Below are 106972 nucleotides of genomic sequence, written 5' to 3' on the forward strand. Positions count from 1 at the left end.
CCGACGACCACCTCGGGCAGTTCGGGTCTCTTCCTCCTCATGACGGATCACGGGGCCCCACCGCGCCCACCACTCTCACACCACCAGGGCCGGTTCGACGGCCTCGGTGCCGACTCCCAGCGCCGAGTAGGCCGCCGCCACGCCGGCAACCGCCCGTCGGAGTTCGTCCACCGGCCGCGCGTACGGCAGGCGGATGAAGCGTTCGAAGGCGCCCTCGACACCGAAACGCGGTCCGGCCGCGAGCACCACGCCGTGACTCGGCGCGGTCGCGGCCAGTGCGGTGGACACCGCCGCGGGCATCCGCAGCCACAACGACATGCCGCCCGACCCCACGGTCGGCACCCAGTCGGGCAGCCGCGCCGACAACTCGTCGAGCATCGCCGCGCGCTGCGCCCGGAGCAGCGCGCGGCGCACCGCGATCGGCTCGTCGCCGAGCGCCAGCAGGTGCGCCGCGGCCAGCTGGTCCATCACCGGGGTACCGAGATCGAGGGCCGACCGTGAGCCCGCGAGCCGCGTGACCAGCTCCGGATTCGCGCGGATCCACCCGACCCGCATGCCACCCCAATGCGACTTCGAGATCGAACCGACCGTCACCACGTCGGCGCCGGACGTGTCGCGGGCGAGGGCGGCGACCGGCGGCGGTGGCGGCGCGTCGAGCCAGACGTCCACCATCGTCTCGTCCACGACAAGCGTCATCCGGGTCTCGCGGGCGATCCGCGCCAGTTCCGCGCGACCCTGCTCGTCCAGGCAGAGGCCGGTCGGGTTGTGGAAGTCCGGCAGCAGGTACGCCATGCGGGCGGCGGTCTGCCGCGCGGCGCTGCGGATCGCGTCGAGATCCCAGCCGCGCGAGGTGCCGCCCTCGGGACGCACGGGCACCGGGACCGGACGCGCACCGACGCGCCGGATCGCCTCCAGCGCATTGGGATACGTCGGATGGTCCACCAGGACCCGCTCCCCCGGCGCGGTGAGCACGCCGAGCAGCAGCCGCAGCGCGTGCTGGGCGCCCGACGTGATCATGATCTGATCCGTCGACGTCTCCAGGCCCCGTGCACAGTATCGGGCGGCGACCGCCTCCCGAAGCATCGCGATGCCCACCGGCTCCATCCCGTGGGTGGACAGGAACGGCGGAAGCTGTTGCAGGGCAGCGCCGTAAGCGTCCTCCACCTCGGCCACCGGGGCCACCATGGCCGCATAACTGAGATCGACCAACGGCTCCTTCGACGGCGGAAGGTGACGTGGTCGCTGCTGCACCGCGGCGTGGTTCACCGAATCGGGCAGCGCCACGGTGGTGCGTGACCCCTGCCGGCTCAGCACATAGCCCTCGTCGCGCAACACGGAGTACGCGGACGTGACGGTGGTCCGGCTCAGCTCGAGTTCGGCCGCGAGTTCCCGTTCACTCGGCAACGCCGACCCCAGCGGAACCCGACCGTCGTGCACCAGCAGCCGGATGCCGTCGGCAAGCGCACGGTACGCCGGGCGGGACGCCCGTCGTCCACCGTTGTCCTGCCAGGCCCCGAGGTCGCGAGCCAGGGACCGCGCGCTCAGCGCATGCATCATCATGCAGTCCAGCGTGCCCGGTCTGGCCCTTCATTTCAAAGCCAATCACTTCCCAGACTGGTCGACATGAGCACGCTGATCACCTTCCTCGCCATCGCCGCCCTCGCCGCGTTCGTCTACCACTACATACCCAAGGCTCGACAGGGACAACCCTTCCACCTCGAACAATTCCGGCCTGCAGCGCCTTTGGCGGGAACCTTCGACGACGGCAAGGGGCCTACCGCAGCGGACGCGGACCCCCCAGCCGGACCGACCCACACCGAGGACTTGCAGTCCAGCAACCGCGCACTGGACTGATCGAGCGCGGGCCGCGCCTCCGAGGACCCGCTGCCGTTCGACGGCGGACGGGACCGTCGAGGATCGATCCACCGCTGCCGATATCGTGACGGCGTGACTGAGATCGGGACCGACGCGGTACTGGACGGCTTGCGCGACGTCCTGGTCGGCCGCCTGTCCGACATCGGACGCCGGTTCTCGGCACTGCTGGCCGACTCCGTGCCGCACACCGCCCTGGTGATCTTCACCCGGGAGTGCACGGGACGGCCGCGCAAGGTCGCCGGCGATCCCGACATCGTGGACCGGGTGACGATCGCCGAATTGGATTCCCTGCGAGCAGATCTCGATCACGGTCGGATATTTCGCGGGCGCGCCGAGATCGCGGGACGGCCACGCGAGGTGTATGCGATCCTCGACCGCACCGACACGCTGCTCGTGATGGTCCCGGCGGGCAGACCGTCGCGGACGGTGCCGCTCGAGTCCGTCCGGTCGATGTTCGGCATCGTCGCCACCGGCATCCAGTTGCAGGTGCAGGGTGCGAGCCCCGCGTATCTCGCGGAGTCCCGCGCCGCGTCGGCCGAGCGCGCCCGCACCGTCGCCGAGCTCACCGAGGTGCACGCGACGACACTCGAGACGCTGCTGGCAACGCTGCGGTCCGGCGACCTCGACGACACCCGCGCCCGTGCGGCGGCGCGCGAGGCCGCGTCGGCCGCGCTCATCCGGTTGCGGACGACGGTCGACACCCATCGCGAGTTCGCCGAGGAGTCCGTGGTCACCGCCTTCGCCCGCCTGCGCGGGGAACTGCGCGGATTGCTGCGGCACCGCGACCTCGAACTGGATCTCGTGGAGCCCGCGGTCGACGGCCGCGCCGTGCCGGGTGAGGTGGCGCACGGCGCCCGCGCGGTGGTGCGCGGCGCGGTCCTGTCGCTGTCGACGCAGACCGACCTCACCCGGATCCGCGTTGCCTGGGCGTGCTCGGAATCCGAACTGGTGGTGGACATCCGCGACGACGGGCGAGGCCTGAGCGACACCGCCGACCTCGAGCGCCAGCTCCGTCTGCGGGTGGACACCCTCGACGGCACGCTGACGGCGGAATCGACGTCGGGGTGGGGTTCCCGCGTCGTCGCGACCCTGCCGCTGCACACGCCGACCACCGCGCCGCCCGCACACCACGCGCTCACCGATCTGGGACCGCGCGAACTCGAGGTGCTCGGGCACCTCGTCGCCGGACGCCGGAACCGGGCCATCGCCGAACGCCTCGGAGTCAGCGAGAGCACCGTGAAGTTCCACGTCGCGGGCGTGTTGCGCAAGCTCGACGTCGCCACGCGGGCCGAGGCCGCGGCGCTGGGCGGCGAAGCCGGGGTACGGCCGGTCCCCTGACCGTTCGGCCAGGCACACCTCTCCGGTCGACCAGTCCCGGCGCCGCCCGCCGGTGACTAGCCTCGTAGTCGGATGCGCACACCGACATGTGTGGGCCCGTGCGTTCACGTCGACCGAATTGGAGTGGAGAAACCATGCCGCAGCAGGTACGGGGCGTCATCGCCCGCTCGAAGGACGCCCCCGTCGAACTGGTCACCATCAACATCCCCGATCCCGGCCCCGGCGAGGCTGTCGTCGCGATCGCGGCGTGCGGCGTCTGCCACACCGACCTCACCTACCGTGACGGCGGCATCAACGACGAGTTCCCCTTCCTCCTCGGCCACGAGGCTGCGGGCATCGTCGAGGCCGTCGGTGAGGGTGTCGACACCGTCGAGGTGGGCGACTTCGTCGTCCTGAACTGGCGTGCAGTGTGCGGAAAGTGTCGCGCCTGCAAGCGTGGTCGCCCCCAGTACTGCTTCGACACGCACAACGCGAAGCAGAAGATGACCCTCGAGGACGGCACCGAGCTGACGCCGGCCCTGGGCATCGGCGCGTTCGCGGACAAGACGCTGGTCGCGGCCGGCCAGTGCACCAAGGTCGACCCCAGCGCCGATCCGGCCGTCGTCGGACTGCTCGGCTGCGGCGTCATGGCGGGCATGGGTGCCGCGATGAACACCGGCAACGTCACCCGCGGCGACTCGGTCGCGGTCATCGGCTGCGGTGGCGTCGGCGACGCCGCCATCATGGGCTCACGCCTCGCCGGGGCGAACAAGATCATCGCGATCGACCGGGATCCCAAGAAGCTCGAGTGGGCTGTCGAGCTCGGCGCCACCCACACCATCGACGCGTCCGAGGTCGACGACGTGGTCGAGGCGATCCAGGAACTCACCGACGGCTTCGGCACCGACGTCGTGGTCGACGCCGTCGGCCGTCCCGAGACGTGGAAGCAGGCGTTCTACGCCCGCGACCTGGCCGGCACCGTCGTCCTCGTCGGCGTTCCCACCCCGGACATGACGCTGGAGATGCCGCTCGTCGACTTCTTCTCGCGCGGCGGCTCGCTCAAGTCGTCGTGGTACGGCGACTGCCTGCCCGAGCGCGACTTCCCGATGCTCGTCGACCTGTACCAGCAGGGTCGTCTGCCGCTCGAGAAGTTCGTGACCGAGCGGATCAAGCTCGAGGACGTGGAGCAGGCGTTCGAGACCATGCACCGCGGCGAGGTGCTGCGCTCGGTGGTGGTCTTGTGAGCGGCACGCTGAAGGTGGACCGGGTCGTCACGTCGGGCACGTTCGAGCTCGACGGCGGCAGCTGGGACGTCGACAACAACATCTGGCTCGTCGGCGACGACGACGAGGTACTGGTGATCGATGCCGCGCACACCGCGCAGCCGATCATCGACGCCGTCGGCGGCCGCAAGGTGGTCGGCATCGTGTGCACGCACGGGCACAACGACCACGTCACCGTCGCACCGGAGCTGTCCGAGAAGCTCGACGCCCCGATCTACCTCAACCCGGCCGACGACGCGCTGTGGCAGATGACCCACCCGGGCGTCCGCCACCTCGCGCTCGAGGACGGACAGCGGATCGCGGTGGCGGGCACGGACATCCAGGCCATCCACACCCCGGGCCACTCCCCCGGATCGACGTGCCTGTACCTGCCGGAGGCGGGCGAGCTGTTCTCCGGCGACACCCTGTTCTCCGGCGGACCTGGCGCCACCGGGCGCTCGTTCTCGGACTTCCCGACCATCATTGGGTCGATCCGCGACAAGCTGTTCGCGCTGCCGGCGGAGACCCGCGTCCACACCGGCCACGGCGACGACACCGCCCTGGGCACCGAGGCACCGCACCTCGAGGAGTGGATCGCGCGCGGTCACTGACCGTCCCGCCCGTTCCCGCGACCGAATGTCACACGCGTCCAGTCGGACTGAACGCGTGTGACATTCGGTCGTTTCGCTTCTGCGGACGTCACCACAACCTCACTCCTCCGTAACGCATCCGTCATGGATGCCATGTTTCCTGACATGCAACAGAGATTCACTAAAGGAAACATCGTCGGCATTACCGAGGAGTTCACATGGCGCTCGATCCCGCAGATCTCACCGTGATGCGCCTGCCCGGGCCGGACACTCCCGATCTCACGACGCTCGCGCGCGCCACCGGTACCCGTTTCGTCCTGGCGGTGTTCACCAACCTCGCCGGGAAGCCGTGCGCCAAACTCGTACCCGTCGAGGCTGTGGAGGAACTGCAGGAGGCCGGTGTCGGCTTCGCCGGTTACGCGGCCGGGGCGATGGGCCAGGTTCCGAAGGACCCCGACCTCGTCGCCGTCCCCGATGCCGCGTCGTTCACCCCGATCCCGTTCGTGCGCCCCGGTCTCGCTCTGGTCCACTGCGATCCGCACGTACAGGGCGAGCCGTGGCCTTTCGCGCCGCGCGTGATCCTGAAGACGGTGCTCGAGCAGGCCGCCGACCTCGGCCTGGACGTCAACGTCGGCACCGAGATCGAATACTTTCTCGTCGACCGCGACGGGCACGGCGGTCTCCGCACCGCCGACACCCTCGATACCTCCCGGCGCCCCTGCTACGACGCCCGCGACGTCACCCGCATGTACGAGCACCTCACCGCGATCTCGGCCGCGATGAACCAACTGGGCTGGGGCAACTACGCCAACGACCACGAGGACGGCAACGGCCAGTTCGAGCAGAACTTCCAGTACGCCGACGCCCTCACCACCGCCGACCGCGTCGTCACGCTGCGCTACCTCATCTCCGTCCTCGCCGAACAGCGCGGCATGACAGCGACATTCATGCCCAAGCCGTTCGCCGACCGGACCGGCAGCGGCATGCACATGCACCTGTCGCTGTGGCAGGGCGGCGACCCCGTCTTCCCCGACCGCACCGACCCGCGTGGCCTGGGTCTGTCCCCCACCGCGTACGCGTTCATCGGCGGCATCCTCGAACACGCCGGCGGGCTCCAGGGCGTCCTGGCGCCGACTGTCAACTCCTACAAACGAACCGGGGCGACCTCGACGAGCACCGGCGCGACGTGGTCGCCGCGCCGGCCCACGTACGGCGGCAACGACCGCACCCACTACCTGCGGGTGCCGGACGCCAACCGCGTCGAACTGCGCGGCGGGGACGGCTCCGCCAACCCGTATCTCGCGTCGGCCGTGACGATCGCGGCCGGACTCGACGGCATCCGCCGCGGCACCGATCCGGGCGAGCCCGGCGGCGGCATCTGCCCCGACGACCTGCCGATGACGCTGCTGCACGCGATGGACGCACTCGTGAAGGACTCCGTCGTCACCGGCGCTCTCGATTCCGCCGGCGCGGGCGTCGCCGACTACTTCGCCGCGCTCAAGCGGGAGGAATTCTTCGAATGGCACAGCACGGTGACGCCGTGGGAGGTGGACAGCTACCTCACCGCCTTCTGACCGGTACAGGAAACAAAGGGAGACAACACATGTGCGGAATCGTCGGGCTCCACCTGCGTGAGCCCTCGCTGTATCCGCGGCTCGGTGAGCTGCTCACCGGGATGCTCGGCCAGATGGTCGACCGCGGGCCCGACTCGGCCGGCATGGCCGTCTACGGGGATCCGAGGTGGTCGCCGCCCGGGCACGCGACGGTGTCGCTGCTGGATGTCGGCACGGCGGCGCAGTCGCTGGCCGCCACGGTCGGCGACGCGCTGGGTGTCGCCGTCACCGGCATCGACGTGGGCCCGAACACGCTGCTGCACGCTCCGGTCCGGGCGTCGACGCTCGCCGATGCCGCACTCGGCGCGGCTCCGGGCGCCGTTCTCGTCGGGTTCGGCGACGACGTCACGGTCCTCAAGGGCGTGGGTGACCCGGTGGACCTCGCGCACCGGTTCGGTCTGCCCGCCGCAGCGGGATGGCAGGGTGTCGCGCACACCCGCATGGCCACCGAATCCGCCGTCACCGCGGCCGGTTCGCACCCGTTCGCCGTCGGGACCGATCAGTGTCTGGTGCACAACGGATCGTTCTCCAATCACCTGAGCGTCAAGCGCGAACTCGAGGCCGAGGGCATCGCCTTCCACAGCGAGAACGACACCGAGGTGGGCGCCCGCTTCGTCGCGAAGCAGCTCTCCGAGGGCGTCGACCTGGAGAAGGCGCTGCGCTTGCTCGGCGAGCGGTTCGACGGCTTCTACACGCTGCTCGTGTCCACACAGGACTCCTTCGCGGTGGTGCGCGACCCGATCGCCTGCAAGCCCGCGATCATCGCCGAGCACGCCGACTACATCGCGATGGCCTCCGAATACCGCGCGCTCGCCGGCCTGCCCGGTATCGGGGACGCCCGCATCTTCGAACCCGAACCGGAAGAGGTTTACGCATGGCACCGCTGACCGCCGCTCCGACCGTGACGTACGACGTCTCCGACATCGGGACCCGAGCCCTCAACGCCGCCCTACAGTCCACCGAGGCCCCGGCAGCAGCCACCGTCGTCGAGCCAGCCGGCGCGCATGCCCTCGCGTGCGGCCTGGACGCCCCGATCGACGTGCGCATCGAGGGACACGTCGGCTACTACGCGGCCGGGATGAACCAGCAGGCGAGCGTGACGATCGACGGCAATGCCGGTGTCGGCGTGGCCGAGAACATGATGTCGGGCACCGTCCGCGTCACCGGCGACGCGTCGCAATCCGCCGGCGCCACGGCGCACGGCGGTCTGCTCGTCATCGAAGGGAACGCCGCCGCCCGCTGCGGCATCTCGATGAAGGGCGTCGACATCGTCGTCGGCGGCAGTATCGGCCATATGAGCGCGTTCATGGGGCAGGCCGGACGGCTCGTCGTCCTCGGCGATGCAGGTGAGGCTCTGGGGGATTCGCTCTACGAGGCCCGCATCTACGTGCGCGGCACCGTCGCCTCGCTGGGCGCCGACTGCATCAAGAAGGAGATGCGCGCCGAGCACCTGACCGAGCTGCGGGAACTGTTGGACGCCGCGGGATTCGACGCCGACCCCACCGAGTTCACCCGCTACGGCTCGGCCCGCACGCTCTACAACTTCCACGTCGACAACGCCGCAGCGTACTGACGCGCGCCATCTCCAGGAGGCCCCCATGACCACGCACACCCCCGGTCTGCGCGAATCCGCGACGTTCGACCGCGACGTCATCCACGAGATCCAGCGCGCTGCCGAGACCGGCATCTACGACATCCGCGGGTGGGGCGCCAAGCGCAAACTCCCGCACTTCGACGACCTGCTGTTCCTGGGCGCGTCGATGTCCCGCTACCCGCTCGAGGGCTACCGCGAACGCTGCGACACCGACATCGTGCTCGGTGACCGGAATGCGAAGTATCCACTGCACCTTGATATCCCGATCACGATCGCGGGCATGAGCTTCGGCGCACTGTCCGGCCGGGCGAAGGAGGCACTGGGCCGCGGCGCCGGCGAGGTCGGCACCTCCACCACCACCGGCGACGGCGGCATGACTCCCGAGGAACGCGGGCAGTCCAAGAACCTCGTCTACCAGTACCTGCCGTCCCGGTACGGCATGAACCCCGACGACCTCCGCAAGGCCGATGCCATCGAGATCGTACTGGGCCAGGGCGCCAAGCCCGGCGGGGGGGGAATGCTATTGGGCCAGAAGATCACCGACCGCGTCGCCGGGATGCGTACGCTGCCGGTGGGCGTCGACCAGCGCAGCGCGTGCCGACACCCCGACTGGACCGGGCCGGACGACCTCGCCATCAAGATCATCGAACTCCGCGAGATCACCGGCTGGGAGAAGCCGATCTATGTCAAGGTCGGCGCCACCCGCACGTACTACGACGTCAAACTCGCAGTGAAGGCGGGCGCGGACGTCGTAGTGGTCGACGGCATGCAGGGCGGCACCGCGGCGACGCAGGGCGTCTTCATCGAGCACGTCGGCATCCCGACGCTCGCCGCGATCCCGCAGGCGGTCCAGGCGCTGCAGGAGATGGGCGTGCACCGGGCACCGGGCGGGGTGCAGCTCATCGTCTCGGGCGGCATCCGCTCGGGCGCCGACGTCGCCAAGGCCATGGCCCTCGGCGCGGACGCCGTCGCGATCGGCACCGCTGCCCTGATCGCGCTGGGCGACAACCACCCCCGCTTCCAGAAGCAGTACGAAGCGCTGGGATCGGCGGCGGGGTTCTACGACGATTTCCAGGCCGGTCGAGACCCCGCGGGCATCACGACGCAGGACCCGGAGCTACAGAAGAACTTCGACCCGGTCGAGGGCGGACGCCGACTCGCGAACTACCTGCGAGTGCTCACGATGGAGGCGCAGACCCTCGCCCGCGCGTGCGGCAAGTCGCACCTGCGCAACCTCGAACCGCAGGACCTCGTCGCCCTGACCGTCGAGGCGTCGGCGATGGCCCGGGTGCCGCTCGCCGGGACGAACTGGATCCCAGGCCGGATCTGACGTGGGTACGCCGAGGCCGGGCCCCCGTAACGCGGGGACCCGGCCTTCGTACCCTGGGGGCCCGTCAGGCCGGCGGGTCCGTGGGCGGAACCTGCTCCTCACCGGACGATCCGAGGAACGCCAGCAGCTTGTTGATGATGCCGAGGAAACCATCGAGTTCGGACGACATGTTTTCTCCAATCTGTTCGGTGTTCACTTCCGCGCCCCGCAGCGGGGCACATTTGATCTTGTACCCAGAGACCGTGAAGTCCTAAACCCTCACTCCACAAAAAACATTGGGATTCACCGGTCGCCCAGGTGAGCGGCGCGTCGCGTCCGGCCGGGCAGGGTCGGACACGCCCGCGCGACCGCGGGAGCGGCTGTCCACCGACAGTGGACGGCGCGCTACTGTGAGGCAATGAGCCCGTCCGAGCGCCCCGTCCACCACGACACCGCGCAACGCGAGGTACCGGCCGACACCCCCACCGGTGTCGACCTCGAGCGCGTCATCGCCGCCCAGGTCCGCAAACTGCGCCTGGCGAGCGGACTCTCGGTGGGCGACATGGCCACCAAGGTCGGCATCTCGAAAGCGATGCTGTCGAAGATCGAGAACGCACAGACGTCGTGCAGCCTGTCGACGCTCGCGCGTCTGGCCGCCGGCCTCGACGTGCCGGTCACGTCGCTGTTTCGCGGCGCCGACACCGCGCGGGACGCCGTGTTCGTCGAGTCCGGCAGCGGCGCAGTGATCGTCGGCCGGGGCACCCGCGTCGGCCACCACTACGAACTGCTCGGCGCGCTGCGCGGGCAACACAAGCGACTCGAACCGGTGCTCGTCACCCTCACCGACGCGAGCGAGGTGTTCCCGCTCTTCCAGCATCCCGGCACCGAGCTGATCTACATGCTCGAGGGCGAGATGGTCTACGGCCACGGCGAGAGCGAGTACCGGCTCCGACCCGGTGACTCGCTCCTGCTCGACGGCGAGGGCCTGCACGGACCGAACGATCTGGTGCAGTTGCCGATTCGCTTCCTGGCCGTCACCGCCTACCCGGACAACCACCAGGAGTGACGCAGCTGACGCGTGTCCTCAGGCGGAATCCGCACCGTTCATTCCCGGCACGTGCCCGTCCGCGCCGAGCCGCCAGTACCCCACTGCGTGGTGCCGGTCGCGCGCGAGCCCCCGCATCTCGCGGAGATGGCGTCTGATCGCGCGGCTCGTGGAGCTCTCGCAGGCCACCCAGGCGTAGACGTCGCCCTCTGGGAACCCGAGTTGCTCCACCGCTTCCAGCAGGGCGCTCGGCGCGAGTCCCATGCCGCTTCCGACGAGCCAGGTGTAGGTGACCTGCCCGCGTGTGCGGAACTCCTGACGGTCCGCCTCGCTGTGGACTTCGACGACCGCGTGCGCGACGTCGCCCTCCCCCAGTTCCTCGACGATCCGACCCAGCCCGGGCAGTCCGGTGGCGTCCGCGACGAGCAACTGCCACGACAGGCTGCCGGCCGGTTGGTAGTAGGCGCGCGCCGGCCCCGACGAGAACACACCGAGAACGTCCCCCGGCGCGGCCCGCAGCGCCCAGTCGGAGGCCAGACCGCCCGGGTGCACCACGAAGTCGACGTCGATCCGCCGCCCCTCCTCGAGCACTCTCCGCACCGTGTAGTGCCGCCACGGTGGTTCGTTGCCGCGATCGCCGTTGCCGTTGCCGTAGTCGGGACGGTTGAAGAATTCGATGTCGGCGACCCGCTCCCCCGGGCGCGGGAACGCGATGTCTATGCGCTCGTCACCCCACCCCTCGGTGGTCCACCGCCAGTCACCGACGGCTTCGAGGCCGATGCGGACCATGTGCGGCGTGACCGTGGTGACGGACACGACCGTGGCGGGATGACAGAAGGGCATGGGGACTCCAAGGGGTGTGCTGTCGGGTAGTCCGCGGGCGTGCCGCGAACCCGACATCGACACTAGCGACGTCCGGTATCGGGATTCCGCCGTCCCGTATCGCCGGTCGGCCATCACACCGTGACCGAATCGCTCTCAGTTCCGGCGGCTTTCGCAATGATCGTCGAACCCGGCCGCTTACACGATCGAGGCGTACCCGCACCGCGGCGACTGGCTCGCTGCCACATCCGCGAACTCCGGCAGCGCCCGCCTACCGGCGGTGAGCATCCCGACCGTCCGAACTTTCATTTGATTTGAAATTTCAGTGAAGGTAAGCCTATGCTCACCGACGCAACCTCGCCGTGTCGAAAGGCTCCTCCATGAGATTCGCTCGATCAGGGACCGCTCGCGGGTCCGTCCTGCTGACCGGCCTGGTGGCCGCAGCCCTCGTCCTCACCGGCTGCAGCTCGAGCGAGTCCGCGACCGACTCCGGCAGCAGCGACTTCGAGACCGTCACGATCGAGCACGCCCTCGGCACGGCCGTCGTCACCGAGGAACCCGAGCGCATCGTGACGCTGGGCATGGGCTCGGCCGAGACCGCGATCGCCCTGGGCACGGTGCCGGTCGGCATCGAGGCGTACGAGTGGGGCAGCGACGACACCGGCTACCTGCCGTGGATCCACGACGCGGTCACCGAGCGCGGCGCGCAGTTGCCCGTGCAGTTCACCGGTGGCAGCGAGATCGACATCGAGGCCATCGCCAAGCTGGACCCGGACCTGATCCTGGCACCGTGGTCGGGCGTCACCCAGCAGCAGTACGACGCGTTGAGCTCCCTCGCCCCCACCGTCGCATACGCCGAGAAGGCGTGGACGACCACGTGGGAGGACCAGATGAGGGTCATCGGAAAGGCGATGGGCAAGGCGGCCGAGGCCGATCAGGAGATCGCGAAGATCAAGGCGCAGTTCGCCGATGCCACCGCGGCGCATCCCGAGTACGCGGACGTGTCCTTCTCGTTCATCTACAACACGGGCCTCGCCACGCTGGGCGTGTTCTTCCCGGACGAGCAGCGCGTCGCGATGGTGCGCGCCCTCGGTCTGCAGGTCGACCCGATCGTGAACACCCTGCCCGAGACCGACGGCACCGACTCCGCGGTGATCGGTCTCGAGAACGCGCACCTGCTGAAGGACTCCGATCTGCTGTTCACCTTCTACTCCGACGAGGCGAATCGCGCCGAGATCGAGGCCCAGCCGGTCTACCGCCAGATCCCCGCGATCGCACGCGGATCGGTGGTGGCACCCAAGGATCAGCCGTTCGTCACCGGATCGTCGATCATCAACCCGCTGACCGTGCCGTGGTCGATCGAGCGCTACGTGCCGATGATCGACGAGGCTGTCGCCAAGCTCGGCAACTGATCACTCGCCGTCGTCCCGGCCGGATGCTCCGCCACGCGCGTGCCCATCACGCTCGGCCTTGAAGCGGTTCCACTCGCTGCGGAGCATCCGGTTGTCGATGATCCACCCCATGTAGTCGCGCATGTTCAGCACGCGCACGTACGCCGGCCCGGCGGGATCGGTGTGCGCGAGGGCCTCGGTCGCCAACCGTCGCTGATTCTCCAGGTAGGCGTGCTCGTTCTCGAGGAAGCCACCCCACACGTCCGAATCCATTGCGTAGTAGTGGGTTCGGTCTCGTGGTTTCCGGACCAGTCGGACGAAGCCGCGATCGATCAACCGGCGTACGTACGTCGACACCGATCCGCGGCTCGCACCGAGCTCGGACGCCAGTTCCTCGGCCGTCACTCCGGGCGACTCGTCGATGAGCAGGTACCCGGCGATACGCCCCTCGATGCGGGATGCGCCCGCCGACTGCCAGTAGTCGGCGAACCGCTCGACGAACCAGCGCGAGAAATCCTCACCGGTCGCGGGCCCGCCGCCGTCGGTGTTCGTGCCCTCGCTCATGTACCGCCTCGAAATCCCGTCTCCCGAAACTCTTGCCGACGAACATTATGCCGACGGCCGAGCGGACGACGCGACACGGCAACGCGGCCGCCGCCCGTCGGGTGACGGACGGCGGCCGCGAGAACCGTTCGAGAATCTACGTGCGCTGCTCGGTGGTCGCGACCCGCGTCGCGAGTGCCTCGGCGGCGTCCGCGACGGCGGCGGGATCGACAGGCCCCGAACCGGTGACGGTGACGGCCATCGTCTCGGTGACGTAGGCGGTCTCGCCGTGCTCGGTGACGTCGAGGCCCTCGTGCTCGTCCTCGGGACGCACCCGCAGACCGATCGTGACCTGGATGGCCTTCGCGATGAGCCACGTGACCGTGAACGAGTAGGCCAGCACCACCACGACCGCGAGCGCCTGCTTGCCCAACAGCCCCAGGCCGCCGCCGTAGAACAGTCCAGCGACACCGTTCGGAGCGTCCTCGGTAGCGAGCAGGCCGATCAGCAGCGTGCCGAGAATGCCGCCGACCAGGTGGATGCCGACGACGTCGAGGGCGTCGTCGTACCCCAGGCGGAACTTGAGCGACACCGCGAAGCAGCACAGCGCACCGGCGGCGGCACCGATCAGCAGGGCCCCGATCGGGGACACCGCGCCACAGGCCGGGGTGATCGCGACCAGCGCCGCGATGAGGCCGGACGCGGCGCCGAGCGACGTCGGGCGCCCCTCCCGCACCCGCTCGACCAGCAACCACCCGCAGATACCGGCACAGGCCGCGGCGACGGTGTTGAGCACGACGACGGAGGCGGCGTTGTCGGCTGCCAGCGCGGAGCCGCCGTTGAATCCGAACCAACCGAACAGCAGGATACCCGCGCCCAGCAGGGTCAACGGGAGATTGTGCGGCCGAGGCATGTTCGGGAAAGCGTGCCGCTTGCCGAGCACCAGGACCATGGCCAGCGCCGCGATTCCCGCGTTGATGTGGACCGCGGTGCCACCCGCGAAGTCGATCGCCCCCAACGTGTTCGCGATCCAGCCACCGACCACGCTGCCGTCGTCGGAGTCGAACGCGAACACCCAGTGCGCCACCGGGAAGTACACGAGCGTGACCCACAGGCCGGCGAAGAGCATCCACGCCCCGAACTTGATGCGGTCGGCCAGTGCGCCCGAGATGAGGGCGACCGTGATGGCCGCGAACAGCATCTGGAATCCCGCCACCAGCGCCGGCGGCAGACCGGGCTCCGCGGACGGTTCCAGCAGCTGCCCCAGACCCACGAACTCGAGCGGGTCGCCCAGAATCCCCAAGCCGCCCAAAGAATTACCCAGGACCGTCGAGTAGCCGAAGAGCACCCACAGCACACCGACGACGGCGAAGGATCCGAACGTCATCATCATCATGTTGAGCGAGTTGCGGATGCTGACCATGCCGCCGTAGAACAGCGCGAGGCCGGGAATCATCAGTGCCACGAACGTGAATGCCGCCAGTAACCATGCGGTGTCGGCGGCCGCGAGAGCCTGCTCCATATCTGCCCACCTTGCGTCGGCCCGTCTTACACGGGGAATCGAGGTCACCCGAGAGTGGACGGCAGCTGTAAGGCCTGCGAGTAGCTGCGGTGAACAGTGCGTAACGGGATCCGCACAGAATCCGCAGGTTGTCATTGTTTCATTTCATGCAACACTGTCTCTCAGCAAGAAACGCCGCGACTGGAGGTCGGAGATGACAGGAACCACGACGGAGCACGCACGTATCGTGATCGTCGGCGGCGGGCTCGAGGGCCTCGCCGTCGCATGGCAACTCGCCGAACGCGGCGAGACCGACGTGCTGGTGCTCGAGCGAGACACCCTGTGCGCGGGCATGACCGGCAAGTCCAGCGGAATCGTCCGCTGCCACTACGGGGTCCCGTCGCTGGCGGCGATGGCCTGGTACGGGGTGCAGGTGTTCACCCGCGCCGAGGAGATCCTCGGCACCGACATCGGGTTCCGGCAGACCGGATACGTCGTGGGGGTGGGCGAGAACAACGTCGAACCACTGCACTCCAACGTCGAGATGCACCGCGCGCTCGGCGTGCCCGTCGACCTGATCGACGCCGACGCAGTCCGATCACTGTGGCCTGGCATCCATCTCGACGATTTCACCGGCTTCGCCTACGAACCGCTCGGCGGTCACGGCGACGCCTACCTGACCGGCATGGCGTACGGCGCCCGGGCCCGCGCGCTCGGGGTGCGGATCAGGCAGTCCAACAACGTCGTTCGCCTCGTCTCCGACGACGTCGGAGCCGTCCGGGGCGTCGTGTGCGCCGACGGCACCGAGATCCTCTGCGACACCGTCGTGCTCGCCACCGGCGTCTGGAGCCCCGCCCTGGCTGCGACCGCCGGCGTGCCCCTGCCGATCCGTGCGCAGCGCGAACAGCTGGTGCTGGTGGACCAGGGCGAGCCCACTCCCGACGTCCCGACGTTCTCCGATCTGGTGCACCTGCAATACATTCGACGCGAACCGAACGGGCACCTGCTGGTTGGCAACAGCGACCACTCCGATCCCGAGATCGCCGATCCGGACGCCTATCTCAACCGCGCGACGGAGGACTTCGTCGAGACGGCGATCGGCAAGCTCGACCGCATCCTGCCGGGTATGCCGGATCCGAGGCTCGCGTCGTCGTACGCGGGCTGTTACGACATCACGCCCGACTACAACCCGATCATCGGCCCCGCGCCCGTCGAGGGCCTGTTCCTCGCCGTCGGGTTCAGCGGCCACGGATTCAAGATCTCGCCGGCCGTGGGCCGCCTGGCTGCCGACCTGCTGCTCGACGGGATCAGCAGCGACCCTGCCGTCGACGGAAACGAGTTCCGCTACAGCCGCTTCGACGAGGGCAAGCCTCTCGCGAGCCTGCACCCGTACGCCGGTGCCGGCGAGATGCGCTGACGCGGATCAGCGCACGGTGGCGAGAACGCCTCGGCCACCGTCCCATTCGCCCAGCAGCGCGGGCCCGGTGGCCTCGCCGTGGAGCGGCCGATGGTGCACGACGACGGTGGTCCCGCCCGCCTCGATCACGGTGTCGGCGCCGTCCGCGGAGACTCGAACCTCGGTGACGGTCGGGGCCGGTGCACCCGCCGCGCCGGCGCCCCACGCGTGCGCGGAGTTGTCGATCCTGCGCGGCTCGCCGCCGTCGACGTGCACGAACTGGTCTGCCTCACGGCCGCCGCCGAAGACGGTGTCCAGCAACTGCTGCACGAAGACGGGATCCGTCGTCGCGTCGTAGATGTACCGGCGGCCGAGCACCGAGTGGTCCATCTCCCCGGCCGGGCGGGCACCGGGCAGCGGCGCGGCCCGGTACGTCAGCGGCACCTGGTAGAGCGTGCCGTCGGCGTCGCGCACCAGGTGCACCTCGATGCCGACCTCGCCGTCCGGGTCGTCGAACCGGTACGCCCCGACCGGCTCGATCGACGCCGTCGCGCCGTCGTAGTACGGGGACGTCGGGAGCCAGGCCGCGATCAGCTCCGGCTTGGTAGGTGACAGCTGTGCCGCGTAGAGAAGGGCCATGCCCCGATGGTAACCGGCGTGAGCCCTACCACCCCGAAATGCCGAATGCCACATGCGTTCAGTCGAACTGAACGCATGTGACATTCGGTCACACACGAGCGGGGTGGGTGAGGTCAGGCCAGGATGTCGTGGCGGACGATGGTCTCGTCACGGCCCGGGCCGACGCCGATGCACGAGATCCGCGCGCCCGACAGCTCCTCGAGCCGCAGCACGTAGTTCTGCGCGTTGACCGGCAGCTCCTCGAAGGTGCGGCAGTGCGAGATGTCCTCCCACCAGCCCGGCATCTCCTCGTAGATCGGCTTGGCGTGGTGGATGTCGGTCTGCGTCATCGGCATCTCGTCCACGCGCACACCGTCGACGTCGTAGCCGACGCAGATCGGGATGGTGTCCAGGCTCGACAGCACGTCCAGCTTGGTGAGGAAGTAGTCGGTGATGCCGTTGACGCGGGTCGCGTACCGGGCGATCACGGCGTCGAACCAGCCGGTGCGTCGGGCGCGGCCGGTGGTGACACCCACCTCGCCACCCTGCTTGGCCAGGTACTCGCCGTGATTGTCGAACAGCTCGGTCGGGAACGGGCCCGAGCCGACGCGCGTGGTGTACGCCTTGAGAATGCCGAGCACCGTCTCGATCTTGGTGGGGCCGATGCCCGAACCGACCGACGCGCCACCGGACGTCGGGTTCGACGACGTCACGTACGGGTAGGTGCCGTGATCGACGTCGAGCAGCGTGCCCTGCGAGCCCTCGAGCAGCACGGTCTCGCCGCGCTCGAGCGCCAGGTTGAGCTGCAGGCGCGTGTCGGCGATCCGATGCTTGAAGCCGGCGGCCTGCGTCAGCACCTCGTCGACCACCTGCTGCGGGTCGAGAGCCTTGCGGTTGTAGATCTTGACGAGCACCTGGTTCTTGAACTCCAGGGCGGCCTCGACCTTCTGGGTGAGGATCTTCTCGTCCAGGACGTCGGCCACGCGGACGCCGACACGCGCGATCTTGTCCTGGTAGCAGGGACCGATGCCACGGCCCGTGGTGCCGATCTTCTTGGCGCCCAGGAAGCGCTCGGTGACCTTGTCGATGGCCACGTGGTACGGCATGATCAGGTGCGCATCGGCGCTGATCAGCAGGCCGCTGGTGTCGACGTTGCGCTCCTCGAGGCCCGCCAGCTCCTGCAGCAGCACGCCCGGATCCACCACGACGCCGTTGCCGATCACGTTCGTGACGCCCGGGGTGAGGATGCCCGACGGAATCAGATGCAGTGCGAACTTGTCGCCGTTCGGCAGCACCACGGTGTGTCCGGCATTGTTGCCGCCCTGGTACCGCACGACCCACTGCAGGCGTCCGCCCAGTAGATCGGTAGCTTTGCCCTTACCCTCGTCGCCCCACTGGGCACCGATGAGGACGATTGCCGGCATTTCGCTGTCTCCTACGGTCGACGTACAGCCATGTACGACTGCATGGTCCTGCCGTGGTGTAGGCAGTGGCCGGACGCACAGTCTAGCCGAGACCGACCGTCGGCCAGCCGCCGAGGTGTCCGCGCACGGCCCGAAACAGCTTCCGACCACCCAGACTGTTTGCAGCGGCCGCGTCGGTTCGGGTAGACATCGAAATGCCCTTGCGTGCGGTGGTCGCGTCGTGCTCGCCCACCCTCCGCAACGCCCCGATCCGAACCGAAGCGTCGGAGACAAGCAAGGAGTGTCATGGTTCCCGTAGTGCTCAAGTGCGGCAACGCGCCGCTACCGCTGGCGCTGCGGTCGCTCGACGTCCTGAACGTGCCGGCGCTGCCCGACAAGGACGACTTCGACGAGGCGTTCGCCAAGATCGAGACCAGCGAGAAGCCGCGGCTGATCGTCGTCGGTGACGACGCGGCCTTCGCGGCCGCGCTCACCCGGCTGATGCGCACCGATCGCCTGCACGTCGAACTCGCGTACGTGCCCGAGGAACGGACCGACGCCACCCACGCCTACGCCCTGCGCACCGGCTCCAAGGCCGCGACGATCGCCGTGTCCGGTGTCGCCCGCCCCACACCGCTGATCCGCGACGACGCCGGGATCGCGCTCGTCGGCGAGGCCCTCGTCTACGGCTCCGAGCACGCGGGCGAACTGATCGGCGAGGCCTACGTCGACGACGAGCGCCTGTTCTCCGGCACCGTGCCCGGCATGCGGATCGTGCCCACCCCCGAACTTCCCGGCCTGCGCGCCACCGTCGACAAGCGCCGCTGGTTCGGCGGCCACCGGTGGCTGACCGGACGCGCCGTCCAGCTCGGTTCGCCGGCCGCGGTCCTCACCCGCGACGGCGTCCGCACCCCGCGCTCGGTCAAGCGCTCGACGTTCTACCGCCACGACCAGGACTGGCTGCTCGTCTGCGCCGCCTGAGCCGGCATCGCCTGGATACTGGGGGCATGTACTCCGACGCGCGCCCCCGCGCCAGCCTCGTCCGACCCAGCCCGGTGTTCCTGGGCATCGTGGCGATCGCCGCGGTCGGCGGTGTGCTCGCCTGGCGCGCGACGGGCAACGAGATGTCGGGCCGCATCGGGGTGTTCCTGCTGGTCGTCGCCGGCTGGGTGGTCACCCTCTGCCTGCACGAGTTCGCGCACGCGTTCGTGGCATGGCGGGCCGGCGACCACGACGTCGTGATGCGCGGCTATCTGACGCTCGATCCCCGCAAGTACACCCAGCCGCTGCTGTCGATCGGCCTGCCGGTGGTCTTCCTCGCGCTCGGCGGCATCGGACTGCCCGGCGGTGCGGTCTACCTGCAGACCGGGCTGATGTCGCCGCGGGCGCAGACCCGGGTCAGCCTCGCCGGGCCGGCCGTCAACGCGGTGTCCGCGGTGGTGCTGCTGGTGATCATCCGGCTGTTCGGCCTGGACGGCGACCACCAGGTGTTCTGGTGGGGCCTGAGCTTCCTGGCGTTCCTGCAGGTGATGGCGACGGTTCTGAACCTGCTGCCGGTGCCCGGCCTGGACGGCTACGGCGCCATCGAACCCCACCTGCAGCCGAGCACGCGGGCCTCGCTCGACAAGGTCAAGCCGTTCGGACTGCTCGTGCTGATCGCCCTGCTGTTCGTCCCGCAGATCAACAGCGTCTTCTTCGACGCGATCTACGGGTTGTTCGAACTGTCCGGTGTGCCCGACGTCTTCGCGATGTTCGGCAACTACCTCATGCAGTTCTGGCGCAGCTGAGCCGGGTGTGGGCGTGACCGCGCCGACCCCGATCGGTTCCGGATCGGGGTCGGCCGGTCACATGGCATGACCCAGGCGCCCCCGTCCGAGCCGCAGGAGCAGCAGCGCGAGTGTGTGCCCCTCCGGTCCCAGGTCGTCGAAACGCGACAACACCCTCATTTCTCGGGTGTGCACCAAGCGGGTGCCGCCGCCGAGCATGCGTACCTCACCGATCAGACGGGAGAGTTCGGTGCGCTGCTGAATCGCCGCGAGAATCTGTGCGTCCAGGCGGTCGATCTCGCTGCGAAGCTGCTCGATGTCGACGTCCGATCGACGGTCTGCCGAGGGGGTGGCCGACATGTTCGTTACCTGTGCGCTGGTCATGCCGTAAACGCTAGGTACGCGCCCGCGTAGGCACGTAGGTAGTTCACTACCCGATCTCGCGCGGCCGGTATCGCTACAGGTAGGACACCCAGCCTCGGCCGTCGTCGGAGCGCAGGGCCGCCGCGTGCCGCTTGCGCAGCACCTCGCACACCGGTCCCGGGACACCCTCCCCGACGGTGCGTCCGTCCACCTCCACCACCGGCGCGACGCCCGCCGACGTCCCCGTGGCGAACACCTCGTCGGCGATGTAGAGCTCGGTGAGGTCGACGGTCCGTTCCTCCACGCGGATCCCCTCCTCCGCGGCGAGGGTGAGCACCGTGCGCCGGTTGATGCCGTCGAGGATGTCGCACGAGACGTCAGGGGTGATCAGGGTGCCGCCGCGGACCACGAAGATGTTGGCCGCGCTCAGCTCGCACACGTGTCCGGCGCCGTCGAGGAAGACGGCGTCGTCGTAGCCCGCGTCGATCGCGCCCTGCTTGGCCAGCACCGAGTTCACGTATGCGCCGTTGACCTTGGCCCGCGACGGGATCGCGTAGTCGGGGATCCGACGCCACGTGCTGGTGCCCAGGCGCATCCCGTCCTGCGGCACGATCGGCACCGCGTCGTAGACGAACATCGAGACGACGGTGCCGCAGCCACGGACCCGGGTGCCCGGGATCGACTCGTCGACGTGCACGGTGGCACGGACGAAGACGTCCGACGTGGGCGCGTTCGCGGCGACCAGTTCGCCGGCCACCGCCACGAACCGGTCGAAGCTCCACTCGTCGGCGAACCGGTCGATGCCGATGATCCGGCAGGACTCCACGAGACGCCGGTAGTGGTCCCGGAGCCGGAACGCGGACCGGACCCCGTCGTCGACGTGGACCGGAAACACCGTGTAGACACTCAGCCCGTACAGGACCGCGGACGTCGCGACGCCGAGCGTCGCCTCGTGCGCGGGCACCAGGCGGTCGCGGAAGTACACATGCGGATGCGGATCAGCCATGCCCCGAGATCGTAGGGAACGGTGGCTCCCGGGGACAGCGAGTTTCGGCGCGGATGTCCACTCCTCGTGCCCTGCCGCGGGATACCGCTCCGAGCGTTCGGCAATGGACGCCCCGGGCTACGTCGCGTTGAGCCGGGCCGTCTCCCGGCCCGCCGTCGCCAGCGCGGCGCGCAGGCTGGTCGGGGCCAGCACCTCGACGCCCGGTGCGAGGGTGAGCAACTGGTCGGTCGCGACGTCCTCGGCCTCGAGCACGAGATCGACCGTCACCCAGCCCTGTTCGTCCGGGTCCGACGGCGTCACCTCGGCGGCCTCCTCCCCCACCACCGACCGCAGCCGACGCCAGGCGAACGGCGAGAGCCGTACCCGGCACGGATAGCGCAACAGCGCCCGGTCGAACTCCGCCGTCGTCTCCGACCACCACGCGGCCAGGTCGAACGACGCCGGACGCCGTGCCTGCTCGTCCAGGATCTGCGCGGCGTCGATCCGCGTCACCCGGTACGACAGCGTCCGGTCACGATGACGGGCAACGAGATACCAGACACCGGCCTTGGCGACAAGCCCGAGCGGGTCGAGTGTGCGCGAGACCTCCCGCGCTCCCCTGCGATAGCGGATCCGCAGCCGTCGCCCGTCGAGCACCGCCGCCGCGATCGACGCCAACTCGCCCGTCTCCGACGTCCTCGCGAACCAGCCCGGCGCATCGACGTGCAGGCGCTCGCGCCACAGCAGCGCGCCCGCTCGCAACGGAAGCGGCAGCGCGCCCAGCAGTTTCGACTCCGCGCGGGCCGTGACGTCGGCCAGACCCAGATCGTCCGCGAGCCCCGGGATACCGAGCAGCATGAGCGCCGACGTCTCCGTGCCGGTCATCCCGCTGAGCTTGGACTGCCAACCGTCGAGCAGGCGGATGCCACCGCCCGGTCCGCTCTCGGTCCACACCGGCACGCCCGCGGCCTGCAGGGCCGCGACGTCGCGGTACACCGTGCGTACCGAGACGTCGAGTTGCTCGGCCAGTCGCGCAGCCGTGGTACCGGGACCGCCCTGCAGTCGCAGCATCAGGTCGAGGAGCCGGCTCGAGCGCATGACCCAGAGCCTACGGAAAATCACTGACACAAGATGTCAGTGATGAGGCCGCACACTGGCGTCCATGGCAACCTGGCAGGAGTTCACCGAAGCGGCCCCGGCACTGGCCGACGCCGTCCACGCGCGGCTCACCGCGCACCGACACCACGTTCTGGCGACACTGCGCGCCGACGGCTCGCCGCGCGTGAGCGGCACCGAGGTCGAGACCTTCCGGGGTCTGCTGGTGCTGGGGTCGATGCCCGGCGCGCGGAAGGTCCGGGATCTGCAACGAGATCCGCGGTACTCGCTGCACTCGAACCCCGTCCACCACACGATGGACGGCGGCGACGCCAAGATCTCGGGCCGCGCCCGCGAGCTGAGCGGCGCCGAGAAGCGGGCGATCCTGGACTCCTACCCGGAGCACCCCGGCGACGACGCGCAGATCTTCGAGCTGGGCGTGGACGAGGTGGTGCTCACGACCGTGTCGGACGATCGTCTCCACGTCGATCTGTGGCGGCCGGGTGCCGCCGTCACCCGGGTCAGCCGATGAGCGCGCCGGACCTGACGGGGAAAGTCGCCCTGGTCGCCGGGGCGACGCGCGGCGCGGGCCGGGCCATCGCCGTCGAGCTGGCCCGGGCGGGAGCCGTCGTCTACGCGACCGGGCGCAGCAGCCGGGTCGACGGCCGGTCGGAGATCGACCGGCCCGAGACCATCGAGGAGACCGGCGAGCTGATCACGGCCGCCGGCGGCGACGGTGTCGCACTGCGCGTCGACCACCTCGACCCCGATCAGGTACGTGCCCTGGTCGAGCGCATCGACGCCGAGCACGGTCGCCTCGACATCCTCGTCAACGACATCTTCGGCGGCGATCGCTACGCCCAGTTCGGGACCACGCTGTGGGAGCACGATCTGGACGGCGGCCTGCGGATGCTGCGGATGGGCATCGACACCCACGTGATCACCAGTCACTTCGCGCTGCCACTGCTGATCCGCCGGCCGGGAGGCCTGGTCGTCGAGATGACCGACGGCACCGCCGAGTACAACGTCGCCTACCGGCACCAGGTCGGCTTCTACTACGACCTCGTCAAGGCGGCGGTGCAGCGCATGACCACCGCGCAGGCGTACGAGATGGCACCGCACGGCGGCGCCGCCGTCGCGGTGACCCCGGGCTGGCTGCGGTCGGAGAACATGCTCGACGCCTTCGGCGTCACCGAGGACAACTGGCGCGACGCCCTCGATCGGGTGCCGCACTTCGCGATCTCGGAGACCCCGACGTTCGTCGGCCGGGCCGTGACCGCGCTGGCCGCGGACCCGGACGTCGGCGAGTTCAGCGGCGGGGTGGTCTCGAGCGGGCAACTGGCGCAGCGGTACGGCTTCACCGACGTCGACGGGTCCCGGCCCGACTGCTGGCGGTACCTGGTCGAGGTGCAGGACCCCGACCTGCCGGCGAACACCGACGGCTACCGCTGAGCGCACCTCACCACGTGAGGTCCTCCTGGCACCGCGAACCCTCGACACACGATTCGACCTGAACGGTGGCGTGGCCGAGGCCGTGCGAATCGAGCACGGCCTTGGCCGCCCCCAGCACCTGCTGCGAATCGGAATCGGTGGTGAGGTGCACGGTCGCGACGTCCATGCCGGTGGTCAGCGTCCACACGTGCAGGTCGTGGACGTCGGAGACGCCCGGCAGGGACCGCAGGTCGGCGCGGACCGCCTCGACGTCGACGTTCGCGGGAGACGCCTGGGTGAGGATGCGCAGCGCCGAACCGGCGAGCTTCAGCGCGCGGGGGACGACCCACAACGAGATCAGCACACCCACGACGATGTCGGCGTAGGTCCAGTCGAACAGCACCAGCGCGGCGCCGGCGATCAGGACGCCGACGCTGCCGACGGCATCGGCGAGCACCTCGAGATATGCGCCGCGCACGGCGAGCGAGTCCTTGGCGTCGCCCCGCAGCATCAGCATCACGACGATGTTGGCCGCCAGCCCCGCGGCGGCCGTCAGCATGAGGGGGACACCGGGGATCTCCGGGGCGTCGCCGATGCGGCCGATCGCCTCGTACATGACGAACGCGGCCACGCCGAGCAGCAGGACGGCGTTGGCCATCGCGGTGAGCACCTCGGCGCGGTGCCAGCCGAACGTGCGGGCCGCGGCCTTGGAGCCCTGCTTGGCGAGCAGCAGCGCCACGAGGCCCATCGACATGCCGACGACGTCGGTGAGCATGTGGCCGGCGTCCGCGAGCAGGGCGAGAGACCCGATGGCGAGCGCGACGACCGTCTCGAGCACCAGGAACCCCACGAGGATGGCGAGCGCGATCACCATCTTGCGGATACGTGTGGGCGTGGGCCCTACCCCGTTCCCGGCTGCGGTGTTGCCGTGGCTGTGCCCGTGACCGGCTCCCATGATCGACCTCCTCGTCGGTTCGGCCCATCATATGCATGTATTCGCATATATGAAAAGGCGTCAGACGTCGGGGCGGTACGCAGGTTTGGGAACCGTCGGGGGCAACGTCGCGATCGCCGAGATCCGTTCCAGCCCGGCCACCCGCAGCAGATCGACGATGAGCGAGCGGATCTGGGCGAACACGACCGTCGCGGAAATGCCCGCGCCCTCGACCAGATCGGGCTTCATGCCGGACGCCGCCGACCGCAGCACCCGCGCCGCCTCGGCCTGATCCGGCTGCTCCCCCGGTTCGGCGAGGATCATCCGGCGCAACACGTCCAGGGCGTGCGAGAGCTTCTCGATCTCGTCGACCAGGCGCGGGTCGAGAATCTCGTCGTCGCGCACCAGCGAGAGCGACCGGCGCGCGAGCACCCGGATGTTGCGCATCGCGTTGTCGATCGGATCGGCTGTCGCGGTCAGCCGCGCCAACCGGGCGCGCGTCCCCCAGTACAGCGGGGAGATGCGGCTGATCTCCTTGCCGCCGGACAGGTTGCTGCGGAGCGAGTCGATGGCCGACTGCGTGGCGCGGGCCTTGCGCAGCGCCTTCTCGATCGGCTTGGGGTCGTTCGCGATGAGACCGTCGGCGACCAGTTGCAGCACCTCGCCGGCCGTCGAGAGGATCCCCGCCGCGTCGCGTCTCGCGCGGCGGACCGGATGCGTCGGCACGACGGCGACCACCGCGATGCCCACCAGACCACCGACGAGGGCGTCGACCATCCGCTCGAATCCGGCGGCGTCACCCGGCGGCAGCAGTGTCGCGACCAGTACCGCGGACGTGCCCGCCTGCATCGAGAAGATGGGTCCGGAACCGATGAGCACGGCCGTCCCCATCGCGAGCGTGACGACCAGCGTGATCTGCCACGCGCCCGTACCGATCAGCGCGATCAGCAGGTCGCCGATGCCGATGCCGACGGTGACACCGCACACCAGCTCCACCGAGCGGCGCATCCGCGCCCCGAGCGACAGACCCAGTGAGACCACCGCGGCGATGGGCGCGAAGAACGGGCGGGTGTGCCCGACCACCTCGGTCGCGAACCACCACGCGAGACCGGCCGCCAGACCACACTGCAGGATCGGCAGCGCCGACGCGCGCAGCCGACGGACGTTCGCCGCCGCGCGCGCTCGGCCCGCCGCCGGGTCCGGAACGAACCGGCTAGCCGAGACCAAGTGCTTCGGCTGCCCGCGGATCGCTGTCCTCGAGCAGGTCCAGGCAGCGTGCGTACTCGTCGTTCTCACCGATGGCCTTCGCGGCCTTCGCGAGCACCGCGACGCAACGCAGGAAACCGCGGTTCGGCTCGTGGCTGTAGGGCACCGCCCCGAAGCCCTTCCACCCGTTGCGGCGCAACTGGTCGAGGCCGCGGTGGTAACCGGTACGCGCGTACGCGTACGCCGTGATGGTCTGTCCCTGCTCGAGCGCCGCCTCCGCGAGGTACGCCCACGCGATCGACGCGGTGGGATGCTCGGCGGCGACCTTCGCCGGGTCCTCGTGGTTGAGCAGCGCCGACTCCGCGTCCTCGTCGCCGGGAAGCAGGGTGGGCTGTGGTCCGAGAAGATCACCGAATGACGTCATGGCGTCCATTGTGCCGCCCCGCCCGAATGGCCGATAGGCTGCCCACCAGTTGATCTCGCTCCCGGACCGAGAGGCGTCACGTGCCCGACCAGAAAGACAATCCGACTCGCCCGGCCGCAGGACCGCAGCGCATCGAAGCCGCGGCGCCGAGCACCGAGCGCCGTCCGCGCCGCGGCGCCAACCGCGGCTGGGTCGTCGCGTCGACGCTGGCCGTGGTCGGCGTCCTGGCCGCGCTCGGAGTGACCGGATTCGTCATCGCGCGCACCGGCGCACAGGACCCCGACGAGTCCCGCGTCCGCGACGCCGTCGACACCTTCGCCCAGGCCCTCGACTCCGGCAACCTGAGCGCGCTGCAGTCGTCGACGTGCGGGACGTTGGCCGACTTCTACCGCGACATCCCGCCCGCCGAGTTCGCCGGCGTGCACCGCGATGTCGTCGCGCACGGCGGCGTCCCGGTCGTCACGAGCGTCGACACCGTGCAGATCACCGGGGACGCCGCGATCGCACAGGTCACCGCGCACACCGAGGCCAACCCGTCCGACGCGTCGCCGCGCACGCTCGATCTCGAGCGCGTCGGCGGCACGTGGAAGGTGTGCGACCGCGAGTAACCCCCCTCGAAACGCGTTTTGCGCACTTATCGCGGGTTTCCCGTCCCGGGAACCGCGATAAGTGCGCAAACCCCGAAAAGGTGGTGACTAGCCGGCGGAGACGGAACGCCCCGCGGACTTGAGGTCGTTGCAGGCCTCGACGACGCGGGCGGTCATGCCGGCCTCGGCCTTCTTGAGGTAGCTACGCGGGTCGTAGACCTTCTTGTTGCCGACCTCGCCGTCGATCTTGAGGACGCCGTCGTAGTTCGAGAACATGTGGCCGGCGATCGGGCGCGAGAACGCGTACTGGGTGTCGGTGTCGACGTTCATCTTCACGACGCCGTAGCGCAGCGAGTCCTCGATCTCCGACTTCAGCGAGCCCGATCCGCCGTGGAAGACGAAGTCGAACGGCTGCGAGCCCGCGGACAGACCCAGCTTGGCGATGGCGGCCTCCTGGCCCTCCTTGAGCACCTCGGGCTTGAGGACGACGTTGCCCGGCTTGTAGACGCCGTGCACGTTGCCGAACGTCGCGGCCAGCAGGTACTTGCCGTTCTCGCCGACACCGAGCGCGTCGACGGTCTTCTCGAAGTCCTCGCGCGACGTGTACAGCTTGTCGTTGATCTCGGCCTCGACGCCGTCCTCTTCGCCGCCGACGACGCCGATCTCGACCTCGAGGATGATGTTCGCGGCCTTCGACAGCTTCAGCAGCTCCTGCGCGATCTCGAGGTTCTCGTCGATCGGCACGGCCGAGCCGTCCCACATGTGCGACTGGAACAGCGGGTTGCGACCGGCGTTGACGCGCTCCTGCGAGATCGCGAGCAGCGGACGCACGAAGGTGTCCAGCTTGTCCTTGGGGCAGTGGTCGGTGTGCAGCGCGATCGTCACGTCGTACTTGGCGGCGATGACGTGCGCGAACTCGGCGAGCGCGACCGCACCCGTCACCATGTCCTTGACGCCCAGGCCCGAGCCGAACTCCGCGCCACCGGTCGAGAACTGGATGATGCCGTCACTGCCGGCGTCCGCGAAACCCTTGATCGCGGCGTTGATCGTCTCCGACGACGTGCAGTTGATGGCGGGGAAGGCGAAGGAGTGCTCCTTGGCCCGACCGAGCATCTCGGCGTAGACCTCGGGAGTTGCGATAGGCACGGCGGCTGTCCTCCATGTGACGGTTCGGGGGCGCGGCCGACTGTGACGGCGCGCCGGTTGTCTATGCAGTATGGCAACCCGGACGCGCCACCGCCTCCCCTGGTGTCCGGACCGTGTCGACCCGGTGTCGGCTCACCCGGCTCGGTGGACTCAGCCGTCTCTCAGCGGCCGCCGGTAGTCTGGTGCGCGTGAATGTGCTGGCAGCCTCGGAGTCCGTGACCACGAATCTGGCATTGCTGCCGGGATTCCTCGATCCAGTGAACCTGCTGAACTCGTTCGGTACCTGGATGCTGATCGGACTGCTGCTGGTCGTCTTCATCGAGTCCGGGCTGCTGTTCCCCCTCCTCCCGGGCGACTCCCTGCTGTTCACGGCGGGCCTGATCGCGGCGTCGAAGTCCGCGGAGGTGGAGCCGTTCGCTCCGCTGTGGGTGTTGATGGTGACCATTCCGATCGCCGCGGTCCTCGGCGACCAGGTGGGCTATCTCATCGGCGCGAAGGGCGGATCGGCCCTCTTCAAGTCCGACGACTCGAAGATCTTCAAGAAGAGTTACATCGTCGAGGCGCACACCTTCTTCGAGAAGCACGGCCCGGCCACCATCTTCCTGGCCCGCTTCGTGCCGATCGTGCGCACGTACGCGCCGCTCGTCGCGGGTGCGTCGAAGATGAAGTACTCGGTCTTCTTCACCTACAACATCATCGGCGGCATCGTGTGGGGCGCCGGTGTGACGCTGCTCGGCTACTTCCTGGGGCAGATCCAGTTCATCGCCGACAACATCGACTACATCTTCATCGGCATCGTGCTGGTGTCGGTGATCCCGATCATCCTCGAGGTCGGCAAGCGCTACCTCGCGTCCCGTAAGGCCCCGAAGAGCGTCGACGTGGAAGCCGCCGAGCCCGTCCGGACCCCGAACGATCCGACCGCTTGATCATGACCGTCGCGGCCGGAACCTTCGGCCCGCTCGAATCGGCCGGTCCCGCGCTGGTCTGGATCATCGTTCTCACGTTCGTCTTCCTCGAATGCGCACTGATCGTCGGGCTGTTCCTGCCCGGTGACTCGATGCTGGTGACCGCGGGCATCGTGCTCGCGACGCACGAGGCCGGCGCGCAGCACACGTGGGCGCTGTCGGCGGGCGCCATGGGCGCCGCGGTCGCGGGCAACCAGGTGGGCTACGCGATCGGCAAGCGCAGCGGTCACCACATCGTGGCCCGGCGCAACGGCAAGTACGTCAACGCGGCGAACCTGCACAAGGTGAACGTCCTCCTCGACCGGCACGGCTTCTGGGCGGTGCTCGTCGCCCGCTGGATCCCGTGGGTGCGGACGCTGTGCCCGATGGTCGCAGGCGCCGCGAACATGGACCACCGCCGCTACACGATCGCCAGCACCATCGGGGCGATCGTGTGGGCGCCGGTGCTCCTGATGATCGGGTACTACTGCGGTTCCCTGCTCGAACGGGTGCCGTGGCTGATGCCCGTGGTTCTCGGCGTCCTGGTGGCGTTGCTCGCGGTCGGCACCGCGCTGGGCGTGTGGGGCTATCGCCGGGAGATGGCGAAGCCCGCCGAGGACGTCGTCGTCGACGACGTCCACCACTGACGACCCGTCACCGGCGCTTGGGGTAGCCGGCCGCCGAGACCAGGTACGCGGACTCCATCAACAGCCAGCCGCCCAGTTGCACCGACAGGTCCCGCTCGGCGATGTCCGACGGGTGCACCGACCCGTCGGCGAACGTCGCGATCCCCGCACCGAGTCCGGGCAGTTGCGCCGGGATGCTCCAGTCCTTTCCGAACAACGGCAGCTCCTCGACCTGGAGCCGGTTCTCCCATGCCGCTTCGGCCGAGGCGAGCACCAGTTGCGCGGCGATCTGCCGGGCGCGCACGTCCTCGGGGGTGTCGCCGGGCAGCATGAGCGCGACGAGGGCCAGGTACCGGGCCAGCAGCCCGTTGAACAGGCCGCCGTCGCCGCCGCCCCCGTCGCGGATCACCCCGCCCCGGGTCAGCCGCTCGTCGATCGCGTCGACCAGGCGGTGCACTCGGAGCCGGTGCCGGGGCGCGCCCATCCGCACCGCCAGTTCCGTCTCGAGGCTGAGCACCGTGCCCTGGCAGTACGAGTAGATGTTGCGTTCGATCGTGCCGTCGGCGCGGACGCCGTCGAAGATCAGTCCCGTCTCCGGGTCACGGAGCGTGTCGTCGATCCAGTCCGCGATCGCCTGCGCCCGCCACAGCCGGCCGAGCCGGGCGAGCACCAGCCCGGCCGGACCGTTCGCCGGGGTGTTGAAGAAGTCGGAGTGCTTGCGCCACGGGATTCCGCCGCCGGAATCCGGGGACCACGCATCGAACAGTTGCGACTCGAGCGTCGACAGCGCCTTGCGGTTGTCGATCAACTGCATCCGTTGCGCACGTTCGAGTGCGAGCGCGAGCCACGCCATGTCGTCGTAGTAGCTGTTGGTCCAGCCCGAGATGTTGCGGAACCGGTGCCCCCCGGATGAGCCTGGACAACCGGCGCCGACGACGCGCGGTGGGGTTGCGTTCGGCGGCGTCGACGGTGCAGTTGATGAGGTTCGCCTGCCACCAGTAGTGCCAGTTGAGAAACATCCGCTCCCGCCGCACCGCGGGCCACGCCACCACCGCGAGCGCGGTCCCCGGCATCCCCCACACGCGGCGAATGTGCCGGGTCATGACCGCCTCCTCGGCGGCGTCCGCCCGGGCAGACCATTCGCGCTGCATGCCTACCGATCTTGCCTGGGCGTCGGTACTTTTGCTACAAGACGCGCTGGTGTGCCGACGGAGTGGTGCTACCAGGCCTGCCGGAGGTCGGCGTGCTGCCGGATCCAGGCGTGCATCGCGATCCCCGCCGCGACACCGGCGTTGATGCTGCGGGTAGACCCGAACTGGGCGATCGACACCGTCATCGACGCGACCGCGTGGCCCTGATCGGTGACCCCCGGGCCCTCCTGCCCGAACAGCAGCAGGCAGTTCCGCGGCAACTCGACCGTCTCGATCGGCACCGATCCGGGCGTGTTGTCGACCGCGACGACCGTCAGCCCGTTCTCCCGCGCGAAGGCGGCCAACTCGTCGAGGTCCGTGTGGTGCACGAGATGCTGGTAGCGGTCGGTGACCATGGCGCCGCGCCGATTCCAGCGTCGTCGCCCGACGATGTGCACCGCCGCCGCCGCGAAGGCGTTCGCCGTCCGGACAACGGTCCCGATGTTCGAGTCGTGCGCGAAATTCTCGATCGCCACGTGCAGCGGGTGCCGCCGGGAGTCGATATCGGCGACGATCGCCTCGCGCGTCCAGTAGCGGTACGCGTCGACGACGTTGCGGCGATCTCCGTCCGCGAGCAGCTGCGGGTCGTAGCGCTCGTCGGTGGGTGGCGGGGTGTCGTGCTCGTCGGCCCACGGTCCGACACCGTGCGGGTGCTCGCCCCACTCGGTGGGCCCGGCCGCCTCGTCGTCGTCGGCGGCAGGGGCGTGCATCTTGGGTTCTTCGGTGGTCAAAACGTCTCGTTCGAATCGGGGGCGACGGTGAACCCGTGCCCGGTCTCGTCGTTGGTGCACGTCACCGACGACACCGTCGTCTCGCAGGTGTACCCCAACTCGGCGAGCGGGGTCCCCGGCGCGAGCACCGGCTCGGTGCCGGCGCCGGACGTGTACACCTGCCCGCCCGAGCACATGAACGCGCCGCGTCCGGTGTTCTCGACGCGGATCCCGTTCCCCCAGCTGACCATGCAGTCGTCGGGACGCGGCGGCACCGGTGTGGTGACGCCCTCGCAGCCCGCCTCGGTGCGGCCCGGCAGCCGCAGGATGCCGCACGTGAAGGAGCCGTCGGGCGACGAGAAGAAGTACGACTCGTTGCGCTGGAACTGCACGTCGGTGAGTGTCGTGGTGGCGGCCGCGGTCGTCGTGGGCACGGTCGTGACGGGCGTCGGGTCGGCCGTCGTGGTGGTGGGCGTCGGCACGGATGTCGTGGTCGTAGCGGGCGGCGCGATCGTGGTGGTCGCCTCGGTCGCCGCGGGGGTGTCCGGCGAACCTCCGCACGCGGTCAGTGCGAGCACGGCGGTCAACGCCGCACCCACCCCCAGACACGGCAGCGTTACCCGACGCACAACCCACTCCTGACCGATTTCCCGACGCGATCCGTCGTCACCGAACTCTAGTCGTCCGCACCGTCACTCGATTTCAGGCGCGGCTGAGCACCTTGTTCGACAGCCGCGCCAGCCACGCCGGCGAGAGCGCCGACGCCGCGGCGAGGAGCCGGGCTTGGGCGCCGACCGGATAGTGCACCTTCGGGAACCGTCGACGCTGCTGCGTGGCGTCGACGATCGCGTCCGCGACGTGTTCCGGGGTGAGCCGGACGCCGAGCGAACGTGTGCTGCCGATGGACATTCCGCGGATCATCCCGGTCCGCACGAACAGCGGCCACACGTCGAACACTCGGATGTCGTGGCCGCGCCACTCGAGTTCGAGAGCCTCGGTGAGCCCGCGCACCGCGAACTTGGTGGCGCTGTAGGTCGCGAGTTCGGGCTGACCGTAGATCGCGGACGCGGACGCCAGGTTCACCACCTGCGCGCCCGGCGTCTCCTTCAGATAGGGGAACGCCGTGTACAGACCGTTCATCGTGCCGAGGACGTTGATGTCCACCATCCGGCGCTGCGCGTCGAGCGGGAGATCCTCGAAATGCCCCGACGCCAGGACCCCGGCATTGTTGATCAGGACATCGAGTCGACCGTTCCCCGAAGTGAACTCGGCCAGCCGGGTGCGCCACTCCTCGGCGTCGGTGACGTCGAGGACGCCGGTCCGGACCCGACCTCCCTGCGCGAGGATCTCCTCACGCAGGGAGCCGAGTCCGTCCTCGTCGATGTCGTACGCGCCCACGAAGAACCCTCGGCGCGCGAACTGCAGGGCGGTTGCGCGGCCGATCCCGGCCGCGGCACCGGTGACGAACACGGTCGGTCGAGGTGTCTCTGCCATGCCGTCAGGCTAGGCGTTGCGCGACGAAACCGCGTGCACTCAGGCGGAGTTCGTCACCGGACGTTCGCCCGGCGTCGCGTCCCGGGCGGTCGTGGGACGCGGGATGGTGAACGTCGCCGCCACACACGCGATCGCGACCGCGAAGCACGCGATCGTGTACCAGAGGTTGCCGATGGGGTCACCGTCCGTGGTGACGCCGTCGACCGCACCGAAGAAGTCCGGCAGGGCGCTCAGCCACAGCACGCCCATCACCGCGAGGTACACGACGGCGTAGATGCGAACGAAGTCGTTGGAGTAGGCGGGGGCGTCGGACGTCCCTGCCCGCAGCCGGGACCACTGTTTGACCAGCAATGGAATCGCGACCACCGTGACGGCGACGAGTTCCGCCGCGTAGAGCACGCCGCGCACCGTGTCGCTGCCCATGCCGAAGACCGTCGCCGGGAGCGGGAGGACGAACACGCCGACCGACGCCACGAGCCCCACCACGACGGTGCGCCAGACCAGTTCGAATCCGGAGAAGTGGCGTCCCCCGTCCACCTGACGGCCGACGAAGAACTGCACGCACAGCGCCAGCGACATGGGCCACAGCGCCGCGAACACCACGACGCTCGGCAGCGGCACCGAGTCGAAGAACGGCAGGTTGACCTTGTTGTCGAGCGTCCACTCCCACCACCGCAGCTGCGGTCCGAGCTGGTCGAAGATCTCGTAGAACGCGTGGTGCACGAAGCCGACGCACACCGCGCCGAGGAACACCCCGTAACGCCGGAACACACCGAGCATGCGGACCAGCTCGAACGCCAGCGTCGCCATCAGCGGATAGATCGCGATGATGTACAGCGGCAGTCTGCCCCACAGGAATTCGACCGTGAACACGTTGTGCGCGAACATCGTGCCGAGGTACTCCTCGGTGCCGAACGTGCCCGGGAAGTAGATCGGCGGCTCGATCACGAACAGGAACGCGGTGGCGCCGAACCACAGCACCAGGTTGGTGGGATCACCGTGCCGCCGCAGCCGCACGATCGCATAGACGAGCGCGAGGACCGAGCCGAGCACGATCATGATTTCGAGGACCGGCAGCGTCCAGTTCTCGAGTGCTGTCGGGTTCCGCAGCTCGAAGAATCCGCCGGCCTCCTCGCATGTGAAGCCGAGCCGGGTGGCGAGGTCTTCGAAGGTGGGTGTGCACAGGTCCGACATCAGTTCACCCCCGACGACACCGGCGCGGCCGAGTACCAACGGGTGCAGTCGTAGCCGTCGTCGTAGCGGTCGAACCACTTGTCCGCGAGCACCGGCAGCTTCTCGTGGGTCGGGTTGTGCCCGGGCATCTGGCTACGGACGGCGCCGCGCAGCGCGACGAGCTGTTCGCCGATGGGCAGTCCGTCGAACGCGCGCGGCATCGGCCCCTTGGTCAGGTACGGCGCGAACGTGGTGAGCACCCGCTGCTTGGCGCGGTGCCGGGCGAACATCGACAGCGAGTCGACCTTGCGCTCGGACAGCGGAACGTGCTGGTTGAAGCCGGCGCACGCGATCCGGATCGACTTCATCACGTGCGCGAACACGGACGGCGCCATCCGCATCCGGTACAGCTCGTTGCCGACGATCGCGTTGTAGATGATCAGCGCGGAGCTGCGGTGCTCGACCTCCTCGACGAAGTGCCACAGGAACAGCGACGCGACCCGGTCGTCGCCGGGCGCGAACAGGGTCGACTCGTTGTCGAGCATCAGCTTGAAGACCGGGGTGAAGGTGGCCTCGAGGTCGGCGGTGTACGCGAGCCGATAGTCGATCGAGGTGCGCTCGGTCAGCAGGTCGAACTCGCCGATCACCGCGTCGAGCGTGTTCTGCAGGCCCGGGTAGCTGCGGATCAGCCCGTTCACGTGCTGGCGGTGCGCGGTCGAGTGATGCCCCTCCTGCCGCATGAACGCCACCGCCTCCTCGGCGACCTCCGGGTCGGTGATGAGCGGCTTGGCCTGCAGGATCAGCTTCACGATCATCTTCTCGAAGCCGATGGCCAGGAACGACACCGCGTTCGACATGCTCGACCAGGCCGGATTGTCGGGGTTCCACAGGAAGGGGACGTCCCCGTCGTCGAACCCGAAATCCATCTTCCGGGGCTTGAGATCCGTCATGCGCACTACCTCGTTCGTCGTCGGTGCGGGCCCGTCCGGGCAGGCCGGGGCCACGATCGCGGCAATCATACGATCGACTCGCCGTTTGTATGATTGCTTTCGAAGAAATCGTCGCCACCTGCACGAGCGTCGGCCGCGCGACTGGTACGGTCCGGCCGTGGCACGCAGACGCGGATGGGGCGGCAAGCCGCCGGTCGACGACGACGAGGCCGCGCGGCGGATCGTCGCCGCCGCAGTCGAGACGATCTCCCGCACCGGGTCGGCCGTCAGCATCGCGGACGTCGCCGAATCCCTCGGCGTGATCCGGCAGACCGTGTACCGGTACTTCCCCAGTGCCGACGCGCTCATGCGGGCGTCCGCGATCGCGTCGGTGGGCGACTTCCTCGATCGCCTGACCGACCACGTGCAGGGGCGCCGCGATCCCGCCGACGCCCTGGTCGAGGCGGTCGTCTACACACTCGACGACGTCCGCCGAACCCCACACCTGGGCATCATGCTCTCGGGTGCGCACTCCCACACGGACGGCATCACCTCGGAGGAGGCGCAGGCCTTCGGCCTCACCATGATCAGACGCTTCGACGTCGACTGGGAGCGGCACGGCTACGACGACGCCGCCCTGAGCGAGCTCGTCGAGCACCTGCTGCGGACGATGCAGTCGTTCTTCGTCTCCCCCGGCAACCCGCAGCGCTCCGACGCCGAACTACGCCGCTACCTGCGACGATGGCTCGCGCCGGCGATCGTCGCGCAGCCCGGTTACCGCCCGGCCGGGTCGGCGTCGGACGACTAGGCTGGGTGGCGTCACGAAGAGAAGGCCATGAATCACCCACGCATCGTTCGCACCGTCTGCTTCATCACCGTCAGCTACGTCATCGTCCTGTCGATCTGGCTCGGATGGCTGATCGAGCACACCCCCGAGGGCACGATCCCGTACCAGATCGGCGGCCTGCTCGCGGCGTACGGATCCGCGCTCGGGCTGGGGATGATGTGGGCCGACCGCCCCTCCCGCTCCGAACGCAAGCTCGCCCGGCACGGGATCGAGGGGTGGGCGACCATCCGCCGCGCGCAACCGCTGCGCCGGACGGTCGACAACGGCCAGCTCACCCAACTCGATCTGGCGCTGACGGTGCCCGGCTCCGAGTCGTACACCGGCACCGTGGTCTACGAGGTGGCCCGGGAGTTCCGCGAGCACTTCGTCCCGGGTGAGACGATCTCGATCCGCGTCGACCCGCGCAACCGCGATCGAATCCTCATCTACCCCTGACCGATTCGCTTCTTCGCGCGACGTCCGAGGTCGAGCATCCCCTCCACGAGCAGCAGCTGCGCGGCCGCATACGACGCGAGGATCGCACCCTCGGCCACGGCCCGGGACTTCTCGCCGCGCAGGAACAGCTTGCGCACCACGATCGTCCCGTCGGAGGCGGTGAACAGCAGACCACCGAGCCCGAGCCAGCTGCGGCGGTCGCGACGGTTCGGCACCGGCAGCCCCGCCACGTCCGCGGCGCCGGGGGCGAGCGCGGGATCGGCGGCGAGCGTCGCGGTGGTCCCGAGCAGCGCACCGTACCCGGTGAGCGTCTTCGCGACCGCGGGAGCTTTCGCATGCAACAGGGTTGACGCGCCCGCCCAGGCCCCGAGACGGGGTAGTACTGCCGCACGCCGCGGCCCGGCGCCCCGACGGACCAGCAGCGACGAGTACGCCGTCTGCATGACGCCGAAGGAGGTGGCGCCGCGGCGCAGGCGGGCGTCGACGTCGGGGTCGATCATGAACACGTCACCGACGGTGGCGGCGGCCAGGCCCGCCACCAGCAGCGCGGCGTCGGCGGTGTCCAGGTCGTCGCGGCGGCGCAAAACGCGGGTCGCGAGTGCGGGCGCGATGAGCGGCTTCGCGACCTGCTGGACCCGCTCCCGTCCGGTGACCGCGCCGTAGATCGTCGCCGCCGTCGCACCGGCGAACACCGCGTGTTCGAGTCCCCACTTCTTGCTGCTCGCGAATGCCATGTCCACTCCCTCGTGTCCGATCCGGCACGACGGTCTTCGCTGGGTTCGCCGTGTCCGATTTCGCACGACCGTACCGCCGCGCCCCTCCCCTCCCCGCGTTTTGCGCACTTGTCGCGGTTCCTTGGGACGGGAAACCGCGACAAGTGCGCAAAACGCGAGGGGTAGACATAGATAGTTAGCTTATGTAATTATTATCTTCCATGAGTTCGACCGATCCCCAGTTTCGAGACCTGCTCGTCGAACTGGTGAGCAACGCCCACCGGTTCACCCGACTCGCCTCCGCGCTCTCCACCGACGACCGATCCCGGCCGTGGATGCGGGCGCTGTCGCTGCTCGAGGAGCAGGGCCCGCTCCGGATCAGCGCCTTCGCGCGGCTCGACCGCTGCTCCCAACCGTCGGCGACGGCACTGCTCAAGCGCCTCGGCGAGGAGGGACTGGTGTCGCGCGAGACGGATCCCGACGACTGCCGGGCCGTTCTCGTCGGCATCACCGACGACGGACGACGCTGGCTGGCCGAGGCCCGCCGCGACGTGGCCGATGCGCTGACGCCGCACTTCGCGCATCTCGAGCCGGAGCAGGTCGCCCGCATCTCGGACGGACTGGGCGAACTCCGGGCGATCATCCGGACCGCCGCAGCAGAGCGCTGATCACCACGACATCACCCGAGGAGGGATACGTGAGCACCACGACCGCACCGGCCGCGAGCAAGCCGAGCATCCTGCAACAACCGAAAGCGGTGTGGGCAGTCGCCTTCGCCAGCGTCATCGCCTTCATGGGCATCGGGCTCGTCGACCCCATTCTCAAGCCCATCGCCGAGCAGCTCGACGCGACGCCGTCGCAGGTGTCGCTGTTGTTCACCAGCTACATGCTGGTCACCGGCGTGGCCATGCTGTTCACCGGGATGATCTCGAGCCGCATCGGCGCCAAGAAGACCCTGCTGTGGGGTCTGGCGATCATCGTGGTGTTCGCGGCGGCCGCGGGCACGTCCGACACCATCAACCAGATCGTCGGCTTCCGCGCCGGCTGGGGCCTGGGCAACGCGCTGTTCATCGCGACCGCGCTGGCCGCGATCGTCGGCGCCGCGAGCGGTGGTGTCGCGCAGGCGATCATCCTCTACGAGGCGGCACTCGGCATCGGCATCGCCATCGGCCCGCTGGCCGGCGGAGTGCTCGGCAACATCAGCTGGCGTGCACCGTTCTTCGGCGTCGCGACGCTCATGGCCATCGCATTCATCCTCATCATGGTGATGCTGCCCAAGGCGCCCAAGCCGACGCATCGCACGTCGCTCGCCGCACCGTTCCTCGCGCTGCGCCACCGCGGTCTGCTCACCGTCGCGATCACGGCGCTGCTGTACAACTACGGCTTCTTCACGCTGCTCGCGTACACCCCGTTCCCGCTCGACATGGGCGCGTACTCGATCGGGTTCATCTTCTTCGGCTGGGGTGTGGCGCTGGCGATCGCGTCGGTGTTCCTGGCCCCGCGTCTGCAGCGACGTTTCGGCACGCTGCCGATGATGATCACGGCGCTCACCCTGTTCGCGCTCGACCTCGCGGCGATGGCACTGTTCACCGACTCCAAGCCCGCGCTCGTGGTGTGCGTCGTCCTCGCCGGACTCTTCCTGGGCGTCAACAACACCCTCATCACCGAGACCGTGATGATCTCGGCACCCGTCGAACGTTCGACGGCGTCGGCGGCCTACAGCTTCGTCCGCTTCGTCGGCGGCGCTGCGGCCCCGTACGTCGCCGGCAAGCTCGGCGAGCACAACGTCCACGTGCCGTTCTGGGTGGGCGCCGCGTGCACCGTCCTCGGCATCCTGGTTCTCGCCACGGGACGAAAGGTGCTGGCGCACGTCGACGATCACGATCCCGAGCCGCACAGCGTCGACGAGGCCGTCGCCGTCACCGTCAGCGACGCGGACTGAGTCTGTTCCCTCCCCCCTCCCCCTCGCGTTGTGCGCACTTGTCGCGGGATTCCCGGTGCCCCGGGCGCGACAAGTGCGCACAACGCGTCGCGGGGGTCAGGTGGCCGGGGTGTGCACCAGGTCGACGTACTCCTGCGGCAGCTCCTCGAACGACAGCTTGGTGACGCTCGACGGCCCGGAGTGGTACGAGTCCTCGCCCTGGATCAGCCCGTCCTCGTCCACCGGCCACAGGATGAGCTGACGGAACACCACCAGGTAGTCGGCCGCCTCGTCGTCGACCGGGATGCCGATCTGCGCGGCGTACGAGCCGGGATAGATCTGCTTGAGGAAGCCCTCGGTGACCAGGCAGTGGTCGTCGACGACGAGCCGGTCGAGCTCGTACTCGAGAATGTTGGTGCGGGTCGCGAGGAAGTCGATGTAGTACGTCTTCACGCCCTCGGTGCCCTTGGGCCCGACGTCCTGGCCGCCGTTCCAGAAGTGGTAGTCGGGAGCCGGATTCAGCGTGGCCATCAGTCGATCCAGGTCCGGGGCGGCCTCCGCCCTCATGTGCTCGATCACCGCACCGAGGACGACGCGGTGGCGGGCGTTGGTGGTCACGGCGAGACGCTGCTCGAGCAGTTCCCACGTGCGATTCGGGTCGATCACGGCCATGTGCGAATTCCTTTCCGATGAAACGAACTTCGCTTCGATGGTGTCCCATCGGACGGGCCCGGGGCACCCGACGGGTGTCGACCGATCCGGCCGTCGGATCCGACGAGCGTCGGGCTCAGTACCCCGAACCGAAGACTTCGGACGCCGCCAGTTCGGTCGACGACAACGCCATCCGTCGGATCATCAGCACCAGCGTCGCCATGAACCGGTCCATCGAGTCCTCCAGGTCCCAGCCCATCTCGATCTCGAGGTGTGCCAGGCGTGCGGCGACCGTGCTGTGATGGACGTGCAGTTCGGCCGCGGTGCGCCGCAGCGACCCGAACACGCAGAACGCCTCCAGCGTCGCCACCTCCTGGGCACCGGACGCCGACGCCGCGATCGCGTTGATCCGTGCGACGTCTCGATCGTTGAGCAGGCGTTCGAGGGGCAGTTCGACGAGCAGTTCGAGCGAACTCAACCGTCCGTACGCGACGGCCCGACGGCCGTAGCCGGTGGACGACGCGAAGCGCAGTGCCCGACGCGCCTGCTTCCACGACGTCGGCGCGGCGTACACGCTCATCCGTTCCCCGATTCCCACCCACGGACCGCGATCGGCGTCCGACGTCGGGTGCGCGCCGGCGATCGCGGCGTGGAGGTCGTCGGCCAGGTCCCGACTGTCGGCGCTGTCCTGCAGCAGGACGGCCGTGAGGTTGCCGACGTCGACCGAGCGGACCAGTCGGCCGGCACAGGATCTCGAGATCACCTCGACCGCAGTGGTGCTCGTGTTCGACGACACCGCCAGCACCCGGACGTCGCGCGCCGGATCCAGCCCGAGCAGCCCCACCGCACGCACCCGGTCCTCGCGGCGCTCCTTGTCCGACAGCACCACTTCGAGCAGTCCCGGATCGCCCATCCGCAGACCGTCACCCGGCCCCGAGCGGGCAGCCGCGACCCGCAGGGTGTGGCGGAGTCGGTCCAGCAGAACCGAGTCGAGGGGCCGTTCGGCGCCGCCGCGGTCCAGCCACACGACGGGGTCCTCGTGCACCCGCTCCGTCGGACACAGCTCGCCCCGCGGGTTCCCCAGCGCGTCGTAGCCGATTGCGAGGCCGGACGCCCAGCACGCACCGACCGGACACTCCGCGAGCAGGGCAGCGGCCCGGACGACGGTGTCCGCGTTGGCCGCCGATTCCCCGAGTTCGTCGAAGTAGGCGATGATCCGCAGCACTGACACCGAGTCGGAGCCCAGCTCCGACATCCGCACCCGTTCCTGGCTCACCGTCGCTCCGTTCCTCGACTCGAGCCGAGCATGACCGGCCGCGGCCGGGAAGGGACCCCCGTCTCCCGATCCGCGGGAACCCTCCTCGCGTTTTGCGCACTTATCGCGCCTCCCGAGGCGCCCGGGGCGCGACAAGTGCGCAAAACGCGGGGGAGGGCTGGGGAAGGGCCGGTCAGACGGTCAGAGGAGGCGGCGGGCGGGGGCCGACGCGGCGACGACGGCGAAGGCCGGCTCGGGCAGGCCCCGGTCCACGGCCAGGCGGTGGGCCGTGTCGATCGCGTCGTCGACCTTCTCGGCCGGGAGCAGCGCGATCGCGGACCCTCCGAATCCGCCGCCGGTCATCCGTGCGCCGAGCGCCCCGGCGACCATCGCGGCTTCGACGGCGGTGTCGAGCTCGGGGCACGACACCTCGAAGTCGCGGTGCAGCGACATGTGCGACGCGTAGAGCAGCCGGCCGAACTCGGCGAAGTCCCCGGATTCCGACGCCGCCACCGCGAGCCGGACGCGGGCGATCTCGCTGATCACGTGCCACGCCCGACGCCGCAGGACGTCGTCCTTCAGCGACCGGACGGCGTCCGCCCCGTCCCGGCCACGGTCGGCGAGTTCTCGCAGCGACGCCACCCCGAGCCGACGCGCCGCGCGCTCCACCGCCGCCCGGCGCTTCGCGTACCTGCCGTCCACCAGCCGGTGCGGAGCGCGGGTGTCGATCACCAACAGCGTCAGCCCCTCCGGAGCGAAGGGCACCTGCGACACCGCCCCCGACGCCGAATCCAAGAGCAGCGCATGGCCTTCCGACGATCGCAGCGACGCCGCCTGGTCCATGCCGCCGGTGGGCGCGAGCGCGATGTCGTTCTCGGCCCGCACGCACGCCGCCGCCAGGTCGGCCCGATCCGCATCGGGAGCCAGCGCGAGTGCGAGCGAACACTCGAGCGCCGCCGAACTCGACAGCCCCGCGCCGATCGGCACGGTGGACACGAACACGGCGTCCACTCCCCCGAAATCGTGCGCGAACAAACCGTTCTCACGCAACGCCCAGATCACTCCGGCCGGATACGCAGCCCATCCCGCCGGCCGTCCGGGACCGATGTCGGCGAGCCGCCCGTCCCACGGGGCGCCGTCCGACGACCGCAGCCGGATCAGCCCGTCGGTGCGACGCGACACCGCGACGGCGGTGCTGTGCGGCAACGCGATCGGCAGGCACAGCCCGCCCGCGTAGTCGACGTGCTCGCCGATCAGGTTGACCCGACCGGGTGCCGCCCACACTTCGTCCGCGTCGACGTCGAACTCGTGGCGGAACGAATCCGTTACCGCCGCAGTGAGTTCGGCGTCGGAACGGGCGTCGAACCAGACCGTCACGGCGCGACCTCCCGGAATCGTGCGGCGATCCGCTCGGGGGTGGTGTCACTGATCCACGCGCCCATCCCGGATTCGGAACCGGCGAGGAACTTCATCCGGTGTGGCGAACGCATCAGCGAGAACACCTGCAGGTGCAGCCGTCCCAGGTCACGGTCTGCGCCGATCGGAGCCTGGTGCCACCCTGCGATGTACGGCAGCCGATCGACGCCGTCGAAGAAGCGGTCCAGCCGACCGAGCACGTCGAGGTAGAGGTGCGAGAGCTCGTCGAGTTCGGCGTCGTCGAGCTCGGTGAGATCGGCGACGTCCCGGTGCGGCGCGACATGCAGTTCGACGGGCCACCGCGCCGCAGCGGGCACGTACGCGGTCCAGTGCTCGCCCTCGACCACCACGCGGGTACCGGCGCGCCGCTCGGCGTCGAGGACGTCGCGCAGAAGCGAACGCCCCGTGCGCTTTCGGTGCTGCTCGGCCTGACGCAGCAGCGCGGTGGTGCGCGGCGGCAGCGTCGGATACGCGTAGATCTGACCGTGCGGGTGCGACAGCGTCACCCCGATCTCCTCGCCGCGGTTCTCGAAGCAGTACACCTGCGCGACGGACGGCAGCGCCGACAGCTCGCGTGTCCGGTCCCGCAGCGCCTCGAGCACGGTCCGCACGCGGGAGACCGGCAACTGCGCGAACCCGCCGTCGTGCTCGCTGGTGAAGCACACCACCTCGCACCGGCCGTCGGCGGCGCGCTGCGGCCAAAGCTCCTCACTGTCAACGGCTTCCGCAACTTCCAGAGCGGCCGACCCCAGCGACGGGAAGCGGTTCTCGAACACCGCGACGTCGTAGTCGTCGGCGGGGATCTCGGTCGCGGGACGCCCGGGCCGGCTGGGGCACAGCGGGCACTCGTCGGTCGCCGGCAGGAACGTGCGGTTCATCCGGTGCGCGGCGAGGGTCACCCACTCCCCCGTCAGCACGTCGTAACGCATCGTCGACGCCGCCTCTACCGGTGCCAGGTCCCGGCCGTCGTGCAGCTCGCGCGTCGCCGCGCCGCTCGCGAACGGCTCGGTGTCGTCGAAGTAGAGCAGTTCGCGCCCGTCGGACAGGCGTGTCCGCGTCTTCCGGATCGGCATCGGAACACGATATGCGACAGCCACTGTTCCCTCGCCGACCATCCGGTTTGGTGTCGCCGCGGGTTGTGTGTGAGCATGCTCGAGGCTGTTGCACGTGACGGGGAGTCACGGGACGGCCGGGGGAACGAAACACATCGGAAAACGGGGGATTCACATGAAGCTTCGCAGCTTTGCCGTGCGCGCATTCGGCGCCGCGGCCATCGCGACCGCCACGATCACGGGCGTCGCCGCCACCGCGAGTGCCGCACCGGCGCCTGCGCCGCTCGTGCACACGACGTTCAACGGGCCCACGCTGCCGGTGGTCGGGCAGAACGACTTCTGCAACGGCCTCATCGACACCGTCGTCGAGACCGATCCGGCCCGCCCGGGGCTCGCCACCATCGCGTTCACGCCGCGCGTCCTGAACGGCATCGGCCCCGGCTGGGCCCAGAACCCGGTCTGCCGGATGAAGGTCACCGTCGGATGGAACTTCGGAGCGCTGACCGGACAGGTCAAGGAGATCGAGATTCTCGCGGTACCGGGCCAGACCGTCCGGACCGAGATCAACCCCGGTTCCGGCCTCGCCGCCGTGGTCATGCAGGTGACACCGATCGGCCCGTGGTTCAGCGAACTCCGCCCGCAGGCAGGGTACGGACGGATCGAAGCCTTCTTCCTCGTCCCCTGACCGGACGCCACTACAGCTGAAGGGACCCCTCACGCGCTGCGAGCGCACGAAGGGTCCCTTCAGCTGTAAGGAGAACTGGCTAGCTCAGACCCAGATCGTCGAGGCCGAGGAGCGAGCGGTACTCGAGGCCCTCGGCGGCGATGACGGCGTCGGCGCCGGTGGCGCGGTCGACGACGGTGGCGACACCGACGACGATGGCGCCGGCGTCACGCAGCGCCTTGACGGCGGTGAGCGGCGAGTTGCCGGTGGTGGTGGTGTCTTCGACGACGAGGACGCGCTTGCCGACGACGTCGGGGCCCTCGATCTGACGCTGCATGCCGTGCGCCTTGGCGGCCTTGCGGACGACGAACGCGTCGATGGGTCGACCCTCGGCGTGCATGACGGCCATCGCGACGGGGTCGGCGCCCATCGTCAGTCCACCGACGGAGGCGAAGTCCCAGTCGGCGACCAGTTCGCGCAGCAGCTTGCCGATCAGCGGTCCGGCCCGGTGATGCAGGGTCGCGCGGCGCAGGTCCACGTAGTAGTCGGCTTCCTTGCCGGAGGACAAGGTGACCTTTCCGTGCACCACCGCCAGCTCGCGCACCAGCGCGGCGAGCTCGTCGCGATCCGTCATCGGCCGCTCCCATCATCGTTCGAAGTCAGTGACATTTCGTCGTGTCGAGCCTAGCGAGGCGGCCAGGTCACAGCGCTGGCGCCCCTCAGGCCGCGCGCTCGGCGGCCGACGCCGCCTCGGCGCTCGCCGGCATCTCGAGAAATGTCGCCTCGAACAGCGGCGCCGCGACGATCCCGCCGACGCGCGCGAGAAGGCCGGCGGGGAAGCGCGCGAGCGAGTCGTTGTGCTGGCGCGCCAGGTCGTTGTAGACGGTGACTGCACCGGCGAGGCGTGTCTCGGTCTGATCGATCTCGTGCGCGGGACGGACGAACGCCCAGTCGCGGCGCAACGCCGGATAGCTGCGTGCGGTGCCGAGCAGCGATGCCAGTACCGCGGACAGCGCGTTCTCGGCACCGGCCTGCCGGCCGAGGTCCAGGTTCTCCTCGCGGACCCGCATCGCCAGAGAACGCGCCCCGGTGACCGTGCTGACCAGTTCGCGGCCGACGGTGTCCGCGACGGCGAGCACGAGCCCGGGCACGTATTCGTAGCGCCGGTCCATCTCGGCGTGGATCAGCGACAGCGCCGTTCGCAGGTTCGCATCGGCGCGGCGCAGTTGCCGGAACACCGACACCGCCCACGCCACAAGAATCACAACAACAACAAGAGCAACACCCGACACAACAACCACAGGTGCGGAATCTACTGGGGTGGGGTCCGAGCCGCTATTCGGGAACCGGTTCGGCGGCGATCGGCCGGCCGGGATCGTGCGCGACGGGCTGCATCGCCGGCGGCTCGACGGCCGGCGGCAGCACCCGCAGCATCCCCGACAACCGGGCGACGACCTCGATCGCAGCGTCCCAGTCGCGGCCCGTGCTGCCGATCGGCAGCGAGCCCAGGGTCCACTCGCCCTCGCTCCACAGCATCTGCAACTGCGGGGGAACCGACTCGGTGAACGTCACCATCCGCTGATCGCACACGCGGCGGGCGATCTCGAGGTCAGTCGCGAAGACGACGCGCGGGCCGATCGCGCCCAGCAGGTTCAGGTCGTTGTCCCGCGGTGGGGGCGTGGACTTCAGGCGCAGATCGATGTCGACGTCGGAGCCGACCTCCCGGTGCACCGCGACGATGGTCGCCGTGTCCTCGAGATCGAACAACACGAACTGCTCACCGCGCCGGACGCCGCGCACGACGTCGACGGCGCCCAGGTACTCCTGTTTGGCGAGCGCCGCGCGATGCCACTGCGACGGCAGATGCTCGTCCGCGGTGTTGTAGGTGTATCCCTGCGCCTTCGCCCAGATCTGTCGCACCCGACCGGTCTGGTCACGACGCGAACGATCGACATAGAGCAGCACGACAGCACCCGCGAGCGCTATCACTGCCAATCCGAACCACATAGCCGTCATCGAGGGTCAGCCTAGCCACTCCCGGCGTAGTTCCGGGCATCCGGTGCCGCGCGTCAGTTTCCGAACTCGGGGAGCGTCGTGCCGATGATCAGCTTGGCGGTGAGGGTGCCGTCCTTCACCTTGTCGCCCTGCACCAGCACCGACTCGCCGGGCTTCAGCTCGGCGATGCTGTTCGCGGTCAACGAGATCAGCGAGGTGTCCGGCGTGGTCTTCACGGTGATCGTGGTTCCGCCGAGCCCGTCGAGGGTGAGCGTGCCGCCGTCGTTGGCGGTGATGGTGCCCATCGCCGTGCCGGCCTTGCCGATGACGTCGCCGATGCCGCCGGGCAGGTTCTCGAACGGCGACGTGGTGTCGGGCTCCGGCGTCGGAGCCGGTGCCCCGGCGCGCGGGGGCACCGCGGGCGCCGACGTGCGCGGCGACAGGGCGGACGCCGGATCGGACTCGTCAGACTTCCCGCTCAGCATCAGCCCCACGATCAGCCCGAGGGCCAGGAGCACGACGCCGGCACCGGCGGCGGCCCACAGCCCCACCTTGCGGCCGGACTTCCCACCGGGCCCGTTCTCGAGCGGCGGGACCTCACCGGTGGGCGGCTGTCCGGGCGGCGGGTAACCGCCCGGCGGATAGCCGCCGGCGCCGTAGTAGGTCGGATACGCCTGCGTCGCGTTCGGCGGCACGGCCTGCGGGTCGTAGCGCGGATCGTAGGTCGGGTACGCCTGCGTCGGTTCGGGCGCCTGCGTGCCGTAGGCCTGGTACGGATCGGCCGTGTAGTACTGCTCCGTCGGCTGGTCCGGGGCCGGCGTGCCGACCGGTCCCATCTGCTGTGTCGGGCCGTCGGACGGGCGAGCCCACTGGACGGTCTCGTCCGACCCCTGCTCGGCAGGGTCGTACGCGCGTTCCTGTGGGGTGCGCGGATCGTCGGGGTTCGTCATGGTGGGCCTTCTCCCGTTCCGTCGGTGGATCCGACAGGTCGATGCGACTGCTTCCAGCCGACACCACAGCGTAGAGCCGAATTCTGAGATCCGTCTGAACCGTCGCCGCCGGTATGCGCGCGGGGTTACTGCCCCAGAAACTTCTCCATGTCGCGGCGCTCACGCTTGGTCGGACGGCCGGCACCGCGGTCACGCCGCGGAATCGACGCGATCACTTCGGGCGAGGGCGGCGGCGGGCTGTTGTCCTGCAGGCATTCGGCGGCAACCGGCGGGCCGACCCGCTTGGCGACCGGCCGGACCACCACGACGATCCGCTCGCGGCCGGCAATCCGGACCCGCACCTCGTCACCCGGCTTGACCTGGACGGACGCCTTCGCGGCGGCGCCGTTCACCCGGACATGCCCGGATCGGCACGCCGACGCGGACTGCGACCGCGTCTTGAACAGCCGCACAGCCCACATCCAGCTGTCGAGGCGCGCGCTCGTCGGATCGGGAGTCGGGGTTGGCACGCCGCCCAGGCTACCGAGTGCGTCGGGGGCTCGAATCGTCCCTCGTGGTGGGAGCCTCCCCCCGCGCCCGCGAAGCCACATAAACCCTGCAAGAGGGCGGTTTCGTCGGCTGCCGAAAGTCCCTGTCGCAGGGAAACCGTCCGCTGGGCGGGACGGTCCGCTGTCACGTGGTTCACACCGCCATAGCGTGAATTCATCGCAAGAACCGTGAGGTCTGGTCCGATTCGGGGCCGGCGCAGCTCACGCTCGTGGAAGGACATATTCGTGAACGGACAGGATTCGGCACCCGAGAACGCCGCCGAGTACGACGTCGTCGTGGTCGGCGCCGGTGTCGCAGGACTCTACGCGGTGCACCGGTTCCGCCGGCAGGGCCTCACGGTCCGCGCCTTCGAGGCCGCCTCCGGGGTCGGTGGCGTCTGGTACTGGAACCGCTACCCCGGCGCCCGCTGCGACGTCGAGTCCGTCGACTACTCGTACTCGTTCTCCCCCGAACTCGAGCAGGAGTGGGACTGGAGCGAGAAGTACGCCACCCAGCCGGAGATCCTCGCCTACCTCGAGCACGTCGCGGACCGCTTCGACCTGCGCCGTGACATCCAGTTCGACACCCGCGTCACGTCCGCGACCCTCGACGAGGACTCCCTGCGCTGGACCGTGCGCACCGACCGCGGCGACGTCGTCTCGGCCCGCTTCTTCGTCGTCGCCGCCGGACCGCTGTCGAACGCCAACACCCCCGACTTCGACGGCCTCGACACCTTCACCGGCGATGTCTTCCACACCGCGTATTGGCCCCACGAGGGCGTCGATTTCACCGGCAAGCGCGTCGCGGTGATCGGCACCGGCTCCTCCGGTATCCAGTCGATCCCGCACATCGCCGAGCAGGCCGACCAGCTGTTCGTGTTCCAGCGGTCCGCGAACTACAGCGTCCCCGCCGGCAACGCCCCGCTCGACGACGCCACCCGCGCCGAGCAGAAGGCGGGCTACGCCGAACGCCGCCGCCTGTCGTGGGAGTCCGGCGGCGGCTCCCCGCACCGCGCGCATCCCAAGCTGACGCTCGAGGCATCCGAGGAGGAACGCCGCGCCGCCTACGAGGAGCGCTGGAAGCTCGGTGGCGTCCTGTACTCCAAGACGTTCGCCGACCAGCTCACCGACCAGGCCGCGAACGACACCGCCCGCGAGTTCTGGGAGGAGAAGATCCGCGCCGTCATCGACGATCCCGCGATCGCCGAACTGCTCATCCCCAACGATCACGCGATCGGCGCCAAGCGCATCGTCACCGACAGCGGCTACTACGAGACCTACAACCGCGACAACGTCCACCTCGTCAACCTCAAGGCCGCACCGATCGTCGGCATGGACGCCACCGGCATCAACACCACCGATGCCCACTACGACGTCGACGCGATCGTCCTCGCCACCGGGTTCGACGCCATGACCGGCTCACTCGACAAGCTCGAGATCGTCGGCCGGGACGGCCTGGCGCTGAAGGACAAGTGGGCCGCCGGCCCCGAGACCTATCTCGGACTCGGCATCGACGGCTTCCCCAACTTCTTCAACCTCACCGGACCCGGCAGCCCGTCGGTGCTCGCAAACATGGTGCTGCACTCCGAACTTCACGTCGACTGGGTCGCCGACGCCATCGCCTACCTCGACGACCGCGGCGCCACAGCGATCGAGGGCACCCCCGAAGCGGTCGCCGACTGGGTCGAGGAATGCCGTAACCGCGCCGAGGCATCGCTGCTGAACACCGCGAACTCCTGGTACCTCGGCGCCAACATCCCCGGCCGCCCGCGGGTGTTCATGCCGTTCCTCGGCGGCTTCGCCGGCTACCGCCAGATCATCACCGAGGTCGCCGATTCCGGCTACAAGGGCTTCGCGATCATCGAGAGCTGACACCTCGCACGGTCACGTACCCCGGCGGTCACACCGCCGGGGTACCGCTCGAACATCGCACTACGCCGCAGGATTCGATGTCGTCACCGTGAAAGGAACGAGCGAACATGACGGACAGCGTCCTCCCCGAATCGGTCGTCGGCAACGGCGGAACGGCAGTGGCCCTGGCCCTCGAGGCGCTCGGCGTCGACTGCGTGTTCGCGATACCGAGCGCGCACAATCTGGCGATCCTGAAGGCGATCCACCAGCGTGCCAGGATCCGTGTCGTCGGCTGCCGGCACGAGCAGGGTGTCGCACACGCGGCGGACGGATACGCCCGGACGACGGGTCGGCTCGCGGTGGCCATCGTGAGCACCGGTCCCGGAACGGCCAACGCGATGGGCGGCATGTACGAGGCCCATCACGCGTCGTCGCCGGTCATGCTGATCACCAGCCAGGTGGAATCCCGCTACCTCGGTCGCGGTTTCGGCTATGTGCACGAGGCCGACAACCAGGCTGCGATGCTGCGGTCGGTGTGCGGTGATGTCAGGACGATCGAGCGGGCCGACGAGATCGCCGAGACGGTCGTGCAGTCGGGCCGGACGGCAGTGCGCGGCAGGCCTCGGCCGGTGGCCGTCGAGATTCCCACGGACCTGCAGGAACAGGAGGGGCTCGAGATTCCCGTCGCCGCGCTGCACTCGGAAGCGGCCCGTCCGACACCGCGGACACGACCGACCCGGGAATCCGTCGACCGTGCCGCCGAACTGCTCTCGTCCGCACGGCGTCCGCTGATCTGGGCCGGTGGGGGCGTCATCCGGTCGGGTGCCGAAACCGCGCTGCGTCGGTTCGCAGAGAAGTGGGACGCGCCGATCCTGACCAGTCGCGAGGGCCGCGGGTCCGTGCCCGAGGACGGTGAACGCGCGCTGGGCGCGGTCGCCACCACCGCGGAGATGCGAGGGTTCGTCTCCCGGTGCGACGTACTCCTCGCGGTGGGCACACGGTTCCAGCAGTACCCGACCGGCGAGTGGACGGTGCCGTTCCCCACCCGCATGGTTCACCTGGACGTGGACCCCTCCGTGATCGGCCGCGGCTATCCACCCGAGGTCGCCGTGATCGGTGACGCCGAGGTCGGGCTCGAGATGCTGACCAAGGCGCTCTCCGAGCGTGCCGTGGGCGAGGTCGCCGCGCGCACCGCCCATCTCGAACTCGGTCGCGCAGCAGCGTCATCCGTGCGAGCGGAGCAGCGCACCAAGGCCGGTCGCGATCAGACCGCGATCTGCGAGTCGATCAACCGCAGGCGTCCACGCGGCGGCGTCGTGGTCCGGGACGCGACCGTTCCCGCGTACGTGTGGGGTGAGAGTCTCCTGGAGATCCGGGAACCACGCACATCGATCCGCTCCACTGCTGCCGGGATAGGTCCGGGGCTGCCGCTGGCGATCGGGGCGGCTCTCGCGTCCGGCACGCACGCGATCGTCCTGCAGGGTGACGGCGGATTCATGCTCAGCGTGGGGGAACTCGCCACCGCGGTCCAGGCGAACGCCCCCGTCGTGATCTGTCTCTTCAACGATGCCGGCTACCAGATGCTCCGCAACATCGAGGCCCGGATCGGCGACGGAGAGCTGCACGACGTCGAACTCGCGACGCCCGACTTCACCAGGCTCGCCGAGTCGTTCGGTGCCCGTTCGGCACATGTCACCTCCGCAGCCCAGTTCGACGCCGCACTGGCTGAGGCCCTGACGGTGCCGGGGCCGACGCTCATCGAGATCGACATGGCGTCACTCGAACCCATGCGTCCGTGAAGGTGCACCCGCGCGGGCGGATGCACTCACTTCGACAGGTTCAGCTCCACCGCGGCGCGCACGAGCGCGGTGAAGGCAGCCGCGTCGATCTCGTCGTCCTCGTGGAAGTCGACGGCGCGCCTCGTGTTTCCGTCGAGGCTGGAGTTGAACACGCCCGAGGGGTCGTCCAACGCCGCACCCTTGGCGAACGTGACCTTGACGATCTTCTTGTACGTCTCACCGGTGCAGATCATTCCGGCGTGCGACCACGTCGGGACCCCGCGCCACTTCCATTCCTCGACCACCTCGGGATCGGCCTGCTTGACCAACTCCCGAATCCTGGCGAGCTTCTCGCCCCGCCAGTCACCGAGTTCGTCGATGCGCTGATCGATCAGATCGGATGGTGCCGGTCCGCCGTTGCCGTTCTTCGCACTGCTCGTAGCCATGTCGCGGTCGCTCTCTTCGAGTTGGTAGTCGAGCCCCGATCGAGTCGAGTATCGACGAAGAACTCGTGGAGCGCACCACGAATCGGGTCGTTCGACCCGGTCAGAAGGGATGCCCCGTGATGAGACCGAGAAGCTGGAGCGGCATCGCCAGGAACATCGAGCCGACGTAGAGCGGATACCGGATCGGGTCACCCGCGAGGTACCCCTCCGCGAGCCAGGACGTGATGTCTGCAGCCGAACCCATTGTTGCCACCCCTTCGTAGTCGATTTCCCCCTGTCTGTCGGTGATGCGGCCCCGGACGTTTCAGTCCAGGCATTCCACGTTACGGGCGGTACCGCTCGTGCTAGGTTCCCCCGAGCGGTCGGGACGCCACACCGAGACAGGGAGCTCACGTGCGAAAGTTGTTCGCGGGACTTGCAATAGCAGCTTCGACCCTACTCCTGGCGGCGGGTACTGCGCAGGCCGCGCCGACCCCACCGCTCGCGGTGCCCGACGGCTTCTTCTCCGGCATCCCGCCGGAACTGTTCAATCCTGCGGGCTCGCTGCCCGGCTCCAACGACTTCTCGTGCAAGCCCACCGCCGAGCATCCCGAGCCGGTGATCCTGGTGCACGGCACCGGCGGTGGACAGCAGACCAACTGGGGCAAGTACGCGCCGCTGCTCGCCAACGAGGGCTACTGCGTGTTCGCCCTGACCTACGGCGGGGTCCCCGGGATGCCGTGGCCGGTGAGCGCGATCGGCGGAATGCTGCCGATGGAGCAGAGCGCGCAGCAGTTCGGACAGTTCGTCGACCGAGTGCTCGCGGCGACCGGGGCGTCGAAGGTGAATGTCGTCGGGCACTCGCAGGGCACACTGATGCCGAGCTACTACCTCAAGTTCCTGGGCGGCGCCGACAAGGTCGACAAGTACGTCTCCCTCGCGCCCCTGTGGAAGGGCATCGACGCCCTCGGCGTCTCGCAGCTGGCCCCGACCGTCAAGCGCATGGGACTCGAGCAGGCCCAGGCGGACACCCTCGGAAAGCTGTGCGGGGCCTGCTTCCAGATGGCGGCCGGCACCGACTTCATGGACAAGATGAACGAGGGCGGCCCGTACGTGCCGCAGGTGACGTACACGAACATCATGACCCGCTACGACGAAGCCGTCGTGCCGTACACGGCGGGTTTCGTGGAGGCGCCGAACGCCACCAACATCGTCGTGCAGGACGGCTGCGCGCTCGATTACGCCGAGCACGCGGGCATCGCCGCCGACCCGATCGCCGCCACGCACGTGCTCAACGCGCTGGACCCGGCGAATCCGCGTCCGGTGCCGTGCTTCTTCGTTCCGCCGTTCACGGGCTGAGCCATTCGGCCCGTGCGCCTTTTCGGTAGTACCCCCTACCGGAAAGGCGCACGGGCACGAAGTGCCTACCCGAGCACCAGGTGATCGCCGTCCTCGGAGACCGTCACCGGCACGGTGTCGCCGTCGCGGACGGTGCCCGCGAGCAGCAGCTTGGCCAGCTGGTCGCCGATCGCCTGCTGGATGAGCCGACGCAGCGGACGGGCGCCGTACAGCGGGTCGTAGCCGCGCACAGCGAGCCACAGCCGCGCCCCGTCGGACACCTCCAGCGTGAGCCGCCGCGCCGCGAGACGGGTGGCCAGCTGGGCGAGCTGGATGTCGACGATCGATTCGAGCTGCTCCTCCGAGAGCGGATCGAAGACGACGACGTCGTCGAGCCGGTTCACGAACTCCGGCTTGAACGCCGACCGCACCGCGGCCATCACCTGGTCGCGGTCACCGCCCGCGCCCAGGTTGGAGGTGAGGATCAGGATGGTGTTCCGGAAGTCGACCGTGCGGCCCTGGCCGTCGGTGAGCCGGCCGTCGTCGAGCACCTGCAGCAGGATGTCGAACACGTCCGGATGCGCCTTCTCGACCTCGTCGAACAGCACCACGCTGTACGGGCGCCGGCGCACCGCCTCGGTGAGCTGGCCGCCCGACTCGTAGCCGACGTAGCCGGGAGGGGCGCCGACGAGCCGTGCCACCGAGTGCTTCTCGCTGTACTCGGACATGTCGATGCGCACCATCGCGCGTTCGTCGTCGAACAGGAAGTCCGCGAGTCCCTTCGCGAGCTCGGTCTTGCCGACACCGGTCGGGCCGAGGAACAGGAAGGATCCGGTGGGCCGGTTCGGGTCGGCGACACCGGCCCGGGCGCGCCGGACCGCGTCCGAGACCGCCTGCACGGCTTCGGTCTGCCCGACGACCCGCTTGGCGAGCTCGGTCTCCATCCGCAGCAGCTTGGCGGTCTCGCCCTCCATCATGCGGCCGGCCGGGATGCCGGTCCATGCGGCGACGACGTCCGCGACATCGTCCGGACCGACCTCCTCCTTGAGCATGACGGCCCCGTCCGAGGCGCCGTCCGACACCGCAGCGGCGGCCTCGAGTTGCTTCTCCAGCTCGGGGATCCGGCCGTAGCGCAGCTCGGCGACCTTGCCGAGGTCGCCGTCGCGTTCGGCGCGCTCCTCCTCGCCGCGCAGCGCCTCGAGCTGCTCCTTGACCCCGCGTACCGAGTCGATGGCGTTCTTCTCGTTCTGCCACCGGGCGGTGAGCTGGCGCAGCTTCTCGCGGTCGTCGGCCAGCTCCTCGCGGAGCTTGACCAAACGATCCTTCGACGCGGCGTCGGTCTCCTTCGCGAGCGCCATCTCCTCGATCTCGAGCCGACGGACGGTCCGCTCCACCTCGTCGATCTCGACGGGACGCGAGTCGATCTCCATGCGCAGCCGCGACGCGGCCTCGTCGACGAGGTCGATCGCCTTGTCCGGCAGGAAGCGCGAGGTGATGTAGCGGTCGGACAGGGTCGCGGCCGCGACGAGCGCGGAGTCGGTGATGCGCACGCCGTGGTGCACCTCGTACCGCTCCTTGAGCCCGCGCAGGATGCCGACGGTGTCCTCGACGGACGGCTCGCCGACCAGCACCTGCTGGAAGCGACGCTCGAGCGCGGCGTCCTTCTCGATGTACTTGCGGTACTCCTCGAGTGTCGTCGCACCGACCAGCCGCAGCTCACCGCGGGCGAGCATCGGCTTGATCATGTTGCCGGCGTCCATCGCCGACTCGCCGGTCGCGCCGGCGCCGACGATGGTGTGCAGCTCGTCGATGAACGTGATGACCTGGCCGGCCGAGTTCTTGATGTCGTCGAGCACGGCCTTGAGGCGTTCCTCGAACTCGCCGCGGTACTTGGCGCCGGCCACCATCGACCCGAGGTCGAGCGAGATGACGGTCTTGCCGCGCAACGACTCCGGTACGTCACCGGCGACGATGCGCTGCGCGAGCCCCTCGACGATCGCGGTCTTGCCGACACCGGGCTCACCGATGAGCACCGGGTTGTTCTTGGTGCGCCGGCTCAGCACCTGCACGACGCGGCGAATCTCGGTGTCGCGGCCGATGACCGGATCGAGCTTGCCCTCGCGGGCCCGCGCGGTGAGGTCGGTCGAGTACTTCTCGAGCGCCTGGTAGGTGCCCTCGGGGTCGGGGCTGGTGACGCGCGCGCTGCCGCGGACGGCGGTGAACGCGTCCCGCAGCGCCTCCGGGGTGGCGCCGTGCCCGACGAGGAGCTTGGCGATGTCGGAGTCCTCGGACGCGAGCCCCACCATGACGTGTTCGGTGGAGACGTACTCGTCGTCGAGTTCGGTGGCGAGGTGCTGCGCCGCGGTGATCGCGGCGAGCGCCTCCCGGCCGAGCTGCGGCTGGGTGGTGGCGCCGGTGGCGCGCGGCAGCCGGTCGACGATGACCTGCGCCTCGCGCCGCACCACCGTCGGATCGACCCCGACGGCCTTGAGCAGCGGCGCGGCGATGCCGTCGGTCTGATCGAGCAGCGCCACCAGCAGGTGTGCGGGCCGGATGTCCGGATTGCCCGCCGCGGACGCCGACTGCAGCGCAGCCGTCAGCGCGGCCTGGGTCTTGGTGGTGGGAGAGAACGAGTCCACTGGTCACCTTCCTTGCGACGAACGAACGTAAGCATTGTGCCGTGACGGACGGATCCGCGCGGCTGTCGTTCTCCTCAACGAACGAAACCTTGAGTCTGTTCCACTCAACTTCCAGATTCTCGAAGAGATTTCCCCCACGGTCGGCAAGGTCAGCGGCGGGCCTCCTCCCGGAGCGGTGCACACTGGTAGGCGGTGCCGGTCGGTTTCCCACGCCCGGGCCACGGAACACGCGAGGGAGGACGACGTGGACACGGCCGAGATCGGGCTCATCCGCTCACTTTTCACTACCGTCACCGCGTCCCCCGATCACCGCGACCGCTTCGCCCGCACCTTCTACACGCAGTTCTTCGGGCGACTGCCCCAGTGCCGGTCGCTGTTCCCGGCCGGCATGGACGCGCAGCGCGCCAAGCTGGTCTCGGCGGTCGAGTTCATCGTGCGCGGCCTCGACGACACCGACCGGCTGCTGCCGTTCCTCGCCCAGCTCGGCCGCGACCACCGCAAGTACGGCGTGGAGCGCGAGCACTACGCCGCGGCGGGCAACGCCCTGCTGGACGCGGTCCGCGACGTCGACTCCGACGAGCCGTGGAGCCCGGCGAGCGACGCCGCGTGGCGGGAACTGATCGCGCTGATCACCACGACGATGTCCGACGCCGCGGACGCCGACGACTTCCCCGCGCTGTGGGGGGCGACGGTCGTGAGCCACGAGCGGGTGCTGCGCGATCTGGCGATCATCCGGCTCGAGTGCGACTCTCCGATCCCGTACGCGGCCGGCCAGTACGTGAGCGTGCAGATTCCACAGCGGCCGCAGATGTGGCGCTACCTCTCGCCCGCCATCCCGACGAACCCGTTCGGCCAGATCGAGTTCCACGTGCGACGCGTGTCGGGTGGGTGGGTGAGCCCGGCGATGGTGAACGAGACCGCGGTGGGTGACCGCTGGCAGCTCAGCTCCCCGTTGGGTGGACTGCGGGTGGACCTGCAGAGCGACAAGGACGTGCTGATGATCGCGGGCGGGACCGGCCTGGCCCCGCTGCGCGCCCAGGTGATGGACATGGCGCACCGCGGGATCAATCCGCGCGTCCACCTGTTCGTCGGCGGCGCCTACCCGTGCGACCTGTACGACATCGAGACGCTCTGGCACCTGTCGCTGAGCAACCCGTGGCTCACCGTCGTCCCCGTCACGGAGGAGGACGAGAATCCTTGGTGGCACCCGTATCCCAGTCCCGAACCGCCCGCCGGCCTGCACCAGCGGTTACGTGGGCCGATGGGCGCGGTCGTGAGCCGCTTCGGGTCGTGGGCCGATCGTCAGGTGCAGATCTGCGGTTCGCCGTCGATGGTCAAGACCACCGCGTACGCGTTGCAGCGGGCGGGCACTCCCGTCGAGGCGATCTCGTACGATCCGCTGCGCTGAAACGGCCCGCCCAGCGGGAGCACCTGTGGAGTATCCACCCGTACAGGACTAGTGGAGCCGAAACTTATTGGTGCACACTTTTATTCGACACGCCCCCGGGTCGGTCGAAATCGTTGACGTAACCCACGTCACAGCCCTAGTGTCGGCGCATCCAAGCAATCGCTTGCCATCCGTCGTGTCTCCACTGGAGGAAACTGGCATGAAGATTCGGCACTCAGGGATCGTGGCGGCAGTCGCCGTGTCCGCGTTGGCCCTCGCGGGCTGTTCGGGTTCGGCGTCCGGCGACGAGGCGTCCGACAGCGGGCCGTTCCGGGTCCTCGTCACCGGCGCGATCAGCGGTCAGGGCTCGTTGGCCGCCAATGCCCAGACCTCGATCCTCGCGACCAAGGCCGGCGTCGAGCAGGTCAACAAGGACGGCGGAATCGGCGGACGCCAAGTGGAACTCACCGTCACCGACGACGGTGGCGACGCCACCAAGGCCGTCTCGAACCTGCGGGACGCGATCAACTCCGGCAAGAAGCCGGACCTGTACCTCAACTCCGGTCCGTCGACGGTGTCGGCCGCGACGCTCCCGATCCTGAAGCAGAACAAGATCCTCTCGTTCAACGTCGGCCCCACCAACGACTCCTCGGATCCGGCACAGTTCCCGCTCAACTTCGACCTGTCCCCGTCGCCGACGGAGTATGCGGTGTCCATCAGCCGGTACGCGAAGAGCAAGAACTACCAGCAGGTGGGCGTCATCCACGGCAGCAGCGCGTACGGCGAGGCGTTCGGCAAGTCCATGGACGACGCGCTGTCCGCCGAGGGCGTCAGCAGGTCCGGCTCCGAGGAGTACGACGTGGCCGCCCTCGACATGACCGCACAATTGCAGGCGCTGAAGAACAAGGGCACGCAGGCACTCGTCATCGACGCCTACGGTGCGCCGCTGGGTTACCTGCTCTCGAGCCTCGAGCGCCTGGACTGGAACATCCCGCTGATCGGCAACACGTCCGTCTCCGGCACACCGCTGATCGCGAAGCCGGCCCCCGAGGGCGCCCTGGGCACCCGCGCCGCGTCCAACCTCGTCATGCAGGTATTCCCCAGCACCGTCTACGACGCCGCCGACACCGCCGTCAACACGATGGTCGACGCCATGGCCTCGATGGGTTCGATTCCGTCGACGCTGATCCTGGCCGACAACTACGACCCGTTCGGCCTGGTCGCCGCCGCCGCGGAGAAGGTCGGATCGACCACGGACGCCGAGGAACTCGCGAAGGCACTCGAGAACCAGGAGGTCCTCGACAACGCGAAGACCGCCTTCCTGCCGCGCTACCACTACTCGGCGGAATCGCACGCACCCAACCTCGCCGACGACGGCTACCGGTTCGTGCCGCCGAGCAAGCTGGTCAACGGCCAGTACGGCAACCCGGCCGCCTGAGCGAGGGCAGGAACATGACGACGACGACATCACCGCTGCACGCGCCGCGCTCCCGGCCCGGCGGCTCGGTCGAGGACCGTCTCGCAGCGGTCGAGGACACCCTCGCCATCCTGCAATTGGAGGGCGCCTACTCGCCGGCGTGGGATTCCGGCGACGCCGACGCGTGGGCGGCCCTGTTCACCGAGGACGGCGTGTTCGAACTGGTCGAGGTGGGCGGCGTTCCGGGCACGGCCATCCGGGGCCGGGACGCCCTGCACCGCTTCTGCGTCGACTTCACCACCGCGACGTCCGGCATCCACCTCCTCAACACGCCCTCGATCGTGCTGGATGGCGACGAGGCCACGGCCCGAGTGCATTTCGAGTTCCGCTCGGGTGCTTCGAACGACACCGAGACGCGCCATGCACACGTGGCGGGGCACTACACGGTGCGGTATCGGCGCACACCGGACGGATGGCGGATGGCGCATCGACAGGAGGTAGCGGTGCGGCGCGGCCGCAGCTGGTTCCACTCGTACTGACCCCCGCCCGGCGGTAGGCTCGCGTCGGAAGCACCCCGTGTCCTCGACCGGAGGAGATCCGATGTCCGACCACCCGATCCTGGTTCTCGCTGCCACCGGCGGGCAGGGCCGCGCGGTGAGCACCGCACTGCTCGAGCGGGGCGCTCCGCTGCGCGCGCTGGTTCGAAATCCCGCCTCGCCGGGCGCCCGGGCGCTCGCCGAGCGTGGCGCCGAGGTCGTCACCGGATCGCTCGACGACGCAGACTCGCTGACGGCCGCGATGCAGGACGTCGCGGCCGTCTTCGCGATGACGACGCCGTTCGAGTCCGGGGTGGATGCCGAGATCGAGCAGGGGCACACGATCATCACGGCCGCCGAACGGGCGCGGGTGCCGCACCTCGTGTTCAGTTCGGTCGCGGGCGCGAACCAGGACAGCGGCGTCCCGCATTTCGAGAGCAAGAGGGTGATCGAGGCGGAACTGGAGTCCAGCGCTCTGCCGCACACAATTCTCGGGCCCACCTACTTCTACGACAACGCGCTCGGCGGCATCGACCGGATCCGCACCGACGGCGTGCTCGACCTGCCGCTTCCGCCGGACCGCCCACTGCAGCAACTCGATCGCCGCGACCTGGGTGCCTTCGCCGCGCACGTCCTGCTCTCCCCCGACCACGTCGTCGGACGCCGCATCGAACTGGCGAGCGACGCACCCACTCCCGAATCCATGGCCGCCGCCCTCACCCACGCGATCGGCTCGCCGATCCGGTACGAGCAGGTGCCCCTGGGCTCGATCGAAAGCCCCGACATGCACGCGATGTGGTGGTTCCTCAACGGACCCGGCTACCAGGTCGACCTGGCCGGCTTGCACGCGGAGTTTCCCGACGTGGGCTGGACGTCGTTCGCGAACTGGGCGGCCCGCACGTTCGAGACGGCGACCTGACGGCGTGCACGACATCCCACCCATGCGGCCGGTCGACCACGGTCACACCGACACTCCCCCGCCCCGACGGGGCTGGGTCGTGGGGGTCTGGTTCGTCGCAATCGTGTCCGCGGGCGTCGCACTGATCGTCGCCCCACCGTCCACCGGCCTCGCCGTCGTCAGCGCCCTGGTGACGTGCGTCGGCGGAGGGCTCGCTGCGGCGGCGACTGCCCGCACACTGCGGGAGAACCGCGGACAGCGGCTGCCGTGGTTGGGTCGGCCCCCGGTCCATCCCCGTCGATGGGACCTGCTGTCGGGTAGCGGAGCACCCATGATGGCGTTCGGCGCGGGTGTCTTCGGCCGCACCGTGGGAAGCCCCACCACGGCCGTGGTGTTGCCGATCGCCGTCGTAGCGGCAATCACAGGCGTCCTGTGCGCCGCCCAGTTGCGGCACAACCGCCGCGTCGTCACCCCATGACCTGACATCCACACGGTTCCACCGAACCGGGGACAATATCGGCATGCAGCAGGATTCCTGGACCGCGACGGTCGTCGAGCATCACCGCCTCCGCAACGATCTGGCGGTCGTGCGCCTCATCGGCGAACCCGTCCCGTTTCGCGCCGGACAGTACGTCGACGTCACCGTGCCGCAGCATCCGCGGCTGCCGCGGCGGCTGTCTCCCGCCCTGCCCCCGTCGCTCGACGGCAAGCTCGAGTTCCACGTCCGCACCGTGCCCGGCGGCTGGGTGAGCCGCAGCATCGTCGAGGACACGCAGCCGGGTGATCAGTGGCAGATCTCCTCGCCGCGAGGCGATCTCGTGATCGACGAGGACGGGCCGGCGGTGGTGGTGATGGTCGCGGGCGGAACGGGCCTGGCCCCGCTGCGCGCGCTGATCCTGGACCTGGTGCAGGTCGAGAATCCGCCGCAGGTGTACCTGTTCGTCGGCGGCCGTACCGCCACCGATCTGTACGCGTCGGACATGCTGTGGGTTCTCACGCAGCAACTGCCGTGGCTCACCACGGTGCCCATCGTCGAGGACGTCACCGATCCGGGCGGCCCCGACGAGTGGTACGACCGCATCGTCGCCGAGGTGGGGCCGGTCAACTTCCACGAGGACGATCTGCTCGAGGGCACCCTGGCCGACGTCGTCGCCGATCACGGCGCCTTCGTCGACCACCAGGTGCTGGTGTGCGGCTCGCCCGCGATGGTGCAGGCCACCCGGGAGCGCCTGATCGCTACCGGGACTCCCGCCGAGGCCATCCGCGCCGACCCGTTCTGACGGATCGGCGCGGACGGCATTCGGATCACACCGAACGCGCGGCACCCTCCCAGAACTGCGCGCGCAGGGCCTTCTTGTCGAGCTTGCCGAGCGGGGTCAGCGGCAACGCGTCGACGAAGTCGACCGACTTGGGAGCGTGCACCGATCCCTTCGCCGACCGGACGCGTTCGACGAGTTCGGCCGTCTCGACGGTCTGACCGTCACGCAGCACGACGCACGCCTTGACGGCCTCGCCCCACTTCTCGTCGGGCACACCGACGACCGCGACGGACGCCACCGCGGGGTGCCCGGAGATGACGTCCTCGATCTCGCGCGGGAACACGTTGAAACCGCCGGTGACGATCATGTCCTTCTTGCGGTCGACGATGTACAGGAAGCCGTCCTTGTCGGCGCGGGCGATGTCGCCGGTGTGCAGCCAGCCGCCGCGCAACGCCTCGGCCGTCTCCTGCGGCTTCTTCCAGTACTCCTTCATCACCAGCGGCCCGCGCACGCAGATCTCGCCGAGTTCGCCCTGTGCCACTTCGTTCAGGTCGTCGTCGAGCAGGCGGACGTCGAGCCACGGCACGGGGCGGCCGCACGACGCGAGTCGCTCGACGTTCTCCGGGTCGTGCTCCTCCTTGCGCATGACGGTGATCGTCATGCCGCACTCACTCTGGCCGAAGTACTGGAAGAAGATCGGGCCGAGCTTCGCGATGCCCTCCTGCAGGCGGGACGGCGACATCGCGGCCGCACCGTAGAACAGCGTCTGCAGACTGGACACGTCGCGGGTCTGCAGGTCCGGGTGGTCCAGCAGCATGTAGATCATGGTGGGAACCAACATGGTCGAGGTGATCTTGTACTTCTCGATCGCCTCGAGCACGGCGCCCGGCTCGAACGCCGGCAGCACCACCAACGAGCCACCGCGCATGAGCGTCGGCACGAAGAACGCCATGCCCGCGTGGGACAGCGGAGTACACGCGAGGAATCGCATCTCGTCCGGGAACTGCCACTCCGCCATCTGGATCTGCGGCAGCGTCACGCCGGAGCGGAACGTGTTGACGACGCCCTTCGGCTTTCCGGTGGTGCCGCCGGTGTAGACCATGCTCGACGGGTCGTCACCGTCCACGGCCGCGGCGACCAGGCGCTGCGGCGCGAACGTCTTCGCCAGTTCGAGGATGTCGACGCCCACCTCGGACGGGCCGAGGGAGAACAGATTCTTCAGCGACGGCACCGCCGCCTTCAGTTCCGCGGCGCGACCCTCGAACGCGGTCGGATCGAAGATGAGCGTCTCGATCTCGGCATCGCCCAGGATGTAGCTGTGGTCGTCGAGCGAGCCCATCGGCGCGAGCGCGGTGTTGCGGCAGCCGAGGATCATCTGCGAGCCGACGCTGATGAGAACCTCAGGCCGGTTCTTCGACAGCATCGCGACGGTGGAACCCTTGCCGACGCCCAGCGATTCGAGAGCCTGACCGAAACTGCTGATCTGATCCCGCATCTGACCGCCGGTGAGCACGACGTCGCCCAGGTAGAGCGCCGGCCGGTCGGCGTTGCGCTCGAGCGCGGTGATCAGCAGGTCAGCCAGGAAACGCGGGCGGTGGAGAAGGTCGTCGAACTCGTCGGTCATGTGTGTTCCTTCTGCGTGCACGGAAGCGACGGCAGCACTGCGCGCGCCCGTCGCGCCGGGTCGGCCGGTGTGGCCCGGGTCACCGACACGATAACCGGATTTCCGCAGAACTGGAACCTGTTACACCCGCCCGCCCACCCTCACTCCTGCCTCCCTTGCCCCCGCCTCGCCCTCTCCCCGCCCCTCCCCCTCGCGTTTTGCGCACTTATCGCGCCCCCACGGCGCGCAAACTCGCGATAAGTGCGCAAAACGCGGGGAGAGGAAGGGGCGGGGGCGGGGAGAGGAAGGGGGGCGGGGAGGAAGGGGCGTGGGGGGAGGGTGTCGCTCAGTTCCGCCCGTCGAACAACGCGTCGGGGCGCAGCTTCTCGCCGAGAACCCGTGCCCGCTTGGACGCGAGACGCTCGAACGCCTCGGGGTGCGTGAGGATCCAGAAGTCGTCGCGGGCGATGCCGTCGAACAGCAGTTTGGCGGCCTCGTCCGGGGTCATGCCCTCCCGGATCTGGTCGCGCCAGAATCCGGCGTCGTCGGCGGTCTGCTCGTGCACGGGTGCGTCCTCGAAGATGCGGGTCGCTACCTGACCGGGACTGAACACCGACACCGCGATCTGCGGGAACGCCTCCGCGCATTCGAGATACACGCTCTCGGTGAGCGCCTGCACGCCGTGCTTGGACGCCGCGTACGCGGTCATCCGCGGGGTGATCGCGATGCCGCCCACCGAGCACGTGTTGACGATGTGCGACGGCCGCGGGTCGGCGCCCATCCGCGGCACGAACGACCGGAGGCCGTGGAACACCCCGAGCAGATTGACGTCGATCACCCGGCGCCACTCGTCGGCGGGCACCTCCCACGTGAAACCGAGCGATTCGAGCCCGGCGTTGTTGAGCAGCACCGTCACCTCGCCGTATTCGGCGTAGGCGGCCTCGGCGAGCGCATCGACAGCGGCGGCATCGCGCACGTCGGTCGGCACCGCGAGCACGGCGGCGCCGCCCGCCCGCAGCTCCGCGGCGACCGCACCCAATCGCTCCGCGGCGACGTCGGCGAGCACCACGTTCATGCCGAGCGACGCCGCGTACCGCGCGGCGCCCTCCCCGATCCCGCTGCCGGCACCGGTCACGACCGCGGTGCGGCCTCGCAGATCCTCGAGCCTCACAGGTCTCCTCCTACTTCACGCAGTGGCCCGCATCGACCGGCAGCGTGACGCCGGTGATGTAGCGGGACTCGTCGGATGCGAGGAACAGGCTCGCGTTGGCGATGTCCTCGGGTTCGATCATCGCGACCGGCAGCAGGTGCATCGACTGCGTTCCCGCCTCGAACTGTTCCTGGGTCGGCTCGTCGACGCCCGGGCAGAAGGTCCGCATCGTGGACTCGTTCTGGATCATCGTGGTCCGGGTGTTCGCGGGATGGATGGTGTTGACCCGCACGCTGTGCGGCGCAAGCTCGTTCGCGAGCGACTTCATCAAGCCGACGACGCCGTGCTTGGCGGCGGTGTAGTGCCCGACGCTCACCAGTCCGCGCAGGCCCGCGATGGAGCTGATCAGCACGATCGAGCCGCCGCGATCACCGTCGACGATGTGCGGGATACCGGCCTTGCACGTGCGCCACACGCCGGTGAGGTTGACGTCGAGCATGGTCTGCCAGCGCTCGGCGCCCATCTCGACGGCGGGTCCCGCAGAGCTGATGCCGGCGGTCGCACAGATCACGTCGAGCCGGCCGAGCGCCTCGACGCCGGCATCGACCGCGGCGGAGAGCGCCTGCTGGTCACGGACGTCTGCCTCGAAGGCGCAGATCTTGCGGCCGAGCGACTCGACCTGCCGCACGGTCTCGACGAGATCCTCCGGCGACGCGCCGGGGGTGGTCGAATGTTCGACGGGCGCGCACACGTCGACCGCGATGATGTCGGCGCCCTCCTGCGCGAACCGCACCGCCTGGGCGCGGCCCATGCCCCGCGCGGCGCCGGTGATCAGCGCGACCTTGCCTTCGAGACGTCCGCTCATCACGCCACCTTCTGGGTCTGACCGGCGTCGACGACCATCTGCAGGCCTGTGACGTACCGGGATTCGTCCGATGCCAGGAACAGCACCGCGTTGCTCACGTCGATCGACTCCACCCACGGCACCGGCAGCAGCATCCGCTGCGAGAGCACCTCCGCGACGTCGGCCTCGGTCGGGTTCTCGAGGTCCGGGCGCAGGCGGGCGAACGTCGTCGGGTTGATGGTCATCGGGGTCGCGACGGCGCCGGGATGGATCGTGTTGACCCGGATCGACCGCTTGCCGAGTTCGTTCGCGAGCGTCTTGGACAGCCCGGTGATCGCGTGCTTGGCCGCCGAATAGTGCGACGCCCCGGGCACGGCCTTGATCGCGGCCGTGGAGCTGACGATGACCACCGATCCGCCGTCCGGATTCAGTTCGGCGACACCGGCCTTGACGGTGTGCCACGTGCCGGTGATGTTGACGTCGATCGACCGGTTCCAGACGTCGTCGTCGATGGTCCACGACGGGCCGGGGTTGTCGCAGATGCCGGCGTTGGCGACGATGGTGTCGAGTGGGCCCAGCTCGCGCACGCCGGACTGCACGGCAGCGGTGAGCGCGTCGAAGTCGCGGATGTCGGCGGTGCCGGTCGCCGCGCGGCGTCCCAGGTCCCGCACGAGGCGGGCGGTCTCGGCCAGGTCGGCCTCCGACTGCTCCCCGGGCAGGTCGATCGCGAGGATGTCGGCGCCCTCCTCCGCGAGGCGGACCGCGTGCGTGCGACCCATTCCCTTGCCTGCGCCCGTGATGAGCACGACCTTGCCGGCCATTCGTGTCATGGTCAGTCCTTTCGCCCTTCGCGACGCTAACCAGCGTGGCGGAGGCGACGGCAGAGTTCGTCCCGCGTGGTGGGAGGCGTCGCCGAATCCGGCACGATCGAACCAGGCGTGCATCGTGAGCACCGCTCCGACCTGCCCCTATACCACGACCCGTGGGGTGTTCCACCCAGCGGGAGAACCCCTTCCCGTGCGACACGCCGCAGAGTTCTATGAGGCGCATCACAGGACGGTGACCCCTCACTGCACGGAGGAACACATGGCATTCGATGCTGCCCCCACCAACGAGACCGAAGAAATCCGCGAGATCGTGGCCGCTGCGGCGCCCACCCGCTTCGCGCGCGGATGGCACTGCATCGGTCTCATCCGGGACTTCAAGGACGGCAAGCCGCACTCGATCGAGGCGTTCGGCACCAAGCTTGTCGTGTTCGCCGACAGCAAGGGCGAACTCAACGTCCTCGACGCGTACTGCCGCCACATGGGCGGTGACCTGAGCCAGGGCGAGATCAAGGGCGACACCATTGCGTGTCCGTTCCACGATTGGCGCTGGAACGGCAAGGGCAAATGCACCGACATTCCCTACGCCCGGCGCGTCCCCCCGGTCGCCAAGACCCGCGCGTGGACCACGCTCGAGCGCAACGGCCAGCTCTACATCTGGAACGACCCGCAGGGCAACCCCCCGCCGGCCGAGGTCACCATCCCCGAGATCGCGGGCTACGGCTCCGACGAGTGGACCGACTGGAGCTGGAAGACCCTGCGTATCAAGGGTTCGCACTGCCGCGAGATCGTCGACAACGTCGTGGACATGGCGCACTTCTTCTACATCCACTACTCGTTCCCGCGGTACTTCAAGAACGTCTTCGAGGGCCACACCGCCACGCAGTACATGAATTCGACCGGCCGCGAGGACATCATCTCCGGCACCAACTACGACGACCCGAACGCCGAGCTGCGTTCGGAGGCCACGTACTTCGGCCCGTCGTACATGATCGACTGGCTCGAGTCGGACGCCAACGGCCAGACCATCGAGACGGTCCTCATCAACTGCCACTACCCGGTCAGCAACAACGAGTTCGTGCTGCAGTACGGCGCGATCGTGAAGAAGCTGCCGGGCCTGTCGGAAGAGGAATCGACCGGCATGGCCGCGCAGTTCGCGGAGGGCGTCGAGATGGGCTTCGAGCAGGACGTCGAGATCTGGAAGAACAAGGCGCCGATCGACAACCCGCTGCTGTCGGAGGAGGACGGCCCGGTCTACCAGCTGCGCCGCTGGTACCAGCAGTTCTACGTCGATGTCGAGGACATCACGGAGGACATGACCAAGCGCTTCGAGTTCGAGATCGACACCACCCGGGCGGTCGCGAGCTGGGAGCAGGAAGTCGCCGAGAACATGGCCAAGCAGGCCCCGAACTCGCCGGCGAACTCCTAGTTTCCGGTTCGCGGACCACACCCACCAGAAGGAAATCCAGATGAGTTACGAAGTCCTGTCCAGCATCGAGGCCGCCGCCGACGACATCTTCGTCGAGGGCGTCGAGGCCGAGCGGATCGGCAAGGTCGCCGACGCGACCGCCAAGCGCATGAAGGAAGCCGGCTCGATCCGGATGCTCCAGCCCAAGGAGCACGGCGGCCTCGAGGTCCACCCGCGCGAGTTCGCGGAGACCGTCATGCGCATGGCCTCGCTGAACCCGTCCGCGGGCTGGGTCCACGGCATCGTCGGCGTGCACCCGTGGCAGCTGGCCTTCGCCGATCCCAAGGTCCAGCAGGAGGTCTGGGGCGAGGATCAGGACACGTGGCTCGCGTCGCCGTACATGCCTGGCGGCATGTGCGTGCCGGTCGACGGCGGTTACAAGTTCTCCGGCAAGTGGTCGTTCTCCTCGGGAACGGACCACTGCGACTGGGCTTTCCTCGGCGCGATGGCGTGCAACCCGGACGGCAGCATGGAGATGCCGCCGCGGATGCTGCACGTGATCATCCCGCGCACCGACTACGAGATCATCGAGGACTCGTGGGACGTGGTGGGCCTGCGCGGCACCGGTTCCAAGGACGTCGTGGTCAAGGACGCGTTCGTTCCCGACTACCGCGTCATGGACTGCGACGAGGTCATCGACGGCACCGCGGTCCGCAAGTACGGCCGCACCGAGACGCTGTACCTGATGCCGTGGTCCAACATGTTCCCGCTGGGCATCACGTCGGCCACGATCGGCATCTGCGAGGGCGTCCTGCACCACGCGAACGAGTACCAGCGCGAGCGGATCAACCCGCAGGGCACCGCCGTCAAGGACGATCCGTACACGATGTTCGCGGTCGGTGAGGCCACCGCGAAGCTGCAGTCGGCCCGGGACTCGCTGCTGGCCAACGTCGATCGCATGTGGGACCTGGTGGACGCCGGCAAGACCCCGACGTTCGAACAGCGCGCCCAGGGCCGTGAGACCCAGGTCAACGCAGCCTGGCAGGCCGTCCAGGCCATCGATGCCGTGTACGCCCGCTGTGGCGGCAACGCGCTGCGCATGGACAAGCCGATGCAGCGCTTCTGGCGTGACGCGCACGCCGGCCTGCACCACGCGATCCACGTCCCCGGCACCGTGTACCACGCCGCGACGCTCAGCGGCCTGGGTGTGGACCCGCAGGGTCCGCTCCGCGCGATGATCTGATCCACGGATCCACACCACTCGAATTCACAACGGAGACACAACATGACGAACCCCAATGTCGGCGGCTTCGGCTCCGACATCCGCGCGCTGGGCTACGTGAAGGTCCAGACCAACGACATCGAGCGCTGGCGCACGTTCGCCTTCGACGTGCTCGGCTTCGCGCAGGGCACCGGCCCGGACCCCGACGCCCTCTACCTGCGCGTCGACGAGCGTGCGGCACGCATCGTCGTCGTGCCCGGTGAGACCGACGAGGTCGTCACCGTCGGCTGGGAGGTCCGTGACCACGCCGCCCTGGTCCGGGTCACCGAGGCCGTCGAGCGCGCCGGTATCGCCGTCAAGCCCCTCTCGCTCGAGGAGGCGGACGCCCGCCGCGTCGAGGAGGTCATCACCTTCCAGGATCCGGCCGGCACCACGCTCGAGGTCTTCCACGGTGCGGTCCTCGACCACAGCCCCGTCGTCACCCCGTTCGGTGCCAAGTTCGTCACCGGCGCACAGGGTCTGGGCCACGTGGTGCTGCCGACGATGGATCCGAACGGCACGTTCGACTTCTACACCGACGTGCTCGGCTTCCTGCCGCGCGGCGCGTTCCGGATCCCGGCTCCGCCGGAGTTCGGCCCGCTGCGGGTGCGTTTCCTCGGCGTCAACCAGCGTCACCACAGCCTCGCGCTGTGCCCGGCCCCGCACGGCGGAGCTCCCGGCCTGGTGCACATCATGGTGGAGGTCGACACGCTCGACGCCGTCGGCCAGGCACTGGACCGCGTCATGAAGGACGGCTTCTCGGTGTCCTCGACGCTGGGTCGCCACACCAACGACAAGATGGTGTCCTTCTACGTCCGCGCACCGGGCGGCTGGGACATCGAGTTCGGCACCGACGGACACCTCGTGGACGAGTCGTTCTACACGTCCGAGGAGATCACCGCGGACAGCTACTGGGGCCACGACTGGTCCGGTAGCGAGCCGCTCGCCGCGATGTAGATCCCACTCCACAACTGCACATCGCTCCCGTCAGGGGGAACCCCCGTCCCACAAGGACTGCAGGGTTCCCCCTTTCGGCGTATACCGATCTTGGTGATCCACTTCACAAATCCCGAATCGTGTGTCATTATTTCTAATCGAAACACCCACGTCAGATGGGTCTCGCCGCGATGGTCGACAACAGTGAGGGAGACATCGATGACCGCACACGACTCCGCAGACACAGCTCCGACCGCAATTCTCGAGCGAGTCTCGCTCGTACTGGACACGTTCGACGGCCCCGGCCGGCTCACTCTCGCCCAGGTCGTCAAGCGCACCGGCCTGCCGCGCTCGTCGGCGCACCGGATCCTCGAACGACTCGTCGACATGCGGTGGCTGCGACGCGAGGGCCGTGACTACGAACTGGGCACCCGACTGATGGAGCTCGGCTCGATCGCCGTCCACCAGAACCGCCTGCACACCGCTGCGGCACCGATCCTCCAGGAACTGCACCGCGTCACCGGATACGTCGTGCACCTCGGCGTCCTCGACGGCAGCGACGTGCTCTACCTCGACAAGGTCGGCGGCCGCCTCGCCGCCGAACTGCCGACCCGCGTGGGCAGCCGGTACCCGGCCCGCAACTCCGCGATCGGCAAGGCCCTGCTCGCGTACACGCCGGGCGGCAGCGAGGACCTCCTCGACTTCACGCCCGAACTGCACAAGGTCCGTGAGATGGGCGTCGCGTACGAGGTCAGCCAGATCTCCGGCGGTATCGGCATGATCGCCGTTCCGATCGGCCCCATCGGCGGCGTCACCGCCGCCATCTCGATCTGTGGACCGACCACGCACCTCAAGTTCGACCACCGGCACACCGCCCCGGTTCGGATGGCGGCCGCCTCGATCCTGCAGACCATGACCGGGCGCACCCGCGGCGCCGCACCGATCACGCACCGCAACCGACTGCAGAGCCTGCCCACCGCGGCGCCCCGCACCCGGTTGCAGTACGCCTGAGACGGTTCAGAACGGCCCGAGGGAGGGCAGGGCCGTCAGGCCCGCTCGCCCTTCCCCAGGCCCTCGACGAAATCCTCGACATCACGCCAGGATCCGGCCACCTCCGGGATCGGGTTGCCGAGCTCGTCGCGCTCGCGGACGCGTGAGAGCATCTCGGCGGCGTCGTCGATGTCGTCGAGCAGATCCTTCGCCAGATCGATCTCCGCCTGGTAGTAGCGCTGCGCCCACTTCAGGCTCATCTTCGAGAAGGCCCACGCCGGCTCGCGCGTGGCGTGGTCGCCGTGCAGCTGCGCGCGCTGGCGCAGCTCCTCCATGTTCTCGATGTGGGACTGCACCAACGTCTTCAGCTGCTCGGGCTCGTTGAGGTGCCCCATCCACAACCGGAGCAGTAAACCGTGTTTGAGCACCGGCTGCTCGACGGGCGCGTCGCGGGACCAGTTCCGCACGGCCCGCGTCCCCCGGGCGGTGATCCGGTAGACGCGGCGTCCGCGTTCGCCGGGCTCGGAGACCATCTCCGACTCCACCAGTCCGGCGGTCTCGAGCTTCTTGAGTTCGCCGTACACCTGGCTGATCGACGGGCTCCAGTAGAAGAAGCCGATGCTCCAGTCGGCCCACTTCTTGAGGTCGTATCCGGTGAGGCCCTCGCCGAGGGTCAGCATCCCCAGAACCGCCCAACTGGTCGCGGGCAGCGACGGGTAGCCGGCGTCGGGAGCGTCGGTGACGGGCTCGATTTCGGACATGGCCGAAGCCTAACAGCCCAGGTAGACGGGGGTTACAGCCGAGTAGCACATGCCCACTCACCGGGAGCGAGCCTCCCGCTCGGTGGGAGAACTGCACACGCATCCACTCGAAAGTGACTACCGTCACCGAGGGAATCAGGAGGTCCGTCCATGGAAAGCGTCAACTGCAACACCTGCGGTAACCGAGTGCTCGTCGAGAAGTACAGCGATGCCCACACCAGCATCCAGTGGCTCGACGACGCCGACAACGCGTGCCCCGAGTTCGCCGAGGCGCGGACGCAGGACGGCCGCGCCTGGGTGCCCACCTGTCACAAGCTGCGGGAGACGATCGACGACCTGATCATCTCCGGGCAGATCGGCCTGTCGCTGCGCAGCTACCCGGTGCCCGGCCGCCTCGAGTGAATCGTCGGGCGCGGCAGTCTCTGCTACCGGGATTGCCACGCCCACACACCGATTCGTGCCCTACGTTCGAGTGATGAAGTGGGCATTGCCGGGCGCGATGATCGCGACCCCAGAGCTGATGGAACTGGCGCGAGTGGCCGACGAGTGCGGTTACGACGCGATCGCCATGCCGGACTCGGTGTTCTACCCCGAACACGTCTCGGCCGACTATCCGTACTCCCCCGACGGCAAACGCATGTGGTCTCCCGAGACCCCGATGCCGGACCCGTTCATCGCGATGACCGCGATGGCCGCCGTCACCGAGCGAATCGGCTTCTACACCAACGTGTTGAAACTGCCGCTGCGTGATCCGCTGCTCACCGCCAAGCAGGTGTCGACGATGGCGGTGATGTCGGGCAATCGGATCGCCGTCGGCGTCGGACTGTCGTGGATTCCCGAGGAGTTCCGCTTCACCGGCACCGAGATGCGTACCCGCGGTGCCCGGACCGACGAGGCCATCCAGATCCTCCGGGCCGTCTGCGCCGGCAACGGACCCGAGTGGGTCGAGTTCCACGGCAAGCACTACGACTTCGACCGGTTGATGATCAGCCCCACCCCGGACCGGCCCGTCCCCGTGTACGGCGGCGGCCACAGCGATGCCGGACTGCGTCGCGCCGCCCGCTATGCCGACGGCTGGATCTCGGTCAACACCGACACCGCCCAGTTGAAGGACGCGATCGCGCGCCTGACCGAACTGCGCGCCGAGCACGGCCGCGAGAACGAGCCGTTCGAGATCGACGTCTCCCCCACCGACGTCTCCGACATCGACGGCTATCGGGCCCTCGCGGACATCGGCGTCACCCGCTGCCGGGTGACGCCGTGGCGGCTGTACGACGTCGACCCGTCGGACCCGCAGGAGCGCCTCGACGCCGTCCGACGCTTCGCGGACGACGCCGCGCGCGGCTGAACCGTCAGGCCCGGCGTCCGTCGAGTCCCGCCAGCCAGGTCAGGAATTCGTCGAGGTCGCCGGGCCCGATGTCCAGCGCCGACGGCCGCACCAGAACGGTGTCGACGCCGAGGTCCCGGGCTTCGCGCGCCGCCGCCGTCATCGCGTCGAAATCGTCGACTGCCGGCAGCATGATCTGCACCTCGGCCTCCGCCGGGTCGCGGCCCTGCTCCTCGAAGCAGGTGCGCAACAGCGTGATGCTCTCCGTGAGTCTGCCCATGTCCGCGGGGGCGGCGGTCCAGCCGTCGCCGACGCGCGCGATCCGTTCGAAGTTCCGCTCGGACGGCGCCATCCCGAAGATGATCGGGACCCGGGCCTGCACGGGCCGCGGCAGGCTGTGGAAGTCGTCGAACGCGAATCCGGTTCCGGTGAACGACGCCGGCGGCGCATCCCACAGTTCGCGGCACGCGGCCACCGTCTCCTCGAGCCGGCCGAACCGACGCTCGAACGGGATGCCCGCCGCCGCGTACTCGGCCTCCTGCCAGCCCACGCCCACCCCGATCCGGGTGCGGCCGCGCGACAGCACGTCCAGTGTCGCGATCTGCTTCGCCAGCAGCAGCGCCGGGCGCAGCGGAGCAACCAGCACGTACACGCCGAGGTCCACCCGCTCGGTCACCGCGGCCACCGCGGACAGCAGTGACATCGGCTCGAGCCACGGATGTTCCAACTCGAACGGGAACCCGTTGCCCCGCACCCGCTCGGTGTGCGCCTCGCGCGAGAAGCCGAGATGATCCGACGTCGTGATCAGGTCGACGCCGCGGCGGTCGGCCTCGGCCGCCAGGTCCAGCAGCCCGCGGTGGTCGCCGTCGTAGAACCGCTCGGCGCCGAAGACGTCCAGTCCGATCCTCATGTGTCCCTCTCCTGTTCCTGACCGTGAAACACCGAACGGGAGCCCGCGGCACGGTTTCGCGAGCGAAGCGTGCCGTGAACTCCCGTTCGACGGTGTGTGTCAGACGCGCCCGAAGTACGCGTCCTTGAGGACCGCGATGTCGTCGATCTCCGACGCCGGCGAATCCATGACGACCTTGCCGATGTCGAGGACGGTGACGTGGTCGGCGACGCTCATCGCCGCCTCGACCGCCTGCTCGACGAGGAGCACGGCCAGACCGGTCTCCTTGAGCAGCTGCACCCGCTCCATCACCTCGTTGACGATGACCGGCGCGAGACCGCCGGACGGCTCGTCGAGGAGCAGCAGCGTCGGGTTCGACATCAGTGCCGCACCGATCGCGAGCATCTGCTGCTGACCACCGGACATCGAGCCCGCCAGCAGGTTCCGCTTCTCCCCGAGGATCGGGAACATCTCGTAGATGCGCTCGACGTCGGGCTTGAGTGCACCGCGCCGCATCTTCCGGGTGTAGCCGCCGAGCAGCAGGTTCTGCTCGATGGTCTGCTTGTGGAAGACCCGCTTGCCCTCCTGCACGTACGCCATCCCGCGGCGCACCCGCTGGTGCGCCGCGACACCGGAGATGTCCTGGCCGTCCATCTCGATGGTGCCGCCGTGCACCTTGTTCAGGCCCGAGACGGCGCGCAGCGTGCTGGTCTTGCCGGCACCGTTGCGGCCGAGCAGTGCCGTGACCTGTCCCGGGTAGACGTCGAACGAGACGTCCCACACCACCCGCAGGTCACCGTAACCGGACTGCAGATTCCGAACGCTCAGAACCGGTTTCATCACTCCACCTTCTCCAGCTCGGCGGCCGTTCCGCTGTCGGGATCGACACCGAGGTACTCGCTCAGCACCCGCGGGTGATGTTCGATCTCCGCGGGCGGACCGGACGCGATGACCTGTCCCTGCGCCAGCACGACGATCGTGTCGGCGAGCGAGAGGACCAGACGGAAGTTGTGCTCCACCAGCAGCACGGTGGCCCCGGCGTCGCGCAGTGCCTGGATCAGCACCGACAGCCGCACCAGCTCGTCCTCGTCCATGCCGGACGCGATCTCGTCGAGCAGCAGCACGCGCGGCTCGGCGATCACCGCGCGGGCCACCTCGAGCATGCGCCGCATGCCCAGTGGCAGCGAGGTCGCGACCTCGTTGCGCAGGTGCGACATGCCGACGAGTTCGAGAACCCGCTCGGCCTCGACGATGTCCGCCTTGGCGACCTTGCGGAAGCTCGGCAGCCGCAGGATCGCCGAGATCATCGACGCGCGGTTGGTCATGTACCGGCCCGACGCGACGGCTTCGAGCACGGTGACGTTCTCGGGGATGTTCGGGGTCTGGAACGTGCGGGCCACGCCCTCACGTGCCACCCGGTGCGACGAGAACTTCTGGACCTCGGTGTCGCCGATGACGATTCGTCCCGCGTCCGCGGTGTAGAAGCCGCAGATCATGTTCAGCATCGTCGTCTTGCCGGAACCGTTGGGTCCGATCAGCGCGGTCACCTGGCCCGGCTCGGCGCGCAGTGTCGCCGACTTCAGCGCCTGGTTGCCACCGAACGCCTTGGAGATCCCGTCGACCACGAGGGTGGAGCCGGCGATCGGCGCCACGACGGGCACCTCGTTCGGATCCCGCGGTTCGGGCCGCTCCATCGCCCCGATGCCGGCCTTCCGGTCCAGCCTGGTGGCCAGATTGCGGAACACCTTGGTGAGGCCACCGGAGAGCAGCACACCGCCGAGGATCAGGAAGCCGCCGTAGAACAGCAGCGAGTACTCCTGGAACGCGGTGGACTGGTTGGGGCCGAACTGCATGATGGCCGCACCGATCACCGCACCGTAGACGCTCGCCGACCCACCGAGGATCGACGCCGCCAGCACGGCGGTCGCGAACGTGAAACCGAACGCCTCCGGGGAGATGAACAGGTCGGTGTTCGCGAACAGTGCACCGGCCAGACCGGCCGGCAGCGCGCCGATCGCATAGCCCAGCAGCTTCATCCGGTACACCGACACGCCTTGGGACTGCGCGAGAACCGGCGACTGCTTGAGCGTGCGGAACGCGATGCCGTGACGCGAGACCACCAGGTTGCGCATCACCACGAACCACAGGATCGTCACACCGACGACGACGTAGTAGAAGTCCTTGTCGATGTCCTCACCGAACAGCGTCGGAGGCTCCATGCCGGACAGGCCGTTACGGCCGCCGGTGTTGCCGCCGAAGATCGCGAGGATGTCGGGCACCAGGAGGATCAGGAAGAACGACGTCATCGCCAGCGACCAGCTGCCCAGTCGCAGACCGGGAATGCCGGTGAGGATGCCGACCACGAGCGCGACCGCACCCGCGGCCACCAGTTGCAGCAGGATCTCGGTGTGCCCGGCCTGCGACATCAGCCCGGCCGTGTAGGCGCCGGCCGCGTACATCGCGGCCTGGCCCAGCGCGAGTTCACCTGCGTAGCCGAGGCTGAGGTTCAGGCCGCTGACGACCAGCGCCAGGATGCACGCGAGCTGGAGCTGACGCGTATTGGTCGCGTCCAGTCCGAGCATCGGCGCGAGGAAGACCACGGCACCGAAGGCGAGCGCGAAGATCCAGCTGGGGATCGCGCGGAGAGTCCGCCAGATCTGCATGGCTACACCACCCGTTCTTTCACCGTGCCGAACAATCCGGCAGGCTTGACCATCAGGATGACGATCAGCACCGTGAACACCGCGATGTTGCTGTATTGGCTTCCGAACCACAGCGCGGTGAACGACTCGACGAGACCGACGGTCAGACCGCCGATGAGGGCGCCCGGCAGCGAACCGAAGCCACCGATGGCGAGCGCCACGAAGCCCTTGAGGGCCAGCGCGGCACCGAGCGTCGCGACCGCGAACGTCTTGGGGCCGACGAACAGTCCGAGGACGCCGGCGAGCGCACCGGAGAAGGCGAACGCGCCCATCGCGATCCGGCGCACGTTCACACCGCGAAGCATCGCGGCCTCGCGGTCCTCCGAGACGCCCATCAGTGCCAGGCCGGTCATGGTCCGCTTGCTGAGCTGGCCCAGCGCGATCACGAGCACGATCGACAGCACCAGCAGCGCGATCTCGACCGGGTAGGTACGTCCACCGAGAAGGGTGATCGGGTCGTTGGAGCCGAAGAACGGCACCGTGAGCGGCTCACTGCCCCAGATCAACTGCGTGGCACCGTTGAGCAGCGTCGCCGCGCCCAATGTCGTCACCAGTTGGTTCTGGTGGTCGGCGACCGGTCTGATCGCGACCACCTCCTCGACGGCCGCGAGGATCATTACTGTCACGGTGGCCATCACGGCCACCACCAGCACGGGAAGCTTCAGGGTCACCAGACCCGTGTAGGCGACGAACGTTCCGACCATCATCAACTGCGCCTGCGCGAAGTTGAAGGTGTTCGACGAGACGAACACGATGTTGTACCCGATGGCGACGAGCACGTACACAGCGCCGAGGGCGAGCCCCGACCACAGAATCGTCACTGCGAGAACCTCCTTCGCGTCGTGTAGCGAGCGTTGATCAGCGAGCTCATGCCGCCGGGTTTCCGAACTGTCCGTTGACGACCTTGGTGGGCGCGATGAACTTCATCTCGTCCTGGGCCGGGTTGGGGCCGTGGTTGTCGGCGGTGAAGTTGTAGCGCGACAGGAACGCGGTCTCGGCGTTCTGCTGGACCTCTTCGGTCTCGAGCGCCTCGGCCAGCTTCTCCGCGTCGGTGGTGGTGCCGGCCTTCTCGGCGGCCGCGGCGACGAGCGGGAACGCGTCGTAGTTGTCGGCGATGATCAGTGTCGACGGGATGGTGCCGAGCGAGGCCATCGTGTCGACCATCTGGTTCACGGCCGCGTTGTTCGGGTCGTAGACGGTGCTCGTGAAGACCTGCGCGACAAGGTTCTTCACCTCGGGCGTACCAAGGACACCGTTCGGCGGCTCGTTCGCGACGAGGCTCGTGCTGGCCACCGAGGTGTTACCGATCAGCGGCACGTCCCAGCCCAGACGCTGCATGCTCTGCAGGACATAGCCGAGCGGCGCGCCGTACGCGTCGAGCGCGAGCGCCTGGGCGCCGGCGTTCTTGAGCGACTGGAGCTGCGCGGTCATGTCGAGGGCGGTGGCCTCGTACTCCTCGTTGCCGGCCTGCTTCAGACCCGCCTTCTCGAGGGCGCTCGTCATCTCCTTGCCGAACAGCTCGCCGTAGGCGGTGCTGCCGTGGATGACGCCGATGCTGTCGTAGCCCTTCTCCTTCGCGTGACCGACGATGCCGCGAGCGTTGTCGGCGGCGCCCGGTGCGAGGTCGAAGTTGAGCGGGAACTTCGACGGATCCGTCGAATCCTGCGTCGGCGCAACGTTGAACGACAGGATCTTGTTCTGCTTGAGGATCGGCAGGACGGCCGCGCCGATGGACGACGGACCGGAGTTGAGGACCAGGTCGGGCTTCTGCTTGTTGATCGCCTCGCGAACCTTGGTGACCGCGATCGTCGCGTCACCGGCGTCGTCGACGACGGTCAGCTCGATCTGACGGCCACCGATGCCACCGGCCTGGTTCTGCACCTCGACGCCGGCCTTGGTCGCCAGGATCGACGTGTCCGCGTTGGCTTTGAGCACACCCTGCGCACTGATACCGCCGGTGACGAGCACGCGGTACGGCTGATCGGCGCCGCCGGCCTCAGCAGAATCCGCACTTCCACACCCGGCAATCGTCAAGACCGACGCGGCAACTGCCGCGACGAAAACTGGACGCCGACTCTTCATGACTGCCCTCCTAGAACACCCGCTACGTACAGAACCAAGCGCTCGCTTGGCGTCGTGGGACACAGAAAATGCCCGACCGGCGACCGCGAGGCCCCTACCTGGAGATCCGGTAGTGGCGCAGCCGGACGCCCCGACGCGCCGAACTGCACTGTTTCACCGACCGAGCATTTCCATCAAGCACTTGCTTGGTGCACCAAGCACTTGATTGATACGAGCATATGGGTGTGACACAGGTAACGTCAACCGGAAGCCCCACGGGGCGGGAAAGCGGCTAGCAATACGACGACGCCGCGCCCGTCCTGGCCCGCCGCGGACGCGATTGCGTGTGCGGCAGGTCAGTTCGGGCGCGGCGTCGAGTCGTGTCGGCCACTACGGGGAAGCGATCGCCGGAGTCAGCGCTGGTTGCGCGGCTTCCAGACGACGAGCGCGTTGCTGCGCGGAATGGGCACCAGGTCGCGCCGGTAGCTCGCGTGGATCCGCGCGATCTCCGCGGCCATCTCGTCGACGCGGCTCTGCAGTGCCTCGACCTGATTGGTCAGCTCGATGATGCGCTTGATGCCGGCGAGGTTGACGCCCTCGTCCTGGGACAGGCGCTGCACTTCACGCAGCAGCGCCACGTCCCGCGGCGAGTACCGGCGTCCGCCGCCGGTGGTGCGGTGCGGGGTGACCAGGCCGAGCCGGTCGTAGTTGCGCAGCGTCTGCGCGTGCATGCCGGCCAGTTCGGCGGCCACCGAGATGACGAACACTCGCGCGTCGGGGTCCGGTGGGGCCTCCGACGTCTTGCGTTGCTTGTCGCTCATGATGGTTCACCTGTCCGATCGAGTCGGAGCCCGTCAGGCCCCGGCCCATCCTGCCCGCGGATCGAATCCGCTGGATTTCTCCGCTTCCAGGTACGCCTGGAGGGCTTCGGTGGCGGAATCGTCGAGTTTCTGCGGCACCGCCACCTTCACGGTGACGAGCAGATCCCCGGCGCCTCCGCCGCGCTTGGGCACACCGCGCCCGCGCACCCTGAGAATTCGTCCGTCCGCAGTACCGGCCGGAACCTTCACGCCCACACGGCCGTCCAGCGTCGGGACGGACAGCGTGGTGCCGAGCACCAGTTCGCCGTAGCTCACCGGGACCACGAGCGTGAGGTCGTCGCCGTTGCGTCCGAAGACCTTGTCGGGCCGGACGTGGACGGTCACGTACAGGTCGCCGGAAGGCGCACCGCGCAGCCCGGCCTCGCCCTGGCCGGCGAGCCGAATCTTCTGGCCGTCGCTCACCCCGGAGGGGACGCGGACGGTGATGGTGCGGGTCCGGTTGGTGACGCCGTTGCCGTGGCAGTCGGTGCACGGTTCGTCGATGATCGACCCCGTGCCCCGGCAGTCGTCGCACGGCTCGCTGAAGCCGAACGCGCCTTGGTTGCGGCTCACCACGCCGGTTCCGTTGCAGCGCGGACACACTCGCGGACTGGTTCCCGGCTTGGCGCCGCTGCCGTGGCAGGTGGTGCAGGCCGACGGACTCGTCAGGCGCAGCGGGACGGTCACGCCCTGTGCGGCCTCACGGAACTCGAGCGTCGTCTCGGTCTCGACGTCACTCCCGCGGCGCGGACGCGTGCCGGTGGTCGACCGGCCGCCGCCGCGGTTGAACAGCCCACCGAAGATGTCGCCGAGTCCGCCGTCGCCGCCGGCGGCACCGCCGCCGAACAGGTCGTTGATGTCGAAGCCGCCGCCACCGAATCCACCGCCGGTGGAGTATCCGGCGCCGGGGCCGAAGCCGCCGCTCGCGAAGAGTCGGCGGGCCTCGTCGTATTCCTTCTTCTTGGCGGGGTCGGAGAGAACCGCGTTGGCCTCGCTGACCGCCTTGAACCGCTCCTCCGCCTTGGTGTCGCCGGGGTTGGCGTCGGGATGCAGGTCCCGGGCCAGTTTCCGGTACGCCTTCTTGATGTCGTCGGCGGACGCGTCAGAGGAGACGCCCAGTTCCTTGTAGAAGTCCTTCTCGATCCACTCCCGTTGGCTCACTGGGCGCCTCCTCCTTTCACTGTTGTCTGTCTATCTACTCGGCTGCCGCATCGGCGGCAGGCTCGCCGTCGGTGACGGTGACCATCGCGGTGCGGAGCACCCGGTCGCCCAGGCGGTAGCCCTTGCGCAGCACTGCCGCGAGCACGGGGTTGTCGCCGTCGCCCTCCATCTGCACTGCCTCGTGCAGATCCGCGGAGAAGGCGTCGCCCTCCTCGCCGAACCCGGCCAGACCGAGACCGTCGAGCACTCCGGAGAGCTTGTCCGACAGCGCCTTCAGCGGGCCGGACTCGAGGTCGCCGTGAGCCCGGGCGCGATCGAGATCGTCGACGAGGTCGAGGAACTTCGACACCACCGACACCCGCTCGTCCTCGACGGCCCGATCGATCCGGGCGAGGGCGTTGCGGCGGATGTTGGCGATCTCCGCCTTCGCGTAGCCCAGCTCGGTGCTGGCCTTCTCGAGTTCGGCGGTGATGGTGCTCAGCTCGTCGGACTCCGTCGCGCCGGCCCCGGCCGCCTCCGAAGAGGCGGCCGGGGCGGTGGCGTCGGCGGTGTCCGTGACCTGATCGTCAGCGGTCACCTGGTCGCGCTCGGGGTTCTCCGCCGTCACTTCTTGTCCTGATCGGTCGGCTCGTCCACGACCTCGGCGTCGACGACGTCGTCGGCGGAGCCGGAGCCGTCGCCCGGCGCGGCCGTGTCAGCGGCCTGCGCGTCGTAGATCGCCTGGCCCAGGGCCTGCGACTCGGTGGACAGCTTCTCCACCGCAGCCTTGACGGCGGCGATGTCGGAGCCGGCGAGAGCGGTCTTGACCTCGGTGACCGCGGCCTCGACCTTCTCCTTGACGTCGGCGGGCACCTTGTCCTCGTTGTCCTTGACGAACTTCTCGGTCTGGTGCACCAGCGAATCGGCCTGGTTGCGGACCTCGGCCTCCTCGCGGCGGTTCTTGTCCTCCTCCGCGTGCGCCTCGGCGTCCTTGATCATGCGGTCGATCTCGTCCTTGGACAGACCGGAGCCGTCCTGGATCTTGATCGTGTTCTCCTTGCCCGTGCCCTTGTCCTTCGCGGTCACGTGCACGATGCCGTTGGCGTCGATGTCGAAGGTGACCTCGATCTGCGGCACGCCGCGCGGGGCCGGCGGGATGCCGGACAGCTCGAACGATCCGAGGAGCTTGTTGTGCGAGGCGATCTCGCGCTCACCCTGGAACACCTGGATCTGCACCGACGGCTGGTTGTCGTCCGCCGTGGTGAAGGTCTCGGAACGCTTGGTCGGGATCGTGGTGTTGCGCTCGATGAGCTTGGTCATCACGCCACCCTTGGTCTCGATACCGAGGGACAGCGGGGTGACGTCGAGCAGCAGGACGTCCTTGACCTCGCCCTTGAGGACGCCGGCCTGGAGGGCAGCGCCGACGGCGACGACCTCGTCCGGGTTCACGCCCTTGTTGGGCTCGCGGCCACCGGTGAGCTCACGAACCAGGTCGGAGACGGCCGGCATACGGGTGGAGCCACCGACGAGCACGACGTGGTCGATGTCCTTGACGGCGATGCCCGAGTCCTTGACCACGGCCTGGAACGGCGCGCGGGTGCGGTCCAGCAGATCGGAGGTGATCTTCTGGAACTCGCTGCGGGTGAGCTGCTCGTCGAGGAACAGCGGGTTCTTGTCCGCGTCGACGGTGATGTACGGCAGGTTGATGGAGGTGCTCTGCGAGCTGGACAGCTCGATCTTCGCCTTCTCCGCAGCCTCGCGCAGACGCTGCAGGGCCATCTTGTCCTTGGTGAGGTCGATGCCGTTCTGCGCCTTGAACTTCTCGACGAGCCACGACACGATGCGCTCGTCCCAGTCGTCGCCACCGAGGTGGTTGTCACCGGAGGTCGCGCGGACCTCGACGACGCCGTCGCCGATCTCGAGCAGGGACACGTCGAAGGTGCCGCCACCGAGGTCGAAGACCAGAATGGTCTGTTCCTTCTCGCCCTTGTCGAGGCCGTACGCGAGCGCCGCCGCGGTGGGCTCGTTGACGATGCGCAGGACGTTCAGGCCTGCGATCTGTCCGGCCTCCTTGGTGGCCTGGCGCTGCGCGTCCTCGAAGTAGGCGGGGACGGTGATGACGGCGTCGGTGATCTCCTCACCGAGGTACGCCTCGGCGTCACGCTTGAGCTTCATCAGCGTGCGGGCGCTGATTTCCTGCGGCGTGTACTTCTTGTCGTCGATCTCGACGTTCCAGTCGGTGCCGATGTGGCGCTTGACCGAGCGGATGGTGCGGTCGACGTTGGTGACCGCCTGGTTCTTGGCGGGCTGACCGACGAGCACTTCACCGTTCTTGGCGAAGGCCACGACGGACGGGGTGGTGCGCGAGCCCTCGGCGTTGGCGACCACTACAGCTTCGCCGCCTTCGAGCACAGACACGACCGAGTTGGTGGTCCCTAGGTCGATTCCGACCGCACGAGCCATAGTGATCCCTCACTTTCCTGTTCGCAGCTTCGTGAGCTGCAGTTTCCGTTCCTACGCTGATCCGATGAACCTCAGGTGAGCGTATTCGACTCAAGTTTGCATCCGACCCCGGTCGAAGTCAATTCCAAAGTTGAGCCTCTTACACTCAGGTTCTCGATAGGCTCAACGGGCCGGGTTGCGAGTTTGTTCCCGGGCCGTCGAACGTTCCGATCCCCCCGCTTCCCCGCAGGGCTCGATACGATTCCGACGTGGAGTCCACCGCCGAACCCGAGCAGCCCGGCCCCACCGCGCCGCTGCGACCTCGACCACCCCGTCCGGACGTGGTCGTTGCGCCCTTGCACAGCCGTGAGGACGATCCGGGCACCGCTCCGCGGACCCTGACGGCAGCGGTGACCGCGTGGGCCCTCTCCTTCGCCGCCTTCGCGGCCGTCGCCGGTGTCCTCGGCATCCACTACGACGCCGCGGTCGAGGCCCTCACCTCGGGCCTCTCGTCCCGCAACCCCGGGAACGATCGGTCGACGGTTCACGACGTCGCGGCGCTCACCGTCCTCGGGGTCGGCGGCGCCGGTCTACTGCTCGTCCTGGCCGCCGTGCTCGGGATCGTGCGGCTGCGGTCCGGTCGCGGCCGCGTGTGGCTCACCGTCGTCGGCGCCCTCACCGTTGTCGCGGCGGTGACGTCGTGGACCGTGCTGGCCGACGCCGACGACCTCGCGCTGCACACCCTCACCTGGGCGCCCCTGTTGCAGGCCGGACTGGTCGTCGTCGGCACGGCCCTGCTCTTCACCGGGTCCGCGTCGACGTGGCTCCGGCGCGCGAGCGCGGCGGTCCGATGACCGACGCGGTCGTCGTCGGCGCCGGCCCCAACGGACTGGCCGCGGCGGTGACCCTCGCGCTGCGCGGGGTGCGGGTCACCGTCTACGAGGCAGCCGACACCATCGGCGGCGGCACCCGGACCACCGAGCGACTCGCGCCCGGCCTGCTGCACGACGACTGCTCCGCGGTGCACCCGATGGGGGTGGCGTCACCGTTCTTCCGCTCGCTCGACCTCGCCGCGCATGGGCTCGAATGGCGCTACCCGGACATCGATCTGGCGCACCCACTCGACGACGCGGTCGCGGGTGTGTTCGTTCGCTCCCTCGAACAGACGGCCGACCGCCTGGGTCCCGACGGCCGGGCGTGGTCGCGACTGTTCGGACCGATCGCCGAGCGCTTCGACGACATCGCCGCCGAGGTACTCCGCCCGATCGTCCACCTGCCTCGCCATCCGATCACGCTGGCGGGCTTCGGGATCGGTGCGCTCGCCCCCGGGACGCTGGCGGCTCGGCGGTGGCACACCGACCAGGCCCGAGCGCTCTTCGCGGGGGTGGCCGCGCACGCCTACTACCCGCTCACCCGCCCGACGACGGCGGCGGCCGGGCTGCTGATGCTCGGCGCCGGGCACCGCTACGGGTGGCCGGTCGCGAAGGGCGGGTCCCGAGCGATCACCGACGCGCTGGCGTCGCTGCTGCGGGCGCACGGTGGGCGGGTCGAGACCGGTCGACGCGTCCGCTCGCTGGGCGAACTGCCCCGCGCCGACGTCACCATGCTCGATCTGTCCCCCACCGGTGTCGCCGAACTGGCCGGTAGCCGCCTGCCGGGCCGGATCGCGCGGGCGTACCGCCGCTACCGGTACGGGCCGGCCGCGTTCAAGCTCGATCTCGCGGTGGAGGGCGGGGTCCCGTGGCGGGACCATGCCTGTCGCCGCGCAGGCACCGTGCACCTGGGCGGCACCCTCGAGGAGATCACCGCGACCGAACGGGACGTGCACCGCGGCCGGATGCCGGAGCGCCCGTTCGTCCTGGTCGCCCAGCAGTACCTGGCCGACCCCTCCCGCTCGGGGGGCGACGTGCATCCGGTGTGGGCGTACGCGCACGTCCCGCACGGCTACACCGGGGACGCCACCGAGGCGATCGTGAGTCAGCTCGAGCGCTTCGCCCCCGGGGTGCGGGACCGGATCGTCGGCACCTTCTCCCGTTCGGCCGCCGAGATGCCCCGGTACAACCCGAACTACGTGGGCGGGGACATCGCGTCGGGCGCCAACGATCCGGTGCAGATGTTCTCGCGTCCGCGGATCGCCCTCGATCCCTACGCGACGGGCATTCCCGGCGTCTACATCTGCTCGGCGTCGACACCGCCGGGCGGCGGAGTGCACGGGATGGGCGGGCACAACGCGGCGCTCTCCGCGCTGCGCCGACTCGAGCGGTGAACTGACCCGGACGCCGTCCGATCAGTCGTGTTCGTCCCCGGAATCGGCGTCTGCGTCCGTCGCAGGCCCCTGCGTCGTCGCACCGCCTTCCTCGGCCCACGTGTCGCGTCCACTCGGATCGGACTGGACGTCGTCGTCGGTCGGAACCTGGTTCTCGTCACCCGTGGTCATTCGTCTCGTTCCTCCGTTCGCTCGGTGGATTGCCTACGTGTACTGCGCGACCAGTCGATCGAACTCGTCCGCATCGACAAGCCCGGGTTGTCCGATGTCGTATGCGGTCAGGAACTTGTGCACCAGGCCGAAGTCTCTCCGCAACGTCGTGCGCGACACGCCCGCGTCCGTGGGGCTCGCGCCGCTCCCGATCATCGCGTCGAGACTCGCGGCGATCGCGTTCAACGTCTTTCGGTCGGCATCGGCGCGACTACCAGTTTCTCGAGTCGTCATCAGATCTACACCTCGTTTCCGTCTGTTCGTCGTTCGCAAGGTTCCGGCCGGACCTCCATCATGACCGCAGACGGACTGTTCTGCCGGACAGCGTGTCTGCAGACCGACGCGAAGGCGACTACTCACACCTGTGGACAGATCTGTGAATGATTCACCGGGGCGCCCCGACTCGAGAACGCCCTCCCTGCTCGAGTCGACGCCGACCGCCACTCGGCGCCTCGAGATCCTCGCGCGTGCGGTGATCGCCCGAAAGGGGGCAGGCACGTTCGGACGCAGGGAGGCAACGCAATTGTGACCCGGCGCTCACCGCATCACGTGCGCGGGAGACCGTACGGAACGGACGGCGGCGCGGATCAGGCTCGCCGTCGCAGTTCCGCGATCGCAGTGCGCGCGGCGATCCCGATCGCCGCATCGGCCCTGGGCAACAAGGCATCCGCGCGCGCCGCGCGGGTGAAGACCGCGACTGCGAAGGCATCGCCGTCCGGAAACTCGATGACTCCCACCTCGTTTCGAACCGCACCGAGCGTTCCGGTCTTCCCGGCGACCACGACATCCGCGAACGGGAAGCCCGACCGTAGCCGCGCGGTGAAGATCTGACTCGCCATCACCGCACGCACGAACGCGGTCTGCTCCGCGGACAGCACGGCGCCGGTCCACACCGCCGACAGCAGGGTTGTCATGTCGCGTGGCGTCGTCGCGCTCGACAGCACCGGGTCGTACCCACTGGGGAACACGACACTGTCGTTGTCGCCGAGCGCCGCGAACGCCTCCGCGGGCGACCGCGTGCCGGTGTCGGCCACCAGTGACTCGAGAACGTCCGCCGTGCCGCCGAGGATCCGCGTCGACGACAGACCGAGGGACCGCATGGTCTCGTTCACCCGGTCCACCCCGACGCGCCGGAGCAGCTCGTCGGCGGCCGCGTTGTCGGACATCGCCATCATCGACCGCGCCATGTCGCGCAGCGACATTCGCACCGGATCCGACATCTGGGAGACGCCGGTCGGTCCGGTGGTGCGGTGCGCCGGGTCGAGCGTCACCTGCTCTCGCGGGTCCAGATCCCCGGCGTCGACGAGGCGGCAGAAGGCGACGACGAGCGGCAACTTGTACACCGACGCCGTCACCACCGGTTCGTCGGCGGCCACCCCCACCTCGGCCCCGCCGTGACTGCGCGACACCGGGATCGCGTGCATCCAGCCACGGACGGCAGCATCGGCGAACGCGTCCGAGACGCGCATCGTCCCCGTCACGAGACCACCTGCTCGTCCGCGGCGTAGGCGCCGATCCGGGCGGCGACGGCGTCGAGCACGCCGTCCGGCACGTCCGCGGACGACGCCCGCAGGCACCGCAGGCGCAGGCGGATCGAGTCGTCACCCGGACGGACCCGCGCCACCCCGGGCGCGGCCAGGCTCCGATCCGCGGTGAGCGCGAACGCCTGACCGGCGGCGACCAGCGCGAGCGCCCACCGGTCGTCGGGAGCGTTGACGACGTCGAGGTCGGCCCCGACCCGGGCGAACGCGTCGTCGAGCAGGTCGTACGCGGCCGGGCCGTCGGAACGGGGCGGCGACGCGAACCGCAGATCCGTGAGCCGGGACAGCCCGCACGGGTCCTGTGCGGCGGCCGGATGCGACGCGGGGACCAGCAGCGTCAGCGGCAGCGGCACGACATCGGTGCCGGTGAGCGGATCCACCAGCGCCGGGTGCTCGATCACCCCGAGGTCGAGCGCTCCGGCAGCCAGCTGGTCCACGAGGTCGCTGCTGGGCGCGATGCTCACCTCGACCCGTGCCGGTTCGTCGAACGATCGGATGGTCGCGGCCAGATCGGCGACGAGCGCGGTCGGCACCTTCGGCATGACCCCCACCCGCAGCGTGCGGTCCTGGACACGGCGCCGGCGTGCGGAGTCGGTGAACCGGCGGGCCTGACGCACCAGGTCGACGGCGTCCGGCAGCAGCGCCTGCCCGCTCGCGGTGAGCACGACGCCCTTCGAACCTCGATGGAACAGCGTCACGCCCAGTTCGCGCTCGAGTTTCTTCACGCCCTGACTCAGCGGCGGTTGGGTCATGCCGAGGCGCGCGGCGGCCCGGCCGAAGTGTTGTTCCTCGGCCACCGCGATGAAGAATTCGAGATGCAAAAGCAGGTTCACTGCGGATCTGACCTGTGCTTATTCCGATCGAGTATCACGCTCACCTCGATAGCATATTGGACTGGCCTGCGCGATCGGTGCTTCGCTGCCACTCGGTATCGACGACGAGCGAGCGGAGTGACGATGACCCACATCGGGGCGAACCCGGTCAGGTGCAAGCGCGGCGCGCTGGTGCTCGCGGCAGCACTGACCCTGACGTCGTGCGGGCTGCTGGGCGGGCCGGACTCCGGTGAGAAGGTGGCGAAGAAGTTCGTCGGCGCCCTGGGCGGCGCCGACGTGGCCGCGGCCGCGGCGCTCACCGACGACCCCGACCGCGCGAGCGAGGTGCTGCGCCGCACGTTCGACGGCCTCGGCGGGGAGGCCGACGCCGACTTCACGGTCGAGCAGGCCGGCGACTCCGCATTCACGTACCGCTCCGACTGGGACTTCGGCGGCGGACGCACGTGGAGCTACTCGACGACGGTGCCGCTCACGACTGCCGACGGTTCCCGACGTGTCGCCTGGTCGGCGGCCGTGATCAACGAACGACTGCAGGGCGACCAGGCGCTGCAGTACACCCCGGTCACCGACACCCGGGCCGTGCTGGACGCCAACGGCATGGCGCTCATGGAACCGCGGACGGTCACCGTCGTCGACGTCGACTCCGCCGCGCTCGTTCCCACGGTGCGCACGCGGCTGACGGCGCTGCTGGCGAAGGCCGTGCCCGGGTTCGAGCTCGCGGCGCCGAGGACCGGCGAACCGGCGACACCGGACGAGCGGGTCCACCTGGTGACGCTGCGGCAGGAGGACGTCGAACCGATCCGCGCGGAACTCGAACAGGTCCCCGGCATCCATCTCTCCGACCAACTGCGTCTGCTCACGGTCGACCGGAGGATGACGTCGCCGGTGGTGGCGGGACTGCGGGCCACATGGGAGGCGCGGCAGAAGGACTCGGCGGGCTGGCGCGTGCAGTCCGTCGACCCCGAGGGCAGTGTGACCGGCACCCTCACGGGCGGGGATCCGCCGGAGGGGACCGCGATGCGCACGACGCTCGACCCGCGGCTGCAGTACCTCGCCCAGCAGGCGGTGGACACCGAACCCCGCGCCGCCGCGCTGGTCGCCCTCGATTCCGGAAACGGTCAGGTGCTCGCGGTCGCACAGAACGCGCCCGCCGACCGGTCCGGGCCGATCGCCCTCACCGGCCTGTACCCGCCGGGATCGACCTTCAAGACCGTCACGACGATGGCGGCGCTGCAGAGCGGCGCCGTGACCGCCGACAGTGTCGTGGACTGCCCGGGCACCGCGAACATCGAGGGGCGTGTCATCCCCAACGAGAACGAGTTCGATCTGGGCCGTGTCCCGCTGCACACGGCGTTCGCGCACTCGTGCAACACGACGATGGGCCGGCTCGCGGTCGGATTGCCCGCCGACGCCCTGCAGGATCAGGCGCACGAGTTCGGCCTGGGTGTCGACTACGTGACCCCGGGGCTGACGACCGTCACCGGCTCGGTACCGTCCGCCGACACCCCGGCGAAGCGGGTCGAGGCCGCGATCGGGCAGGGCGAGAACCTGGCCAGCCCGTTCGGGATGGCGATGGTGGCGGCGACGATCGCCCGCGGTAGTGCTCCGCTGCCGCAGTTCATCGGCGGCGAGACCACCACCGCCGACCACGAACCCGATCCGCTCGACCCGGCACACGTGCGGGATCTGAAGGCCATGATGACCGAGGCCGTCCGCAGTGGCACCGCCACCGGCCTCTCCGACATCTCCGGGCTGATGGGCAAGACCGGCACCGCCGAGTTCGGCGACGGCAAACACTCGCACGGCTGGTTCGTGGGGATCCGCGGCACCGTCGCGTTCGCGGTGCTGGTGGTCTCGGGGGAGAGTTCCGGTCCCGCGCTCGACATCGCCGGGCACTTCCTGCGACCGCTCGACGAGCAGTAGCCGTCAGCTGCCGGCCGGGGTGACCCGCACCGCCCCGGTGTCGAGGTCGAGTCGCATCGCGCCGCCGTACCCACCGGCACCGCCGACACCGCCGAGATCCGCCAGCACCCCCTCGGCGCTGCGGGCCGCGACGCGGCACGCCCGCGCGGTGAACTGGTCGACCAGCGGGTGCGCGGACCGTTCCCGCCACTTGCGCACCGCGGTGAGCCCCGCCTCCCGGCCGTCCTCGATCGACGCGTCCGCGCCCAGGCCGAGCCGCTGCGCCGGACCGATGCCGAACCCGCCGATGAGCCGCTGCAATTCGGTGAGATCCTCGGCAGACAGTCCGGTGTCGGCGCTGCGCAGCCGTCCGAGCATCCGCAGTTCCTGGAAACCGTGGACGTCGGCGAGCAGGCGCCCGACGTCGGCGAGCAGGCGCGCCGACGCGTCCGTCGGATACGCGGTGAGCACCCGTTCGAGGGCCACCAGCGCGGAGTGGGTCTTCAGCTGGTCGGCACGCTGCCCGAACTGCACGTCGATCACCTGACGGAGTTCGTCCAGTCCGCTGCGTGCCACCAGTTCCGCTGCGAGGGTGGGGGAATCGTTCACCCCGAGTCGGACGAGCATGATCGCGAGCCGAATGCCGAAGAGCCCGAACCGGTCTGCGAGCTGACGCCGCATCGTCGCGTCCACGGGCAACGCAGCGTCGTCGCGCGCGAAGCGGTCGGCGGACAGCATCGCCAACTGCAGGTCGGCGTCGTGCACCCGGGCCAGTGCCTCGAACGCCGCGAACTCGCTCTGCCGCAACGTGCGCGCTCCCAGCGCGAGCAGTCCGGCGACGGGCACCACGGCCTGGCACAGCCCGGTGAGTTCGAGTTCGTCGGTGAACCGCGCGGCGACCTCCTTCGCCGACATCATCGCGTCGGCCCGGCCGGCGCCGACCTCGTCCGCACGGGAAACCACACCCACCACCCCGAGCGGTCCCGACTCGCCACCCACGTGCGCGCCGATCCGGCCCAGGAACTGCACGTCGGACGCGCTGAGACTGCGCAGCAGGTACACCACGGCGTCGGCCCCGGACACCGCGTTCTCCGGAGTGAGCATGCGAAACGTGCGCGCCGAGACGTCCTTCGACAGCGACGACGTGCCGGGGGTGTCGATGATCGTGGTCTGCGCCAGCGCGCTGGCCGGCCACTCCACGTCCAGGCGGTCCACGCGGTCCGCGGTGAGATCGCCGAGGTCGAACGTCAGGCGTCCCTCGTGTCGCCGCACGGTCACGTTGGCCGAGTCGTCGCCGTCGTAGCGGGCGGTCACCGTCGGGGTGGTCCCGCTGCGGTACCACGTGACGACGCGGGTGCACTCGGTCGCGTCGGTGGGCGCGATGTCCTGCCCGACGAACGCATTGAGCAGGGTCGACTTGCCGGCCTTGAGCGATCCGGCCAGCGCGACCCGCAGCGGTTCCTCGAGTCGGGCCGCGCACGCGGCCAACTGCGCGCGAGCCTCGTGGTTGTCGGAGTATGCGGCCTTGGCGGCGGCGATGAGGTCCCGGGCCCGACCCAGCGACATCGAGGCGGTCACGCGGACACCTCCTCGCTCGGCGCGGTCTCGACCGGGAACAGCTGCGCCGCGCGAACCTTGAACGTCTCGAGGACGGCCATCTGCCGTTCCACCTCGCCGGCGCGCCGGGTGCGTTCGGTCGACTCGACCTTCGCCGCGTCCTGCGCCGCCCGCAGCGAGTCCGCGAGCGATCGCAGTGTCTGCTCCGCGATGGCCGTGAAGTGGTCGCGCAGCAGACGCTGGATCAGCCGCAGTCGGTCCTTGGACTCCTTGCCCACCTGGAAGCTCACGTCGTCGGTGAAGCGGCGGATCGCGACCTTCGCGTCGGCGCGGCGCTTCACCACCCGCGTCTCCCGGTCGTCGCGATAGGCCTTGGTGCCGAGCAGGACTCCCGCGCCCACCGAGATGGGGTTGAGCAGCGTCATGCCCATCAACGTCGTGATGAGACCGAACATCAGCACGCCGCCGTACGAGCCGCGCATGCCGACCAGCACCTTCTGGGCGATGCCGATACGGCCGGATTCGAGATCCGACAGCGCGACCACCGGGTCCAGCACGCTGTCGAGATCGCCGACGTCCAGTTGCGGAAGTTCCACCGTGCCGGCGTCGGCGAAGTGCTCCGCCACCACCTCGGCGAGCCACAGCGCGCGCTCGTGGGCCCACACGAAGTTGTCACCCACCGACTGCGCGATCTGCTGTTCGAGCCACTCCCCCAGCTCGTCCCATTCCTTGCCGGGATCGCACTCGTCCACGGCGCGTTCGGCTTCCCGCGTCACCTGACGCAGCCGATCGCGCAGGTCGTGATCGATGTCCGACGCCAGATCGGCGATCCCGTCCGCGAGGGTCTGCTGCCAGCGCGACGTCTTCTTCTGCAGTTCCTCGGTGACGGCCTTCGCACGCTGCAACTCGGCGACGGCAACCGCGCCCTTGGCCGGATCCCGCAGCGCCGCGAGTTCGCTGCCGAGCGAGAGCATGAGATGTTCGACGACGGAGTGGACGTCGAGGGAGACGGCGCGGCGCAGCCCGCCGGCCGCGTGGTCGATGACCCGCTCGCGGAGGAAGTCGTACAGCGCCGCGAAACCGGACTCGTCGTGCAGCGACTGATCGTCGAGACGGAGTGCGTGCGAGCGCAGCAGCGACGAGATCGGCAGCAGCGGGACGTCGAGGCCCGCCCGGGTCAGGTGCCCGGCGTCCGCCTCGACGATCCGACGCCAGTGCGGGTACAGGTCGGTCTTGGTGATCAGGCACGCCACCGCGGGGCACAGTCCCGTCACCTGGCGCAGGAAGGCGAGCTCCGGTTCGGTGAACTCCTGGCTGGCGTCGGACAGCACGAGCACCGCGTCGGCCGCCGGGAGCAGGCCCAGAGTGGCTGCCGCGTGCGGGTTTCCGTGACCACCGACGCCGGGGGTGTCGACGAACACGAGGCCGTCCGCGAGCAACGGGCTGGGCACCCCCACCTCGAGCCGCAGCACCTCCCGGCCCTGCGCGAGCGGGGTCGATGGCGTCACCGAATCCAGTTCCGCGAGTGGCACCTCCACCCGGCGCGTCTCACCACCGGGCTCGGCGAGCACCAGTTCGGCGGACGCCTGCTCGGCGTTCTGCACCACGGTGGGCACCGCGGTGGTCTCGTCGTCACCGACCGAGCACACCGACAGGTTGAGCAGCGAGTTCACGAACTGGCTCTTGCCCTGTTTCAACTGACCGACCACGACGACACGGAATCGCGGATCCACGACGCGGCCGCGGACCAGCGCGAGGCGATCCACCAGATCCGTCCGGCCCGCGGACGACGCGATCGCCGACGTCTGGTCGAGCAAGCTCGTCAGGTCCGATTCCGAGGTGGCGCTACCGACGTTGTCCATGAGTCCCGCTGCCCCACTTCTCTTCCGACCTGCACGCGCACCGACGTCCGCGTGCTGACTGATCCGCCGCTCCGCTGGATGCGAATCGGGGCCCCGTTCGCCTTAGCGCGTACGGGGCCCCGTTCGTTACAGACCGTGTGCGGTCGTCACGGCAGCAGATCGTGTCCCTGATCGAGCACGGCGGCGGGATCGATCGCGACCGGATCGATGTGTCCGCCCAGGTCACCGAGCCCGTTCGCGAACAGACCCGCGTCCGAATGGCCCGAACCGAACGCGTCGACGTCGATGGAGGACCACGCGTTTCCGGCGGTGTCGAGCGCGCCCTGCAGCGCGGAGTTCAGGCCACCGGTCAGGTCGGCCGCGATGTCACCCGTGCCCGAGACGTCGGCGCCCGCGGTCCCGCCGCCGAGGCCGGCGTCGAAGTCTGCACTCGAACCGAAGTCGCCACCGATCTGGGCGTTTCCGAGCGCCGTCGTCGCCGCGTCCACCGCGCCGTCGAGGGCGCCGGAGATGTCGCCGGCGAGGTTTCCGCCGAGGTCCAGGCCACCGCCCAGACCCGCGCCGAGGTCCCCGGTCGAGCCGAGTCCGCCGCCCAGCTGACCGCCGAGGTCTCCGGCCGAGCCCAGCCCACCGCCGGCACCGAGCGCCGCGTCGAGCGCCGCACCCAGGTCACCACCGAGCGATCCGCCGGCTCCGAGTGCCCCACTCAGCGCGCCACCCAGCTCGGTGCCGAAGCCGCCGTCACCGGCCAGCACACTGCCCAGGTCCAGCGAGCCGCCGGACTCGAGACCACCGCCGAGCACCCCGCCCAGCGCCGCACCGAGGTCGGCGCCCGCGGAGCCACCGACCCCGAACGCACCCTCGAGCAGTCCGCCGAGGTCGGCACCGGCACCCACTTCGAGGCTGCCGCCGAGCGCGAGCGCACTGTTGAGCGCGGTACCCAGTGTCGTGGTCAGCGCGCCGTCGACGTCGAGGGCGCTGCCCAGCGCGGTGCTGATCGCGGCGCCCAGATCCCCGCCCGCCGCGAGCACACCGTCGAGGTCGAGACTTCCGCCGATCCCACCCTCGAGGGCACCGCCCAGTGCGGCACCGAGGTCCGCGCCGACCGAACCGCCTGCGGCCAGTACTGATTCGAGCGCACCACTGAGCGCCGCCGTGAGGTCACCGCCGAGGTTGCCGGCCAGCTCCGTACCCAGGCTCCCGCCCACCGACAGCGCCGTCTCGAGCGCACCGTTCAGTGCCGCCGACAGGTCCCCACCGATACCGAGCGCGCCGCCGAGTGCGGTTTCCAGCGAGCCCCCGAGTCCGCCGGCCGCTTCGACCGCGCCGTCGAGGACGCCGCCGAAGGCCGCGCCCAGCTGCGCGCCCAGGTCGCCGCCGATGCCGAACGCGCTCTCGAGCGCGGCCGTGAGACCCCCGCCCGTCGCGAGCACACCGGACAGGTCGAGGCTGCCCAGGCCGTCCAGCGCCGCGCCGAGGGCGGCGGCGAGTTCCGTGGTGAGAGCACCGTCCACTCCGAGCGAGCCGCCCAGCAGGCCGCCGAGCGAAGCACCGAGATCGAGTGCGCCGCCGATGTTCACCAGGTCGGCGACGTCGACCATGCCACCCAGTTCGAGGGCACCACCGAGCGCGGCGCCGATGTCCCCGCCGATCGATCCACCGATCGCGAGGGCCGACTCGAGCAGGCCGCTCAGCGACGCACCGAGCTGGCCCGCCAGATCACCGCCGAGCGCACCGCCCAGGCTGCCACCCAGCGCCAGCGCGCTGTCGAGCGCGGCTTCGAAGCCGGCGCCGAGCCCCCCACCGAGCTCAGCGCCGGCCTCTACTGCCGCACCCAGGAGCGCACCGAGGGCGGCGCCGAGCTCCCCACCCAGCGCACCTCCGATCTCGAATGCGCTCTCGAGTGCGGTGCTCAACCCGCCGTCGACCGACAGGAGTCCATCCAGATCCAGGCTGCCCACGCCCGCGAACGCCGCACTGAGGGCGGCACCGAGATCGGTGACCAGCGAACCGTTCACGTCGAGCACGCCACCGAGGGCAGTGGCCAGCGCGGCACCGAGATCGATCGAGCCGCCGAGGTCGGTCAGGCTGCCCAGGTCCAGGCCGCCCCCGAGGCCGAGTGCGGCCTCGAAGGCGCCGCCCAGTGCCGCACCCAGCTGCGCGCCGAGCGAACCGCCGGCGGCGAGCGCCGCCCCGAGCGCGGCGGCGATGTCGCCGCCGAAGTCCACATCGGCGCCGAAGCCGCCGCCGAATCCCCCACCGACTGCGGCACCCAGACCGAGGCCCGCCCCGGCACCGAGTCCGAGACCGGCGCTGCCACCGAGACCCCCACCGAGACCGAGGCCGCCGCCGGCGGCCGCACCGAGGGTGCCTGCCGCCGTGGTACCTGCCGCGAGGATCGCGCCCAGGTCGCCGGCCGCGTTTCCGAACAGTCCGGACTCGGCGACCATCGGCGCGACCGCCGCGATGTCCGCGTGGCACAGGTCGCCGAGGCCCGCCGCAGCGAGCGACGCCTGCGGGTTCGCGCAGTACGCAGCGGCGGCCTCCTCGTCGCGAAGAAGGCTGAGGATGAAGTCGAGAACCGCGTTGCTGGCCATGAGGAAGCTCCTGACAGTAGAAAAGCAGGCTGCCACAGATTCCGTGTAGACCGACGAGGAACCGCGGCGAGATCGACTTCCACGCTACGAATTCGGTGGCAGGCGGGTAACGGGGCAGATCCCCCCGAGTGCCGCGAGGGGGACCCCGTCGACGCCGTATAGGGGATGGTCCGCAGATAGGGGGACAGCCCCCAACCTGCGACGTCCGCGGGCCTTTCCCGTAACGCTCGGCGCCCCGCCGCCGACAATCGGCATACCACCGGCGGTGCCCTACCCCGCCCGAATCGAATCGGAGAAGGACATGACCGCAGGGCTCGGAATTGCTGTCGGAACGGCCAATTCGGATGCGGCGGTCACGCACGTCGGGGAGTCGACGGGCGACGACGCCGCCACGGTGATCGCGTCCCACGCGACGCTCGTCCAGCTGTCCCCCGACGGCACCGCGACGCTCGGCTCCTCCGGAACCGGCAGATCGGGCTTCGCCGGTTTCGTCGAACGGGTCGGGGATCCCGTCGGTCTCCTCGGCCCCGACGGGCGACCCCATCCCGGAGAGGATCTGTTCGCGGCGGCCGTGACCTGCCTCGTCGACGAGGCCCGCGCGGACGACGGCGGCACCCCGGACGAGCGGACACCGATCGTCGTCACCCATCCGACGCCGTGGAACAACCACACGGTACGAGCGCTCGGATCCGCACTCGAACGCGCCGGCCTTCCGCCGGTGACCCTCACCTCCGAAGCCGCCGCATGCCTGCGCTGGCTCGAGTCCACGCGCGGCGCGCAGGACGACGGTGTCGTGGTGGTGTACGACCTGGGAGCCGCGTCACTCGACGTCACGGTGATGCGCACCGGCACCGAGGCCGGGCCGCTGGGGCGGACGCTCCGGTCCGAGGACGTGACCGGAACACAGTTCGATCACCTGGTCACCCGGCACGTGCTCGACGACCTCGCCGACAAGACAGCCGGATTCGACCCGTTCGATCCGGTCGTCGTCGAGTCGCTGACGACACTGCGGCGCAACTGTGCCGCCGCCAAGGAAGCGCTGTCCACCGACACCGAGACCGTCATCCCGGTCACCCTGCCCGGCCTCGAGACGGACGTGCGACTCGTCCGCTCCGAACTCGAGGATCTCGTCCGGGCGCCGTTGACGACGTCCATGGAGCTGATCCGCGAGGCACTGCGGTCCGCCGACGTCGAGCCCGGCGACGTGCACCAGGTACTGCTCACCGGCGGCGGTGGCGCGATCCCCCTCGTCGCCGAACTCGTCTCGTCCGAGCTGGGACTGACGGTGGTCGCCGCGCCGAATCCGGCGCACACGCCGGCCCTGGGTGCCGCGATGCTCGCGGCCGACGCCGACACTCGGGCCACCGCGGCCCCGGCAGCCCTCGCATCCGGGGCGGGCCCCCGCGACGGCGCCTACTCCGAACCGGTGAACCCGGTGTTCCCGTCCCGCCTGCACTCCACCCGCAGCGGCTCCGACGTCCGGCGTCGGGTCGCGATCATCGCGTCGTCGGCCGCCGCGATCGGGGTGCTCGCCGCGGGCGGACTGTCGATCGGAACGGCTGCCGATCCGGCTCCGTCACAGTCCACTTCCCCCTCGTCGTCGGTCCCGATCGCCGAGAACGCCGTCGCCGGCTCGATCGTGACCCCCACCGGGGAGAGCTCGCCGCACGGCAGCGTGACCGTCGTCGGCGGCACCGGCGGCGGCACGATGAGCCCCGCAGCGGTCGCCGCTCGCGGTGCCGCCGTCGGCTCCGGCGTCGACCCGACCGGACGGGCGCTGCCCCAGAGCGTCGCGGCCCCCGCCGCCGGGGACGCCCCGGCCACGGCACCCACGGTCGACACCCAGGCCCCCGGAAACATTCCCACCCAGCCCGTGTACACGCCGCCGCCGGCTGCCGGTGGGGGCACCGCACCCGCCCCGGTCCAGGGGCCCTCCCCGGCCGAGGTCGGCGCCGGATTCGGCAACGCCGCCCAGGGACTCGGTCAGGGCGTCGGGGCGGTCCTGAACGGTGTGGGCGGAGTCGTCGGAGCCGTCGTGGATCCGGTGACCGGCCTGCTGATCGGGAAGTAACCGATGCGGACCGAACCCGCCACCAGCCCACCGGGCGCCGATGCCCTCGCCGGTCTCCGCGGGGCCCGGAACGTCCTCGACGCCGTCGAAGCGGAACCGTTCGCACCCGTCCTGATCCGGGGCCGCTCCGGAAGCGGTAAGTCGCTCGTGCTCAGCACAATTCGCGACCATGCCCTCGCGCGCGGACACGATGTCGTCAGCACTGTGGCCGTCGCCGATACCGAGACCGGGGGCGCGATGCTCGTCGTCGACGGTGCGCACGCCCTCACCACCGACGACGTCTCCGCACTGCATCGGCTGGTCCAGCGCGGCGACCGCAAAGTCGTCGTCGCCGTCGAGCCACGCCCGCACGACCCGGCGCTCTGCGCACTCACCACCACGATGCAGACGCAGGGTTCGGTGTTCGACCTCGGCGCACTCTCCCCGGCCGACATCGTCGACCGGGCCCACACGCGGGGCATCGAACTCACGCCCGCACTCGCGCGGTCGCTGCACGAATGGAGCGGGGGCGCACTCGTCCATGTCGACGCGGGCCTGGCGGCCGCGCGACACGGCGAGGCAGCCGTCCGCGCAGCGGTGACGTCCCACCTGCGGGATGTGCTGCAGCACCTCGACGGCGCGCTCCTCGCTGCACTGGCGCTGCACCTGTACGGCCACGGCACCGACGGTGGAGATCTGGCACCGGCACTGGAGGTGTCGCCCGCCGAAGGGCAGACGCTGGCCGATCGGGTCCGGGCGAGTTCCGTAGTGACGCGATCGGACGCCGTGCTCCCCCTCGCCCGCTCGCTGCTGACGTCCGCGGTCGGCGTGACGCGACTGCGTGACCTGCAGACCCGACTGCTCACGACCCGACTGGGTGCAGGCACCCTCGACGCGCGAACCGCCTGCACGCTCGCCGAATCCGGGCTGGACGACCCGCGTCTCGCGGACTTCCTCTGCGCCCGAGCTCATTCGGTCGATCCGGCGGAGGCTTCCGCGCTCTACGAGGCCGCGATCCAGGCCGGAGCAGACGCGGACGCCATCGCGCTGCGCCGCTGCGAGGCCGGCGCCCTCAGTGGCAACCTGGATGCCGCGCACGCACTGGTCGACACGGTGCTCGACCGAGCCGACGACCTCGAATCGTCCGAACTCGCTGCCGCCGTGCGCATCTCGTCCAGTATCGCCGCCCATCGTGGCGAGCTGGGACACAGTGCCGACCTGTACGAGTGGCTGGGCCCGGACCGGGCGGGCCCCGACGCGGCGATCGCGGCGACCGTCCTGCTCGCCGCCGGACGTCCCGAGCCCGCCGCGGCAATGCTGACTCGTGGACGCCAGGGGCCACCCACGTCCGCCGCCGCCGGGACCGCCCTCCTCGCCGAGGGCCTGGCCCAGTCGATCGCAGGTTCCGGTGCCGTGGCGATGAATTCGCTCACCCGCGCGATGACGATGCTGTCGAGCAGCGCGCACACCCGCCTCCTGCCGGACACCGCGCCCGCCGTGACGGCCCTGCTGTGTCTGCATTCGGGCGAGCTGGCCCACGCAGAGTCGGTGCTGCGCCAGGCCCTCGAGTTCGATCCCGCGTCCGGCGCCACCCGGGCGCGCCACCTGGCGCTCTCGGCGTGGACGGCGATGGTCGGCGGCGATCTCGTGGGGGCCACCGCGATCCTCGACACCCTCCCCACCGACCGGCCGCCCCACGCGCGCGAGGCGTTCTTCCTGCACGGCCTGCGTGTCGGACTCGCCCGACGCCACGGCGATGTCGGTGCGCTGCAGCGGGAATGGACGCAGGCGCAGCCCGTCGTCGCGGGATACTCGGCCGACCTGTTCGGACTCCTGCCGCTGGGCGAGCTGTGGCTGGCCGCGGTCCGCCTGGGCGACGAACAACGCATCCTCCATCTGGTCGAGCAGGCGCAGGCTCTGCTGGTCCGGCTCGGCGAACCCGCGCTGTGGGGCGCGGCACTGCACTGGTACGGAGTGCAGGCCGCGATCCTCGGCGAGAATCCGGCGGCGCTGCTCCCGCACGCGCGGGCACTGGCCGCGTCGGCCGAGGTCAGTTCGTACGCGGCCGGCCTCGCCTCGGCGGGCCGCGTGTGGCTGCGCGTGCTCCGCGAGGAGGCGGAGGCGTCCGAGGTGGAGGCCGCCGCACGCACCCTCGACCGCATCGGACTTCCCTGGGACGGAGCGCGACTCGCCGGGGAGGCGGCCCTGCGCGTGTCCGACACCCGCGGCGCGACGACGCTGCTCCAGGTGGCGCGCTCGCTGCGCGGCGCCACGACGGTGCAGGCCGGCAGCGGCGAGATCGCCGCCGCCGATCCCGCGGTGGGCACCCTGACCGAGCGGGAAGCCGATGTCGCGGAACTGCTCGTCCTGGGCCTCACCCACCGCGAGATCGGCGCCCGCCTCTACATCGCACCCAAGACCGTCGAGCATCATGTCGCGCGCATCCGGCGACGCCTCGGCGCCAACTCTCGCTCGGAACTGATGTCGATGCTCAGGGCATTGGGCCACGGCGGCCCGGAAACGTCCGCATCGTGAACTTCGGGACTTTGTTCTCCGGCGGGTCGGCCGCAACGTGGCCTATTGTGGACAGCTGATCCCGAAGACCCGAAGGAATTCAATGCGTATCCCGCTGGCGCCGCGCGCCGCCGTGCATTCGTTCGCCCGCCGCGTCGCCGTCGTCGGATCGTCTGCGCTCCTGGTTCTCGTACCGTTCTCCGCGTCCGCGCAGGCCGAACCGGCCGCCGCGCCGGGGTCCCAGGTCTCCCAGCTCTCGGCGGACGAGTTGCCCGCCGATCTGGTCGAGGCCATCACCCGGGATCTGAAGATCAGCCCCCAGGAATACCTGGACCGCGCCGCCCGCGCGCAGGAACTCGTCTCGTACGCAGACGACTTCCGCGCCGAACGGCCCGACGAGTTCGCCGGCGCCTGGATGGGGCTCGACGGCCACCCCGTGGTGTCGGTGACCACCGCCGAGGCCGCGCTGACCGCGGCGAAGGACGGCTACCGCACGCAGATGGCGGCCGTGTCGTCGCAGGGTCTGGAGAAGTCCCTCGCCGACTTCAACCACTGGGTCACCGAACTGCCGCGCGAGATCTCGTCCCAGATCGGCCGCGCGACCGTCGACGTCCTGAACAACCAGATCGTCGTCGACGTCGCGAACAGCCCCGTCGGCCGGGCACTCGACCTGCCCACACTGCTCGCCAACATCAAGGTGCAGGTGCAGTCGTTCGGCCCGGTGCCGGTCGCGAGCGGGCCGCTGGGCGGCGACACCTACATCACGTCCCCGCAGCGACTGGCCGACACACCGGAAGGCGGCATCAGCGTGTGCTCCTTCGGCTTCAACGGCATCGACCGCGGCGGCAACGCCGTCAACATCAGTGCGGGCCACTGCGACCCCGCGCCGGGCCGCAACGTCGGCGTGTTCCTACCCAACCGGGCCGACGTCCCCGCCAGCCTCGAGGTGGGCCGCTTCGCGCGCTCCGAGGTCGGCGACGTCGACGGTCTCGACTACTCGCTGATCCGCCTCAACGACGCCGGTGTCCGCGCCGGACTCGACCGTCCGGTGGTCCGCGGCGCCGGCGGTAGCGCCCTCACCATCACCGGCACCGCCGTCCCGATCGTGGGAGCGCCGATCTGCAAGTCGGGGCAGACGTCGTCGTTCACCTGCGGCATCGTGACGGCCGAGCGCGTCGAGGCACTGCTGGCGGTCGCTCCAAACGACGTCCGGGTGGTCCGCGGCTTCTCCGGCACCGCCTGCACGCTCGGCGGCGACAGCGGTGGCGCGATCGTCACCGGCACACTGGCACTCGGCATCACGAGCGGGTCCAACAGCACCGACGCGCCGTCCTGCGGCGACGCCAACCTCGTCTACGCCTTCAACGGCGGGGCCTCGAATTTCGGCATTCCGATCCAGAGCATCCTGGACTCGGCGAACGCAACGTCCGGCGGCGGCCTCGGTGCCGGACTGACGGTGCGCACCGGCACCGCCGATCACTGACGGACATTCGTGAATTCCCGGCGTCAATCGGGCGAATCGGGTGGGCACTCCGGTCGACGGACCATATAGTCGTACGCGACTCGGAACACCCGCACCGCCGGGTGTTCCTCTCTGCGTGCCTCGGGGTCCAGGGCCGCAGGGCAGACGATCGAAAGGCCCACATGCGAAGCTCGCTCGCACGTCGTGCCGCGGTGTTCGGTTCCGCAGCACTTCTTCTCGTCACTCCTGCCGTCGCCCAGGCAGCTCCCGGGCCCGACACCTCCGGCGTGTCGGATCAGGCGGCGCACCTACCGATCGAACTGATCGACGCGTTGCAGCGAGATCTGCAGCTGACGCCCGACCAGTACCTCGAGCGATCGGAGGCGGCGCAGAAGCTCGCCGAGTTCGCGGCGATGGCCGGCGTCGATTTCCCCGACGCGTTCGGTGGCACCTGGCTCGACGCGGCAGGCCTGCCCGTCGTCGGTGTGGCGGGGACGGACAGCACGTCCCTCCGGGACGCCGTCACACAGGCCGGCTTCACTCCGCAGGACGTCACGCGCAGTGCACAGCGCCTCGACGCCGACCGCAGCGCGCTCATCGACTGGATCGCGACGCTGTCGCCGGAGATCGCGAACCTCGTCCACGGCGTCTCCGTGGACATCGCCGCCAACACGGTGGTGGTCCGCGCGGAGGATGCCGCCGAGCCGCTGCTGGATCTGCTGCCGCCGGGCCTCCGAGAAGCGGCGCGCGTGGTCCTCGGCCCGGCGCTCGGCTCCCTCGAACCCGCACCGGCCGGCCCCCAGACCGCGTACTTCCGCACCGACGCGCTCCTCGGCGGCGACGCATACGAGGCTCGCGGCGGAGGGTCCGGCCTGCTGTGCTCGCTCGGGTTCAATGCCGTCGACCAGTCCGGTGCCCCCGTCAACATCAGCGCCGGACACTGCGATCCCAGCCCGGCGTCCGCGGGAACCCCGTTCGCGTCGCAGGCCCTCGCGATGGTGGGCGGCCTGACGGGCCCGACCGTCGGAACCTTCGAGAAGACCGAACTCCAGGGCCTGGACTACTCGATCATCCGACCCAACGCCGCCGCTGCGCCGCTGTTGACGAACAACCTCGTTCGCGTCCCCGACGCCGAGGCACTGCGCATCACCGGCACCGCGAATCCCGTCGTCGGCGCGCCGGCCTGCAAGGCCGGCAACACCACCGGCTTCAGCTGCGGCGTCGTCACCAACGTCGGCCGGAGCATCAAGGTCGGCAATCGTGTGATCGACAACGGCTTCGACACCGACATGTGCGCTCTCCGCGGTGACAGCGGCGGTCCCATCGTCACCGGCACCAAGGCCCTCGGTATCTCGAGCGCCTCGAACCTCGCTGCCGTCGCGACATGCGACGCGAACACCGTGCAGCAGGCCACGGGCGGCCTCGGACCGGTGCTCTCGGCGACGCCGATCAACGCGATCCTGGGCGCCAACCCGGGGCTGCAGGTCCGCGCCTCCTAGTTCCGGCCAGACAAGGTCCGGGCAGACAAGGTCCACACACAGAAGAAGGGGTTCGCTTCCTCCGGGAAGCGAACCCCTTCTTCTGTGCCGTCTGGACTTCTGTGCCGTCTGAAGGATCAGCCCACGGCGGGCGCCGGGGTGTTCATCGTCTGGTACACCTGCCAGCCGTTGTAGGCGAGGACGGGTCCGGCGGCGACGATGGTGCCGATGATGCCGCCGGCGGTAGCGCCTGTGGCAATTCCCCCCAGGCAAGCTGCTGGACCGGTCGAGCCGCCACCGACGCACCCGATGACAGCGCCGATCACGGTGCCGATCAGCGAACCGATTGTCACCGCCGAGTCCACGCCGTCGGCCAGCTTGTCGAGCATCGAGAGGTCGATCGGCATCGGCGGCAGCGCCGGGCCGGCGATGTCGGCCATCGTGGCCTTCGCCGGATCCGTCTCGGGGGTCAGCGTCAGCTGGCGGCCCTCGACGACGGGAGCGATCGAGAATTCGCGGTCCCCGATGCGGTAGGTCAACGGCAGCGTCTGGACGACCTGTCCGGCGTCGTTGCGGATCTCGACGAACCTGCCGTCCGAGGTGACGTGGAATCCCCCGGCGTCGAGGACGGTCACCACGCTGCGCCCGTCGATGTGCGCCTGGTAGCCGATCCCGTCCTGCACGGGCGCCGGCTGCGCGTACGCGGTGCCCGCTCCGACTCCCATCGCGGCGATCACGAGGGCCGACGTGGCGGCGAATTTCCGAAGCTTCATCTGGCTTTCGTTCCGTTCTGTGACTGCCACGAATGGCCCCCCGAATTTTCCAGTATTCGAATCCCCACACATATCGAAGCGCCTCAGCCCGCCTCTACCAGCAGAAACAGGTGCCGGATACGCCGTCGGTCGCGGCAAAGCATATCCCAATCGGACGAAGAAACGAGCCAGGATGAAACCGTCAAATTGCTAAACATACGTCCAATTGAAAGTGGCGTAAATGCGACAGGGATCGAGGTTAGGTCAGCCTCTGCGACACCTGCCACATCGGTACCACATACCGTTAACTGAATACGACCCGATTCGCGAAGTCAGCCCCCTTCGCGACCCCGGCATCGAGATCTCTCACGAGGCAACCGCAACACGCCCGAGAGCCGAAGATGCAGGAAACCGCGGTTCGCGCTATGTTACCGGTTAGTAGAAGTAGTAAGTTACCGGCGGGTAACTTGTGAGCGGTTAGTATCTGTGGGCTGACCCACAGGCGGCACGCGTGCTGCCCCGAAACGAAAGGCCTCGACATGAATGCCCTGACGATTACGTTGGGCACCGTCGGCGTGCTGCTGAGCCTTGTCTGTTGGGCCTCGTTCCTCAGCGGGGCCTGGCGGATGGCGAAGACTGTGCAGATCGGGCAGTCCGCGCCCGACCGCTGGCGCCCGTTCTTCCCGCGCTTCAAGCAGATGATCATCGAGTTCATCGCGCACACCCGGATGCAGAAGTTCCGCACCGTGGGCTGGGCGCACTGGCTCGTCATGATCGGCTTCCTCGGCGGCGCAGCCCTGTGGTTCGAGGCCTACGGCCAGACCTTCGACCCGACGTTCCACTGGCCGTTGTTCGGTAACACGTGGGTCTGGCACCTGTGGGACGAGATTCTCGGCATCGGCACCGTCGTGGGCATCCTGACGTTGATCGTGATCCGTCAGCTCAACCACCCGCGCATCCCCGCGCGGCTGTCACGCTTCGCCGGTTCCAAGTTCACGCCGGCGTACTTCGTCGAGGTCGTCGTCCTGCTCGAGGGCCTGGGCATGATCATGGTGAAGTCCGGTCGCATCGCGATGACCGGGCACTCCAACCCGTGGACCGATTTCTTCACGATGCGCGTCGCCGAGCTGCTGCCGTCGAGCGCCGTCATGGTTTCGTGCTTCGCGTTCGTCAAGCTGATGTCCGGCATGATCTGGCTGTACGTCGTCGGCCGCAACATCACGTGGGGTGTCGCGTGGCACCGCTTCTCGGCCTTCCCGAACATCTACTTCAAGCGTGAGGACGACGGCGGCGTCGCCCTGGGCGCCGTCAAGCCCATGATGTCGAAGGGCCGCGCCCTGGACATGGAGAACGTCGACCCCGACACCGACACGCTCGGAGCCGGCCGGGTCGAGGACTTCTCGTGGAAGGGCTGGCTGGACTTCACGACGTGCACCGAGTGCGGTCGTTGCCAGTCGCAGTGCCCCGCGTGGAACACCGGCAAGCCGCTGTCGCCGAAGCTGCTCATCATGTCGCTGCGCGACCACGGCTACGCCAAGGCCCCGTACCTGCTGGCCGGTGGCCGCAAGGACATGGGCGGCGACGAGGTCGGCCTGGTCGACGCCGAGGGCAACGCCGACGAGGCCGCACTCGCGAAGATTCCGGAAGCCGCACGCGCCGAGGCCGAGCGTCCGCTGGTCGGCGAGTCGATCGAGGGTGAACTCGGCGGCATCATCGACCCCGAGACCCTGTGGTCGTGCACCACGTGTGGCGCGTGTGTCGAGCAGTGCCCGGTCGACATCGAGCACGTCGACCACATCATCGACATGCGCCGCTACCAGGTACTGATCGAGTCGGAGTTCCCGTCCGAGCTCGCGGGTCTGTTCAAGAACCTCGAGAACAAGGGCAACCCCTGGGGCCAGAACTCCAAGGACCGGCTCAACTGGATCAACGAGATGGACTTCGAGATCCCGGTCTACGGCCAGGACGCGGATTCCTTCGAGGACTACGAGTACCTGTTCTGGGTCGGCTGCGCCGGCGCCTACGAGGACCGTGCGAAGAAGACCACCAAGGCCGTCGCCGAGCTGCTCGCGACCGCGGGCGTGAAGTTCATGGTCCTCGGCGCCGAGGAGACCTGCACCGGCGACTCGGCTCGCCGCGCGGGCAACGAGTTCCTGTTCCAGCAGCTCGCGATGCAGAACATCGAGCTGTTGAACACGGTGTTCGACGGCACCCCGGACAGCAAGCGCAAGATCGTCGTCACGTGTGCGCACTGCTTCAACGCGCTCGGCAACGAGTACCCGCAGGTCGGCGGCGTCTACGAGGTGGTCCACCACACGCAGCTGCTCAACCGCCTGGTCCGCGCCAAGAAGCTGGTCCCGGTCGCCAAGCTGAACGAGGACGTCACGTACCACGACCCGTGCTACCTGGGCCGTCACAACAAGGTGTACGACGCTCCGCGTGAGCTGATGGAGGCGTCGGGCGCCAAGCTCAACGAGATGCCGCGTCACGGCGAGCGGTCCATGTGCTGTGGTGCCGGTGGCGCCCGGATGTGGATGGAAGAGCAGCTCGGCAAGCGCATCAACATCGATCGCGTCGACGAGGCCCTGACGACCTCGCCGAAGAAGATCGCGACCGGCTGCCCCTTCTGCCGCGTCATGCTCACCGACGGCGTCACCGCCCGTCAGGAGCAGGGCCAGGGCGAGGGTGTCGAGGTCGTCGACGTCGCGCAGATGATGCTCGATACGGTCACGCGTCTCGATTCCACGCAGCTGACCGCGAACCTCAAGGTCGAGCCGCGTGAGAAGGCACCGGTCGCTGCCGCACCGGTCGCCGCCGAGGCTGTCGCCGAGGTCAAGGAGGCCGAGCGGGTGCAGGAGGTCGAGGAGGCTGCGGCCACCCCGTCCGCCCAGACGGCACCTGCCGGCAAGGGTCTGCAGATGAAGGGGCTGGCCAAGGCCCCCGGCGCGAAGGCTCCGGGCGGTAAGGGCCTGCAGATGAAGGGCGCCGCCAAGGCCCCCGGGGCCAAGGCTGAGGCCGCCGCGCCGGCTGCCGAGGCCGCTCCCGCCGCCGAAGCGCCCGCGGCACCGACCGCCAAGCCGGGTGGACTCGGCATGAAGGGCGGAGCCAAGGCTCCCGGCGGCAAGGGCCTGCAGATGAAGGGCGCCGCGAAGGCTCCCGGCGCCAAGGCCGCCGCTCCGGCACCCGAGGCACCCGCGGCTCCGGCTGCCGCGGCACCCGCGGCCGACACTCCGGCAGCACCCGCGGCACCGGCTGCCAAGCCCGGCGGACTCGCCATGAAGGGCGGAGCCAAGGCTCCCGGCGGCAAGGGCCTGCAGATGAAGGGTGGGGCGAAGGCCCCCGGCGCCAAGGCTGCAGCGCCTGCTGCCCCTGCCGCCGAGCCCGAGGCTCCGGCCGCCCCCGCCGCCGAGGCTCCGGCCGCACCTGCTGCGGAGGCTCCGGCTGCACCCGCCGAGGCCAAGGCCGTGCCGCAGGCGAAGGCCGGCGGGCTGGGCTTCAAGTCCGGCGCGAAGGC

Annotated in this window: 99 protein-coding genes and 1 pseudogene; 46 read left to right on the plus strand and 54 right to left on the minus strand. The window is 69.4% G+C overall.

All coding sequences use genetic code 11. The features are described 5' to 3' along the window. Window positions 1-75: 75 nt before the first annotated feature. Window positions 76-1560 (minus strand): MocR-like transcription factor YczR, encoded by a 1485-nt coding sequence (yczR, locus tag ABEU20_RS21905; protein WP_420166477.1) that lies wholly within the window; start codon window positions 1558-1560, stop codon window positions 76-78. 63 nt (window positions 1561-1623) lie between these two features. On the opposite strand from yczR, the gene ABEU20_RS21910 reads away from it, so the two are divergent. From ABEU20_RS21910 to ABEU20_RS21950, 9 genes are all read left to right on the plus strand, one after another. Then, window positions 1624-1854 (plus strand): hypothetical protein, encoded by a 231-nt coding sequence (locus ABEU20_RS21910; RefSeq protein ID WP_420166478.1) that lies wholly within the window; start codon window positions 1624-1626, stop codon window positions 1852-1854. 93 nt (window positions 1855-1947) lie between these two features. Further along, a complete protein-coding gene (locus ABEU20_RS21915) occupies window positions 1948-3213 on the plus strand; it encodes a helix-turn-helix transcriptional regulator (RefSeq protein WP_420166479.1) in 1266 nt (421 codons plus the stop codon). A 134-nt stretch (window positions 3214-3347) separates the two neighbouring features. Beyond that, window positions 3348-4436: an S-(hydroxymethyl)mycothiol dehydrogenase gene (locus ABEU20_RS21920; protein ID WP_420166480.1), complete on the plus strand. Its 1089-nt coding sequence runs from the start codon at window positions 3348-3350 to the stop codon at window positions 4434-4436. Further along, on the plus strand, window positions 4433-5065 hold the full coding sequence (locus ABEU20_RS21925) for an MBL fold metallo-hydrolase (protein WP_420166481.1): 633 nt from the start codon (window positions 4433-4435) through the stop codon (window positions 5063-5065). Before ABEU20_RS21920 ends, ABEU20_RS21925 begins: the two co-directional genes overlap by 4 nt. A gap of 197 nt (window positions 5066-5262) precedes the next feature. Further along, a complete protein-coding gene (glnT, locus tag ABEU20_RS21930) occupies window positions 5263-6618 on the plus strand; it encodes a type III glutamate--ammonia ligase (RefSeq protein ID WP_420166482.1) in 1356 nt (451 codons plus the stop codon). A gap of 29 nt (window positions 6619-6647) precedes the next feature. Further along, on the plus strand, window positions 6648-7544 hold the full coding sequence (locus ABEU20_RS21935) for a class II glutamine amidotransferase domain-containing protein (RefSeq protein WP_420166483.1): 897 nt from the start codon (window positions 6648-6650) through the stop codon (window positions 7542-7544). Further along, a complete protein-coding gene (locus ABEU20_RS21940) occupies window positions 7532-8230 on the plus strand; it encodes a GltB/FmdC/FwdC-like GXGXG domain-containing protein (protein ID WP_420166484.1) in 699 nt (232 codons plus the stop codon). Before ABEU20_RS21935 ends, ABEU20_RS21940 begins: the two co-directional genes overlap by 13 nt. Before the next feature lie 25 nt (window positions 8231-8255). After that, window positions 8256-9581: an FMN-binding glutamate synthase family protein gene (locus ABEU20_RS21945; RefSeq protein ID WP_420166485.1), complete on the plus strand. Its 1326-nt coding sequence runs from the start codon at window positions 8256-8258 to the stop codon at window positions 9579-9581. A gap of 397 nt (window positions 9582-9978) precedes the next feature. Further along, entirely contained in the window at window positions 9979-10626 is a 648-nt protein-coding gene (locus ABEU20_RS21950) for a helix-turn-helix domain-containing protein (protein WP_420166486.1), read from the plus strand. A gap of 18 nt (window positions 10627-10644) precedes the next feature. On the opposite strand, the gene ABEU20_RS21955 is transcribed toward ABEU20_RS21950, so the two are convergent. Beyond that, complete coding sequence (locus tag ABEU20_RS21955) at window positions 10645-11448, minus strand: siderophore-interacting protein (protein ID WP_420166487.1); 804 nt, start codon at window positions 11446-11448, stop codon at window positions 10645-10647. A 359-nt stretch (window positions 11449-11807) separates the two neighbouring features. On the opposite strand from ABEU20_RS21955, the gene ABEU20_RS21960 reads away from it, so the two are divergent. Then, entirely contained in the window at window positions 11808-12839 is a 1032-nt protein-coding gene (locus ABEU20_RS21960) for an iron-siderophore ABC transporter substrate-binding protein (protein ID WP_420166488.1), read from the plus strand. Here the strand turns inward: ABEU20_RS21960 and ABEU20_RS21965 are convergent, their stop codons facing one another. Next, on the minus strand, window positions 12840-13382 hold the full coding sequence (locus ABEU20_RS21965) for a GbsR/MarR family transcriptional regulator (protein ID WP_420166489.1): 543 nt from the start codon (window positions 13380-13382) through the stop codon (window positions 12840-12842). 136 nt (window positions 13383-13518) lie between these two features. Next, a complete protein-coding gene (locus ABEU20_RS21970) occupies window positions 13519-14883 on the minus strand; it encodes an ammonium transporter (protein ID WP_420166490.1) in 1365 nt (454 codons plus the stop codon). A gap of 193 nt (window positions 14884-15076) precedes the next feature. On the opposite strand from ABEU20_RS21970, the gene ABEU20_RS21975 reads away from it, so the two are divergent. Then, window positions 15077-16279: an NAD(P)/FAD-dependent oxidoreductase gene (locus tag ABEU20_RS21975; protein ID WP_420166491.1), complete on the plus strand. Its 1203-nt coding sequence runs from the start codon at window positions 15077-15079 to the stop codon at window positions 16277-16279. Between the two features lie 6 nt (window positions 16280-16285). On the opposite strand, the gene ABEU20_RS21980 is transcribed toward ABEU20_RS21975, so the two are convergent. Then, a complete protein-coding gene (locus ABEU20_RS21980) occupies window positions 16286-16897 on the minus strand; it encodes a CG0192-related protein (protein WP_420166492.1) in 612 nt (203 codons plus the stop codon). Between the two features lie 113 nt (window positions 16898-17010). Continuing rightward, complete coding sequence (locus ABEU20_RS21985; protein ID WP_420166493.1) at window positions 17011-18300, minus strand: adenylosuccinate synthase; 1290 nt, start codon at window positions 18298-18300, stop codon at window positions 17011-17013. A gap of 285 nt (window positions 18301-18585) precedes the next feature. On the opposite strand from ABEU20_RS21985, the gene ABEU20_RS21990 reads away from it, so the two are divergent. Both ABEU20_RS21990 and ABEU20_RS21995 read left to right on the plus strand, forming a co-directional pair. Next, window positions 18586-19260 (plus strand): hypothetical protein, encoded by a 675-nt coding sequence (locus ABEU20_RS21990; protein WP_420166494.1) that lies wholly within the window; start codon window positions 18586-18588, stop codon window positions 19258-19260. Between the two features lie 26 nt (window positions 19261-19286). Continuing rightward, window positions 19287-20066 carry a site-2 protease family protein gene (locus ABEU20_RS21995; RefSeq protein WP_420166495.1) on the plus strand — a complete coding sequence of 260 codons (780 nt, stop codon included), beginning with the start codon at window positions 19287-19289 and terminating at the stop codon, window positions 20064-20066. 57 nt (window positions 20067-20123) lie between these two features. Here the strand turns inward: ABEU20_RS21995 and ABEU20_RS22000 are convergent, their stop codons facing one another. From ABEU20_RS22000 to ABEU20_RS22010, 3 genes are all read right to left on the minus strand, one after another. Beyond that, complete coding sequence (locus ABEU20_RS22000) at window positions 20124-20429, minus strand: chorismate mutase (protein WP_107982469.1); 306 nt, start codon at window positions 20427-20429, stop codon at window positions 20124-20126. Between the two features lie 73 nt (window positions 20430-20502). Then, on the minus strand, window positions 20503-21414 hold the full coding sequence (locus ABEU20_RS22005; RefSeq protein WP_420166496.1) for an aminotransferase class IV: 912 nt from the start codon (window positions 21412-21414) through the stop codon (window positions 20503-20505). Between the two features lie 117 nt (window positions 21415-21531). Continuing rightward, window positions 21532-22491 carry a helix-turn-helix transcriptional regulator gene (locus ABEU20_RS22010; protein WP_420166497.1) on the minus strand — a complete coding sequence of 320 codons (960 nt, stop codon included), beginning with the start codon at window positions 22489-22491 and terminating at the stop codon, window positions 21532-21534. Window positions 22492-22555: 64 nt separating this feature from the next. Here ABEU20_RS22010 and ABEU20_RS22015 point away from each other — a divergent pair, with 64 nt between their 5' ends. Further along, complete coding sequence (locus ABEU20_RS22015; protein WP_420166498.1) at window positions 22556-23020, plus strand: pyridoxamine 5'-phosphate oxidase family protein; 465 nt, start codon at window positions 22556-22558, stop codon at window positions 23018-23020. Further along, the gene (locus ABEU20_RS22020) at window positions 23017-23940 is read left to right on the plus strand and encodes an SDR family oxidoreductase (RefSeq protein WP_420166499.1); all 924 of its coding nucleotides are present in this window, start codon (window positions 23017-23019) and stop codon (window positions 23938-23940) included. Before ABEU20_RS22015 ends, ABEU20_RS22020 begins: the two co-directional genes overlap by 4 nt. A 7-nt stretch (window positions 23941-23947) precedes the next feature. Here ABEU20_RS22020 and ABEU20_RS22025 read toward each other — a convergent pair whose 3' ends face one another. From ABEU20_RS22025 to ABEU20_RS22035, 3 genes are read right to left on the minus strand one after another with little or no spacing between them, the layout of a single operon-like run. Then, window positions 23948-24874 carry a cation diffusion facilitator family transporter gene (locus tag ABEU20_RS22025; protein WP_420166500.1) on the minus strand — a complete coding sequence of 309 codons (927 nt, stop codon included), beginning with the start codon at window positions 24872-24874 and terminating at the stop codon, window positions 23948-23950. Between the two features lie 60 nt (window positions 24875-24934). Further along, complete coding sequence (locus tag ABEU20_RS22030) at window positions 24935-26008, minus strand: FUSC family protein (RefSeq protein ID WP_420166578.1); 1074 nt, start codon at window positions 26006-26008, stop codon at window positions 24935-24937. A 58-nt stretch (window positions 26009-26066) separates the two neighbouring features. Beyond that, window positions 26067-26483: a DUF3151 domain-containing protein gene (locus ABEU20_RS22035; RefSeq protein WP_420166501.1), complete on the minus strand. Its 417-nt coding sequence runs from the start codon at window positions 26481-26483 to the stop codon at window positions 26067-26069. Window positions 26484-26563: 80 nt separating this feature from the next. Here ABEU20_RS22035 and ABEU20_RS22040 point away from each other — a divergent pair, with 80 nt between their 5' ends. Beyond that, window positions 26564-27091: an Rv0361 family membrane protein gene (locus tag ABEU20_RS22040; RefSeq protein ID WP_420166502.1), complete on the plus strand. Its 528-nt coding sequence runs from the start codon at window positions 26564-26566 to the stop codon at window positions 27089-27091. Window positions 27092-27178: 87 nt separating this feature from the next. On the opposite strand, the gene fbaA is transcribed toward ABEU20_RS22040, so the two are convergent. Further along, window positions 27179-28216: a class II fructose-bisphosphate aldolase gene (gene fbaA / locus ABEU20_RS22045; protein WP_420166503.1), complete on the minus strand. Its 1038-nt coding sequence runs from the start codon at window positions 28214-28216 to the stop codon at window positions 27179-27181. A 182-nt stretch (window positions 28217-28398) separates the two neighbouring features. Between fbaA and ABEU20_RS22050 the strand changes: the two genes are divergently transcribed. Next, window positions 28399-29142, plus strand: coding sequence for a VTT domain-containing protein (locus ABEU20_RS22050; RefSeq protein WP_420166579.1), 744 nt, complete (start codon window positions 28399-28401; stop codon window positions 29140-29142). A 2-nt stretch (window positions 29143-29144) separates the two neighbouring features. Further along, window positions 29145-29807 carry a DedA family protein gene (locus ABEU20_RS22055; protein ID WP_420166504.1) on the plus strand — a complete coding sequence of 221 codons (663 nt, stop codon included), beginning with the start codon at window positions 29145-29147 and terminating at the stop codon, window positions 29805-29807. A gap of 7 nt (window positions 29808-29814) precedes the next feature. Here ABEU20_RS22055 and ABEU20_RS22060 read toward each other — a convergent pair. From ABEU20_RS22060 to ABEU20_RS22085, 6 genes and pseudogenes are all read right to left on the minus strand, one after another. Further along, a pseudogene (locus tag ABEU20_RS22060) lies at window positions 29815-30937 on the minus strand (glycoside hydrolase family 76 protein). Between the two features lie 68 nt (window positions 30938-31005). After that, window positions 31006-31686 carry a TrmH family RNA methyltransferase gene (locus ABEU20_RS22065; protein WP_420166580.1) on the minus strand — a complete coding sequence of 227 codons (681 nt, stop codon included), beginning with the start codon at window positions 31684-31686 and terminating at the stop codon, window positions 31006-31008. Window positions 31687-31703: 17 nt separating this feature from the next. Continuing rightward, entirely contained in the window at window positions 31704-32315 is a 612-nt protein-coding gene (locus ABEU20_RS22070) for a DUF6636 domain-containing protein (protein WP_420166505.1), read from the minus strand. A 73-nt stretch (window positions 32316-32388) separates the two neighbouring features. Continuing rightward, complete coding sequence (locus tag ABEU20_RS22075) at window positions 32389-33180, minus strand: SDR family oxidoreductase (RefSeq protein WP_420166506.1); 792 nt, start codon at window positions 33178-33180, stop codon at window positions 32389-32391. A gap of 39 nt (window positions 33181-33219) precedes the next feature. Further along, on the minus strand, window positions 33220-34374 hold the full coding sequence (locus tag ABEU20_RS22080; RefSeq protein WP_420166507.1) for a hypothetical protein: 1155 nt from the start codon (window positions 34372-34374) through the stop codon (window positions 33220-33222). Beyond that, window positions 34374-35303, minus strand: coding sequence for a metal-dependent hydrolase (locus ABEU20_RS22085; protein WP_420166508.1), 930 nt, complete (start codon window positions 35301-35303; stop codon window positions 34374-34376). The genes ABEU20_RS22080 and ABEU20_RS22085 overlap by 1 nt, the downstream gene beginning before the upstream one ends. A gap of 157 nt (window positions 35304-35460) precedes the next feature. Here ABEU20_RS22085 and ABEU20_RS22090 point away from each other — a divergent pair, with 157 nt between their 5' ends. Both ABEU20_RS22090 and ABEU20_RS22095 read left to right on the plus strand, forming a co-directional pair. Next, window positions 35461-36090, plus strand: coding sequence for a TetR/AcrR family transcriptional regulator (locus ABEU20_RS22090; RefSeq protein ID WP_420166509.1), 630 nt, complete (start codon window positions 35461-35463; stop codon window positions 36088-36090). Window positions 36091-36117: 27 nt separating this feature from the next. Continuing rightward, window positions 36118-36564: a hypothetical protein gene (locus ABEU20_RS22095; RefSeq protein ID WP_420166510.1), complete on the plus strand. Its 447-nt coding sequence runs from the start codon at window positions 36118-36120 to the stop codon at window positions 36562-36564. Here ABEU20_RS22095 and ABEU20_RS22100 read toward each other — a convergent pair. Beyond that, entirely contained in the window at window positions 36555-37298 is a 744-nt protein-coding gene (locus ABEU20_RS22100; protein WP_420166511.1) for a lysoplasmalogenase family protein, read from the minus strand. The genes ABEU20_RS22095 and ABEU20_RS22100 overlap by 10 nt on opposite strands. A 200-nt stretch (window positions 37299-37498) precedes the next feature. Between ABEU20_RS22100 and ABEU20_RS22105 the strand changes: the two genes are divergently transcribed. Together ABEU20_RS22105 and ABEU20_RS22110 are read left to right on the plus strand one after the other, a co-directional pair. Continuing rightward, on the plus strand, window positions 37499-37945 hold the full coding sequence (locus tag ABEU20_RS22105; RefSeq protein WP_420166512.1) for a MarR family winged helix-turn-helix transcriptional regulator: 447 nt from the start codon (window positions 37499-37501) through the stop codon (window positions 37943-37945). Between the two features lie 29 nt (window positions 37946-37974). Continuing rightward, complete coding sequence (locus tag ABEU20_RS22110) at window positions 37975-39219, plus strand: MFS transporter (RefSeq protein ID WP_420166513.1); 1245 nt, start codon at window positions 37975-37977, stop codon at window positions 39217-39219. A gap of 96 nt (window positions 39220-39315) precedes the next feature. Here ABEU20_RS22110 and ABEU20_RS22115 read toward each other — a convergent pair whose 3' ends face one another. The 4 genes from ABEU20_RS22115 to galT all read right to left on the minus strand — a co-directional run bounded on the left by ABEU20_RS22115 (window position 39316) and on the right by galT (window position 43593). Then, window positions 39316-39870, minus strand: a complete 555-nt coding sequence (locus tag ABEU20_RS22115; protein WP_420166514.1) for a nuclear transport factor 2 family protein — start codon at window positions 39868-39870, stop codon at window positions 39316-39318. 115 nt (window positions 39871-39985) lie between these two features. Next, window positions 39986-41104, minus strand: coding sequence for a helix-turn-helix domain-containing protein (locus ABEU20_RS22120; protein ID WP_420166581.1), 1119 nt, complete (start codon window positions 41102-41104; stop codon window positions 39986-39988). A 201-nt stretch (window positions 41105-41305) separates the two neighbouring features. Beyond that, complete coding sequence (galK, locus tag ABEU20_RS22125) at window positions 41306-42481, minus strand: galactokinase (protein ID WP_420166515.1); 1176 nt, start codon at window positions 42479-42481, stop codon at window positions 41306-41308. Beyond that, window positions 42478-43593, minus strand: a complete 1116-nt coding sequence (gene galT / locus ABEU20_RS22130) for a galactose-1-phosphate uridylyltransferase (RefSeq protein WP_420166516.1) — start codon at window positions 43591-43593, stop codon at window positions 42478-42480. The genes galK and galT overlap by 4 nt, the downstream gene beginning before the upstream one ends. A 154-nt stretch (window positions 43594-43747) precedes the next feature. On the opposite strand from galT, the gene ABEU20_RS22135 reads away from it, so the two are divergent. Then, window positions 43748-44257 (plus strand): hypothetical protein, encoded by a 510-nt coding sequence (locus tag ABEU20_RS22135; RefSeq protein WP_420166517.1) that lies wholly within the window; start codon window positions 43748-43750, stop codon window positions 44255-44257. A 79-nt stretch (window positions 44258-44336) separates the two neighbouring features. On the opposite strand, the gene pyrE is transcribed toward ABEU20_RS22135, so the two are convergent. The 5 genes from pyrE to ABEU20_RS22160 all read right to left on the minus strand — a co-directional run bounded on the left by pyrE (window position 44337) and on the right by ABEU20_RS22160 (window position 47690). After that, window positions 44337-44870: an orotate phosphoribosyltransferase gene (pyrE, locus tag ABEU20_RS22140; protein WP_005517738.1), complete on the minus strand. Its 534-nt coding sequence runs from the start codon at window positions 44868-44870 to the stop codon at window positions 44337-44339. Between the two features lie 85 nt (window positions 44871-44955). Continuing rightward, complete coding sequence (locus ABEU20_RS22145; RefSeq protein WP_420166518.1) at window positions 44956-45501, minus strand: LemA family protein; 546 nt, start codon at window positions 45499-45501, stop codon at window positions 44956-44958. Window positions 45502-45571: 70 nt separating this feature from the next. Further along, window positions 45572-46243: a type III secretion system chaperone family protein gene (locus tag ABEU20_RS22150; RefSeq protein ID WP_420166582.1), complete on the minus strand. Its 672-nt coding sequence runs from the start codon at window positions 46241-46243 to the stop codon at window positions 45572-45574. Window positions 46244-46305: 62 nt separating this feature from the next. Beyond that, window positions 46306-47181 carry a DUF5666 domain-containing protein gene (locus tag ABEU20_RS22155; protein ID WP_420166519.1) on the minus strand — a complete coding sequence of 292 codons (876 nt, stop codon included), beginning with the start codon at window positions 47179-47181 and terminating at the stop codon, window positions 46306-46308. Between the two features lie 125 nt (window positions 47182-47306). Then, window positions 47307-47690: an RNA-binding S4 domain-containing protein gene (locus ABEU20_RS22160; protein ID WP_420166520.1), complete on the minus strand. Its 384-nt coding sequence runs from the start codon at window positions 47688-47690 to the stop codon at window positions 47307-47309. Window positions 47691-47954: 264 nt separating this feature from the next. Between ABEU20_RS22160 and ABEU20_RS22165 the strand changes: the two genes are divergently transcribed. Next, the gene (locus tag ABEU20_RS22165) at window positions 47955-49580 is read left to right on the plus strand and encodes a flavin-containing monooxygenase (RefSeq protein WP_420166521.1); all 1626 of its coding nucleotides are present in this window, start codon (window positions 47955-47957) and stop codon (window positions 49578-49580) included. 107 nt (window positions 49581-49687) lie between these two features. Beyond that, entirely contained in the window at window positions 49688-51358 is a 1671-nt protein-coding gene (locus tag ABEU20_RS22170) for a thiamine pyrophosphate-binding protein (protein ID WP_420166522.1), read from the plus strand. 26 nt (window positions 51359-51384) lie between these two features. Here ABEU20_RS22170 and ABEU20_RS22175 read toward each other — a convergent pair whose 3' ends face one another. Next, entirely contained in the window at window positions 51385-51783 is a 399-nt protein-coding gene (locus tag ABEU20_RS22175; protein ID WP_420166523.1) for a DUF1801 domain-containing protein, read from the minus strand. A gap of 100 nt (window positions 51784-51883) precedes the next feature. Further along, window positions 51884-52027, minus strand: coding sequence for a hypothetical protein (locus ABEU20_RS22180; RefSeq protein ID WP_005517726.1), 144 nt, complete (start codon window positions 52025-52027; stop codon window positions 51884-51886). 149 nt (window positions 52028-52176) lie between these two features. On the opposite strand from ABEU20_RS22180, the gene ABEU20_RS22185 reads away from it, so the two are divergent. Beyond that, window positions 52177-53121 carry an alpha/beta fold hydrolase gene (locus ABEU20_RS22185; protein ID WP_420166524.1) on the plus strand — a complete coding sequence of 315 codons (945 nt, stop codon included), beginning with the start codon at window positions 52177-52179 and terminating at the stop codon, window positions 53119-53121. 65 nt (window positions 53122-53186) lie between these two features. Here the strand turns inward: ABEU20_RS22185 and clpB are convergent, their stop codons facing one another. Continuing rightward, window positions 53187-55739: an ATP-dependent chaperone ClpB gene (gene clpB / locus ABEU20_RS22190; RefSeq protein WP_420166525.1), complete on the minus strand. Its 2553-nt coding sequence runs from the start codon at window positions 55737-55739 to the stop codon at window positions 53187-53189. Between the two features lie 244 nt (window positions 55740-55983). Between clpB and ABEU20_RS22195 the strand changes: the two genes are divergently transcribed. The 6 genes from ABEU20_RS22195 to ABEU20_RS22220 all read left to right on the plus strand — a co-directional run bounded on the left by ABEU20_RS22195 (window position 55984) and on the right by ABEU20_RS22220 (window position 61257). Next, window positions 55984-57147 carry an FAD-binding oxidoreductase gene (locus ABEU20_RS22195; RefSeq protein ID WP_420166526.1) on the plus strand — a complete coding sequence of 388 codons (1164 nt, stop codon included), beginning with the start codon at window positions 55984-55986 and terminating at the stop codon, window positions 57145-57147. A gap of 199 nt (window positions 57148-57346) precedes the next feature. Beyond that, the gene (locus ABEU20_RS22200) at window positions 57347-58564 is read left to right on the plus strand and encodes an ABC transporter substrate-binding protein (RefSeq protein WP_420166527.1); all 1218 of its coding nucleotides are present in this window, start codon (window positions 57347-57349) and stop codon (window positions 58562-58564) included. A 14-nt stretch (window positions 58565-58578) separates the two neighbouring features. Beyond that, window positions 58579-59082 carry a nuclear transport factor 2 family protein gene (locus ABEU20_RS22205; protein WP_420166528.1) on the plus strand — a complete coding sequence of 168 codons (504 nt, stop codon included), beginning with the start codon at window positions 58579-58581 and terminating at the stop codon, window positions 59080-59082. A gap of 61 nt (window positions 59083-59143) precedes the next feature. Beyond that, window positions 59144-59998 carry an NmrA/HSCARG family protein gene (locus tag ABEU20_RS22210; RefSeq protein WP_420166529.1) on the plus strand — a complete coding sequence of 285 codons (855 nt, stop codon included), beginning with the start codon at window positions 59144-59146 and terminating at the stop codon, window positions 59996-59998. Between the two features lie 79 nt (window positions 59999-60077). Then, entirely contained in the window at window positions 60078-60455 is a 378-nt protein-coding gene (locus ABEU20_RS22215) for a hypothetical protein (RefSeq protein WP_420166530.1), read from the plus strand. 43 nt (window positions 60456-60498) lie between these two features. Further along, the gene (locus ABEU20_RS22220) at window positions 60499-61257 is read left to right on the plus strand and encodes an FAD-binding oxidoreductase (protein ID WP_420166531.1); all 759 of its coding nucleotides are present in this window, start codon (window positions 60499-60501) and stop codon (window positions 61255-61257) included. Window positions 61258-61282: 25 nt separating this feature from the next. Here ABEU20_RS22220 and ABEU20_RS22225 read toward each other — a convergent pair whose 3' ends face one another. The 4 genes from ABEU20_RS22225 to ABEU20_RS22240 form a co-directional block, all read right to left on the minus strand. Beyond that, window positions 61283-62860 (minus strand): AMP-binding protein, encoded by a 1578-nt coding sequence (locus tag ABEU20_RS22225; protein WP_420166532.1) that lies wholly within the window; start codon window positions 62858-62860, stop codon window positions 61283-61285. A 325-nt stretch (window positions 62861-63185) separates the two neighbouring features. After that, entirely contained in the window at window positions 63186-64010 is an 825-nt protein-coding gene (locus tag ABEU20_RS22230) for an SDR family NAD(P)-dependent oxidoreductase (RefSeq protein WP_420166533.1), read from the minus strand. A gap of 10 nt (window positions 64011-64020) precedes the next feature. Then, entirely contained in the window at window positions 64021-64854 is an 834-nt protein-coding gene (locus ABEU20_RS22235) for a mycofactocin-coupled SDR family oxidoreductase (protein WP_420166534.1), read from the minus strand. After that, entirely contained in the window at window positions 64854-65663 is an 810-nt protein-coding gene (locus tag ABEU20_RS22240; protein ID WP_420166535.1) for a mycofactocin-coupled SDR family oxidoreductase, read from the minus strand. The genes ABEU20_RS22235 and ABEU20_RS22240 overlap by 1 nt, the downstream gene beginning before the upstream one ends. Before the next feature lie 256 nt (window positions 65664-65919). Between ABEU20_RS22240 and ABEU20_RS22245 the strand changes: the two genes are divergently transcribed. From ABEU20_RS22245 to ABEU20_RS22260, 4 genes are all read left to right on the plus strand, one after another. Beyond that, complete coding sequence (locus ABEU20_RS22245; RefSeq protein WP_420166536.1) at window positions 65920-67086, plus strand: Rieske 2Fe-2S domain-containing protein; 1167 nt, start codon at window positions 65920-65922, stop codon at window positions 67084-67086. Between the two features lie 40 nt (window positions 67087-67126). Further along, on the plus strand, window positions 67127-68308 hold the full coding sequence (locus ABEU20_RS22250) for an acyl-CoA dehydrogenase family protein (RefSeq protein ID WP_420166537.1): 1182 nt from the start codon (window positions 67127-67129) through the stop codon (window positions 68306-68308). 42 nt (window positions 68309-68350) lie between these two features. Beyond that, the gene (bphC, locus tag ABEU20_RS22255; RefSeq protein ID WP_420166538.1) at window positions 68351-69283 is read left to right on the plus strand and encodes a biphenyl-2,3-diol 1,2-dioxygenase; all 933 of its coding nucleotides are present in this window, start codon (window positions 68351-68353) and stop codon (window positions 69281-69283) included. A 198-nt stretch (window positions 69284-69481) separates the two neighbouring features. Beyond that, window positions 69482-70273, plus strand: coding sequence for an IclR family transcriptional regulator (locus ABEU20_RS22260; RefSeq protein WP_420166539.1), 792 nt, complete (start codon window positions 69482-69484; stop codon window positions 70271-70273). Between the two features lie 35 nt (window positions 70274-70308). Here ABEU20_RS22260 and ABEU20_RS22265 read toward each other — a convergent pair whose 3' ends face one another. Next, the gene (locus tag ABEU20_RS22265; protein ID WP_420166540.1) at window positions 70309-71013 is read right to left on the minus strand and encodes a PadR family transcriptional regulator; all 705 of its coding nucleotides are present in this window, start codon (window positions 71011-71013) and stop codon (window positions 70309-70311) included. A gap of 150 nt (window positions 71014-71163) precedes the next feature. On the opposite strand from ABEU20_RS22265, the gene ABEU20_RS22270 reads away from it, so the two are divergent. Next, window positions 71164-71415, plus strand: coding sequence for a hypothetical protein (locus tag ABEU20_RS22270; protein ID WP_420166541.1), 252 nt, complete (start codon window positions 71164-71166; stop codon window positions 71413-71415). A 73-nt stretch (window positions 71416-71488) separates the two neighbouring features. After that, a complete protein-coding gene (locus ABEU20_RS22275) occupies window positions 71489-72361 on the plus strand; it encodes a TIGR03619 family F420-dependent LLM class oxidoreductase (protein WP_420166542.1) in 873 nt (290 codons plus the stop codon). A 4-nt stretch (window positions 72362-72365) separates the two neighbouring features. Here the strand turns inward: ABEU20_RS22275 and ABEU20_RS22280 are convergent, their stop codons facing one another. The 9 genes from ABEU20_RS22280 to dnaK form a co-directional block, all read right to left on the minus strand. After that, window positions 72366-73250, minus strand: a complete 885-nt coding sequence (locus ABEU20_RS22280; RefSeq protein WP_420166543.1) for a TIGR03619 family F420-dependent LLM class oxidoreductase — start codon at window positions 73248-73250, stop codon at window positions 72366-72368. A 99-nt stretch (window positions 73251-73349) separates the two neighbouring features. Continuing rightward, window positions 73350-74069: an ABC transporter ATP-binding protein gene (locus ABEU20_RS22285; RefSeq protein WP_069855657.1), complete on the minus strand. Its 720-nt coding sequence runs from the start codon at window positions 74067-74069 to the stop codon at window positions 73350-73352. After that, window positions 74069-75892, minus strand: coding sequence for a branched-chain amino acid ABC transporter ATP-binding protein/permease (locus tag ABEU20_RS22290; protein WP_420166544.1), 1824 nt, complete (start codon window positions 75890-75892; stop codon window positions 74069-74071). The genes ABEU20_RS22285 and ABEU20_RS22290 overlap by 1 nt, the downstream gene beginning before the upstream one ends. Before the next feature lie 2 nt (window positions 75893-75894). Beyond that, the gene (locus tag ABEU20_RS22295; RefSeq protein WP_420166545.1) at window positions 75895-76752 is read right to left on the minus strand and encodes a branched-chain amino acid ABC transporter permease; all 858 of its coding nucleotides are present in this window, start codon (window positions 76750-76752) and stop codon (window positions 75895-75897) included. Window positions 76753-76798: 46 nt separating this feature from the next. After that, window positions 76799-78013 carry an ABC transporter substrate-binding protein gene (locus ABEU20_RS22300; RefSeq protein WP_420166546.1) on the minus strand — a complete coding sequence of 405 codons (1215 nt, stop codon included), beginning with the start codon at window positions 78011-78013 and terminating at the stop codon, window positions 76799-76801. A gap of 392 nt (window positions 78014-78405) precedes the next feature. Next, a complete protein-coding gene (locus ABEU20_RS22305) occupies window positions 78406-78813 on the minus strand; it encodes a heat shock protein transcriptional repressor HspR (RefSeq protein ID WP_420166547.1) in 408 nt (135 codons plus the stop codon). A gap of 33 nt (window positions 78814-78846) precedes the next feature. Then, the gene (dnaJ, locus tag ABEU20_RS22310) at window positions 78847-80013 is read right to left on the minus strand and encodes a molecular chaperone DnaJ (protein ID WP_420166548.1); all 1167 of its coding nucleotides are present in this window, start codon (window positions 80011-80013) and stop codon (window positions 78847-78849) included. Between the two features lie 34 nt (window positions 80014-80047). Further along, the gene (grpE, locus tag ABEU20_RS22315; protein ID WP_420166549.1) at window positions 80048-80620 is read right to left on the minus strand and encodes a nucleotide exchange factor GrpE; all 573 of its coding nucleotides are present in this window, start codon (window positions 80618-80620) and stop codon (window positions 80048-80050) included. After that, entirely contained in the window at window positions 80617-82455 is a 1839-nt protein-coding gene (gene dnaK / locus ABEU20_RS22320) for a molecular chaperone DnaK (RefSeq protein WP_420166550.1), read from the minus strand. Before dnaK ends, grpE begins: the two co-directional genes overlap by 4 nt. A gap of 248 nt (window positions 82456-82703) precedes the next feature. Here dnaK and ABEU20_RS22325 point away from each other — a divergent pair, with 248 nt between their 5' ends. Beyond that, window positions 82704-83288, plus strand: a complete 585-nt coding sequence (locus ABEU20_RS22325) for a hypothetical protein (RefSeq protein ID WP_420166551.1) — start codon at window positions 82704-82706, stop codon at window positions 83286-83288. Then, window positions 83285-84700, plus strand: a complete 1416-nt coding sequence (locus ABEU20_RS22330; protein ID WP_420166552.1) for a phytoene desaturase family protein — start codon at window positions 83285-83287, stop codon at window positions 84698-84700. Before ABEU20_RS22325 ends, ABEU20_RS22330 begins: the two co-directional genes overlap by 4 nt. Before the next feature lie 21 nt (window positions 84701-84721). Here the strand turns inward: ABEU20_RS22330 and ABEU20_RS22335 are convergent, their stop codons facing one another. The 4 genes from ABEU20_RS22335 to ABEU20_RS22350 all read right to left on the minus strand — a co-directional run bounded on the left by ABEU20_RS22335 (window position 84722) and on the right by ABEU20_RS22350 (window position 87284). Continuing rightward, a complete protein-coding gene (locus ABEU20_RS22335) occupies window positions 84722-84871 on the minus strand; it encodes a hypothetical protein (RefSeq protein WP_420166553.1) in 150 nt (49 codons plus the stop codon). A 33-nt stretch (window positions 84872-84904) separates the two neighbouring features. Continuing rightward, complete coding sequence (locus tag ABEU20_RS22340) at window positions 84905-85144, minus strand: hypothetical protein (RefSeq protein WP_420166554.1); 240 nt, start codon at window positions 85142-85144, stop codon at window positions 84905-84907. A 353-nt stretch (window positions 85145-85497) separates the two neighbouring features. After that, window positions 85498-86379, minus strand: a complete 882-nt coding sequence (locus ABEU20_RS22345) for a serine hydrolase (RefSeq protein ID WP_420166583.1) — start codon at window positions 86377-86379, stop codon at window positions 85498-85500. Window positions 86380-86387: 8 nt separating this feature from the next. Continuing rightward, window positions 86388-87284, minus strand: a complete 897-nt coding sequence (locus tag ABEU20_RS22350; protein WP_420166555.1) for a LysR family transcriptional regulator — start codon at window positions 87282-87284, stop codon at window positions 86388-86390. Between the two features lie 123 nt (window positions 87285-87407). On the opposite strand from ABEU20_RS22350, the gene ABEU20_RS22355 reads away from it, so the two are divergent. Then, window positions 87408-89207 carry a penicillin-binding transpeptidase domain-containing protein gene (locus ABEU20_RS22355; protein WP_420166556.1) on the plus strand — a complete coding sequence of 600 codons (1800 nt, stop codon included), beginning with the start codon at window positions 87408-87410 and terminating at the stop codon, window positions 89205-89207. Between the two features lie 3 nt (window positions 89208-89210). On the opposite strand, the gene ABEU20_RS22360 is transcribed toward ABEU20_RS22355, so the two are convergent. The 3 genes from ABEU20_RS22360 to ABEU20_RS22370 all read right to left on the minus strand — a co-directional run bounded on the left by ABEU20_RS22360 (window position 89211) and on the right by ABEU20_RS22370 (window position 95202). Next, window positions 89211-90752, minus strand: a complete 1542-nt coding sequence (locus ABEU20_RS22360; RefSeq protein ID WP_420166584.1) for a dynamin family protein — start codon at window positions 90750-90752, stop codon at window positions 89211-89213. A gap of 8 nt (window positions 90753-90760) precedes the next feature. After that, entirely contained in the window at window positions 90761-92605 is a 1845-nt protein-coding gene (locus ABEU20_RS22365) for a dynamin family protein (protein ID WP_420166557.1), read from the minus strand. A 146-nt stretch (window positions 92606-92751) separates the two neighbouring features. Next, on the minus strand, window positions 92752-95202 hold the full coding sequence (locus ABEU20_RS22370; RefSeq protein ID WP_420166558.1) for an IniB N-terminal domain-containing protein: 2451 nt from the start codon (window positions 95200-95202) through the stop codon (window positions 92752-92754). Between the two features lie 301 nt (window positions 95203-95503). Here ABEU20_RS22370 and ABEU20_RS22375 point away from each other — a divergent pair, with 301 nt between their 5' ends. The 4 genes from ABEU20_RS22375 (at window position 95504) to ABEU20_RS22390 (ending at window position 102727) form a co-directional block, all read left to right on the plus strand. Then, window positions 95504-97273, plus strand: a complete 1770-nt coding sequence (locus tag ABEU20_RS22375; RefSeq protein ID WP_420166559.1) for an Hsp70 family protein — start codon at window positions 95504-95506, stop codon at window positions 97271-97273. A gap of 3 nt (window positions 97274-97276) precedes the next feature. Further along, window positions 97277-99787: a LuxR C-terminal-related transcriptional regulator gene (locus ABEU20_RS22380; protein WP_420166560.1), complete on the plus strand. Its 2511-nt coding sequence runs from the start codon at window positions 97277-97279 to the stop codon at window positions 99785-99787. Between the two features lie 82 nt (window positions 99788-99869). Then, window positions 99870-101249: a S1 family peptidase gene (locus ABEU20_RS22385; protein ID WP_420166561.1), complete on the plus strand. Its 1380-nt coding sequence runs from the start codon at window positions 99870-99872 to the stop codon at window positions 101247-101249. 161 nt (window positions 101250-101410) lie between these two features. Beyond that, on the plus strand, window positions 101411-102727 hold the full coding sequence (locus ABEU20_RS22390; protein WP_420166562.1) for a S1 family peptidase: 1317 nt from the start codon (window positions 101411-101413) through the stop codon (window positions 102725-102727). A 116-nt stretch (window positions 102728-102843) separates the two neighbouring features. Here the strand turns inward: ABEU20_RS22390 and ABEU20_RS22395 are convergent, their stop codons facing one another. Next, window positions 102844-103479 carry a hypothetical protein gene (locus ABEU20_RS22395; RefSeq protein WP_420166563.1) on the minus strand — a complete coding sequence of 212 codons (636 nt, stop codon included), beginning with the start codon at window positions 103477-103479 and terminating at the stop codon, window positions 102844-102846. Window positions 103480-103997: 518 nt separating this feature from the next. Here ABEU20_RS22395 and ABEU20_RS22400 point away from each other — a divergent pair. Continuing rightward, window positions 103998-106972, plus strand: a 2975-nt coding sequence (locus ABEU20_RS22400; RefSeq protein ID WP_420166564.1) for a heterodisulfide reductase-related iron-sulfur binding cluster, incomplete at its 3' end; no start/stop codon positions are given.

It is taken from the genome of Rhodococcus parequi, assembly GCF_046042785.1.
Lineage (GTDB): Bacteria > Actinomycetota > Actinomycetes > Mycobacteriales > Mycobacteriaceae > Prescottella > Prescottella parequi.

Excerpts from the sequence above, each read along its gene's own strand:
- yczR (WP_420166477.1), bottom strand. The coding sequence starts at position 1,560 with ATGATGATGCATGCGCTGAGCGCGCGGTCCCTGGCTCGCGACCTCGGG.
- ABEU20_RS21910 (WP_420166478.1), top strand. The coding sequence starts at position 1,624 with ATGAGCACGCTGATCACCTTCCTCGCCATCGCCGCCCTCGCCGCGTTC.
- ABEU20_RS21920 (WP_420166480.1), top strand. The coding sequence starts at position 3,348 with ATGCCGCAGCAGGTACGGGGCGTCATCGCCCGCTCGAAGGACGCCCCC.
- glnT (WP_420166482.1), top strand. The coding sequence starts at position 5,263 with ATGGCGCTCGATCCCGCAGATCTCACCGTGATGCGCCTGCCCGGGCCG.
- ABEU20_RS21935 (WP_420166483.1), top strand. The coding sequence starts at position 6,648 with ATGTGCGGAATCGTCGGGCTCCACCTGCGTGAGCCCTCGCTGTATCCG.
- ABEU20_RS21940 (WP_420166484.1), top strand. The coding sequence starts at position 7,532 with ATGGCACCGCTGACCGCCGCTCCGACCGTGACGTACGACGTCTCCGAC.
- ABEU20_RS21945 (WP_420166485.1), top strand. The coding sequence starts at position 8,256 with ATGACCACGCACACCCCCGGTCTGCGCGAATCCGCGACGTTCGACCGC.
- ABEU20_RS21950 (WP_420166486.1), top strand. The coding sequence starts at position 9,979 with ATGAGCCCGTCCGAGCGCCCCGTCCACCACGACACCGCGCAACGCGAG.
- ABEU20_RS21955 (WP_420166487.1), bottom strand. The coding sequence starts at position 11,448 with ATGCCCTTCTGTCATCCCGCCACGGTCGTGTCCGTCACCACGGTCACG.
- ABEU20_RS21960 (WP_420166488.1), top strand. The coding sequence starts at position 11,808 with ATGAGATTCGCTCGATCAGGGACCGCTCGCGGGTCCGTCCTGCTGACC.
- ABEU20_RS21965 (WP_420166489.1), bottom strand. The coding sequence starts at position 13,382 with ATGAGCGAGGGCACGAACACCGACGGCGGCGGGCCCGCGACCGGTGAG.
- ABEU20_RS21970 (WP_420166490.1), bottom strand. The coding sequence starts at position 14,883 with ATGGAGCAGGCTCTCGCGGCCGCCGACACCGCATGGTTACTGGCGGCA.
- ABEU20_RS21975 (WP_420166491.1), top strand. The coding sequence starts at position 15,077 with ATGACAGGAACCACGACGGAGCACGCACGTATCGTGATCGTCGGCGGC.
- ABEU20_RS21980 (WP_420166492.1), bottom strand. The coding sequence starts at position 16,897 with ATGGCCCTTCTCTACGCGGCACAGCTGTCACCTACCAAGCCGGAGCTG.
- ABEU20_RS21985 (WP_420166493.1), bottom strand. The coding sequence starts at position 18,300 with ATGCCGGCAATCGTCCTCATCGGTGCCCAGTGGGGCGACGAGGGTAAG.
- ABEU20_RS21990 (WP_420166494.1), top strand. The coding sequence starts at position 18,586 with ATGGTTCCCGTAGTGCTCAAGTGCGGCAACGCGCCGCTACCGCTGGCG.
- ABEU20_RS21995 (WP_420166495.1), top strand. The coding sequence starts at position 19,287 with ATGTACTCCGACGCGCGCCCCCGCGCCAGCCTCGTCCGACCCAGCCCG.
- ABEU20_RS22000 (WP_107982469.1), bottom strand. The coding sequence starts at position 20,429 with ATGACCAGCGCACAGGTAACGAACATGTCGGCCACCCCCTCGGCAGAC.
- ABEU20_RS22005 (WP_420166496.1), bottom strand. The coding sequence starts at position 21,414 with ATGGCTGATCCGCATCCGCATGTGTACTTCCGCGACCGCCTGGTGCCC.
- ABEU20_RS22010 (WP_420166497.1), bottom strand. The coding sequence starts at position 22,491 with ATGCGCTCGAGCCGGCTCCTCGACCTGATGCTGCGACTGCAGGGCGGT.
- ABEU20_RS22015 (WP_420166498.1), top strand. The coding sequence starts at position 22,556 with ATGGCAACCTGGCAGGAGTTCACCGAAGCGGCCCCGGCACTGGCCGAC.
- ABEU20_RS22020 (WP_420166499.1), top strand. The coding sequence starts at position 23,017 with ATGAGCGCGCCGGACCTGACGGGGAAAGTCGCCCTGGTCGCCGGGGCG.
- ABEU20_RS22025 (WP_420166500.1), bottom strand. The coding sequence starts at position 24,874 with ATGGGAGCCGGTCACGGGCACAGCCACGGCAACACCGCAGCCGGGAAC.
- ABEU20_RS22035 (WP_420166501.1), bottom strand. The coding sequence starts at position 26,483 with ATGACGTCATTCGGTGATCTTCTCGGACCACAGCCCACCCTGCTTCCC.
- ABEU20_RS22055 (WP_420166504.1), top strand. The coding sequence starts at position 29,145 with ATGACCGTCGCGGCCGGAACCTTCGGCCCGCTCGAATCGGCCGGTCCC.
- ABEU20_RS22065 (WP_420166580.1), bottom strand. The coding sequence starts at position 31,686 with ATGCACGCCCCTGCCGCCGACGACGACGAGGCGGCCGGGCCCACCGAG.
- ABEU20_RS22075 (WP_420166506.1), bottom strand. The coding sequence starts at position 33,180 with ATGGCAGAGACACCTCGACCGACCGTGTTCGTCACCGGTGCCGCGGCC.
- ABEU20_RS22080 (WP_420166507.1), bottom strand. The coding sequence starts at position 34,374 with ATGTCGGACCTGTGCACACCCACCTTCGAAGACCTCGCCACCCGGCTC.
- ABEU20_RS22085 (WP_420166508.1), bottom strand. The coding sequence starts at position 35,303 with ATGACGGATCTCAAGCCCCGGAAGATGGATTTCGGGTTCGACGACGGG.
- ABEU20_RS22095 (WP_420166510.1), top strand. The coding sequence starts at position 36,118 with ATGAATCACCCACGCATCGTTCGCACCGTCTGCTTCATCACCGTCAGC.
- ABEU20_RS22100 (WP_420166511.1), bottom strand. The coding sequence starts at position 37,298 with ATGGCATTCGCGAGCAGCAAGAAGTGGGGACTCGAACACGCGGTGTTC.
- ABEU20_RS22105 (WP_420166512.1), top strand. The coding sequence starts at position 37,499 with ATGAGTTCGACCGATCCCCAGTTTCGAGACCTGCTCGTCGAACTGGTG.
- ABEU20_RS22115 (WP_420166514.1), bottom strand. The coding sequence starts at position 39,870 with ATGGCCGTGATCGACCCGAATCGCACGTGGGAACTGCTCGAGCAGCGT.
- ABEU20_RS22120 (WP_420166581.1), bottom strand. The coding sequence starts at position 41,104 with ATGTCGGAGCTGGGCTCCGACTCGGTGTCAGTGCTGCGGATCATCGCC.
- galT (WP_420166516.1), bottom strand. The coding sequence starts at position 43,593 with ATGCCGATCCGGAAGACGCGGACACGCCTGTCCGACGGGCGCGAACTG.
- ABEU20_RS22135 (WP_420166517.1), top strand. The coding sequence starts at position 43,748 with ATGAAGCTTCGCAGCTTTGCCGTGCGCGCATTCGGCGCCGCGGCCATC.
- pyrE (WP_005517738.1), bottom strand. The coding sequence starts at position 44,870 with ATGACGGATCGCGACGAGCTCGCCGCGCTGGTGCGCGAGCTGGCGGTG.
- ABEU20_RS22150 (WP_420166582.1), bottom strand. The coding sequence starts at position 46,243 with ATGTGGTTCGGATTGGCAGTGATAGCGCTCGCGGGTGCTGTCGTGCTG.
- ABEU20_RS22155 (WP_420166519.1), bottom strand. The coding sequence starts at position 47,181 with ATGACGAACCCCGACGATCCGCGCACCCCACAGGAACGCGCGTACGAC.
- ABEU20_RS22170 (WP_420166522.1), top strand. The coding sequence starts at position 49,688 with ATGACGGACAGCGTCCTCCCCGAATCGGTCGTCGGCAACGGCGGAACG.
- ABEU20_RS22175 (WP_420166523.1), bottom strand. The coding sequence starts at position 51,783 with ATGGCTACGAGCAGTGCGAAGAACGGCAACGGCGGACCGGCACCATCC.
- ABEU20_RS22180 (WP_005517726.1), bottom strand. The coding sequence starts at position 52,027 with ATGGGTTCGGCTGCAGACATCACGTCCTGGCTCGCGGAGGGGTACCTC.
- ABEU20_RS22200 (WP_420166527.1), top strand. The coding sequence starts at position 57,347 with ATGAAGATTCGGCACTCAGGGATCGTGGCGGCAGTCGCCGTGTCCGCG.
- ABEU20_RS22205 (WP_420166528.1), top strand. The coding sequence starts at position 58,579 with ATGACGACGACGACATCACCGCTGCACGCGCCGCGCTCCCGGCCCGGC.
- ABEU20_RS22210 (WP_420166529.1), top strand. The coding sequence starts at position 59,144 with ATGTCCGACCACCCGATCCTGGTTCTCGCTGCCACCGGCGGGCAGGGC.
- ABEU20_RS22220 (WP_420166531.1), top strand. The coding sequence starts at position 60,499 with ATGCAGCAGGATTCCTGGACCGCGACGGTCGTCGAGCATCACCGCCTC.
- ABEU20_RS22225 (WP_420166532.1), bottom strand. The coding sequence starts at position 62,860 with ATGACCGACGAGTTCGACGACCTTCTCCACCGCCCGCGTTTCCTGGCT.
- ABEU20_RS22235 (WP_420166534.1), bottom strand. The coding sequence starts at position 64,854 with ATGAGCGGACGTCTCGAAGGCAAGGTCGCGCTGATCACCGGCGCCGCG.
- ABEU20_RS22240 (WP_420166535.1), bottom strand. The coding sequence starts at position 65,663 with ATGACACGAATGGCCGGCAAGGTCGTGCTCATCACGGGCGCAGGCAAG.
- ABEU20_RS22245 (WP_420166536.1), top strand. The coding sequence starts at position 65,920 with ATGGCATTCGATGCTGCCCCCACCAACGAGACCGAAGAAATCCGCGAG.
- ABEU20_RS22250 (WP_420166537.1), top strand. The coding sequence starts at position 67,127 with ATGAGTTACGAAGTCCTGTCCAGCATCGAGGCCGCCGCCGACGACATC.
- bphC (WP_420166538.1), top strand. The coding sequence starts at position 68,351 with ATGACGAACCCCAATGTCGGCGGCTTCGGCTCCGACATCCGCGCGCTG.
- ABEU20_RS22260 (WP_420166539.1), top strand. The coding sequence starts at position 69,482 with ATGACCGCACACGACTCCGCAGACACAGCTCCGACCGCAATTCTCGAG.
- ABEU20_RS22265 (WP_420166540.1), bottom strand. The coding sequence starts at position 71,013 with ATGTCCGAAATCGAGCCCGTCACCGACGCTCCCGACGCCGGCTACCCG.
- ABEU20_RS22270 (WP_420166541.1), top strand. The coding sequence starts at position 71,164 with ATGGAAAGCGTCAACTGCAACACCTGCGGTAACCGAGTGCTCGTCGAG.
- ABEU20_RS22275 (WP_420166542.1), top strand. The coding sequence starts at position 71,489 with ATGAAGTGGGCATTGCCGGGCGCGATGATCGCGACCCCAGAGCTGATG.
- ABEU20_RS22280 (WP_420166543.1), bottom strand. The coding sequence starts at position 73,250 with ATGAGGATCGGACTGGACGTCTTCGGCGCCGAGCGGTTCTACGACGGC.
- ABEU20_RS22285 (WP_069855657.1), bottom strand. The coding sequence starts at position 74,069 with ATGAAACCGGTTCTGAGCGTTCGGAATCTGCAGTCCGGTTACGGTGAC.
- ABEU20_RS22290 (WP_420166544.1), bottom strand. The coding sequence starts at position 75,892 with ATGCAGATCTGGCGGACTCTCCGCGCGATCCCCAGCTGGATCTTCGCG.
- ABEU20_RS22300 (WP_420166546.1), bottom strand. The coding sequence starts at position 78,013 with ATGAAGAGTCGGCGTCCAGTTTTCGTCGCGGCAGTTGCCGCGTCGGTC.
- ABEU20_RS22305 (WP_420166547.1), bottom strand. The coding sequence starts at position 78,813 with ATGAGCGACAAGCAACGCAAGACGTCGGAGGCCCCACCGGACCCCGAC.
- dnaK (WP_420166550.1), bottom strand. The coding sequence starts at position 82,455 with ATGGCTCGTGCGGTCGGAATCGACCTAGGGACCACCAACTCGGTCGTG.
- ABEU20_RS22330 (WP_420166552.1), top strand. The coding sequence starts at position 83,285 with ATGACCGACGCGGTCGTCGTCGGCGCCGGCCCCAACGGACTGGCCGCG.
- ABEU20_RS22335 (WP_420166553.1), bottom strand. The coding sequence starts at position 84,871 with ATGACCACGGGTGACGAGAACCAGGTTCCGACCGACGACGACGTCCAG.
- ABEU20_RS22340 (WP_420166554.1), bottom strand. The coding sequence starts at position 85,144 with ATGACGACTCGAGAAACTGGTAGTCGCGCCGATGCCGACCGAAAGACG.
- ABEU20_RS22345 (WP_420166583.1), bottom strand. The coding sequence starts at position 86,379 with ATGCGCGTCTCGGACGCGTTCGCCGATGCTGCCGTCCGTGGCTGGATG.
- ABEU20_RS22355 (WP_420166556.1), top strand. The coding sequence starts at position 87,408 with ATGACCCACATCGGGGCGAACCCGGTCAGGTGCAAGCGCGGCGCGCTG.
- ABEU20_RS22360 (WP_420166584.1), bottom strand. The coding sequence starts at position 90,752 with ATGTCGCTGGGTCGGGCCCGGGACCTCATCGCCGCCGCCAAGGCCGCA.
- ABEU20_RS22365 (WP_420166557.1), bottom strand. The coding sequence starts at position 92,605 with ATGGACAACGTCGGTAGCGCCACCTCGGAATCGGACCTGACGAGCTTG.
- ABEU20_RS22370 (WP_420166558.1), bottom strand. The coding sequence starts at position 95,202 with ATGGCCAGCAACGCGGTTCTCGACTTCATCCTCAGCCTTCTTCGCGAC.
- ABEU20_RS22375 (WP_420166559.1), top strand. The coding sequence starts at position 95,504 with ATGACCGCAGGGCTCGGAATTGCTGTCGGAACGGCCAATTCGGATGCG.
- ABEU20_RS22380 (WP_420166560.1), top strand. The coding sequence starts at position 97,277 with ATGCGGACCGAACCCGCCACCAGCCCACCGGGCGCCGATGCCCTCGCC.
- ABEU20_RS22385 (WP_420166561.1), top strand. The coding sequence starts at position 99,870 with ATGCGTATCCCGCTGGCGCCGCGCGCCGCCGTGCATTCGTTCGCCCGC.
- ABEU20_RS22390 (WP_420166562.1), top strand. The coding sequence starts at position 101,411 with ATGCGAAGCTCGCTCGCACGTCGTGCCGCGGTGTTCGGTTCCGCAGCA.
- ABEU20_RS22395 (WP_420166563.1), bottom strand. The coding sequence starts at position 103,479 with ATGAAGCTTCGGAAATTCGCCGCCACGTCGGCCCTCGTGATCGCCGCG.